Below are 114234 nucleotides of genomic sequence, written 5' to 3'. Positions count from 1 at the left end.
CCTGGACGGCGTCCTGCTGAGAGCCCTGGCGTGGCAGAACCCGCCCGCGATGGACAACTGGGTCGGCGACTACGTTCGCGCGCTGGCGCAGGGCGAACGCCCCCGCCTGTCCAGGATGGATCGACGGGATGCGCTGATCGCCCGCTATGCGCAGCGCTACTGCGCCAAGAACGACACCATCGGGTTCTTCGGCCCGGTGTCCTGGGCGCGGTGGTCGCCCGGCACGACCTCGGTGTCCGGCGGCTTCGGCGTCCGGCGGTCCGGGGTCTTCTTCGAGGTGTGGGCGATCGAGGCGATCGCCGCGGCCTGGGCCGCCGACCCCGCGCTGCGCCGCCACCTTCCCGTCCGGCTGAACCCGTCCTGCTCGCTGGTGGACGGGTCGATTCTCCGGCCGCACCGGCCCCCGGTGCCGCTGGACCCGGCGGTGGCCGAGATCGTGGGGGTGCTGGGGGAGGTTCGATCCGTCGGTGAGGTGAAGTCGCGCTTCGGACCCGCCGCGGTCGCGGCGCTGGACCGGCTGGCCGGCGCGGGGATAGTGCGGATCGGGTTCCGTGTTCCGCTCGACGCCCACCCCGAGCGGCATCTCCGCGACCAGGTGCGCGCGCTGCCCGACGACTGTGCCGAGCGCGACCTGTTGCTGTCCACACTGGACTCCCTGGACGCGGACCGCCGCGCAGTGGCCTCGGCGAGCGGCGCCATGGCGTTGCACGAGCGGCTCGCCCGACTCCGCACGCGGGTGGCGGCATGCGGCGGTGACCGTGCCGTCACCGTGCCGCGGCGGACGTCGGGGGGCCGGACCCCGGTCTACCTCGACTGCCGCCGCGATCTCGACGTCGAGCTGGGCGCGGAGCTGCTGGACGGTCTGGCGGCCCCGCTCGGCATCCTGCTCGACAGCGCGAGGTGGCTGGCGGGCCAGGTGGGAGAGACCGTCGAGGAGGAGTTGGGCCGGCGGTACCGCAAGCTGCGTTCCGGCTCTGCCCGCGTTTCGCTCGCCGACCTTCAGTTCGCCTCCGCCGACGTGCTGGCGCAGGGGAACGACCTGCTGGACCCGGTCGTGGCGGACTTCCAACTGCGCTGGGCGCAGATCCTGTCCGACGGCGCGGCCGGCGTCGAACTCGACGTGGGGGAGGCCAGACGCCGCGCCGACACGCTGTTCCCCGCGAGCGGGCGGCTGTGGGCCGCCGCGCTGACCCATAGCCCCGACCTGATGCTGCGCCGCGCCGGTGGTGGCGCGAGGTGGGTCCTCGGCGAACTGCACGTCGCCCTCAACACTTTGGAGAGCCGGGTCTTCCGCACGCAGGCCGACGACGAGTCGGAGCTGGTGGCGCTCGTCGCGGACACACCACCGGGACGTGTCATGCCCGTCTACCCCAACTCGTCGCCAGAAGTCGGACCGCGCACCTACCCGCCGCCCGCGCTGGACCCGCCTGGCCGGTACCGCTACTGGTCGTACGGTGCCGACGACGGCCACCCGTCCGGTGCGGGCAGCACGCCGGCGACCGCGCTGTCGGTGACCGAGGCCGGCGGGCGGCTGATGGCCACGGCGGAGCGGGACGGCTGGGCCGCGCCGGTGCTCGAATGCTTCGGCGAGTTCGTCACCGCGCTCGTGGTCAACCTGTTCCGGCTGCGGCCGCCGAGCCGGTTCGCGCCCAGGGTGGCCCTGGGGGACCTGGTCGTGTGCCGGCGGAGCTGGCGGTTCCGGGCCGGCGAGTTCGGGACTCCGGCGCGGCGGCGCGAGGATCCGGGACACGACCGGATGCGCGCCTTCGCCGAACAGGCGCGCATGCCGCGGCACGTCTTCGTGCGGACCCCGGCGGCGGCCAAACCGTTCCATGTGGACTTCGCGGCCCCGCTGCTCGTGGACAATCTGGCCAGGGCGATCCGCGGCGCGGCGCCCGACGCGCCGATCGACCTGGTGGAGATGCTGCCCGCGCCGGACGAGCTGTGGTTGCGCGACGGAAGCGGTGCGCGCTACACCTCCGAGTTCAGGGTCGTCGCGGTCGATCGGCCCCGGGACCGGGCGTGATCGGGTGCCCAGCCGATACTGCGCAGCCGGCGCACCCTGGCCCCGCGCCGGGTCTTGGCCTCGATCGTTCCGGTTCCGACGTACAACCGCCGCGCGTCGGCCGCGTCGGCCCGGATGATCGGCTCGTAGTACATGAGGTTGAAGTAGACCGCCGCCTCGCGGACCAGCGGATGCGTGTCGTCACATCCCCAGACCCGCGTACGCCACACGGAGCCGAGATCCCACAGGGTGGTGAACGCGATGGGCCGGTCGGCCACGGACGCCACCAGCGCGGTGCCGCGGTCGCCCATGGCTTGTGCCGTGGTGCGCAGGTACAGCCGTTGCAGCTCCGGCCGGGGCGGCACCCCGTACCGGCTTTCCACTCCGGTCAGGTAGGGCTCCAGGTGGACGACCTCCGCCGGCGGCAGCTCGCGCAGGGTGACGCGGGACTCCCGGAACAGCCGGCGTTCCCGGCGGATGTGGGATCGGCGCTGCCTGGGCAGCGACATGACGTACTCGTCGAACGAGCCGTACCGGAGGTCGAAGTAGGCCTCCTCGCGTTCCCCGCTGAACTCGGGATCCGCTCCCAGACATGGTCGGACCGCGGCGTGCTGCGCGTCGCTCAGATGCGGGAAGCAGACCAGGTCAGGTGAGTGGCGGACACTGATGGCGACTGCCTCCTCGACCAGCGCGGCCGCCGTGTCCGGCGTGCATACCAGGCTGTTCGGCGCGGTGGCGTCCGACCCGATCAACATCATCGACCGCCACGCGGGGTCGGTCTCCTCCTGGAACAATCGCGCGACGGTCTCTTCAGGCAGCGCGGACCGGGATGTCGGGTACAGCGGCAGCAGACCGTGCACGCCCGAGCGGGTGCGCGCGGTCAGGTACATGGTGGTCATGGAGCTGAACCGCCGCAGGCGCTCGACCCGTTCCAGCTCGCGCAGATTCTGATCGGCCACGGGCAGCTCGGAGTGCCGGGCGCGCAGTTGTGCGATGGACGTGTGCAGTTCGACGACCGGTGGCATCCGGCCTCACACGAACCGGGGACCGGTCAGCCAGCCGAGCAACGTGTAGCGGGCGCCGGCGGTCACGTGGGTGACACGGTGGCCCTGGAACGCGGGGAAGACGACCGCTTGGCCGATCTTCTGGTCGATCGGCTCCGCCTCCAGGATCTGGAGCTCGCCGCCCTGGTAACCGTCGTTGAGCGGCATCGAGAAGGCCAGCTTGCTCGCGTCGGCGTCCGTGTAGTCGGTGTGCCAGTCGTGGCGGTAGCCGGGCAGATACCGCGCGACGCGCAACGGCTGGTGCCAGCCGTCGAGGGCCAATCCCCAGCACTCGTCGTTCACGTCCGCGAGGAAGCGCAGCGTCCGCTCGTGGAGGTCGTCGAAGTGCGTCCGGAGATCGAAGATGCTCTGCCGCACCACGTGCCCGACCGCGTCCTCCGGAACCTCGTAGTCGACCCACAGGTCGAACGCGTCCGCCGTGTACAGGAGCTCGCGGCACTCCTCCCGCGTCATCAGCTCGCGTTGGACGTACATCGGGAACGAACGTGCCGATTGCGACACATTCTGCATTTTTCCTCGTTTCATCGCTTCTTCTCATCGTGTCCGGGCCGGTCCGGTGCGGGCACGTCGCCGAATTCGGGGACACCTCGCCGGAGCTCATCGCAGGCTCGCGGCCGCCCACTCGTCGCGGCCGAGCGCGAACGCCATGTCGACGTGACCGATCGACGCGCTCGGGGACACCGCGACCCCGTATCCACGCGCCTCGCCCAGGGCCCATGCGTCCTCCGGGTGCACGGACTCGGTCCGGACGACCCGCCGCCGGATCCGGCCGAGCGTCTCGTGCTCGGCGGCGGCGTCGATCTCCTCGGCGAGCCGCACGGCGTGGCAGGTGCGCGCGTCCGGAACCGATCGCAAGACCAGGCTCTCCACCCGATCGTCGAGGCAGGCCGTCAGCGTCTCGAGTGGCGAGGGCCCTTCCGGCCGCCAGTCGAGCCGCCGCTCCGCCGCCCGGGCGTCCCGCCCGGTGGCGGACAGCAGAGCGTCGAACCTGAACCTGTTCATCACGGTCGGTGCTCGTCCCCGCCGGACCAGGGTGCGCACGGAGAACCCGGGCCCCAGGCTGCTCGCGATCCGGTCCAGGTCGGCATGGGCGAGGTGCAGCTCGGTGGTCCGCGCCATGGCCGCCCGCACCGATCGCCGAAACTCCCCGGCGGTCGTTTCGGCCGGGCCGCCGGTCGCCAGCTTCATCACCTGGCACGTACGGGACAGGTCGCGGTTGACGATGTCGCCGAGGAAGAACGCCCCGTCCGGGGCCAGCGCGCGGGTCGCACTGCCGATGACCTCGTAGAGATGCTCGACACTCGGCAGGTACTGGATCACGGAGTTGAGCAGGACCAGGTCGAAGGGACCGGTGATCCGGCCGACCGAGCGCGCGTCGGCGTGCAGCAGCTCGACGGCGGCCAATGCGGGGTCGGCGCTGGTCAGCCTCCGTGCGCGCTCGATCGCCTCAAGCGAGAAGTCAAGGCCCAGATAGCGGTCGCGGCGTGCGGCCAGCCGGCTCATGATCAGACCGGCGCCGCACCCGATGTCGAGCACGCGCCGCGGCGACAGCGCGTCGAGACGCCGGACCGTGGTGTCCACCCACTCCCGCATGTGCTGCGGAGGTATCGACGTCGGCGTGTCGTGGTTGAACCAGCCGGCCGTGTTGAACCCGTCCTCGGCGTTCGCGCCCGAGAACCGGTAGGTGGTCTCCCAGTAGCCCTGCCAGCCCTGCGCGGACTCGGCCCCCGTTCCATCCGACGCCGCCGCGGTGGGCGCCGGGCGGCCGCCGGGCGGCGGTACGACTCCTCGTGATCGGAGCACCTCCGCGATCCGGCGCGGAGTGCGCAACGCGAACAGCAGCTCGACGGTGAGGTTCGATCCGAGCCACTGGTTCAGCAGCGACACGATCTCGACCGCATCGTCCACCGTCAGGCCGACCTGGACCATGGTGACGTCGGCATGGACCGCGCCGGGGTCCACCACCGCGGACCACACGTCGAGCACCGCACGGACAAGGTCGTCCACGTCCGGCGCCGGCGTGCCGGACGCCGCCTTCCGGAGGTCGCTCACCGCTGCGCCCTCCTCGTGCCGGTCGCCGTGAGCCCGCTGACGCACCCGGGATGCCGCTGCGGTACCGCCCGGCTGAGGCTCGCGGGGCCGCTCATGAGGGAACGAGGTCTTCCGCTCGCCGTACCGCCGCCATGGCGTGGAACACGTCCTCCTCGGCTTCCGGGCAGTGCAGGATCACCGTGGTGACGCCCAGCCGCAAATACTGCAGGAGGATTTCCGCGACCTCTTCGTAGTTGCCGACCAGGTACGGACAGAACTCGTGCACCAGGCGGAACGGACGTAGCCAGTACGCCCCGGCGGCGTCCGACGGGCGGCCGGAGGCCTTCCACAGGTCGCTGTGCCAGTCGGCGTCGAAGTTGCCCGCCGTGAACTCGCGCATCGTCCGGCCGGCCGGATTCTCGGGATAGCGCCGGAGGGCGATGCGCCAGGCCTCGGCGCTCGTCTCCCTCGCGATGATGCCGATACGGATTCCCGTGCTGCCGGACGGGACGGAGCCGCCGTCGTACTCCGACGGCGGGTGCGGGTAGGTGAGCCTCGTGGCGTCGAGCGCGGCCGCCGTCCTCACGGCGGCCGGCGAGTTCCCCGCGACGAAGATCCGCGGTGCCAACCCCTCCGGCAAGGCGGGGCGCAGTGTCGCACCGATGAACTCGTAGTGCTTCCCGCGGTGCGTGTAAGACTGCTCGCCGCCGAGGAGCCTGCCCATGATCGTGCCGTATTCGAGCAGCCGCTCGTAGCGTTCGTCGTGCTTGAGGAAGCTGCCGTAGGCGTTCAGTTCCGGCAGGTAGCCTCCGGTGATCAGGTTCAGGTCGACCCTGCGCCCGTAGAGGGTGCCCATGGTGGTGACCAATCGGGCCGCGCTGTACGGGTGCAGGTATGCGGGCTGTACCGCGACGAGCGGCACGAGTTCCTCGGTCCGTTCGACGATGTACTGGGCCGCCGCCCACGGGTCGATCGACTCGCCGTCGGTGAACAGCAGCAGGCCGCGTACGCCGGCCCGCTCCGCCCACTTCGGCACCTCGTTGAGGTGGTCGAGGCCGTCCGGCGTTCGCTCTCGCACCCATGGTGCGGTGCAGTACAGGGTGACCATCTGAGCTCCTGGAAGTCGGTGGGCCAGGTCGGGATTCAGTCCAGGAAGCAGTCCTCGACGGTCTGCGCGAACTCGTCGACGGACGCGCCGATCGGCTGCGGTACAGGCACGCATCCGCTCGTCCGGTACTCACCGAGCCGATCCTGGATCTCTTCTCGGCTCCCGATCAATGACAAGACCTCCGGGTCGTGCTTCCCATTGATGTCCAGGACGTATCGGTAGTAGGGCAGCATCCGGTAAGACGTCACGTACTTCGCCCACTGGGCCCGGTGCTCCGCCACCTCGCTTCCGCTGTAAGCAGGGAGATTGACGAGCACGCGGAATTCGTCCGCGCTCTTGCCGAATTCGGCGCACGCCTCATGCACGGCGGGCATGACGTGCTCCCGGATGTAGCGGGGCGAGCACAGCAGAAGGAGAATTCCGTCGCAGAACTCGACGGCGAGCCGGATCATCTGCGGCCGGAGCGCGGCGAGGTAGAACGGCACCGGCAGGCGCGGACTGGTGTACTGCGCGTGGGCGGTGAAGACCTCGCCGTCCCAGTCGACCGATCCGGTCGTGGTCAGCTCCCGCACGATGGACAGGTACTCGCGCATTACCCGGATGGGCGGTCCCTGTTTGTAGCCGAGCACGAACTCGTTGATGAACTGGTGGCTGAAGCCGAGGCCGAGCATGTAACGGCCGCCGGACACTTCCGCCAGGCTGGCCGCCGACTGGGCCATCGACACCGGATGGCGGCCATACACCGGCAGCACGGCGGTGCCCACCCTGATGGTGGGGGCGGCATTCAGGTAGGCGGCGGCGAAAACGGTCGCGTCCCGCTGATCCGGCTGCTGCTCGAGCCAGATCTCGTCGACGCCGATATGGTCGGCGGTCTGGACCCGTTTGATCAGCTCGCCGGCGCTGAAATACCGCGGCGAGACGATGAGCGGCCGTCGCGCGAACGTCATGTCGCATCACTTCCCGCGATTTCCTCGGGGCTGGGACCCGGTATCGATCTTGAAAGGGCTGGCTCCCCAGTTTCACCGAAGCGACCGCCGGCTCCGATCCGCGCGCGCTGGCAGGAAACGGTCGGCAGCTTGCTGCCACCGGCCGCCTGTGGACATCGGGCGAGGAGAAGCGGGCGACCATCATGACCAGAGCATCTGCCGCCGATCGTGAAAGCCCTGCCACCAGACCGTGTCCGGTAAATCTCGGGCGAGGTCGCGCAGCCAGGACTTGACGTAGGCGGGGGAGCCGCCCGCGACCGGGCGCCCGCCTGCCGTGCCACGCCGTTTGCGCCATTTCTGCTGATCGGTCTTCTCCGAGATGAACGCCTTGATGTCCCGGCAGCCCGGACGGGCGCGGATGTGGACCTGGCCGAGCACCGGCGACGACCTCGCGCCGTCGAATCGTCGGCCCGGGTGAGGTCAGCCGTTTTCCGGCTTCCGATGTCCTTCGAGCTCGGCGGCCAGTTGCCGGATGGTGGGGGCGGCGAACACGCGTTTCACCGACAGTGGCGTCTGGAAGTATTCCGACATGCGGTGCACCAGCCGGACCGCGATCACCGAGTTGCCACCGAGATCGAGAAAGCTGTCGTCAAGGCCCACCGCCGCCACCCCGAGCGCCTCCTGCCAAAGCCGGGCCAGGGCGCGCTCCGCCGCCGATTCGGGCGCCTGGTGGGGCGTCGCGAGGTGCCGGCGGTCGACCGCGGCCGATTCCGGTTTCGGCTCACTCGCCATCACGGCCGACGTTGGCTGGTGCGCGCGCCGCTCTCGCTCGGCCGGATCTCCCGGCGATACGACCACCTGCGGCCCCACGCCGCTGCCGAGGATGATCCGCAGCGCCCCTGCGTCTCCCGAGAGAGGACCTCGGCTCGGGACCGATCCGGGCAGGGTGGTGTACGCCGTCCGATCCGGCCAGTTGATGGAGACCACATGGCGGCCGGACGCCCACTGCGCCTGGGCGTATGCATCCATGACCGAATTCGCGCCGGCATGAGCGGTCTGCACGTAGTCGTCGGCGATCTCCGCTCGTGACGAGTGGAGTACAAGAAGCTTCGGGTGGAACACCTCGTCAGCCACGTACATTCCGGTCACCCTTGTTGCGAACACCCTTTCGGCCGCCTCGCGGGTGCGGGCTTCCGGCCGGCCGCCGCGGGCGATCCCGGCAAGGTGGAACACCCCGTCCACCGGGCCGTGCTCGCGCATGGCGGCCCCGCGTACCTCGTGCATGCGCGCTTCGTCCGTGACATCTCCGGAACAGACGAGAACGGCGCCGCCCGCCTCTTCCACCGCATGAACGCCACGGATCCGCCGCACGGTCGACTCATCGTCGCCGCTCGCAAGGAGCCGCGGCCATTCCGAGCGATTCGGCAAGCTCGTGCGGTCGAGCAGTACCAGCCGCGCACGCACGGCGTGGGCGAGCTGCCGAGCAAGCTCCAGTCCGAGTTCCCCCAACCCTCCGGTGATGACGTACACACCGCGCTCCCGCAGTACACCGTTGCCGGTTGGGCTCAACCGGAGAGCGGAGTGGGCAGGGACCCATCTCTTCCGGCCGCGAAAGGCGACCTGCCGTTCGAACGTCGGTGCGGTGAGTTCCTCGAACAGTCGGGCGCCGAGGATCTCGGGGTGGCCGGACCCGACGTCCAGGCTCTGACAGGCGGCCGAGGCGAGCTCCGGCGAGCCCGCGGTGACCAGCCCCAGGACGCTCGACTTCGCGGGCTCCACGCGCCCGTCGCCGGCCACGTCCTGCGCGGCGCTCGTGATCACGGAGACGCGGGCCGTGAGCGTGGTGCTCGACAGTGCCGCCTCCCGCATCACGTGCAGCGCGCTGAACAGACCTTCGTCGAGCAGCCTGCGAGCATATGCCTGCTCGCTCACGTCCTTCGGCCGGTTCCCCAAGCCCCAGGCATGGACGGCCCGTACGCGGGTGTATCCGGCGTCCACCAGGTCAGTGATTATCCGAGCGTGGTCGGAGCGTTGATCAACGCGAATCGTGTAGCGGCCATCCGTTTCCGCCGTGAACTCGGTCCCGGGCTCGACGACGATCACATTCTGTCCGGTATCGCGCAGTCGGCGGATCAGCTCGCCGGCGACCGGCTCCGCCCGGAGCCGGAAGACCACCCATGCCTTGTGCCGGTCGGCGGCGGGAAGCGGCGCCGGTTCCGGTGGCGGCGTCTCCCGCCAGGTGGGGACGTGGATCGGCCCGCCGTCATCGGTCGCCTGGGAGTCGTCTTCATCCGCCTCGACCCAGAATCGCCGCCGCTCATACGGATAGGTGGGCAGGGGAACGCGCCCTGGCCGGTCGTCCGACCAGAACCGCTCCCAGTCGACCGACGCTCTGGCCTCCCATAGCCGGCCGATCGCTTCCAAGAACACGGCGGGATCGTCGCGATCGTCCGATGCGCGACGCATGGCGGACACGACCGTCGGTTCCGGGCCCGCCTCCGGGACGGCGTGTGCGCGGACGAGGTCGCCGAGCGCCCGCCCGGGTCCGACTTCGGTGAAGACGTATGTCCCCTTGTCCACGAGCAGGCGAAGCATCTGCGTGAAGCGCACGCGGCCGCGCAACTGGCGGACCCAGTACTCCGGGTCCGTGGCTTCCTCGGCGGTGATCCAGGTGCCGGTGACGTTCGACTGGAACGGCTTGTGCGGCGGTCTCAGGCGGACGGCGCGGACGCGCTCGCGGAAGGCTTCGAGGACCGGATGCGGCAGCGGTGAATGAAGGGCATGCGACGTCGGAAGAGAGTGGCTTGCGATCCCTCTCCGGGTCAGCGCCTCCCGCAATCGCCGCACGTCGTCGTGCGGTCCGGAGGCCACGCACACCTCGGGTGCGTTGACCGCCGCGATGGCCACGTTCGCCGGAAGCAGCGGCCGGAGCGCTTCTTCGCTCGCCAGCACCGTGAGCATGGAGCCGCCGGGCAGCGACGGGACAAGTGAGCCTTGATCTGCGACCAGCCGGATGGCGTCGTCGGCGTCCATCACTCCGGCGAGGCAGGCCGCCACGTATTCTCCGACGCCGTGCCCGGCCATCGCGGACGCTTCGATCCCGCGGCTTTCCAGCAGCCGGGCGAGCGCGTACTCCACCGCGAAGAGGGCCGGTTGAGCCGCCGAGGCCCTGGCGAGCCGGGCCGCCGCTTGCTCATCGTCCGCTTCGGGGAACAGCAGTCCGGCCAGGTCCAGGCCGTGCGACTCGGCGAGGAGGGCGGAGAACCGATCGATGTGAGCGGCGAAATCCGGCTCGTCCTCGTAGAGGCCCCGGGCCATCCCGGGATACTGCGTGCCCTGCCCGGGAAAGAGGAACACGACCTCATGCCCGCCGGCTCGGGCCACCGTGGTCGCCGTGCGGCCCGGGCTACCGTCGCGCAGGCGGGCGACGGCCTCCGCGGTGTCCCGCGCGATCAGCACTCGTCGAGCGGCGCGGTCCGCGCGCCCGACGTTGAGCGTGTAAGCGATGTCGGCGAGGTCGCCGGACGCACCGGCCAGGTGCCCGGCCAGCTCGCGCTCGGATGCCTCCAGCGCCGAGGCGGTGTGGGCGGACAGCGTCAACAGCCGGTACGGTCGCGGCCGCCGCGCCCGTGGGCGGGCGCCCGGCGGCTCCTCGAGAATGACGTGCGCGTTCGTGCCGCCGACACCGAAGGCGCTGACCCCCGCGCGTCGCCGGTCGCCGTCGCCGCGCCACTTGGTGAGCGTGTCGACCACGTAGAAGGCGCTCGACTCGAAATCGATCTGAGGGTTCGGCTCGGTGAAATTGAGGCTCGCGGGGAGCAGGCCTTCGCCGACGCATTTCACGGTCTTGATCAGGCCGCAGACGCCGGCCGCGGCTCCGAGGTGGCCGACATTGCCCTTCACCGAGGCCAGGCCACGGGGTGCGCCCCGCGCGCCGTCACGCCGGTAGGCGCGGTCCAGGGCCGCCACCTCGATCGGATCGCTCACCATCGAGCCGGTGCCGTGCGCCTCGACGAAGCCGACGCCGGCCGGCTCGATTCCCGAGGCGGCGAGCGCGGCATCGATGACGGCCGCCTGGCCGTCGACGGCAGGGGCCATGAGCGCGGTCTTTCCCGAGCCGTCGTTGTTCACCGCCGAACCGGCGATGACCGCGTGGATCGTGTCGCGGTCGGCGAGCGCATCGCTCAGCCGGCGGATCGCCACGGCTCCGGCCCCGGAGCCGAACACCGTGCCGTTCGCGTTGGCGTCGAAGGGGCGCACCGTCCCATCCGGGGAGAAGAACCCGGCGCCCGCGGTGTAGAAGTAGCCGCCGACCGGGAGCCGGATCTCCACGCCGCCGGCCAGCGCGATCTCGCACTGCCCGCTGCGAAGCGCCTCACAGGCCATGTGAACCGCCACCAGCGATGTCGAGCAGGCGGTGACCACATTGAGCGCCGGCCCACGCAGGTCGAGCCGGTACGCCACGCCCGTCGCGAGGTAGTCGAGGTGGTTCGCGAAAAGTACGCGCGCCTCTCCCACCGCCTCCATGAAGGCCCGGTTGGCGAGGACATTCTGCGTCAGGTACTCGTTGTGGCGGGCTCCCGCGTAGAGGCCGACCCGGCCGCCGAAGGCACCCGGATCGTAGCCCGCGTGCTGCAACGCGGTGTGGCAGATCTCCAGGAACACTCGATGCTGGGGATCGAGCATCTCGGCGTCTCGCGGCCCCACCCCGAAGAAGTCCGCGTCGAACAGCTCCATGTCATCAAGGACCGAGGCGGCCTTCACATAGTCCGGATCCCGGATATATTCGTCCGGAACTCCGGCCGCATGCAGTCGGTCATCGCTCAGCGTGGAGATCGACGCGACGCCGCCGGTGAGATTCTTCCAGAACTCGTCCACATCGCGAGCACCGGGAAAACGGCATGCCATGCCGATCACAGCAAACGCGTCCCGTGTGCGATCGACCACGTGCGCTCAACCTCCAGTTTCAGTGAACGAAATGATCCGCCATGCGGAGTCCGCAGGGGTGACGACGGATTCGCCGTCGCCACCCCTGCGGCGCAGCGGCTAGGGCCGTGCGTAGAGGTGGGAGAATTCTGCGTCCTCAGCATTCTCCACGGCGTCGTACTCTGCATTCTCCGCTTCGTCGCTGATGTTCCAGGACTGCGAGTTCAGTTCGACGCTGCGCTTGCTGTCGCCCATACTGTCACCTCCTTCCCAGGGTTTGTCCGACCCGCGAGTGGCCGGAGCAGATTCAGCCCGCAGGCTGAAAAATGTGCGTGCTCTGCGCGACGACAAAGTCCATGTGGGCGCCGGTTATGCCCTCGCCGAAGCCGATGTGCAGGGGGCCGGCCCCCTCGTTGAGCTGCGAGTTCACCTTCCAGTTCACCTGGGGCAGCACGGCCTGGTTGGTGCCGATCCCCAGTTCCATGGCCTGCAGCCCGAGCTCCGGGTTCGTCACCTCGCGGAGCGCCTCGGTGAAGTCCTTTCCACCGGCTTGGAGGCTGGTCAGCACGTTCGCCTCCATCCGCAGAACCAGCGGGGCGCGTTCGACCAGCTCGGCACGGAGCCGCTCCGCGGCTCGGATCCTCGCGTCGCCTTGCTGCGTGAAACGCGGATGGCGTGCCACGAGCGCACCTGCGGCGACGACGGTGCCCTCGATCGTGAATGGACTCGGCCGGCCGGACAGAGGCCTGTTGTTCAGCGCGAGCTCGCAGTAACTCCCCACCCCGACCCACTGCCCGACGTCAATGGCCGGTTCGGGCAGGGCGTCGATGCTCATGCTGTCGGCCAGGGAGCAGACGATGTGCGTCCGCTGCTGACCCGGCTTGCGGTTCGCCGTCCCCGCGCGTCCCGGCTCGTCTCCGCCTTCATCAAGGGCCCCGTCGTGGAACACGAGTCGGCCGGCCTGCTCTTGCAGGTTCTCGATCCAGTATCGGGAGTTCTGGCAGGCCGTGGCGTAATCGGTCGCCATGGTGAGCTTCTGGGTGTACAGAGCCGCTTCGAGGGACGCGTCGAAGCTGGCGATCGGGACGGTGAGGACCCGGAACTCGCGGAACATTCGCCTGAGCTTGACGCTGACGAGGCTGTGCCGCAGGAACAGGACCACATTGGCTCCCGGCGGAATCGTTTCCACCTCGGCGAGCGGCACGTGTTCCAGACCGTAGTACCCGGCTGCGATCCCGACCCATTCGTCATCGGTCACCGCGTATATCCGACCGTCGCCGGGAAAGATCTGACGAAGATTGCCGTGGCCGCCGTTGGCGTATCTGCCGGCCGATGCGCGGTCCTGCTGCTGCATGCTCCACCTACTCCTGCCGCAACGTGATGGGATGACTCTCCAGATATTCGTCGAGAAGTTTTCTCGCCTCGTCCTTCTCTTCGGTAGGCACGGTTTCCGAGGCGGGCATCATGGAATAGTACTCATCGCGGAGGATCGAGCCGATAACGGCGTCGTAGTACGTCCCGTCGATGAAGTGGTAATCGCGGAGTATTCCCTCAATCTGCATGAATCCGGAACAGAAGTTATGGATGGCCCCCTTGTTGTACAGGCCACACGTGAACTCCACTCGATGCGCGTTCTTCGAATTGAAGAGTATGTCCACGAGAAGCATGACCGACTCCACGCCGAATCCCATGCCCCACATCTCGGCGTCGCCGATCATCGACCCGACGACGAAGTTGCCCGGAGCCCCGATGTTCCGGTAGCTGACCGTGCCGATGGCTTGGCCCTCGCGCGTCCGCACGATCAGGAACGTGTCCTTGACCTGCTTGGTGAACTCCTTGAATTCACTCGGACTCATGAACTGCCTCGTGCCGGACGCATAGACCCAGCTCGGCGACGACGACCACGTCGACAGCAGCTCGTAGTCGTCTTCGAAGATGGGCGTCAGCGCTACCGAGTAATTTGCCTTCATGACACTCCGAATTTCCTCATCCCGATGCAGGGGGTCAAGTAGACGGTGAGTTTCGCTATTGCCGGGCGTCCGGTGCGCCATGTTCAGGTGACGCCGGATATATTGATCCTCCATCCCGAATCAGCTGACCGGGCGCATCGGGGCCTGCCGCGCCCACCCGCACGCCGGCCTGGAACCGGCTCACCGCGTCCAGATCGCGGAGCACCATGGCGATATGCCGGCGGCAGGTGCGGACGGAAATGCCCAGCCGGCGGGCGACCGCCTCGTCGGTGAGCCCGTCGGTGAGCAGCCGGACGATGGCGCGGTGCAGGTCGTCGGCGACCTCGTGGTAGCCGATCTCTTTGGCGGAGTAGGGCTCCGCCGCGCTCCAGGTGGCTTCGACGAGGTCGAGAAGGAGTTGGACGGCGGACTCGTTGCGGATGGCCACCCCGAACGTTCCCGCCCGGTCCGGCCGGTGCAGCAGGAAGGCGACACTCGCGTCGAAGACCATGAGCTGCCGGGACAGCTCGCCGGTGGTCCGCACCTCGGCGCCCGCTCTGATCAAGGGGTCCAGCCGCGAGCGGGTGCGGATGTCGGTTCTGACCGAGTGCTGCAGGAGCATGCGGACGTGGACGCCGCGGTCGAGCATCGCCGAGCCGCCGGGCACCAGCCGCCGGACGTCCGCCTCTCGAACCCCCGGGTAGTGGTTCGGGTGGAACGCGACAAATCCGGACGTGCAGCGCACGGCCGCCAGGTGGAGGCGACCGGCGAGCTCGTCGGGACTGCGCAGTTCCTCGATGTCCGTGCCGGCGCCGGCGCGCCTGGTCGACTCGTACTGCGGCCGGAACACGCTGAGCTGCCGCCGGATCCTGTTGATCGTCGCGGTACGCCGCCTGACCTCCTCGTCGATGGGCGAGATCAGCGTGGCGGTGGCGACCTCCGGGTCGACCGGCACCAACCAGGTCTGGTCGGCTCCGTCGTCCACCCGCAACAGGTGCAGCCCGGTGAGGGTTTCGACCGCGGAACGGACGGCGGCCGGCGCCATGCCGAACTCGGCCGCGATGGCGTCCTCGTCGGCGCGGATCCGCCCCCGCCGCAGCGCGTGTGCGTAGACCACGCGCGCCTCCGGATCGGGGTGATCTGGTCGATCCCGGTGCGGGCCGCCGTCGGCGGGCGCGTGGGGGATCGTCAGCACTTCGAGTTCGTTCATGACCACCGGTCACCTGCTCAGGACGGCCTGCTGCTCTGCGATGGACTGGTCGACGAACTGGGCCAGCGTGCGCACCGTCGGGTACTCCAAGACCACGGTCGCGGACACGGTGACATCGAGCATGTCCTTGATCCGGACCGCCAGTTGCACCGCCACGAGCGAGTTGCCGCCGATCTCGATGAAGTCCTCGTCCAGGCCGAGCTGGTCGATGCCGAACGCGTCCATCCAGAGCCGGCGCAGACCGCGCTCGGTGTCGGTGATGGCTTCGATGTCGACCGCCGGAGCGTGTCGCCGTGTTCGGTTGGTCCCGGCGAGCTGCCCGCCTTCCGCTGTCGCGATGTTCGCCGCGAACCCCGCGATGCGGTCCGCCCGCGCGGCCGGTGGCTCCGTGCTGATCACATATTGGGCCTCCCGGCCGCCGTTGAGGATCCGCCACGTCAGCTCGATGCCGTGGTCCGGAGCCAGCAGCAGTTCCGCGGTGGCCGGGCGCGCGGTGGCCGGCAGGTCGATCATGGAACCCGTGGGACGGTCGCCGAGTGCGCTGTGGACGGCGGCGGTCTCGATACCTCGGACCGAGTAGTTCTCGATGGCGACCAGCTCGCATCCGTCCTCGTCCATGATGGAAAAGTCGAAGCTCGCGATGTCCCGGCCCGCGATGGCGACACCGCGTGGTACGCCATGGCTGTACACCCTGGCCGGCAGCGGGGCGCGAACGACCACCCGGCCGTACGCCAGCGGGAGGAACCCTCGACCGTCCCCACTGAGATCGGGAAGGTCCAGGCCGAGGCCGGTCGCGCCGTCGAGCAGCGCCGGATGCAGCACGAACTCGTCGAGGTCGCCGTCGAGGCCGCTGGGGATCGCCAGCTCGACGAGATGCTGGCCGTGGCCCGTGTGCACCCGGTCGATGACGTGCCAGTGCGGGCCGAACGTCACCGGGGACTCCGGGTCGTCCAGCGTCGGCCGGTAGCCGGCCGCGTCGCATTGCGCGCGGAGCGCGGCCAGATCCCGCCGCGGCGGCGCCTGGGTGTCCGCCGTGGCGTCGGCGGTGCCCGAGGCATGCCGTTCCCACGGCGCGTCGAGGTCGTCGGCCGGCCGGCTGACCACGGTGAAGTCGATGGCGGTCGGCCCGCTCGGTCGCCCGACCACGCGCAGCTCGCGTGGCCCGTCGACGGCGAGCGGCCGGGTGAAGATCAGGTCGCGGAGTTCGACGGGGCCCGGCCGCACGGCCGTGTCGTACGCGGCCCGGATCAGCTCGACGTAGGCGACGCCCGGGTAGACGGCGTGTCCGTTCATCCGGTGGTCGGACAGCACCCAGTGGCACGTCGGATCGATCCGCGAGGAGAAGGCGATCTCGTCACCGGGGAGTCGATGGCCGAGGAGGGGATGGGAGGGCTGGGGGTCGCGCCCGGCCTCCAGCGCCCGGAAGCCCTCGGGCGCGTCGGCCCGTGTGTCCACCGTCATGCCGACGTCGGCCCAGCCGCACCAGTTGACCGAGATCGCGGGGCAGTGCGCGGGCGGGCGTGCCTGCGCGTAGGCGTCGAGGAACGCGTTGGCCGAACAGTAGTCGACCATGCCGTAGTCACCGCTGACCGACACGATCGAGGAGTACAGCACGAGCACGTCGATCTCTCGCCCGAGCAGCCGGTCGAGCACCAGCGTGCCCTCGACCTTCGGCGCGAGCACCTGCTCGGCCTGCTCCCTCGTGCGGACCAGCGCCATGCCGCCGCCGGCCACGCCGGCCGCGTGGAACACGCCGTTGACGGGCCCGAACCGCTCCCGCGCGGCGTCGACGACCATCTGCATGGCGGCCTCGTCCGCGACGTCCGCGACGGCGGTCATCACCTCGCCGCCCAGCCTCTCCACCTCCTGGATGCCGCGGATCCGAGCGCCCGTGCGATCATCGCCGTTCTCGGTGAGGTAGGCGTCCCAGTCCTGGCGCGGCGGCAGCGGCGTGCGTCCGACCAGGATCAGCCGAGCCGCCACGCCACGCGCGAGCGCCTTGGCGGTCTCCAGCCCGATCCCGCCCATACCTCCGGTGATCAGGTACACGCCCCGTCGCCGGAGCAGTCGAGGTACGTCCGTGTGGTCGGGCAGGTCGGTCTGCTCGTACTCCTCCACCCACCGGCGTCCTGCCCGCAAGGCGACCGTCCTGTCGGTGACCGGCGTGTCGAGCTCGGTGAGGAGCGGTTCGACGTCGGCGAGATCCGCCGCGGAGGTGTCGATGAGCTGGCAGGTGATCGTCGGCGACTCGTGCGGGATGACCCGGCACGGGCCGCGCAGCAACGACTTGGCCGGGTCGATCTGCTCTGCACCCGACACGTTGCAGGTACCGCTGGTGAGGACGCGGATCTCGACGGGCCGGTCCGGCCAGTGCGCCAGCCAGGCCTGCGACAGGAACAGCACGCTGTAGAAACCGGTGTCGCGGATCTCGTCGACAGCGGAGAAGTCGTCCTGTCCTGCCCAGAGTGACCGGCCGGACGTCCAGCCGTGCAGGACGGAGGCCGGCCTGCCGGGTCCTGCCTCCAGGGCCTTGAGCAGCTCGTCGTAGTCGGGACGGTGACCGGGAACGATCTCGAAGTGGTGGTCGTCGAGCTTCGCGAACCGAGCGCCGGCGCTGACGCGGACCACCGTCGCGCCCCGCGCGGCGAGCTCACCGGACACCGCCTCGGCCGGTCCCTCCGCCGGGGTGAACACCAACCAGGTGTCCGAGCCGCCGGCCGCCGGGCGGGACGGCGGCCCGGACGCGGGCAGCGGCCGGCGCCGCCACACCGGCAGGTAGCCGGGGCCGCCGGCGGGTTCCCGCGACCGCGCATCGTCGTCACCGGTGCGGGGATCGGGCTCCACCCAGTACCGCTCCCGCTCATACGGGTACACGGGCAGGGAGACGCGCTTGCGCCCGGCTCCGGCGCGCAGTGCCGCCCAGTCGAGCGGGACGCCGAGCGACCAGAGTCGTCCGGCGGCCTCGGCCAGCGACCTGGCGTCGGAGCCCGTCGCGGTCGGCCGGCCGAACGAGGCCACGACCTTCGCCGCCTTGGGCAGCGCCTGCCGGGCGAGTGAGGTGAGGTTCTGACCGGGCCCGACCTCGAGCAGCACCGCCCCGGTCGCCGCGAGTTTCCGGCAGGCGGCGTCGAAGCGAACGGTGCCGCGCAGGTGGTCCGCCCAGTAGCCGGGGTCGACCGCCTCGCTGTCGGTGATCTGCCTGCCGGTGAGGGTCGACACGAACGGGATCGAGGGGGACTTGAGCGGGACCTCGGCGACCGTGTCGCGCAGCGGCTCCACGACGGGGTCGAGCATGGAGCTGTGGAAGGCGTGCGAGGTGTGGAGGGGCCGGCAGCGCACGCCCCGTGCGTCGAGCCACTCGGTCAGTTCCGCGACGGCATCGGCCGGCCCGGCGACGACGCAGGCCCTGGGGCCGTTGACCGCCGCGAGGTCCAGTTCGTCCGGCAGCATCGGGAGAAGGTCGTCGGCGGCCATCGGCACTGCGACCATCGAGCCGGCCGGCATGGACTGGGTCAGCCTGCCTCGCGCCGCGACCAGCTCCAGCGCGTCCGGCAGCGTGAAGACCCCGGCCAGGCAGGCGGCGACGTACTCGCCGACGCTGTGGCCGGCCATCGTCGCCGGTTCGACGCCCCAGCTCATCCACAGCCGGGCCAGTGCGTACTCGATCGTGAACAGGGCCGGCTGGGCCAGCTCGGTCCGCCGCAGCCGGTCCGCCTTCGCGGTGTCGTCGGCGTCCCGGCCGCGCTCGCCGAACATCACGTCCCGTACGTCGCAACCCAGATGCGGCGCCAGCAGCTCCGCGCACTCGTCGACCGTCTCGCGGAACACCGGTTCCGTCCGGTACCCCTGCTCGGCCATGCCCACGTGCTGCGCGCCCTGGCCGGGGAACAGGAACGCCACCGAGGCGGTACCCCGCGTGTCCGGCGGCACCGGCATGGCATCGTCGAGTTGGGCGATGGCGTCGTCGACGTCCCGGCAGACCACCGCGTCGCGGCGCTCCAGCTGCGCCCGGCCGACCTGCAGCGTGTGCGCGACGTCGGCGAGTTCCAGCTCGGGGTGGGCGCGCAGATGCGCGGCGAGCTCGGTGCGCATGGTCGCGAGGGCCGACTCGGTCTTGGCCGACAGCGGCAGGATCTGCCAGGTGCGCCCGGGGTCGCCCGGTACCGCGGGCGGCGCCTCCTCAAGGATGACGTGCGCGTTGCCGCCGCCGATGCCGAACGAGCTCACCGCGGCCCGCTTGGGCGTGCCACCGGTTCGCCACGGCGCCAGCTCCGCGTTGACGTAGAACGGCGTCTCGGCGAAGTCGATCTCCGGGTTGGGCGTCACGAAGTTGAGCGAGCCCGGGACGAGCCCGTTCCGCATGGCCAGCACGGTCTTGATGAGCCCGGCGATACCGGCGACGGATCCGAGATGGCCGATGTTCGTCTTGACCGACCCGATGGGGCAGGCGCGCTCGCCGACGGCGCCGGCCTGCCTGTACGCGGCCGATAGCGCGGCCACCTCGATCGGATCTCCGACCCTCGTCCCCGTGCCGTGCGCCTCGACGTAGTCGATGGTGTCCGGTGCGACGCCGCTCGCGGTGAGCGCCTGCGAGATCACGGCCCGCTGGCCCTCCTCGCTGGGTGCGCTGAAGCCGGTCTTCGCGCCCCCGTCGTTGTTGACGGCGGAGGCGAGGAGGACGGCATAGATGTGATCGCCGTCGGCGAGCGCGTCTGCGTAGCGTTTGAGCACCACCGCGCCGGCACCGGTGCCGAAGTTCGTGCCGCCGGCGTCCGCGTCGAAGGCGCGGATCCTGCCGTCGCGGGCGAACATGCCGTTCTCGGTCCACGTCCGTCCATGGTGGTAGGGCAGGACGACGTGGGACCCGCCGGCGATGGCCATGCCGCACTCGCGGTTCAGCAACGCCTGCGCGGCCAGGTGGGTGGCGACCAGCGAGCCCGAGCACGCGGTGGCGATCGAGAGCGCGGGGCCGGTGAGACCGAGGGAGTAGGCGACGCGCAGTGCCACGTAGTCCCCGTGGTTGCTGATGTCGACGCCGAGGTCGCCGACGGCATCGAGGACCCGCTGGTTCCGGAAAACGTTCTTCCAGTGGTACTCGGCCGGCCCGCTGGCGCCGTAGACCCCGATGTCGCGCCCACCGTGGCTGGCGGCGTAGCCGGCGTCCTGCAGAGCGGTGCTGCACACCTCGAGAAACAGCCGCTGCTGCGGATCGGTTATCTGGGCTTGTCTGGCGCTGTAACCGAAGTACTTCGCGTCGAAATACTCCATCTCGTCCAGGAGGGGGCGGACCCGGATGTAGTCCGGATCGGCGATGTCCTCCTCGGAGACGCCGGCGCTCCGCAACTGCTCGTCGGTGAGCCTGGTGAAGGACTGCACGCCCTGTTCGAGGTTGCGCCAGAGCTGGGTCGTGTCGGCTGCTCCGGGGAACCGCACGCCCATGCCGATGATGGCCACCCTGCTGGCCACATGTTCCGGAAAACCCGGCTCGTCACCCACCGCGCGTCCTCTCGTTGTGGCGTCGCACCGCCGAAAGGCGAGATCCGTTCGCCGCACAGTAAGCGCGGACTCGCCTCCCCGGCATGCCCCGGGAAGAGGGGACAGGAGGGTGTCCTGGGTTTGCGGGACATGACGCCGAGCACGCGGCTCGCCAGCATGGACGGGTCAGCGTGCTACCGGTATGGAGGTGCCGTGCGAACCTCATCGTCAGCCGACCGGGCGCTGGGGCCGCAGTGGTTCGTCCCGCTGAACGACGACGGTTCGCGACCGCACCGGGTGCTCGCGCTGCCGCAGGCCGGCGCGGGGTGCTCGGCGTTCGCCGACTGCGCGGCCCTGCTGCCCGGCGACATCGGGCTGTGGGCGTTGAACCCCCCTGGCAGGCAGGCGCGATTCGACGAGCCGTCGATCACCGACCTGGACGATCTCGTCGCCGGCATCGCGGCCGAGCTCTCGCGCTGGACGGCGCGGCCCTACGTGCTCTTCGGGTACTGCTCGGGTGCGCTGGCCGCATTCCTGCTCGCGCGTGCCGTCGAGGCCGGGGCCATGCCGGCGCCCGTGGCGCTGGTCGTGGCCTCCTACCCCGCGCCGCAACTGGTACGACCCGACTCCGCCCTGCACACTCTGCCGTCGGACGAGTTCTGGTCGCGGATCCGGTCGTTCGGCGGCTTTCCGATGACACTCGCCGCGGAGCCGGACTACCGGGAGATCTTCGAACCCGCGCTGCGCGCCGACTTCGCCGCCGTGTCCGGCTTCGCCTACGTGGACGGTCCACCGCTGGGCATGCCCATCGTGGCGGTGGCCGGGCGCGATGACGGCACCAGCTCGGCCGGGGAACTGCGCGCTTGGGAGGCCCAGACCAGCGCCGGTTTCCGGATGGAGTTCGTCGACGGCGACCACTGGCTGCTGGACGGTGGCCAGGCCGCGGTGATGGCCCTCGTCGAGCGGGAGTTCCGGCGGTGACCGAGCTCGAACGGCGGATCAGAGCCGCGTTCGCGAGCCGGGCCCCGCGGGGGCGCATCCTGACCGACCGCACCAACTTCTTCGAGGCGGGTTTCACCTCGGTCATTCTGGCCGCCGTGCGCGCCGACCTGGACGGAGCCGGGCTCTCCCTCGGCATGGTCGACATGTTCCGTTACCCGACGCTCGCCACGTTGATCGAGGAAGTCGAAGCACGCGCGGCGGCAGGGACCGGGCACCCGGCGCGCGCGAACCGGGCCGCCGCCGCGCGGCTTCCCTGGGACTCGTGACATCGAGAGGGACCAACCGTGTCAGAGCGCACGCGGCCGACGCCGCAGCGGCGGGCCGACCTGCCCGCGCACTGGATGTCTCGGCCTGCTCCCGGGCCGGACCCCGAGACGGCGTCGGCCTTCGACAGGCTGCTGGACCAGGCCGTCAAGGAGGGGCCGGCGCGACCCATCGACTACCGGCTGCCGGCACCGAAGTGGCAGTTCCTCTGCCATGCCGCCGACCGAAGGGGCTTCGTGCTCCACGGAACGGGCGACCCCGGCATCACGTGCTTCGAACCGCGCCGGCCGGCGGACCCATCCGAATTCGGTGGCCGGCGGGCGGTCTTCGCCGCGATGGACGGCATCTGGCCGATGTACTTCGCGGTCATCGACCGGGCCGGGCACGCGATGACGCTGGTCACCGCGTGCATCCGGCTCAACGAGGACCGGGACGGCCCCTACTACTTCTTCTCGATCACCCGCTCTGCCCTCGAACGGCGACCGTGGCGCGAGGGAACGGTCTACCTCCTGTCCGCGGACGGGTTCGAGCCGCAGCCGCGGATCGCCTTCGGCGAAACGGAGGTCCGGATAGCCCAGGCGGCGAACCCGGATCCGGTGGCGCCCGTCGCCAAACTCACCGTGCGGCCGACCGACTTCCCGTTTCTCCACCAGATCCGCGGCCACGACGACCAGCTGATGAAAGCCCGTGCCATGGCGGGCGACGTGTTCCCCTGGCGCGAGGACGATTGACGTTCCCGGAAATGCACGATCCCCAGGCCGGACACGATGCCTGACCTGGGGAGATCATGGTGGGCGATACTGGGATTGAACCAGTGGCCTCTACCGTGTCAAGGTAGCGCTCTCCCACTGAGCTAATCGCCCTCGTGCGCTGCGAGGTGGAGACGGGATTTGAACCCGTGTACACGGCTTTGCAGGCCGTTGCCTCGCCTCTCGGCCACTCCACCAGAGCGAGGCCTGACGGGGCCTCTCAGAGCGGACGACGGGATTCGAACCCGCGACCCTCACCTTGGCAAGGTGATGCTCTACCAACTGAGCCACGTCCGCCTGCCGCCTGGGGGTCGCCCCCCGGGCTCGCATGGACAACTCTAGCGGAATCCTGGAGTGCTTGCGTACCGCGCGGGCTCGGAGTCGGTGAGCTCGGCGTGCAGGGAGTTCCAGAAGTCGAGTTCCTTGTCCTCTTCGAGGTGGGCGATGCGGCCCCAGAACTCGCGGTCCTCGGCCTCGTGGGCGGCGGCGAGGGAGAGGGCGGGCATCAGGGTGGTGCCGGCGTCGGCCGCGTCCAGGTCGGCCGGGGTGACGTCGGCGGGGAGCGCGACCGGGGTGGACGGGCGGTGGTGCTTGCCGCGCTTGCGGACGCGGATCGGCGGCGTGGTGGGGGCCTTCGCGGCGGCGGCGCGGCCGGCGGCGAGGGCGACGGTGCCGCAGAGGACGAAGGCGAGGATCCCGCCGATGACGACCTCCTGCGCGGGGAGGTGCTCGGGGGGCGCGGAGTGCTCCTGCTCCTGCGCGTGCGTCGTGGTGGCGGGGTCGCCGATCTTGTCGACGGTGGGGGCGGGGGCGGCGTGCTTCGGCGTGTACTTGGCCTCGACCTTGATCTTGGATGGGTAGCCGAAGCCGACGACGGTGTCCATGTCGCGGGTCTTGCGCATGAGCTTGTAGCCCTCGGCGTTGCCCTCGATGGTGTGCAGCGTGTGGCCGTCGACCTTCTCGACGATGCCGACGTGGTCGACCTGGTCGATGTCGCCGGAGCCGTTCCAGTCGTAGAAGACGATGGCGCCGGGCTCGGGGTCGTGGCCCCAGGCGTCGTGCTTCTTGAACCACTTGGCGTGCTGGACGGTGGAGGCGAACTGCCCGGTCTGCTCGGTGACGTCGGCCTTGTCGGCGGCCCAGGCGAGGAACATGTCGCACCAGGGGGCCGTCTTGAAGTAGGCGTCGTGGTCGCCGTCGACGTTCTTGGCGTACCAGTCGCCGAACTTCGTGTAGCCGTCGCCCTTCTCGGTGTAGCCGAGTTCCTTCTTGGCGATGTCGAGCAGTTTCTTGCCGATCGGGTCCATGTCGCTCCCTGCCGCACCTCGCTCGTCCGGGCAGGGTGGCGCCCGACCGGGGGGACGGAACGCGCCGCGGCCCCCGGCCCGGGGGGTTCAAGGTCACGTTCCGATCTCGACGGAATGTAGCCGAGGTAAACGGGGGGCGGCAAGCCGTTCCCGACAACCGGTCAAAAGGGACTACTCAGTAGTAGCCACGCGGGAGGACGGTGACCGGACAGGGGGTGGCGCGCAGGACCTTGAGCGCGATCTCGCCCACGAAGACCCGGTGCGCGGCCGCGTCCTCGCTGGACGCGCAGACGAGCAGCTCGCCGTCGGGCCAGTCCACGTCGTCCAGGGCGTCGGCGACGTCGTCCCCCTCGGCGAGCTCGGCGGAGACCTCCTCGGGCGGCAGGTCGGCCGAGTCCACGGCGAGGCGGATGGCGAGGGCGAGGTCGTCGCGGAGCCGCTCGGCGTTCACCTCGCCGATGGCCAGCGTGACCAGCCGGAGCGGGACCTCCAGCCGCTCGGCGGCCTGGGCGGCGCGGATGACCGCCTCCTCGCACTGGGGGCGCCGGACGTACATGACCGTGATGCGGCCCAGATCGTCCGGCGGGACGTAGCCGGACGGGGCGAGCATCACGGCCTCGGTCGCCGAGTGCAGCAGGTGGTCGGCGGCGGCGCCGACGCCGATGCGGCCGCGGGCGCCGCCCTCGGGGGAGCCGACGACGATCAGGTCGGCGCCGATCCGGCTGGCGAGCACGGTGAGGCCGCGGCCGACGCTGCGCCCCTCCTGGACGTGCAGGTCCGCGGGCCACCCGTCCAGCGCCTCCGGCACCTGGTCGAGGACCGCGCGCGCCTCCCCGGCCGCGGCCGGCAGGTCCGGCGGGGCGACGGTCGCCACGCTGAGCCGGCCGCCGGTCAGCGCGACGATCCCGCGCGCGAGGTCGAGCGCCTCCCTGCCGCCCGCGTCCGGGACGTAGCCCGCGAGCACGTGTTCACCGATCATGCTCCTGAGCATTCCCCCGGAGGGCCGTCACAGACCAGCGGCTGTTTGCGGTAGTTTTTCCTGATTGTCGTAAGTTTGGGGGGATTTTCATGGGGGCCGAGGTGTCCGACCTCAGACCCGGACGCTGGACCATCGACCCGGTGCACTCCGAGATCACCTTCGCGATCCGGCACCTGATGACCACGGTGCGCGGGTCGTTCCCCGACTTCGGGGGCGAGGTCGTGGTCGCGGACGATCCGCTGGAGTCCGCCGCGCGCGCGGAGATCCGGATGGGCTCCATCGACACCCGCAGCGCCGAACGGGACGAGCACATCCGCTCCGCCGACTTCCTGGACGTCCGGCGGCACCCGGTGATGATGTTCGCCGGCACCGGAGTGGAACGTGCCACCGTCGGCCGCCGCGCCCGCGGCCCCCGCTACCACCTGGACGGCGACCTGACGATCAGGGACGTGACCCGGCCGGTCCGGCTGCTGACCGAGTTCCACGGCGTGAGCACCGACCCGTGGGGCGGCGTCCGCGCCGGCTTCACCGCGACCGCGGCCATCAGCCGCCGCGCCTTCGGCATCGAGTTCAACGTCCCGCTGCAGGGCGACCGGGTCATGCTCGGCGACGAGGTCGCGATCGCGCTGGAGATCCAGGCGGTGCTGGCCACGGCCGACGCCGGCACCGGCGCCGCCGAGGCCCCGGCCTAGCCGCGCGCCGCGCGGGTCAGGCCCAGCAGGTCGCGGGCGGGGCCGGCGGGACGCTGCCCGGCCGGCCACACCGCGCGCAGCGGCCGGGAGAGGTCCAGCTCGGGGACGGGGACCCTGATCAGCCGTCCCGCGGCCAGCTCGTCGGCGACGGCCAGGTCGCTCACCACGACCGGGCCCGCGCCCGAGACGGCCGCCGCCTTGAGCGCGGTGGTGGACGCCAGTTGCAGCAGCGGGGGCGCCGTCCCGCCGTGCGAGGCGAGCGCCCGGTCGAGGATCTCGCGCGTCCCCGAGCCCTGCTCGCGCAGGACGAGGGGCGTGACCGCCAGCTCGGCCGCGGTCACCCCGGACCGCCGCCGCGCCCAGGCGTGGCCCGCGCCGACCACGACGACGAGCCGGTCGGTCGCGACGACGGTGCCGCTCAGGCCCGCCGGCGTCCGGGCGCCCTCCACGAACCCGAGGTCGGCGTCGCCGCCGCGGACCTCCTCGGCGACCACGGTCGAGTTCGCCGTCCGCAGCGTCACCGCGACGCCCGGCCGGACGGTCTTGAGCGTCACCAGCCAGCCGGGCATCAGGTACTCGGCGACGGTCAGGCTCGCCACGACGCGCAGCCGCCCGTCCCGGCGCTCGCGCAGCGCGCCGAGGCCCGCGTCGAGCGCCTCCGCCGCCGCGATGACCTGCCGGGCCCACTCGGCGACCAGGGCGCCCGCCTCCGTGGGCCGCGAGCCGCGCGGCGACCGTTCGAGCAGGGCCACGCCGGCCTGCCGCTCCATCGAGCGGATGCGGGCGCTGGCGGCGGGCTGGGTGACGCCGAGCTCGGCCGCCGCCCGCCCCACGCTGCCCAGCCGGACGACGGCGAGCAGCAGTTCGAGGGCGCCCAGGTCGGGGACGCGATGCGACACGGCCATGCCCCCGATCCTACGTGACCCATAAGGCCGCCTTATGAGCCCATAGGGCCGTGGCGTCTACTGCCGCGACCGCCGGCGGCGGACGCTGGAGGGCATGAGCCTCCCGACCCTCCACGGCGCGCCGCTGGGCGCGCTCGACCGTCCCGCCGAGGCGTTCCGCCATCTCGGGCCCAACTGGTACGCGGCCGTGATGGGAACGTCGATCGTCGGGACCGGCGCCCGCGCGCTGCCGGTGGACGTCCCCGGCCTGCACGCGTTCGCCGTCGCCGTGTGGATGCTCTCGCTGGCGATGCTCGCGGCGCTGATGACGGCGCGCGCCGTCCATGTCGTCCGGCACCCGGACGTGGCCCGGTCCCAGCTCCTGGACAACCCCGCCACCGCCGTGTTCTACGGCTGCCCGCCGATGGCCCTGCTCGCCGTCGGCTACGGCACGCTGGTGCTCGGCCCGCCCGTGATCGGGCACGGTGCGGCGATCGCGCTGAACGCCGTCCTGTGGAGCCTCGGCACGGCCTATGCCGTGGCCGTCGCGGCCGGCGTCCCCTACCTCATGATCACCCGGCACCGCCTCGAACCGGGCTCGGCGGACCCGACCTGGCTGCTGCCCGTGGTCGCGCCGATGGTCGCCGCGGCGCTCGGGCCCGCGCTCGTCCCGCACCTGCCGGAGGGCCAGGCCCGCGCCACGCTGCTGTTCGGGTGCCACGCCATGTTCGGCGCGAGCCTGCTCGCCACGCTCGTCCTGCTCCCGGGCATCTGGACGCGGCTGGCCGGCGGCCGCCCGTCGCCGGTCACCCTCACCCCCGCGCTCTTCCTGGTCCTCGGGCCGCTCGGGCAGTCGACGACGGCCGCCGTCCAGATCGCGGACGCGGCGGGCGCGGCGGACGCCGTCCCCGGGTACGCGGCGGCCATGCGCGCGTTCGCCGTCCTCTACGGCGCCCCCGTGATGGGCTTCGCGATGCTCTGGCTGGTCCTCGCGGGCGCCGCGAACCTGCGGGCCCTGCGCGGCGGGATGCCGTTCGCGATGACGTGGTGGGCCTTCACCTTCCCGGTCGGGACGTGCGTCACCGGCGCCTGCGGCCTGTACGAGGCCACCGGCCTGGACGCGCTGGCCGGGCTGGCCGTGCTCCTCTACCTGCTGCTCGTCGCGGCCTGGGCGGTCGCCGCGGTCCGGACGCTCCAGGGCGCGGTCAGCGGCCGGCTCTTCCTGCCGGCGCGCCCCGCCGTCCCCGCCCCGTCCTAGAGCAGGAATACCGGTCCGCGCTCCGGGGTTCTGTAGGATGGTTGAACGTTCTACTATCTGGAGGCCGGGCATGCAGTTCGGGATCTTCACGGTCGGCGACGTCACGCCCGACCCGACCACCGGGCGCACGCCGTCCGAGGCCGAGCGGATCAGGGCCATGGTCGCGATCGCCGACAAAGCCGAGGAGGTGGGCCTGGACGTCTTCGCGACCGGCGAGCACCACAACCCGCCGTTCGTGCCGTCCTCCCCGACGACGATGCTCGGCTACATCGCGGCCCGCACCGAGCGGCTGATCCTGTCCACCGCGACCACGCTGATCACCACCAACGACCCGGTGAAGATCGCCGAGGACTACGCGATGCTCCAGCACCTCGCCGGCGGCCGGGTGGACCTGATGATGGGACGCGGCAACACCGGCCCCGTCTACCCGTGGTTCGGCAAGGACATCCGCGACGGCATCCGGCTGGCCATCGAGAACTACCACCTGCTCCACCGGCTCTGGCGCGAGGACGTCGTCGACTGGGAAGGCGAGTTCCGCACCCCGCTGCAGTCGTTCACCTCGACCCCGCGCCCGCTGGACGGCGTCCCGCCGTTCGTCTGGCACGGGTCGATCCGCAGCCCGGAGATCGCCGAGCAGGCCGCCTACTACGGCGACGGCTTCTTCGCCAACCACATCTTCTGGCCCAAGGAGCACTTCCAGCGCCTCATCGGCTTCTACCGGCAGCGGTTCGAGCACTACGGCCACGGCTCCGCCGACCAGGCGATCGTCGGCCTCGGCGGGCAGGTGTTCATGCGCAGGAACTCCCAGGACGCCGTCCGCGAGTTCCGCCCGTACTTCGACAACGCCCCCGTCTACGGGCACGGCCCGTCGCTGGAGGAGTTCACCGCCGAGACGCCCCTCACGGTCGGCAGCCCGCAGCAGGTCATCGAGAAGACGCTGACGTTCCGCGACCACTTCGGCGACTACCAGCGCCAGCTGTTCCTGATGGACCACGCCGGGCTGCCGCTGAAGACGGTCCTGGAGCAGATCGACATGCTGGGGGAGGAGGTCGTGCCCGTCCTGCGCAAGGAGTTCGAGTCGCTGCGCCCGGCGCACGTCCCCGCGACCGCCCCGACCCACACGTCCCGTCTCGCAGAGGGGGTCAAGTGACCACGCTCGCCGTCGTCTCCGCCGGGCTCGGGCGGCCGTCGTCCACCCGGCTGCTCGCAGACCGCCTCGCCGCCGCGACGACCGAGGCCCTGCGCGCGGACACCGCCGTCGAGACCATCGAGCTGCGCGACCACGCGCACGCCATGGTCGACGCCACCCTGACCGGCTTCCCGTCGGGGACGTTCCGCGCCGCCGTCGAAGCGGTGACGGGCGCGGACGGCCTCATCGCCGTCACGCCCGTCTTCAACGCGTCCTACACCGGCCTGTTCAAGACGTTCTTCGACGTCCTCGACCGGGACGCCCTGGAAGGCACGCCGGTGCTGCTCGGCGCGACCGGCGGCACCGCCCGCCACTCCCTGGCCATCGACTACGCCATGCGCCCGCTGTTCGCCTACCTGCGCACCAGCGTCGTCCCGACCGCCGTGTACGCGGCGTCCGAGGACTGGGGGAGCGGCGAGACGGCTCTGCCCGACCGCGTCGCCCGCGCCGGCGCCGAGCTCGCCGCCCTGATGGAGGCGCGTCCGGCCCCGGCCAAGGACGACCCGTACGAGAACCCCGTTCCCTTCGACCGGCTCCTCGCCGGACGCTGATCTTTCCTAAGCCTTGGCTTATATAAGCGAAGCCTGTACCTTGGGCTCGTGCACGCGTTCGATGTACTGGGCGACCCGGTGCGGCGCCGGATCCTGGAGCTGCTCGCCGACGGCGAGCGGTCGTCCGGCGAGGTGACGGCGGTCGTCCGGGAGGAGTTCGGAATCTCGCAGCCCGCGGTCTCGCAGCATCTGAAGGTGCTGCGCGACAGCGGGTTCGCGGTGGTGCGGGCGGAGGGGACGCGCCGGCTGTACACCGTCGACTCCGCGCCGCTGCGGGAGGTCGACGAATGGCTCGACCGCTTCCGCCGGTTCTGGACGCCGCATCTCGACGCCCTGGCGACCGAGATCGCCCGGGGCAAGCGCGCACGCCGACACGACCCAGGGAGCGAGACATGATCGAAGTCACCGGGCAGATCAACGCGGTACGGCGCAAGGTCGGCGAGCGGGTGCTGGAGGCCGGCACCGCGCGGACGTCGACGGTCAGCCAGGTCTACGACACCGGCGTCGAGGACCTGTGGGACGCCGTCACCAACCCCGAGCGGATTCCCCGCTGGTTCCTGCCGATCTCGGGTGAGCTCCGGCTCGGCGGCCGCTACCAGATCGAGGGCAACGCGAGCGGGACCATCGAGACCTGCGATCCGCCCAAGGGCTTCTCCGCGACCTGGGAGTACGGCGGCCAGACGTCCTGGATCGAGGTCCGGCTGACCCCGGAGCAGGACGGCCGGTCGCGCTTCGAACTGGAGCACATCGCCCACGTCGACGACGGCATGTGGGACCAGTTCGGGCCGGGCGCCGTCGGCATCGGCTGGGACATGGCGCTGCTCGGCCTCGCCCTGCACCTGGCGACCGGCAAGAACGCCCCGGAAGAGGTCGGGCCGGACTGGTCCACGACCGACGAGGGCAAGGAGTTCACCCGGCAGAGCGGCGAGGCCTGGCGCGAGGCGCACGTCGAGTCGGGCGCCGACGAAGCGGTCGCCCGCGCCTGCGCGGACCGCACCATCGGCGCCTACACCGGAGAGGCGGAGTGATCCCGGCGCGGGATCGCTGACACGCCCCGCGGGTCCCGGGAGCGCACCTGCCGACCAGGCAGAATGTGCCGGGTGGACGTCCGGGTGGGGGTCCGCGTCGAAGGGGTAGTGCAGGGCGTCGGGTTCCGGCCGTTCGTGCACGGCCTCGCCACCGGCCTCGGCCTGTCCGGGCTGGTCGGCAACGACGCGGGCGGAGTGTTCATCGAGGTCGAGGGCGCGCCCGACGAGGTCGGGCGGTTCCTGGACGGCCTGCGCGCGCGCCCGCCCCGGCTGGCCGTCGTCGAACGCGTCACGGTCCGCGACCTGGCCGCGGCGGGCCGCGACGGGTTCGTCATCGTGGGCAGTGACGCGTCGGGCGAGCGCCGCGCCCTGGTCTCCTGGGACTCCGCCACCTGCGACGACTGCGTGCGCGAGATGCGCGACCCCGCCGACCGGCGCCACGGCTACGCCTTCATCAACTGCACGAACTGCGGGCCGCGCTTCACGATCGTCAGGGACGTCCCCTACGACCGGCGCAACACGACCATGGCGGGCTTCGCGATGTGCGGCGAGTGCACCGCCGAGTACGAGGACCCGGCCGACCGCCGGTTCCACGCCCAGCCGGTGTGCTGCCCGTCCTGCGGACCGTCCCTCACCGTGCGCCCCGCCGCCGGCGACCCGCTGGAGGCCGCGCGGTCGATGCTCGCGGACGGCGCCGTCCTCGCGGTCAAGGGCCTCGGCGGCTACCACCTCGCCGCGAGGGCGGCGGACGGCGGCGCCGTCGGCGCGCTGCGCGCCCGCAAGCACCGCGAGGACAAGCCGTTCGCCGTCATGGTCCCCGATCTGGCGGCGGCCCGGGCGCTCTGCGTCCTGTCCGACGCCGAGGAGGCGCTGCTGACCGGCCCGCGGCGTCCGATCGTGCTCGCGCGCCGCCGCCCTGACGCGGACCTCGCCGGCGCGGTCGCGCCCGGGAACCGGTCTCTCGGCCTCATGCTGCCCTACACCCCGCTCCACCACCTCCTGGTCACCGAGCCGTTGGTGCTGACCAGCGGGAACGTCTCGGACGAGCCGATCGCGCACCGCGACGCCGACGCCCTCGAACGCCTCGGCGGCATCGCCGACGGGTTCCTCCGGCACGACCGCCCCATCCACACGCGCACCGACGACTCGGTGGTGCGGGTCTTCGCCGGCCGGACGCTGCCGCTGCGCCGGTCCCGCGGCTACGCGCCCGAGCCGATCCCCATCGGGGACGGCCCGCCCGTCCTGGCGTGCGGGGCCGAGCTCAAGAACACGTTCTGCCTGGCCCGGGGCGGCCGGGCGTTCGTCTCCCACCACATCGGCGACCTGGAGAACCACGAGACGCTCCGCGCGTTCGAGGAGGGCATCGCCCACTTCCGGCGCCTCTTCGACATCACGCCCGAACTCCTCGCCCACGACCCGCACCCCGAGTACCTGTCGACGAAGTACGCGCTCGACCAGGACCTGCCGCCGGTCGCCGTCCAGCACCACCACGCCCACATCGCGTCCTGCCTCGCGGACAACGGCGTGGACGGCCCGGTCATCGGCGTGGCGTTCGACGGCACCGGATACGGGACGGACGGCACGCTCTGGGGCGGCGAGTTCCTGGTCGCCGACCTGCGCGGCTTCGAGCGCGCCGGGCACCTGGAACCGGTTCCGATGCCCGGCGGCGCGGCCGCGATCCGCGAGCCCTGGCGCATGGCCGCCGCCTACGGCGTCCCGGACGGGCTGCCGGTGGCGCGCCGCCGTGACTGGCCCGCCGTCGCGGAGATGGCCCGGCGCGGGATCAACGCTCCGCTCACCTCCAGCATGGGCCGCCTGTTCGACGCGGTCGCGGCCGTTCTCGGCGTCAGGGACCGGGTCACCTACGAGGGGCAGGCCGCGATCGAGCTGGAACAGCGCGCGGATCCGGCGGAATTCGGTGCGTACAGGGCGTCTCTCGGTGGCACGTCGTCCTTCGTGGCGCGCGGCCGCGATCTGCTGGACGCGGTGGCGGCCGACCTCGGCGCCGGAGTTCCGGTCCCGGTGATCGCCGCGCGCTTCCACAACGGCGTGGCGGCCCTCGTCGTGGACGGCGCGTCCCGCGTCCGCGAGGCGACGGGGCTCGCCACGGTGGCGCTCTCCGGCGGCGTGTTCCAGAACATGCTCCTGCTGGACCGCGCGGTGTCCGGCCTGGCCGGCGCGGGTTTCGACGTCCTCACCCATCACCGCGTCCCGCCCAACGACGGCGGCATCAGCCTTGGTCAGGCCGCCGTCGCCACCGCTCGTCACCGGCGGCGGGACACCGCGTGATCGGTCGAAAACGGGCACGCTCGCACCTCCGAGACGGCATGATCATCGGATGGCGGACGACAGGGACGAGCGGCAGCCCCTCTCATGGCTGATCCGGCGGTGGGCCGGGCCACTGGCGATGGCCGTGGCGGTCGCCGCCTCCATCGGCGCGGTGCGGCTGCTGACGGACGAAGGCTTCTCGTCCACGGGCCCCCTGGCCGATCGCGAGCCGCGCTTCCTGCTGACCGTCTGGGACACCGGAGACTCCCCGCACGGGAGCGGGCGGAAGCCGTGGTTGCAGGTCCGCGCGCTGCGGCAGGACGGCCGATCGCGACCGGTGGATTCGGTCCGGCCGCCGGCGTCCGCGGGCACGGCACAGGAGATCATCGAAGCGCCCGGTGGCGCGTTCGTCGTCTCCTCCCTCCGGGAGGACCCGTGCGAGAGCCGGCTGTACCGGTTCGGCCTCACCGGCGACGGCCATGTGGAGGACCTTGAACCGCTGGGCGAGGCCGGCGCCGTCCCGGCACGCGTCGCCGGTCTGGCGATGAGCCCGGACGGTGCCCGCCTCGCCTTCACGACCGCACCGTGCACGGAAGATCCGCAGGCTCCGCTCCCGCCCGCCACGGTGACGGTTCTCGACATCGACTCGAACGACCGCCGGACGTGGACGGCCGCCGCCCCGTCGCTCATCGGCGAGATCGCCTGGGCGCGCGACGGCCGCACGCTCGGCTACGCCCTCAGCGACGTCCGCCAGGGCGCCTCCGCCGGACACGGATGGCCGGGCAGGCAGGGTGAGAGCACGGTCGAGAACGTCACCGTCCATGCCCTCGACACCCGCGCGAAGGGCGCCGATCTCGGGGGCGGACGCATCCTGTTCCGCCAGCCGGGCGGCTCCGGGGCGGTCACCACCGCGGTGATGAATCCGGACGGCCGCACAGGGCTCGGCGTCCTGAAGCGAGAGCGGCCCGCGACCACGGTCTTCTTCTCCTTCGCCGGAGGCGGGCCGATGCGCGTGACCCGCACCATCGAGCGCGAGCCGAACACGGTGGCCCTCATCGCCGTCTCCGGCGAGGGCGAACGGCGCTATGCCTGCCTGGGCGGCATCGACTCCTTCGGCAGGGTGACGGACGGCGCCTTCACGAACCGGTCGGGCTCGGTCTCCGGCTGCGGATCCGCCTACGCCTACTGAGCGGGCCCGCCGCGCGGGCGGGTCACAGGCTGCCGAGGACCCGGGTCGCGGTGATCTCTATCACGACGCGGTGCGGGTTGGGGCGCGGGGGCTTGTAGCGGACGGTGTAGAGCCGCTCGGCGAGGGCCACGGAGGCCGGGTCCGTCCGCACGACCGCGCGGCCCTCGACGGTGGCCCAGCGGCGGCCGTCCACCTGGGTCACCGCGGCCGGGAGGCCCGCCTCGCCCGCGTGCCGGACGTGCCGCGCCTTCGCCGAGGAGGCCGAGGTGATCACGCGGACGGTGCCGCCGTCCAGGGTGGCGCCGACGGGCACGGCGTGCGGGGTGCCGTCCGGGCGGAGCGTGACGAGGGCGCACACGCGGCGCTCCCGCCAGAAGGCGATGAGCCGCTCGTCGGCCAGGTCGAGCCGGTGCTTTCCCCCCACCTGCACGATCTTAGGCGCTTCCGCGGCGGTCGCACCCCGCCCGCCCGGGTTTATGCTTAGTTAGTCTAGGAAACTATTTGCCGGGGGTGCGCGTGCCGTCCAACCACTATCCGTGGGTCGCGCTCAGCAACACGACGCTGGGCATGCTGCTCGCCACGGTCAACTCGTCGATCGTGATCATCTCGCTGCCGGCGATCTTCCGTGGCATCGACCTGAACCCGCTGGAGCCGGGCAACGTCAGCTACCTGCTGTGGATCCTGATGGGCTACATGCTCGTCTCGGCGGTGCTGGTGGTGACGCTCGGCCGGCTCGGGGACATGTTCGGCCGCGTCCGGATGTACAACGCCGGGTTCGCGGTGTTCACGGTCGGGACGCTCGTGCTGGCCCTGGACCCGTTCCACGGGAGCGCCGGGGCGCTCTGGCTCATCGGCTGGCGGATCTTCCAGGGGATCGGCGGCGCGCTGCTGATGGCGAACTCGGCCGCGATCCTCACCGACGCGTTCCCGGCGCACCGGCGCGGCATGGCGATGGGCGTCAACCAGGTGGCGGGCATCGCCGGCACCTTCATCGGCCTCGTCGCGGGCGGGCTGCTGAGCGAGATCAACTGGCGGCTGGTGTTCTTCGCGTCCGCGCCGATCGGGATCATCGGGACGGTCTGGGCGTACCGGAGCCTGGTGGAGACCGCGACGCGGGCGGTCGCCGCGCGGATCGACTGGCTGGGCAACATCACCTTCGCCGTCGGGCTCACCGGCCTGCTCGCCGCGATCACCTACGGCATCCAGCCCTACGGCGGGCACGACATGGGCTGGACGAACCCCTGGGTGATCGGCGGGATGGCCGGCGGCGTCGCGGTCCTCATCCTGTTCTGCTGGATCGAGACCCGGGTGGCGCAGCCCATGTTCCACCTCGGGCTGTTCCGCATCAGGGCGTTCACGGCCGGGAACGCGGCCGGGCTGCTCGCCGCGGTCTCGCGCGGCGGGATGCAGTTCATGCTGATCATCTGGCTGCAGGGCATCTGGCTGCCGCTGCACGGCTACGACTACGAGGACACCCCGCTCTGGGCGGGTATCTACCTGCTGCCGCTGACCGCGGGATTCCTCGTCGCCGGGCCCGTCTCGGGGCACCTGTCCGACCGGCACGGCGCCCGCGCCTTCGCCTCCGGCGGGCTGGTGCTGTCCGCGCTGGCGTTCGCCGGCCTGCTGCTGATCCCGACCGACTTCGGGTACACCACGTTCGCGCTGCTGATCTTCCTGAACGGGATCGGCTCCGGGCTGTTCGCCGCGCCCAACACCACCGCCATCATGAACTCGGTGCCGGCGGACCAGCGCGGGGTCGCGTCCGGCATGCGCGCTACCTTCATGAACGCCGGCATGGTGCTGTCCATCGGCGTGTTCTTCTCGCTGATGATCGCCGGGCTGTCCGACACGCTGCCGCGGACGCTGACGCGGGGGCTGACCGAGCACGGCGTCCCGGCGGGCCCGGCCGCGCAGGTGGGCGGGCTCCCGCCGGTCGGCACGCTGTTCGCCGCCTTCCTCGGCTACAACCCGATCCAGAACCTGCTCGCGCCGTTCCACGTCCTCGGCCGGCTCGCGCCGGACGACGTCGCGACGCTCACCGGCCGCTCGTACTTCCCGCACCTGATCTCCGAGCCGTTCCACCACGGGCTCGTCATCGTGTTCGGCATGGCGATCGCGATGTCGCTGGTGGCGGCGCTGGTGTCGCTGCTGCGGGGCCGCCGGTACGTGCACGACGACGACGTCCGCGCCGAACCCGAGCCGCGGAAGGCGGGACGCGCGACCGCCTGACCGCCCCACGATCGAGCCCCCGGCCCGCCCCGCCCGGCCGGGGGCTTTTTCACGCCGCCTATTGACACTGTTCCGCAAACGTTTTCATAATCCTCGGCATGACCGAGGAGCGCACGGACGCCGGCGGCGGGCCGGCCGGACGCCGGAACGCCGACGGTTCGCGCGCCTCGATCCGGGCCGTGGCGAATCTCGCCGGGGTGTCGCCGTCCACGGTCTCGCGCGCCCTGAACACCCCGGAGCTCGTCAACGCCGAGACCCGGCGGCGCGTGCTCGACTGCGCCGAGCGGCTCGGCTACCAGCCGAACCGGGCGGCGCAGTCCCTGGTCCTCGGCCGGACCCGCAATGTCGGGCTGATCGTCCCCGACATCGCCAACCCGTTCTACGCCCCGTTCATCAAGGGAGTGGAGGCCTACTTCCGGGACACCGAGTTCGCGGTGTTCCTCGCCGACACCGACGAGGACACCGAGACCGAGAGCAGGCTGGCCGAGGCCATGATCGAGCGGGTGGACGGGCTGATCCTGTGCGCCCCCCGCATGTCCGGGACGCGCCTGAGCGCCGTCGCGTCCAAGACGACCGTGGTCCTCGCCAACCGCACCAGCCGCAACGCGCCGTCGGTCCTGCTGGACTTCCAGCCCGGCATGGACCAGGCGGTGGCGCACGTCCACGCGCTCGGGCACCGCAGGTGCGCCTACCTCGCCGGCCCGGCCAACTCCTGGTCGAACCGGCGGCGGCGCAAGCTGCTCGGCGCGTCCTGCGCCGAGCGCGGCATCGAGCTGGTCGACCTCGGCCCGTACGAGCCGCGCTTCACCGGCGGGTACCGGGCCGCGGACGAGGTGCTCGCCGCGGACGTGACCGCGGCGTTCGCCTACAACGACCTGGTCGCGCTCGGGGTGCTGTCACGGCTCACCGCGCGCGGCGTGCCCGTGCCCGGCGAGCCCGGTTCGTCCGGCGGGCTCAGCATCGTCGGGGTCGACGACGTCCCCATGGCGTCGATGACCAATCCACCGCTCACCACGGTGGCGATCCCCGTCAACGCGCTGTCGCGCGCCACGGCCGCCACCATGCACGCACTGCTCGACCCCGGGGCGCGCAAGGCGCCTCCCGCGCCGCCGGCCTCCGAGCTGGCGACCCGACTCCTCATCCGCGGCACCACCGGGCCCGTCTGAGCCCGGCCGCCCGGAGGACCCCCGTCCTGCCAGGAGGACCCACCCCATGAGAACTCCCCGATCCGCCCTCCTCACCGCCGCGACCGCCGCCGGCCTGCTGCTCGCCGCCTGCGGGGCGCCCGACTCAGGAGGGAAGGCCGCGTCCGAACCCGCCGCCGCGGACGTCAAGCTGCCGTCCAAGGCCGTCACCCTCAACATCATCGACGTCGCCGGGAACCTCCAGCTCACCCAGCAGATCTTCGAGAACTACACCAAGGAGCACCCGGACCGCGTCAGCAAGATCACCTACACCAAGGCGACCGCGCCCGAGCTGGCGGGCAAGGTCAAGGCCCAGCAGGACGCCGGGCGGCTCGACATCGACCTCGTCCTCACCGGCACCGACGGGCTCTCCGCGGGCCTGGAGCAGAACCTGTGGGTCGACCTGGTCGGCAAGTACTCCGACAAGCTGCCCGACCTGAAGACGCAGTACCTGGAGCCCGCGTCCAAGATGCAGGACCTCGCCCAGGGCAAGGGCGTGACCGTGACGTACTACCCGTCCGGCCCGCTGCTGGAGTACAACCCGAAGAAGGTCCCGAACCCGCCGAAGACCGCCGAAGAGTTGCTCGCGTGGGCGAAGGCGCACCCGAACAAGCTGGAGTACGCGCGGCCGTCCAACTCCGGTCCCGGGCGGACGTGGCTCATGGGCCTGCCCTACATCCTCAAGGACTCCGACCCCAAGGACCCGAACAACGGGTGGGCCAACACCTGGAAGTACCTGAAGGAACTCGACAAGTACATCGAGTACTACCCGACGGGCACCACGCAGACGATGAAGGAGCTGGGCGAGGGCACCCGCGACATCATCCTCAGCACGACCGGCTGGGACATCAACCCGCGCGTCCTCGGCCAGGTGCCGAAGGACGTCAAGATCCAGCCGCTCGACGGCTTCACATGGGTCACCGACGCGCACTACATGGTCGTCCCCAAGGGCGTTTCCGGCGAGAAGCTCGCCGTCCTGCTCGACCTGATGAAGTACGCGCTCCAGCCGAAGCAGCAGGCCATCACCTTCGACAAGGGCTACTTCTACCCCGGCCCGGCCGTGAAGGGGGTCACGCTCGACATGGCGCCGGCCGACAGCCAGCAGGCGATCAAGGAGTACGGCCGCCCCGAGTACGACAAGCTCATCGCCGACAACCCGAAGGCGCCGCCGCTCGACGCCAAGGCCCTCGTCGCCGCCTTCGACCGCTGGGACCGCGAGATCGGCGGCCAAAAGGTCAAGAAGTCATGACGACGAACAAAACAACACGAGGCCGCTCCGCAGGCTCCGCGTTCTCGGCAGCCCCCCGCGCCGCGTCCTCGGTTCGCCGTTCCCCGGGCTGCGGGCGTTCGGTGGGCCGAGGCCCCGGGTCTTCGGTGGGCCGTTCCGCGGACTCTGTGTACGCGGTGGGTCTGGGCTGCGCGTCCGCGATGGGCCGTTCTGCCGGCTGCGCGTTCTTGACTGGGGGCGCGGGGCGTGTGGTGTGGGGGGCGGTATGACTGTGGGGAGCGTGGTGGAGAAGGACTCGCGGGCGGCGTTCGGGCATCTGCGGCTGGACGGCGTGACGCGCCGGTTCGGTAAGACGGCCGCGCTGAGCGGCTTCGACCTGCGCATCGAGGGCGGCGAGTTCATCGCGCTGCTCGGGCCGTCCGGCTGCGGCAAGTCGACCGCGCTGAACTGCCTGGCCGGGCTGCTGCCCCTCTCGGAGGGCGCGATCTGGCTGGACGAGGAGCGCGTCGACACGCTGCCGCCGGAGCGGCGCGGGTTCGGGATGGTGTTCCAGAACTACGCGCTGTTCCCGCACCTGACCGTCCGCAAGAACGTGGCGTTCGGGCTGTCGGTCCGGCGGGTCGGGAAGGCCGAGACCGCCCGCCGGGTGGACGAGGCGCTGCGCACGGTCGAGCTGACCGAGCACGAGCACAAGCTGCCGGGCCAGCTGTCGGGCGGCCAGCAGCAGCGCGTCGCCATCGCCCGCGCGATCGTGCTCCGCCCGAAGCTGGTGCTGATGGACGAGCCGCTGTCCAACCTGGACGCCAAGCTCCGCGTGCAGATGCGCACCGAGATCCGCCGCATCCACCAGCAGCTCGGCCTGACGACCGTGTACGTCACGCACGACCAGGAGGAGGCGCTCGCGCTCGCCGACCGGGTCGTGGTGCTGCGGTCCGGCAGGATCGAGCAGATCGGGACGCCCGAGGAGGTCTACACCTACCCGGTCAGCACCTACATCGCCGGGTTCATGGGCTACCGGAACCTGCTGGAACTGCCCGTGCTGTCGTCCGGCGACGGCGGCGGCGTCACGCTCGGCGAGCGGGGCGGGCTCACCCTGACCGGGGTGGGCCGGCAGCCGATCACCGGGGCGCGGGCGGTCGCCGCCGTCCGGCCGGAGGACTTCCGCGTCGCCGGGTCCGCGGACCGGGCGGCGGGGGAGAACCTCGTGACCGTCCGGGTGGAGGTGTCGGAGTTCCACGGGCGCGAGGTCGCCGCCGAGGGCGTCACCGACGACGGCCGCGTCGTCCACTTCCGGTCGCCGGAGCGGATCGCGCCGGGGGAGCGGGTCACGCTGGCCGTCTCCCCGGACCGCGTGCTCGTGTTCGGCGAGAGCGTGCGGGACGCCGCGCAGGCGCTCGACGAACCCGCCGCCGGGGCGCTCGGCGTCCCGGCGGGCGAGGCGGGGGGCACCGATGGCGGTTGAGGCCCCCGCCCGCCCCGAGGCGCCGCCGTCCCGGCGCGGCGGTCTGCGGCACCGGCTCGCCGAACGCGGCGTGGACCGGGTCCTGCTCCTGCTGGTGCCCGCCATCCTCGTCGTCGGCCTGCTGTTCCTCTACCCGATGCTGTACGGGGTGGGGCTGTCGCTGCAGCCGAAGAACGGCGGCGGCCCGCTCGGCAACTACGCCGACTTCTTCAAGGACTCCTACCAGCGCGGCACGATCTGGAAGACGCTCAAGCTCGCGCTTCCGGCCGCACTGATCAACGTCGGCGCGTCGGTGCCGATCGCGTACCGGCTGCGCGGCAGGTTCCGGGGACGCCGCGTGCTGACGGCGCTGCTCGTCCTGCCGGTGACGCTCGGCACCGTCCTGGTGGCGGACGGGCTGCTGCGCTACCTCGGCCCCCGGGGCTGGTTCAACCGGGTGCTGCTCGACCTCGGCGTCGTGGACGAGCCGGTCCGGCTGATCTACAACTACTGGGGCGTGCTGCTCTCGCTGCTCATCACCGGGTTCCCGTTCGCGTTCCTGCTGGTGCTCTCCTACATGTCGGGCATCGACCCGACGCTGGAGCGGGCCGCCGCGACGCTCGGCGCCGGGCCCTGGCAGCGGATGCGGCGGATCGTCCTGCCGCTGCTCGCCCCGGGCCTCGCGACCACGTTCGTGCTGGCGTTCGTGCTGGCGTTCTCGGTGTTCCCCTCGGCGAACCTCGTCGGCGAACCGGCCGGCGAGACCCGGGTGATGGCGATCGCGGCCTACCAGGCGGCGTTCGAGAAGTACGACTACTCGATGGCCTCGACCATCGCCGTGCTGATGGGCGTGTTCGAGCTGCTCGTCATCTCGGTCACGCTGCTGCTGCGCGGCCGCCTCTACACCGGGCCCGCGATGGGAGGTAAGGGATCATGACCGCCGTCTCCCGCCCGCGCGGGCTGCCGAAGGGCCGGCTGAGCGGCTGGGCCGTCTGGATCTGCGTCGCGTTCTTCCTGGTCAACCTGGCCGCCCTGATCCTGTCCGTGGTCGTCAACTCGTTCGGGACCAGGTGGTTCGCCGGCTGGCTGCCGCAGGGCTTCACCAGCGCGTGGTACTCCGACGCGTGGGAGGAGTTCGCGCTCGGCGAGGTGCTGACCGTCACGCTGGAGATCACGCTCGTGGTGGTGGCGCTCTCGCTGCTGATCGGCGTCCCCGCCGGGTACGCGCTGGCGCGCCGCGACTTCCCGGGCAAGCGGATCGTGATGTTCCTGCTGCTGCTCCCGGTGCTGCTGCCGCCGATCACCTACGGGATCCCGCTCGCGACCGTCCTGTACAAGGTGCACCTGGCGGGGACGATGACGGGCGTCATCGCGGCGAACCTCGTCCCGGCCCTGCCGTTCGTCGTCCTCGTGATGACGCCGTTCGTGGAGCAGATCGACGCGAACGTGGAGTCGGCGGCGCGGATGTGCGGGGCCCGCACCCGGCAGGTGTTCACGCGGGTGCTGGTGCCGCTGCTGCTGCCCGGCATCCTCGCCGCCGGCATCCTGGTGCTGGTCCGGACCGTCGCCATGTTCGAGCTGACGTTCCTGGTCGCCGACGCCGACAGCCAGACGCTGATCGTCTCGCTGTACAGCGCCGCGTTCACCCCCGGCATCCGCGCCGCCCAGGCCATCGACGCGATGGCCGTGATCTACATGGCGCTGTCGGCGGTCCTGCTCGTGATCGCCCTGATGTTCGTCAACCCGACACAGATCGTCGCCCAGGTGAGGGAGGCCCCGGCCGAATGAGCCCAGCGGAGAAGAGGGCATGCGAATGAGCAGCGTCCGGTTCGACTACACGGGGGAGCGGGTCCTGGTCACCGGCGCCGCGGGCCTGATCGGCCGCGCGCTGGTGCGGCGCTTCGCCGGCGCGGGCGCGCGGGTGCTCGCCGTGGACGTGGACGACGACGGGCTCAAGGTCTTCGACGGCGACCCGCGGGTCGCGACGATGGTCGGCGACCTGGCCCGCGAGGACGTCGCCGACGCGGTCTTCGCCAGGCTCCTGCGGGACGGCGGCCTGGACGTGCTCGTCAACAACGCGGCGATGACCGAGGTGCGCACCCCGTTCATCGACTTCAGCGCCGGGCTATGGGACGCGGTCGTCGCCGCGAACCTGCGCTCGGCGTACCTGCTGTCGGTGCGCGCCGTCCGGCACTGGCGCGACGCCGGGCGGGGCGGCGCGATCGTCAGCCTGTCGTCGCCGGGAGGCTCCCGGGCCCACGAGGACCAGAGCGCCTACGACGTGACCAAGGCGGGCATCGAGGCGCTGAGCCGGGCGATCGCCGTGGAGCTCGGCGGGCTCGGCATCCGGGCGAACTGCGTCGCCCCGGCCAGCGTCGTCGGGGAGATCCGGCCCGCCACCGACATCCCGGCCGGCCGCACCACCGCGCCGGAGGAGGTCGCGGACGCGGCGCTGTTCCTGGCGTCCCCGGCGGCGGAGCAGCTCAACGGGCACGTCCTGCGCGTGGACGGCGGGCTGCACGCGCGGCTGCGCACCGATCCGGCCCAGGAACAGCAGCGCGCCCCTGCCTAGGGGCCTCCGGGCGCCGGGCACGGTGCCGTGGGCGCCTGCGGTTCGGCGGAGGACGTCGGCGCCGGACTGCGCGAGGGCGTCCGCGAGGGCGGCCGGGCGGGGCCGGTCCGGCGCAGGTTGTGCCGTTTCATGACGGCCTGCAGATCGGGCCTGCCGCCCGTGCCGTCGGCGTCGGCCAGCGTCGGGCACGCCCACGCGTCCTGCCGCCCCCACGAGTAGCTGATGTCGAACGCGGGGCGCGGGACGAGCCGGTCCCACCGGCGGAGGATGGAGGTGAGCTGCGCCTCGTCCGGCAGCCGCCAGTGCCGTTCACCGTCATTGCAGGACTGCCCGAACGTCTGGAACACGGGGACGATCATGCGCTGGGGGAACCCGGCGCGGGCGGCCTGCCCGACCATGGTGTCGATCGCGTCCAGGTCGCAGCCCCCGCCGCCCGTCCGGCACGGGTAGGGGTCGAGCCCGATGAGGTCGAGATGGGTGGCGGACGGTCTGAGCGGCCGCATCGGCCAGTCGGTCAGCGAGGCGAACGCGACCTGCCCCGGCGCGTACCGGTGGACGATGTCCGCGCGCCGCCGGATCTCGCCGACGATGCCGGGGCACTGGTCCGGGTTCGGCTCGTCGGACAGGTACCAGCCGTAGACGCGGGCGTTCCCGGCGAACCGCTTCACCGTGGCCGCGAACGCGGCGTCGCTCTCCTCCTGGAAGGCGCCGCAGGTGGTGTTGCCGACCCACAGCAGGGCCCGTCCGCCCTTGGGCAGCGCGGCGATGTCGTCCTCGTCGGGGTCGGTGTCGAACAGGTCGTAGCCGAGCGCGGCGGCCTCGGCGCGGTCTCCGGCCGGCATGTTGAGCGCGAGGTGCAGGGTGCCGCTCGCGCGCTGGTGGGCGGCGGGACGCGCGGCGGCGTCCCCCGGCGAGGGGGCGATCAGGTACCCGGTGACGGCGCCCGCGAGGGCGGCCGCGGCGCCCACCGCGGCCAGATGCATCGCGGCCAGTTGCGTCTTCATCGGCTCTCCCGGCGTCGCTGGTGCGCCCAGCGTCGCACGGACGGAGCGTGATCGCGGGAATACGCGACGGACCGGCCGCCCGCAACGGCGGGGGCGGCCGGTCCGGAAAACGCGGACGGGCGGTGAGCCCTGGGGACGGGTCAGACGCGCCAGGACTGGACGAGCGCGTCCAGCGTGGCCTGGTCGTAGACGATCCCCTGGGACGCCAGCTCCTGGGCGACCAGCTCGCCGTCGCCGTGGTGCTTGGCGAGCAGCCGGTACACCGCGTACGGGAACCAGTGGTTGTCGCTGATCCGCTGGATCTCCGCCTCGTCGCAGCTGTAGCCCTCGGCCCGGACCTCGGCGAGCGTCCCGGCGACGTCCCCGTGCCGGCGTTCGAGGACGTCGATGACGAGGGCGCGCAGGTTCTCCGGGTTGGCGGCGGGCGCCGGTGCCGGTTCCTCGGTGGCGGTGCCGTAGGAGCTGCGCCCGTTGAGGCTGCCGCGGGCGGCGGCGCTGACCACGGCCAGTTCCGGCTCCGGCTCCGGCTCCGGCTCGGGTTCCGGCTGCGGGGCCGGAGCGGGGGCGGGGGCCTTGGGAGCGGGCGCCGGGGCGGTCGCGGGCGCGGCGGCCTGGGCGGTCGCGCCGGCGGCGGCCTCGCGTGCGGTCTCGGCCTTGGGCTGCGGCGCGGCGGCGGCCGGGGTGCCCGACTCGATCGCCTTCCCCGAGTGCCCGGGGACCTGGATCTGCGGGAACGGGCCGGTGTTGCGCATCGGCATCAGCGTGATCTGGTTCAGCGTGACCGGCCCGGCGATCGCGCGCGTCTGCGGCTCGGGCGGCTTGACCTCCTCCTCTTCCTCGTTCGACACGTACCGGTGCAGGGTCCGCAGCAGGACGAAGAGGCCGAGCATGGACACTATCGGCGGCACGGCGGCCGTCGCCTGGTAGGAGAACGTCTTGTGCCCGACGTGCCCGACGTTGAAGATGAGGCTGGCCGTCCAGCCCGCGATGGCGATGGACAGCGGCAGGCAGAAGTCCAGCCAGCTCATCAGCGTCCGGCGGCGCAGCACGAAGGCGTCTATGGCCAGCAGGAAGAGCCCGAGCTCTCCGACGATGATGAACAGGTCGACCAGCAGGGGGAAGGACTCGGCCTTCCAGCCGCGCAGGCCGTGTTCGAGGGCCCAGTGGTAGAGCCCGGCATAGGATTGGGCGAAGCCACCGGCGGTGGCGGTCAGGACCGCGGCCGCCATGAAGGCGATGGCTCCCCACCGTGTGATGACCTGTGCCCGGTTGGCAGCGCTCATGCGGCGTGTGCTCCCAGATTTCCTTACACAACCAAGAGTGATCGCAGGGAGACTATCCATTCCTTTGCCGTTTCGTGGGCGATTCGCATCACGTCTCGGTCGCATTTCCGGGAAACCGCCGATCGGCGCCACCGGCCGCCCCACGGCTGAATTGTCCTATTGTGTCCATTTATTGGAGTGGAACGGGCGGTCCCGCCGCTCCACGCGGGGATTTGGCGCCGAGTGCCAAAGCCCGCCCGCAGCGTCGTGCTGACTCGCTCATTGACCTTCCTGACACGCCATAGAAGCCTGGCGGGTGGCGTCCGAGACCCCGTTCGCAGACCGGAGGAGCGTCATGTCCACGCTCGCAGACAGCTCGGACCGACTCCTGCTCGTCTCGGCGTTCGAGCGGATCGAGGCGTGGATCGAGGGGCGGCTGCACGACCCGTCCCTGTGCCCGGCGTCGATCGCGGCGGCGCACCACATCTCCGTCCGCCAGCTGTACCGGGTGTTCCGGCCGTCCGGCACGACCGTCGCGCGGCACATCCGCGCCCGCCGCCTGGAGAACTGCCGCCGCGAGCTCGCCGACCCGCTCTTCGGCGCGGAGCCGATCGGCGCGATCGCGAACCGCTGGGGCATGCCGGACGCCGCCGCCTTCAGTCGCGCCTTCCGCGCCGCCTACGGCCAGACCCCGACCGCCTACCGCGCCCGGACCGCGGGCATCCGGCGGGGCGGCTAGCGCCGCGTGCGCCGGAGGCGGCGCGCCGTGGTGAACTGGAGGCGATGCCGACAGGCGTGAAGGGAGACACGGACATGTCGCTGACCATGCGGCCGGGACCGCTCGCGGGATCCCCCGGCGACGAGGTCAACTTCACCATCGACGGGCCGAAGCACCGCCTGTTCATGCACCCCTTCCCGCGGCGGGTCCGGGCGCGGTTCGCGGGGGAGACCGTCCTGGACACCGAGCGCGGGCGGTTCCTGCATGAGACCGGCCTGCTGCCCGTCCTGTACGTCCCGGAGGAGGACGTGCGGACCGACCTGCTGGAGAAGACCGAGCACACGACGTACTGCCCGTTCAAGGGCGACGCGGCGTACTGGACGGTGCGGGTCGGCGACCGCGCGGCCGAGAACGCGGTCTGGGCCTATCCGGAGCCGAATCCGGAGTCGGCGTGGCTGCGCGGGCACATGGCCTTCTACTGGAAGCGGATGGACGCCTGGTTCGACGAGGACGAGGAGGTCCACGGGCACCTGCGGGACCCGTTCCACCGTGTCGACGCGCGCGACACCTCCAGGCGCGTGCGGGTGCTGCTGGACGGGACGGTCGTCGCGGAGACCGAGCGGTCGAGGCTGCTGTCGGAGACGGGGCTGCCCAACCGGTTCTACATCCCGGCCGAGGACGTCCGCCGCGACCTGCTGACCCGGAGCGAGAAGCGCACCGTCTGCCCGTACAAGGGCGAGGCGACGTACTGGTCGCTGGACGGCGCCGAGGACGCCGCCTGGTCCTACGAGCGGCCCCTGGAGGACGCCGCCAGGATCGGCGGGTATCTCGCCTTCGACCATGAGGCTCTGACGATCGAGGCGGACACGCCCGGCGCGGGCGCCTGACCGGTTCGCGGTGGAAGGTCCATCTGTCGCATAGTTTCGGCATGGTGGATACCTCCCTCTATGCGGCGTTCGTCGTCGCGGCCTTCGCCCTCTGCGTCACCCCCGGGCCCGACATGATGTTCATCGTCGCGATGGGCGGGCGCGGCGGGCCCGGAACGGGCGTGATGGCCGCCGTGGGCGTCGCCGCCGGCGCCCTCACGCACGCCGTCGCCGCGACGCTCGGGCTCTCCGCCCTCTTCACGGCCCTGCCGGCGCTCTACCACGTGCTGCGCTGGGCCGGCGCCGCCTACCTGCTGTACCTCGCGGTCCGGTCGTTCCGTGACCGCGGCGAGCCGGGTGAGGGCACGGCCGCGGTCGGCCCCGGGCGGCCGCGCGCGTTCTGGCAGGGCGTCGTCACGAACCTGCTGAACCCCAAGGTGATCCTGTTCAACATCGCCTTCCTGCCGCAGTTCGTGAACCCGGCGCTCGGGCACCCGATGGTCCAGCTCCTCGTCCTCGGGATCACGCTCGTCCTCATCGGCCTCGCCGTGGACGCGTCCGTGGGGCTGCTCTCCGGCCGGCTCGCGGACCTGCTGCGGCGCAGCCGCCGCGTCGCGCGGGGCCTGAACATCTTCAGCGGCACCGTCTTCACGGGACTCGCCGTGCGGCTGCTGGCCGTCCCCAAGTGACGTCCGCGGGTTTACAGTTCAGATGACCCCGGGCAAAGGAGGCGGCTGTTGGCACCGTACGCGGCGTCCTCTCCGCCTCCGGCGTTCTGGGCCGCGCTCGACGCCGCGCAGCGCTCCGCGCTCCGCGCCGCCGCGCGCCCGCGGACCTTCCAGGTGAAGGCGCCCCTGGTGTACCAGGGCGACGAGTCCGACCACGTGATCATCATCGAGCGCGGCTGGGCGAAGGTGACCTCCTCGACCGAGGACGGCCACGACGTGGTGCTGGCCGTCCGCGGGCCCGGCGACCTGCTGGCCGAGAGCGCGGTGCTCGGCGGGCGGCCGCGGGCCGCGACGGTCACCGCGCTGTCGCCGATCCGCGCGCTGGTCGTGCCCGCGGCCCGGTTCACCGGGTTCCTGGACGCCCATCCGGACGTGTGGATGCTCGTCACCGGCACCTTCGTCCGGCGCATGGACGACTCCGACCGGCGGCTGGCGGCGCACATCACGAGCCGGGGCCCGCAGCGCCTCGCGGCGCTCCTCACCGACCTGGCCGAGCGGTCGGTCCACCACGCCCCGCCCGCGCCGGACGGGTCGATCGAGATCGGCCCGCCGCTTTCGCAGGAGGAGCTCGGCAGCTGGATGGACGCGTCCCGGGAGACCGTCGCCCGCGCCCTCGCCGGGCTCCGCCGGGCGGGCCTGATCCGCACCGGCTGGCGCAAGATCACCGTCGTCGACCTGCCCCGCCTCCGCGAGTTCTCGAAGGAGCAGGACTGACGCGCGGTCCCTCCGGCCGCGGGCGTCCCGGGCGCCCGGCGGAACTTGCCGGTGACAAAATGGCGGCATGAGCGGCGACGGCTACCATCACGGCAACCTGCGGCGGGCCGTGCTCGACGCCGCCGTCGAGGCGATCGCGGAGTCGGGCCCGGCGACGTGGAGCCTGCGCGAGCTGGCCCGCCGCGCCGGCGTCTCGCACGCCGCGCCCGCCCATCACTTCGGCGACAAGACCGGGCTGCTGACGGCCGTCGCCGCCGAGGGCTACGCGCTCTTCGCCGACGCCCTGGAGGCCGCCGGCGACGACCTGCACGACGTCGGCCTGGCGTACGTCCGGTTCGCGGTCGGGCACCGGGCCCACTTCGAGGTGATGTTCACCCCCGCGCTCTACCGGGCCGACGATCCCGGGGTCGGCGCGGCCCGCGAGCGCGCCGCGCTGGCCCTGCGCGAGGGTGTCCGCGGGGTCGCGCCGGGCGGGCCGCAGGACGACCGGACGGCGGGGATCGCCGCGTGGTCGATCGTCCACGGCTTCGCGCACCTGTGGCTGAGCGGCGCGCTGCCCGACCTCGGCGACGACCCCGTCGCGGCGGCCGGCCCGGTCATCCGCCTTCTCTTCGAGCGCTGATCTCGCGTCCCGCTCCGGCGGCCACGGCGTCCTCCCGTTCCCCGTTCTCCCCGGCCGGGGGACGTTCCGGGACGACGGCGAGGTCGGCCCGGAACCGGCGGTTGAGCGCGGCGCGGAGCCGGCCGGCGGCGGTCCGGCCGCGCGGGCTCTCGATGTCGTCGACGGGCGGCGGGACGTCCAGGTCGACGGCGGGCGCCGGCCGCGGGTCGGTGATGGCGGCGATCGCCTCGTCCGGCAGGTGCCGCTCGACCTCGCTGAACCTCCCGTCGGGCGACTGGCGGATGATGCCGGTCTCCAGGCCGTGGGCGGCGAGCGCCAGGTCGCGGCGTTGCAGGCCCACGCAGATGCGGTAGGCGACGATGTAGGCGAGCACCGGCCCGAGGATGATCAGGAAGCGGAAGAACCAGGTCGTCCAGAACAGCGGGATGTGGAACCGGTCGGCGAGGACGTCGTTTCCGCCCGCGAGCCAGAGCGTCCCGTAGAAGACCACGCCGCCGACGCCGATGCCGGTGCGGGCGGGGACGTCGCGCGGCCGGTCCAGCAGGTGGTGGATCTGGTGGTCGCCGGTCACCCAGCGCTCCAGGAACGGGTAGACGGCGAGGCCGGTGAACAGCAGGCCCGGCACCACCAGCGCGGGGATCACCACGCTCATCGCGACCGTGTGCCCCCACGCGTTGATCTCCCAGGCGGGCATGATCCGCAGCGCGCCCTCCAGCCAGCCCATGTACCAGTCGGGCTGGGAGCCGGAGCTGATGGCGCCCGGGTCGTACGGTCCGAACAGCCAGATCGGGTTGATCTGGACGAACGCGGCCAGCAGCGTCGTGACCCCGAGCACCCACAGGAACAGCGACGTGGTCTTGGCGATGAAGACGGGGAAGAACGGGTAGCCGCGGACGGTCGTGTTCGAGCTGCCCTTGCCCGGGAACTGGGTGTGGGTCTGCCGCCAGGTCAGCACGATCGCGTGCAGCGGGATCAGCGCCGCCAGGAGCCCGGGGATCAGCAGCACGTGGATCACGTAGAGGCGGGGGATGATGTCGGTGCCGGGGTACTCCCCGCCGAACAGGAACATCACCAGGTACGACCCGACCAGCGGGATCGACGCGGTGACGCCCTCCAGGATCCGCAGGCCGGTGCCGGACAGCAGGTCGTCCGGCAGCGAGTAGCCGAACAGGCCGTTCAGCATGACCAGCATGAACATGAGGATGCCGATGAGCCAGTTCAGCTCGCGCGGCTTGCGGAACGCGCCGCTGAAGAAGTTGCGGAGCAGGTGGACGAGGATCGCGCCCATGAAGATGAGCGTCGACCAGTGGTGGATCTGCCGGACGAGCAGCCCGCCCCGCACATCGAAGCTGATCTTGAGCGAGGAGGCGTACGCCTCGCTCATCTCGACGCCCTTGAGCTTGGTGTACGAGCCGTTGTAGACGACCTCGTGCATGCTCGGCTTGAAGAACAGCGTCAGGTACACCCCGGTCAGCAGGATGATCACGAACGAGTACATCGCGATCTCGCCGACGAGGAAGCTCCACTGGTCCGGGAAGGCCTTCTTCACTGCCTTGCGGGCGAAGCCGGTCGTGCCGAACCGCTCGTCCAGCGCCCGCGCCGTGCCGTCGACGCTCCTCGGCGCGCCGCGTACGCCCGGCCGGCGGCCACCGGCCGTTCTCGTCCCCGCCATCGTCAGCATCCTCCCGCGCATCTGGGCATGTCGCTTCTAGGCATAAGACCGATGCGGGATGCCGTATGTGACATCGTCCGGTGTGGACCGGATCACAGTGCGGGACGGAGGCGCGCCGTCCTCAGCCGGTGGCGCCGGCCAGGCGGGTGCGGCGCATGTAGCGCGGACGCCAGCGCGCCCGGTAGAAGAGCCGGATCGGCGGCGGCAGCATGCGCAGCACCGCGCGGCGGCCGGCGGCGGGAGCGCCGTCCAGCAGCCAGGGCAGGAACACGCCGAGCCCGCGCAGGCCCAGCTCGCGGCGGAACTCGACGTCGAAGGTGCCCCACTCGAACGGCGTGAGCGTCTCCTGGATCAGCGGCAGCACGTGGGCCTCCTTGAAGTCCAGGAGCGTGTCCACCGAGACGCGGAGGTCGCGGGCGTAGAGGGCGAACGCGCGCTGGTCACGGTGCTCCAGCGCCGCGTCCAGGCCGTCGATCAGCGGGACGACCTTGACCGCCCGCAACGCCATGGCGTCGAGGACGGCCCCGACCCGGCCGAGCCCGCCGGACGGCCGCGCGCCGGCGTCCTTGGCGTACATGACCGTCCAGAGGGCCGCCTTCTCCGCGCGGTCCTGGAGGCGCCAGTGGCCGGTGAACAGGGACCAGCTGTTCGCGACCGCCCTCCCCGGCGGCTCCGCGCGGTGACCGGATCCGGCCGCCGCCTCCAGCCGGGCGGTGTCGCGGCGGAACGCGTCGTAGGCGGCGTACAGCATGGTCAGGTCGAACTTCCTCGCCACACTCTCCATGCCGCCTCCCAAGCCCTCCGCGCCGGTGCCGCCATAGAAATAGATGGGCGGCGCACCCCTTTATGTGACGCGATGCGGAGCATGACTTCTGTGATCTGCCCCACGGAAGGCGGGTTATGCGGCGGCCCTCACCCGGGCGGCGTCCGGACGCGGCCGTCGGATAACGTCGCGGGCGTGCGACCCAAGATCTCCGAAGAGCCCGGAACGCGGCTGGAATCCCTCTACTCCGTCCTCGACCTGCTGGACCTGGAGGAGCTCGACCGGGACCTCTACCGGGGCACGCTCGTCTTCGACGACCCGTACCCGCTCTACGGCGGGCAGGTCGCGGCGCAGGCGCTGCGCGCCGCCGGCGGCACCGTACCGGAGGGTCGCCTGCCGCACTCGCTGCACGGCTACTTCCTGCGCGGCGGCGACGCGGCCCGGCCGACGATCTTCCGGGTGGACCGGGACCGCGACGGGCGCTCGTTCTCCGCGCGCCGGGTGGTGGCACTCCAGGGCGGCGAGGTCATCTTCAACATGTCGGTCTCGTTCCAGCGGCCCGCGGACGACGTGGACCGGCAGGTGCACCCCGCGCCCGCGGCGCCGGACCCGCGGACCCTCCCGGAGTCGCCGGTCCCGCGGCTGTTCTCGATGGAGGGCCGCGTCCCGCCGCAGCCGTACGAGCCGGCCGACTTCCCGACCCGGCTGTGGTCGCGCTGCACCGCGCCGCTGCCGGACGACGACCTGCTGCACGCGTGCGTGCTGACGTACCTGTCCGATATCTCCAGCGGCCTGATCGCGCTGCACGACGGGCGCGCCCGGTCCGGGTCCAGCCTCGACCACGCGGTCTGGTTCCACCGCCCGGTCCGGATGGACGAGTGGGTGCTGATGGACCTCGTCCCGCAGACCGTCGCCGCCGGGCGCGGCTGGTACACGGGGACGCTCCACACCGCCGGCGGGGTGCTGGCGGCCAGCCTCGCCCAGGAGGTGCTGTTCCGCACGCCCCGCGACTGACGCGGCCGGGGCCGGCCTCCGAACACGAGGAGGCCGGCCCCGGGGGCACCGGCGGGGGGACGGTGCCGTTCTCGGAGCGCCTCTATCTCCAGGTGTCGTCGGCGGTGCGGCCGGACGTGCCGGTCGTGTACGTCCGGTTGGCGCCGCTCTCCCATGTCACGGCGCCCGCGTCGGTCTTCTTGACGTACTTGTACTGGATCTCGGTCCTGGCGGGCAGCGTGACCTCGCCGCTCCAGACCGGGTAGCCGGCCGAGGAGAGCTTCACGGCCTTGGCGGGGTCCCACGACCCGAGCGCCGGGACGTTCCCGACTAGGTAGACGCTGGTCCCCCAGGTGGTGGTCGCGTGGACCCTGAACGTGTCGGTGACGGTCGCGGGCGTCGGTGTGGCACCGGTCTTGGCGTCGGCGTGAATGGCGACCGCGCCGCCCGCGGGGATGGTCACGGTGGCCGTGCCGCCCGACACGGTGACGGCCGTGCCCGCGCAGCCGTCCGGGCCGAGGCCGCCGGTGATGACGTCGCAGTAGACGCCGTCCGCGAGACCCGTCCGGTAGGACGAGGTGGACGGCCCGGAGGAGTCGTTCAGCCCGATCCAGCCCCGCGACCCGCGGCTGAACCCGATGACGTCTCCCGCGGTGGCCGTGAAGTTGGAGACCGTGGTCGCGGACGCGGTCGCGTTGCGCCACCCGACCATGCCCTTGATCCCGGTCGAGCGGGTGAGGCACTGCCAGCCGCCGGCGCAGTTCGCGGCGGTGACGAACCCGTTGGAGTCGGCGGGCGGCGACTGCCCCCTGGACGACCAGGTGAACCCGTCGTAGACGGTCGGCTTGCCGTACGGGTAGGCGAGCAGGAAGTAGGTGGCGAGGGTGTAGTCGGCGCCGTTCCTGTAGCTGAGCGTGGAGCCGTCCCGCTCGGTGTCGTGGTTGGTGATCATGGCGTAGGTCTGGGAGCTCTCCCCGTCCAGCGACCAGGACGGGATGCCCGACAGGTTCGACAGGGTGCCGTTCTGGAACTGGGTCTTGAGGCCCATCGCGTAGGCGAAGCCGAGCACGTCGCCGTTGGAGGTGAACGCGGACGCCTTCAGGTCCGGATTGGTGGCGCCGGGGAAGACCTCCTGGGCGATGTAGGGCGCCTTGCCCTCGGCGGTGGTGGGGTTCAGCGCGCCCTTGATGGCGGCGAAGTCGCTCTGCGCGATGTGCTTGGCGGCGTCGATCCGGAACCCGTCCACGCCGAGCCCGATCAGGTCGTTGAGATACCCGGCGATCTTGCCGCGCACGTAGCCGGTCTGCGTCTTGAGATCCGACAGCGACACCAGCTCGCAGTTCTGCACCTCGGACGTGTCGTTCCAGTCGTCGATGCCCGCGTCCTCGTCGTTGCAGTAACCGTCGTTGGCGTGGTGGAAGTCGCCGTACCCGTAGGGGACGGCCGGGTAGGAGAACCCCGCCGGATCGAACGTCGAGCCTCCGTAGGTGGTGTTCACCGTGTTGTTGTGGCCCGCCGTGTGGTTGATCACCGCGTCCACGTACACGCGGACGCCGGCGTCGTGGCAGGCGGTGACCATGGCGGAGAACTGGGCGCGGGTGCCGAGCCTGCTGGTCAGGTCGTAGGAGACGGGCTGGTAGACCTCCCACCAAGGGTGGGCGCCGTCATCGGTGGACGCGAGGCTGACCGACTCGGCGGGCGGCGCGACCTGGACGGCCCCGTACCCGGCCGGGCCGAGGTGGTCGGTGCACGCGGCGGCCACGGACGGCCAGTTCCACTCCCAGAGGTTGGCGGTGACGTCGCTGGAGTTGAGGGAGGCGGCGGCCATGGCGGGGCGGTCGGGGAGAAGGACCGCGGCGGGGGAGAGGCCGCCGAGGACGAGGATCCCGGCGGCGAGCAGGGATCGGCGGCGGGGGACGCGTGCGCGTCGCACGTCGGTGGGGGACATGTCGGCGAACTCCTGACACGAGGCGCCTGGCGGGCGCCGGAGGGGGTGGGGGACGGCCGTCCGCGAGCACCCGTGAGAATGCTCCCTTCTTGCAGTCCGGTCAAGAGCTTGCGCAAGATTTCAATGAACTTGCAGAAAGCGGGCAGTGTCAGGAAGCCGGTTCCGAGCCTTGCGCGGCGAGGCGTTCCCGCTGGGGAACGACGGTGTACCTGGGGTCGCGCGCGGATTGCACCCCGGCGTGAAAGACCCCGAAACGCGTGCAGGCCGAGCCCGCCAGGAGCGCCGCCCCGCTGAGCGCCGCCGCGGCGCGGCCGCGCCCGCCGAGCAGGGCGCCCCCGGCGGCGCCCGCGGCCGACAGGATCTCGCCCGCGCGCATGAGCCGGCCCGCCCTGCCCACCGTGTACGGCTCGGCCGCCAGCCCGGCCCGGCGCTCCATCAGTCTGGCCGCGCCCACCTCCAGTGCCGCGCCGGCCACGGCGGCGGTCCGCATCGGGCCGGTCTCCCGGACCGGCGCCGTGAGCAGCGCCATGCCGGCCGCGGCGGCGGTGCCCGAGCCCACGAACACGAACGGCAGCTCCCGGTGCACCTCGTGCCAGGCGGGCACCGCCGTGTCGGCGACGAGCACGGCGGTGTAGGCGGCGACGGCCGGGCCGAGCGCGGCGGCGCCCGCGGTGGCGGCCCGGCCCGGGCGCGGGAGCAGCCCCGTCACGTCCAGCACGGCGGCGGCGCCCGCCGCCGGGCCGTAGGCGGCCAGGATCCAGGAGCCCACGCTCATCGGCGAGGTCGGTTTCATCACGCGCAGCATGTGGGCGAAGCGCTCGGGCCGCCCGAGGTCGTGGATCAGCGCGGCCGTCGACCCGGCGATCGCGGCCAGCGACGAGATCTTCAGCGCCCGCGCCGCGGCCGGACGCCCGGTGAGCTGCGCGCCGGCGGCCAGCACCGAGCCGGCGCCCGCCAGGCCGCCGAGGAAGAAGTACGCGGCGACGTCGGCGGCCTTCCACACGGGCTGCTTCAGGACCGGCCTGCCGTAGTACGACGTGAACTCCGCCTCCGGCACCATCGCCTTCTCGCCGCGGCGCCCGCGCCGTCCTCCGCGCCGTCCCCCGCGGCGGTCCGGTCCCGCGCCGACCTGCGCCTCGCGATCCGGTCGCGCGCCGCGCACGCCTTCCCTGCCGACGTCGGAGGTGCTCATCGTCAGGCTCCCTTGCGGCCGTGGGCGGCGAAGACGGCGGCGAGCCCGCCGGCCAGCGCGGCGGCGGCCAGGCCCGCGTGCCGCCACATGGACGGCAGGTCGCGCGTGGTGACGACCGGGTCCGGCGGCAGCCCGTACACCTCCGGCTCGTCCAGCAGCAGGAAGAACGCGCCGTCGCCGCCGACGCCGTCGTCCGGATCGTGGCCGTAGAGGCGCGCGTCCTCGACACCGAGGTCGTGGAGCTGGTCGACGCGCATCGCGGCCCGCTCGCGCAGCTCCTCCAGCGGGCCGAACTGGATGGAGTCGGTCGGGCACGCCTTCGCGCAGGCCGGCTCCTGGCCCGCCCCGAGCCGGTCGTAGCACAGCGTGCACTTCCAGACGCGGCCGTCCTCCTCGCGCTGGTCGATCACCCCGTACGGGCAGGCGGGGACGCAGTAGCCGCAGCCGTTGCAGATGTCCTCCTGGACGACCACCGTGCCGAACTCGGTGCGGAACAGCGAGCCGGTGGGGCACACGTCCAGGCAGGCGGCGTGCGTGCAGTGCTTGCACACGTCGGACGCCATCAGCCAGCGCAGGTCGGTGCCCCCGTCACCGGGCGCGCCGGTGTGGTCCACGCCGGACTCGGCGTGCCCCATGGGCTTGTCCTGCTCGATGAACGCGACGTGCCGCCAGGTGTCGGCGCCGAGCCCCTGCGTGTTGTCGTACGACATGCCGGTGAACTCGAGGCCGTCCTCGGGAACGGCGTTCCACTCCTTGCACGCCACCTCGCACGCCTTGCATCCGATGCACACGGACGTGTCGGTGAAGAAGCCCATCCTGGGGGGAGCGTCCGGATAGCCCGCGTCGGCGGCGACGTCGGGTTCGGCTCCGGCGAGCAGGTTCCGTCCGACCAAGCTGCCCATCCCAGGACCTCCCATCCGCGGCGCCGACGCTCTCCCGCCCTTCCCGGGGACGCGCCGCCTACACCCCGTCCCGCGGGCCGGTCCCGCCGTTGACGCCCGTTTCGGCGGCTGGATAGCTTTCGGGGATGACGGTGGAAGGCGGCGGCTACGCGGGCCCTCTCGACCAGACGCTCGGCCTGCTGGTGACCGAGGCGTCCGACCGGGAGGTCGTGGCCGAGATCGAGGTCACCGCCAAGCTCATGCAGGCCTACGGGATCGTCCACGGCGGGGTCTACTGCGCGATCAACGAGACCATCTGCAGCATGGGCGCCGCCCTCACCGTGGGGCTGGACAACCAGGTCGTCGGCGTCAGCAACCACACGCGGTTCATCCGGGCCGTGCGCGGGGGCCGCCTGACGGCCCGCGCCCGCCCCGTCGACCGCGTGGACGACCACGTCACCTGGCAGGCGACGATCACCGACGACAAGGACCGCGTCGTCGCCGAGGGAACCGTCAACCTGCTGAAACTCTCCCCGAAGGACTAGGCCCCGGCACCGGGGACGACCTCTCGGCCGGCGGTGCCGTCAGGTCTCCATCGCCTTCCACTGGCGGTCGGCGACGGGGCGCCAGGCGTCGTGGCGCTCGTGGAAGAGCGCGAACGCCTGGGATCCGCTCCAGTCGTCCGGGAGGAGCTCCGCCGGGAGGCCCGGGTCGAGGAACGGGAACCGGCGCCATTCCTGGACGAGCCGGGTGTGCGCGGCGAACGTGCCGGCGTCGTCGGCGGGGCACAGCGCGCCGGCGGCGTCGAGGAAGTCCTCGTAGGCGAGCTCGATCTCGTCCAGGTCCCAGGCCTGCCGGGCCACGCGCCGCGCCTCGTCGAGGTCGCCGAGCCGCCCCACGAACAGGGTGGAGGAGCCGGCGACGCCGATCTCGGCGAGGACCTCCCGGACCTCCTGCTCGCGCTCGGGGTGCGGGCTGACCCACACGCCGGGGGAGAGGTTGCCGAGGCCGTTCCAGGCCAGCCGCGTCCGCAGCAGGTGGCGGAGGCGGCGGCTGGTCTCCGGGACGGTGGCGAGCACCACCAGCCACCGCCCGTCCCAGTCGCCGACGGGGCCGCCGAAGCCGTAGATGCGCTCGGTGCCGTCGGTGAGCAGCCGCTCGCCGGCCGGGGTGAGCCGCCAGGCGGTGCGGCGGCCGTGCCGCTCCCCGGCGAGCCAGCCCTCGCCGGCGCTGCGGGCGAGCGCCTGCCGGACGGCCTTCTCCTCCACGCCGAGCAGCCCGAGCGCCCGCAGGAACGTCGCCGTCCAGACCGGCCGGCCGCCGGGGAGCACGAACTCGCCCAGCACCGTCAGCAGCAGCGAACGCGCGCTCGCCGCGCCGAGCTCGCGCCGGCGGCGGAACCTCGGCTCGGGGCGGGCCGCGTCCTCGCCGGTTCGGGCCATGTGCTCCTCCTTCTGGGCCCTTCTGGGGCACGCCCGTCCATGGAAGCCTGTCCAGTATCGCGCGAGCCGGGCCCCGTCCCGCGCCGGTTCCGCGCGAAGGACCATCGTTCCACAAGTCTATTGACTAGCGTTTTGTGCCTGTAGAGCATTGGTGGCACGGTTCCCGGCGAGGGGAGACCCCGATGACCGCTGAGACGGCGACCGCACCGGTCCCGACCGACACCTTCAACGCGTCCGACTACCTGCTCCGCGTGTCCCGCCGCGCCGAGACCGCCGACCGGACGGCCCTGACCGGGCCGGGCGGCGACCTCACCTACGCGGAGCTGTCCGACCTGGCCGGGCACATCGCCGCCGGGCTCGAACGGTGGGACCTGCGCGCCGAGGAGCGCGTGGTCCTGTTCATGGCCGACGGCCCGTCCATGGCCGCCGCGATCCTGGGCGCGATGCGGCTCGGCGCCGTCCCCGTCCCGGTGTCGACGATGCTGACGGGCGCCGAGCTGGCCGCCCTGCTGAACGACGCGCGGGCCAGGGTCCTGCTGGTCAGCGACCGGTTCGCCGTCGCCGCGGAGTCGGCGCTCGCGCACGCACCCGGCGTCCGGCGCGTCGCGGTGGAGGGCGGCACCGGGCTCCGGGCGCCGGACGGCGTGCGGGTGAGCCCCTTCGAGGACCTGGTCGCCGCGGGCCGGGCCGCCGGCGGCGCGCCGGCCGGTCCCTACCAGACCTCCGACGACTCCAGCGCGCTGTGGCTCTACACGTCCGGGACGACGGGCAAGCCGAAGGGCGCGATGCACCGGCACGCCAACATCCGGCACGTCGTGGAGACCTACGGCCGCCAGGTCCTCGGCATCACGCCCGAGGACCGCTGCTACTCGGTCGCCAAGCTCTTCTTCGCCTACGGGATCGGCAACTCGCTGTTCTTCCCCCTCGCGGTGGGTGCCACGGCGATCCTGGACCCCGACCGCCCGACGCCCGCCTCGGTGGCCGAGCGGCTGGCCGAGTACCGGCCGACGCTCTTCTTCGCCGTCCCCACCTTCTACGCCGCGATCCTCAACGCCGAGGTGCCGGTGGAGGCGTTCGCGTCGGTCCGGCTGGCGGTCTCCGCGGGCGAGCCGCTTCCCGCCGAGCTGTGCCGCCGCTTCACCGCCAGGTACGGGGTGGAGATCATCGACGGGATCGGCTCGACCGAATGCCTGCACATCTTCCTGTCGAACCGTCCGGGCGAGGTCCGCCCGGGGACGACGGGCACCGCCGTCCCCGGCTACGAGCTGCGGGTCGTGGACGGAGCAGGGGCCGACGTGCCGCCGGGGACGCCGGGCTCGCTGCTGGTGAAGGGCGAGTCGATCGCCAGCGGCTACTGGTGCCGCACGGAGACGACGCGGCAGGTCTTCCAGGGCGAGTGGCTGCGCACCGGCGACACCTACGTGGTGGACGAGGACGGCTACTACACCTGCCTCGGCCGGACCGGCGACATGCTGAAGGCCGGCGGCATCTGGGTGTCGCCCGCCGAGGTGGAGGGGCGGCTGCTGGAGCATCCGGCGGTCGCGATGGCCGCCGTCGTCGGGCTGCCGGACGCCGACGGGCTGGACAAGCCGGTCGCCTGCGTCGTGCTGAAGGAGGGGGCGGCGGCCGAGCCCGCGGAGCTGATCGGGTTCTGCCGGGCGGGGCTCGCGTCGTTCAAGCGCCCCCGCGAGGTGCTGGTGGTGGACAAGCTCCCGACGACGCCGACCGGCAAGCTGCGCCGCTTCGCGGTCCGCGAGCTGGCCGCGACCCTGCTCGGCACACCCTGACGCGCCCCGGGTCGCCCCCGCCCGGGGCGGCTCCATGCATCGATATGCTACAAACTCCTGACGTTTAGGACGAAATTTGTGGAGCAGGGTGGAAGCAACGCGGCGGAGGGACGGCTCATGACGCACGTGGAGTTCCGGACGGAGCCGGCCGGCTACCGGCACTGGAGCCTGGACGTCGACGGCCCGGTCGCCACCCTGACCATGGCGGTGGACGAGCGGGGCGGGCTCGTGCCCGGCTACGAGCTGAAGCTGAACTCCTACGACCTCGGCGTGGACATCGAGCTTCACGACGCCGTCCAGCGGCTGCGGTTCGAGCACCCCGGGGTGCGCACGGTGGTGATCACCAGCGGCAAGGAGAAGATCTTCTGCGCGGGCGCCAACATCCGGATGCTGGCCGCGTCCCCGCACGCGTGGAAGGTGAACTTCTGCAAGTTCACCAACGAGACCCGCAACGGCATCGAGGACGCGACGGCGCACTCCGGCCAGACCTACCTGGCGGCCCTCAACGGCACCGCGTCCGGCGGCGGCTACGAGCTCGCCCTGGCCTGCGACCACATCATGCTCGTCGACGACCGCTCGTCGGCGGTGTCGCTCCCGGAGCTGCCGCTGCTCGGCGTCCTGCCCGGGACCGGCGGCCTCACCCGGGTGTCGGACAAGCGGCACGTCCGCCGCGACCGCGCCGACTACTTCTCCACCAAGGCCGAGGGGCTCGGCGGCAAGAAGGCCGTCGCGTGGGGCCTGGTGGACGAGGCCGTCCCGCGCACGGCCTGGGACGCGACGGTCGCCGAACGCGCGCGGGAGCTGGCGGAGCGCTCGTCCCGTCCGCCGGACGCGGAGGGCATCACGCTCCCGCGGCTCGGCAAGGAGCGCACGGACACGTCCATCGCCTACCGGCACGTGTCGGCGCGGCTGGACCGCGACGCGGGCGCCGCCGAGATCACGATCGCGGGCCCGGACGCCGCCCCCGGCGGCTTCCGCGACGCCGGCTTCTGGACGCTCGCCATGACCCGCGAGCTGGACGACCTGATCCTCGACCTGCGCACCAACGAGCTGGAGCTCGGTACGTGGGTGCTCCGCACGACCGGGGAGGCAAGGCACGTCCTCGCGCACGACCGGCTGCTGCTCGGCAACGCCGATGACTGGCTCGCCAACGAGATCGTGCACTACCTCAAGCGGACCCTGAAGCGCTTGGACGTCACGAGCCGCAGCCTCATCGCCCTGATCGAGCCCGGGAGCTGCTTCGCCGGCTCGCTCTTGGAGATCGCGCTGGCCGCCGATCGCACGTACCAGCTCGACGGCGTCTTCGAGGAGGTCGACCCGGACGCCGACCCCGCCACGATCACCGTCGACGCGATGAACCTCGGCCCGCTCCCGATGGGCAACGGCCTCACGCGCGTGCAGACCCGGTTCCTCGGCGACGCCGACGCCCTGGCCGCCGTCCGCGACGCCGCGGGCAAGCCCCTGGAGGCCGGCGACGCCGAGCGCCTCGGGCTGGTCACGTTCGCGCCCGACGACATCGACTGGGACGAGGAGGTCCGCATCGCGGTCGAGGAGCGGGCCAGCTTCAGCCCCGACGCCCTCACCGGGCTGGAGGCCAACTACCGCTTCCCGGGCCCGGAGACCCTGGAGACGAAGATCTTCGGCCGGCTCACCGCCTGGCAGAACTGGATCTTCACCCGCCCGAACGCGTCCGGGCCGGACGGCGCCCTCCGCCGCTACGGCACAGGCCAGCGCGCCGACTTCGACCGAAAGCGAGTCTGACCCATGGCGACCAGCGCCGACTACTCCGAGAAGATCCCGAACAACGTCGACCTCCACGAGGACCGGCGGCTGCAGCGCGCCCTGGAGTCCTGGCAGCCGAACTTCCTCACCTGGTGGGAGTCGATGGGTCCGTCGCTGCCGACGCAGGACGTGTACCTGCGGACGGCCGTGAACGTCGGCCGCGAAGGCTGGGCGCACTTCGGGCACGTCGCCATGAAGGAGTACCGGTGGGGCATCTTCCTGGCCGAACGCGAGGGCGACCGCCGTATCGGCTTCGGTGCCCACAAGGGTGAGCCCGCGTGGCAGAAGGTGCCGGGTGAGTATCGGGCGGACTTGCAGCGTCTCATCGTGATCCAGGGCGATACCGAGCCGGCGTCGGTCGAGCAGCAGCGCAACCTGGGTGCGACCGCGCCGAGTCTGTACGACCTGCGCAACCTGTTCCAGGTGAACGTCGAGGAGGGCCGTCACCTGTGGGCGATGGTCTACCTCCTGCACGCCTACTTCGGGCGCGACGGGCGCGAGGAGGCCGAGGAGCTGCTGCACCGCAACTCCGGCAGCGAGGAGTCGCCGCGCATCCTGGGCGCCTTCAACGAGGAGACGCCCGACTGGCTGTCCTTCTTCATGTTCACCTACTTCACCGACCGCGACGGCAAATACCAGCTCGGCACGCTCAAGGAGTCGGCCTTCGACCCGCTGTCGCGGACCTGCGAGTTCATGCTGAAGGAAGAGGCCCACCACATGATGGTGGGCACGACGGGCATCGACCGGGTCGTCGAGCGGACGGTCCAGCTGATGAAGGAGCACGACACCGACGACGTCACGCCGCACGGCGCGATCGCCCTCGACGTCGTCCAGAAGTACCTGAACTTCCACTACTCCGTCTCGCTCGACCTGTTCGGCTCCGAGACGTCCAGCAACGTCGCGAACTACTACACGGCCGGGCTCAAGGGACGGTGGATGGAGGACCGCCGCAAGGACGACCACCGCCTCACCGACGACGCCATCATGGTGGACGCCCTGGTCGACGGCGCCATCGGCCGGACCGAGGTCGCCGCGCTCACCGGCCTCAACACCGACCTGCGCCGCGAGTACATCGCGGACTGCCAGAGCGGCGTCAACCGGTGGAACCGCATCCTGTCGGAGGCGGGCCTGCCGCAGCGCCTCTACCTTCCGAGCGTCGCCTTCAACCGCAAGGTGGGCGCGTTCGCCGGGATCGAGACCGCCCCGGACGGGGAGATCCTCGACGCCGGCGAGTGGGAGCGGCGCAAGGGCGCCTGGCTCCCGACGGAGGTCGACAAGACCCACGTCCGGTCGCTGATGACCCCGGTCCACGAGCGCGGCAAGATCGCCGGCTGGATCGCGCCGCCCCGCAACGGGATCAACGGACAGCCGTTCGACTACGAGTACGTGCGGCTCTAGCCAGGACGCCGGGTCAGGACGCCGGAAGTCAGGACACCCGGACCGGCAGGCTCTTCCACGCCCGCAGCGTGTTGTTGTGGTGGCGCACCGGGTCGGCCGCGAGTTCGAGGCGTTCCACGCGCCGGGCGAGGGCCGTCAACAGCGCCTCGGACTCCAGGCGCGCCACGTGCTGGCCGGCGCACTGGTGGACGCCCATCCCGAACCCGACGTGGCCGGACGGGTCGCGGGACAGGTCGAACGCGTCGGGATCGTCCCAGCGGCGGGGGTCGCGGTTCGCGGCGCCGAGGAACATGAGGATCTTCCGGCCGTCCGGGACCGCGGTCCCCGCGATCTCCCGGTCGCCGACGGCGGTGCGGAAGAACGTCTGGACGGGCGACTGCCACCGGACCGCCTCGTCGAACGCCGTCCGGGCCAGGGCGGGGTTCTCCCGCAGCCGCCGCCACTGGTCCGGGTTCACCGCGAAGGCGTAGAGGACGGCGCCGAGCCCGTGCACGGTCGTGTCGACGCCCGCCGACAGCAGCGACCGGACGACGAGCGGCGCCTGCTCGCGGGTGATGTCGCCCCGGTCGGCGGCGGCCCAGATCTGCGCTCCGAACCCGTCCGGCGCGAGCCGCTCCCGCGCGCACTGGGCGTTGACCCAGGCCGACAGCTCGGCCACGCGCGGCTGCCCCTTCTCGACCAGGTCGTTCACCGGCCCGAACGCGTTGAACAGGTGGTCGCCGTAGGGGAGGAGGTTCTCGCGGCCTTCGGGGCCGAGGCCGACCGCGTCCGGGAACACGCGCAGCGGGAAGGCCTCGGCGAGCGCCGCGACGGCGTCGAACTCCCCGCCGCCGACGACCTCGTCGACCAGCCGTTCGGCGTCCGCGAACCACGCCTCGCGCAGGCGCCGCAGAGCCCGCGGACCCAGGACCTTGGACAGGACGGCCCGGGGCGCGTCGTGCCGAGGAGGGTCGGCCTCCAGAAGCAGGCTCGGAGGCCGCCAGGGCTTCTCGTGCCGGAAGTTGCTGAGCCCGACGCCCGCGGCCGACTGGAACCCCTGCCAGTCGGTCAGCGCGGCGTGGACCTGCTCGTACCGGGCCAGCGCGAAGACGTCGTACCTGGTCAGGTACGTCACGGGCCCGGCGTCGCGGAGCCGGGCGTGGAGGGGGAGCGGGTCTTCGAGGGCCTCGTGCCCGAACGGGTCGGCGTCGATGGCGGGCGGAGCCTGGACGGCGGTCATCTCGGGTGTCCCTTCAGAGGTCCAGTACGAGCCGGTCGGAACGGGAGCGCGACACGCACACGAACATGCAGTCGCCGGCCTCCCGCTCGCCGTCGTCGAGGATCGAGTCGCGGTGGTCGGGCTCGCCCTCGAGGACGGGCGTCTCGCACGTCCCGCAGAGCCCCTGCCTGCAGGACGACAGGACGCTCACGCCCGCGCCGCCGGCCGCGTCCAGCACCGACTGCCCCGGCCGGACGGTCAGGGAGGCGCCGGACCGGGCCAGACGCAGCTCGAACGGCTCGTCCCGGACGGCCCCGAAGTCACGGGCCACGAACCGCTCGGTGCGCAGCAGCCCCCGCGGCCAGGCGGAGCAGCGCGTCTCCACCGCTTCGAGCAGCGGGGCGGGGCCGCAGCAGTAGACCTTCGTGTCCGGGTCGGGCGGGCCCAGCCATGCCGCGAGATCGAGCAGCCCCTCCCGGTCCTGCGGGACGGCGGTGACCTTGTCGCCAAAGGCCTCCAGCTCGTCGAGGAAGGCCATCGACGCGAGCGAGCGCCCGCCGTAGAGCAACCGCCACCCGGCTCCGAGCATCTCGGCCTGCCGCACCATCGGCAGCAGCGGCGTGATCCCGATGCCGCCCGCGATGAACAGGTACCGCTCGGACGGGACGAGCCGGAAGTTGTTCCGCGGACCGCCGATCGAGACGCGGTCGCCTGCCCGCAGCTCGTCGTGCACGAACGCCGACCCGCCGCGGCCCCCCTGCTCCCGCAGCACACCGACCCGGTACGTGCGGGCGTCCCAGCGGTCGCCGCACAGGGAGTACTGCCGCGTCATGCCGTTCGGCAGCACGAGGTCGATGTGCGCACCGGGCGTCCAGTCGGGCAGGCGCCGGCCGTCCGGGTGGACGAGCGCCAGCGTCACCACGCCGTCGGCCACGGGCGTCTTCGCCGCCACGCACAGTTCGATCGCGGTGTCCACCACGGTCACTCCTCAGAATCCGAAGGGGTGACCACGAGGATCATCTGCGGACGCGCAGAGCGACCATGGCTTTCTCATCCAATGAGAGGCAGAGCGCGACGGCGACCGCCCTCACACACCGCCCAGCGACCTGGACACGCCTCGGGCGGCGGCCTTCAGCGCCGGGATCTGCGCCCGCGCGTTGCGGTCGTTCGGGACCACCACCGACAACGCGGCGACGACCTTCCCGCCCGCCCCGCGAACGGGCACGGCGATCCCCGTCGCACGCTCGTCGATGAACCCCGGACAGAAGGCGACCCCGCTCCGCCGCACGTCGGCGACCATCGCGCGCAGCCCCCGCTCGTCGACCACGGTCGCCTCGGTGTAGGCCACCCGGTCATGGCCCAGGACGTCCTCCAGCGACCCGGACGGCGCATGAGCGAGCAGCACCAGTCCGCTGGACGAGGCGTGCAGCGGCAGCCGTCCCGCGATGCGCGTCAGGTTGATCACCGAGTTCGGCATCGAGAGCCGCTCCACGAAGAGCACCTCGCGCCCGTCCAGCACGCCGAGCTGCGTGTGGTGCCCGATGACCGCGTGCAGATCCTCCATGAACGGCATCGCGGCCTCCCGCAGCCCGAGCGTCGGCGCGGCCCGCGACGCCAGCTCCCAGAGCCGCATCCCGACCCGCACGCGCCGCTGCTCGTCCCGCGCGAGGAGGCCGTGCTCGACGAGCTGCGCGACCAGCCGCGACGCCGTCGCCACGTGCAGCCCCGTCCGCCGGGCGATCTCCGAGACCGACAGCGCCGGATGGTCGGGATCGAACGCCTCGAAGATCAGCACCGCCCGGGTCAGCACGGACTCGCGAGTCATGTCCCCATTCTCCGCCCCCGGTCACGGGGCCCAGGGCGGGCGGATCTCGTCGGCGGTGGAGCGCAGGATCGCGATCGCGCGCCGGGTCGCCGTCTCGAAGGCCGCGGGGAAGCTTCCGGTCGCCGTTCCGACCGGCGTGAGCGAGGCCGCCAGGTCGTCCAGCTCGCGGACGATCTCCTGCCGCCGATGCGCCTCGCCTGGAGTGAGACCGGTACGGGCGCGCATCCGCTCCTCCAGATCGGCGACCACGTCCTCGTTCAGGATCCACTGGCGGTGGACCCGGGCGTACACGTCCGGATCCGGCGCGTGCGCCGTCTCCAGGAGCCGTCCGGCGACCTCCTTCCGCTCGCCGCCGGGCAGCCCGGCCAGCCGGGCGCGGAGCACGCGCGCGAACCGCTCGACCTGCTCAGGGTGGTCGGGAAGCGGCACGGGGGCGGGCCCGGGACGCGGGCGGTCGAGGCTCAGGCCGGGCGGAAGGGCCGGCTCCGCCGGGGCGCCTGCCGTACCGGCCGCCGGCTCCGCGCGTTGCAGCACTCCCCGCCGCGCCGCCCGCAGGCCCGCCTCGTATCCGAGCCGCCGATCCCCGTTCCCCAGAAGGGGGAGGTCGCCGATCCTGTCCGCCACCTCGTGCAGGACCCCGTCCAGGGCGAGCCGCGCGGACGGACGTGCCGGGCGTTCATCCGGTTCGGGGACGGTCTCCAACCACGACCGCAGCCGCACGGCCGCCTGGGCGGCATCGTCGCGGCCCGTGTAGGCGGCATCGACCTCCAACCATTCCGGCACCGCCTTCAGGAGCGCCTCGACCAGGTCGGCCCGCAACCGCCGGTGATCCGCCGGATGGGAGGCGGCGGTGACACCCGGGTAACGCCGGAGCACGACGTGCTCCACCGCGGTGCCGAGCGCCTGGGCACGGCGCCCGTGATCGACCCCGGCGGGTACGGGCTCCTCCGGGTCCGGGCGGCGCGCGCCGGTGTCGGGCAGCGGGCCGGTCATGGGCGGGGAGGCGCTGAGGACCCGGTCCACCAGGCCGTTCTCAAGCGCCTCCTGGGCGGTGAACCACCGCTCCCGGTTCGCGTCCGCGACGACCTGGCCGAGGGGAAGGCCGGTGTCCTCGGCGATGATCTGGAAGATCCGGTCCCCCACGGCCGCGTCGGCGTCCCCGGCCGGCCCCTTGGGCGGTATCAGCAGGATCCTGGCCTCGGGCAGGGCGGTCCGCTTTCCCGGCGTCCCGGCCGAGAGCACCACCTGCGCCATGCCGGCCGCCATGCCGAAGGCCACGGTGACGACGTCCATCCGGACGTACTTGATCACGTCGTAGAGTGCCATGCCCGGGGTGACCAGCCCGCCCGGCGAGTCGATGTAGAGGTAGACGTCCGAGGTCGGGTCGTCGGCCTCCATCTGCAGCAGGTCCGCGCAGATCCGGTTGGCCGCGGCATCGTCGATCTCGCCCTTGAGCAGCAGCACCCGGGCGTCGAAGAGCTTCGCGCGAGCGTCCTCTTCCTCGACTCCGCTCACGCCGCCCTCCCCGTCGTTCCGTGACTGATGCGTCACCGACCCTAACGATCGGCCCCCCGGCGTGCAGGCTGCTCGCGCGATCCGGCCCCGGCGACTCGCGGCTCAAGCCCCCGTGCTCGCGGCGGCCGCGGGGAAGAGTCGCAGCCATGCGGTGCCGGGCTCCGCCCCCTCGACCTCGACGCGCTCGAAGGCCGGACCGGTTCCGGCGACGGCCCGGTGCACGGGCGAGGAGACGATCAGCCCGAGGACGGCCGGGCCGGACGCCAGCCGCCGCCGCAGCACGCCCGCACCCAGCAACCGCGCGGCACGCGCGAGGACGTCCCCGGTGACTCCGTCCGGGCCCGCGAGCACCGGGCCCGTGTCGACCGCGACCCGCACCCGGAACCGCAGCTCCTCCGCCGCGGCGCGGTCGTGCCGGGCGATGCGCTCGGCGAACGCCCGGACCAGGGGGTCCGCGGGCGTGCTCGCCGGGACCCCGGGCGGGACGACGAGCAGCACCCCGTCCCCGCGGTCCTCGTGGTGGCACGCGGCCCAGGACACCCCGGAGGCGGCGAACGCCCCCTCCAGGGACCGGTACAGCACCTTCCTGATGGCGGCGCGGTCGGACTCCGTCCGGTCCGGCGACCCGAACCCCACCACGTCGGCGAACACGATCGTGCAGTCCTGCCCGGTGAGGAAGGGCGAACCCGGCGCGGCCTCCGGAACCGGCGCGCCGGAGGCGGTGAGCCGCTCCAGCCGGGCCACGTCGAGGACGTCGATCGTGGCGGCCTCGGCGCGGACGAGACCCTGGCCGCCCCACTGGGCGAGCACGCTGTCCACCGCCGCCGGCGACGACGACGTCCAGCCGGCGAGTTCCCGGCCGGTCACCGGGAGGGTCCGCCCCCGCGCCCGCGAGAGCGTGGTGAACAGCGCCGCCAGCCGCCGCTGGGTGTCGGCGAGCTCGGTGCCCGAGGTGTGGGCCGCCGCCTCGATCGCGCGGTCGTGCGCCTGCTTCTCCAGCACGGACTGCACGCCCGGGTGCCGCTCCACCACGCGCCGGAAGTCCGCCGCCTCGATCACGAGCGCCTCCACCGCGTCGAGCGCGATGACCGTGGCGGACCAGGCGTCGCCCTCGAACAGGGCCCGCTCGCCGATGAGATCGCCGGGCCCGCGGACCGCGACGATCCGCTCCTCGCCTGCCCGGTCCACGCGGACCTTCGTCCAGCCCGTGCGGATGACGACGACGTAGTCAGCCGGATACCCCTGCCGCAGGATCGGCGCGCCCGGCCCGAAGGCGCGCGGGCGCGCGGCGGCGCGGACGGCGTCCCGCTCGCCGGAGTCGAGGGCGTGCCAGAAGCTCTCCCTGAGCTTCCCGCCCCGCTCGCCCGGCCGCGCCCGCTGGGCCGCCGCCCGGGCGGAACCGGCCTGAGCACGCGCGAACTCGACCACCGGCGCGATGAACAGCGCCAGCACGCAGAGGGTCAGGGCGGCGACCACGGCCGCGGCGGGCGTCCCGGTCGCCGTCGCCGTCCAGGCCGTGCACGCCGCCCCGAGCACCGCGAACATCACCAGTCCCCAGGCCAGAGCCCGCACGGCATCCGTTCCAGAGGACGGTCGCAGCCCCGGCCCGTCCGGGGCGAAGGCGGGCGAGGCGTCGGAGAACGCCTCCAGCAGCCGCCGCGCCCGGCCGTCCCCGCCGGGCGCCGCCGGCGTGGCGGTCGCGTCCGAGAAGGCCACCAGCAACCTGCGCCAGCCGTGATCAGGACTCGGCATCGCATCCCCCATTCATCCGGCCCGGCCAGGCCCGTCGTTCTCGTCGTCCTCGTCACCGTCGGGGCCCGGCGGGAGCGCCCAGAGCGCGTACCGGCCGAGCTTGGCCATGATGGCCGGTGCGCCGGCGCCGAACGCGAAGGCCAGCCACGGCGCGTCGATCAGGTCGCTCGCCGCCGCGGCCGAGGTCACCATCGCGGCGAGCATGCAGTGCAGCGCGCAGGCGAACAGGTAGTACCGGCCGCCAGGCCCCTTGGGATACCGCCACGGCGGCCCCTTGACGCGCCGGTTCGCCTCCAGGAAGGCGAGCGTGCGGTTGGCCGCGGCCCCCATCAGCCCCCACACGACGAACTGCCACATGCTCCGAAGGTAAGAGCCCGGACGCGGGAGGAACGTGCCGTACTGCACAAACCCGAGCGAACTCCCCGGATTCAGCGGGCGAGGTGGCGGGAGATGACCAGGCGCTGGATCTGGTTGGTGCCCTCGAAGATCTGCATCACCTTGGCCTCGCGCATGAAGCGCTCGACCGGGAAGTCGCGGGTGTAGCCGGCGCCGCCCAGGACCTGGACGGCGTCCGTGGTCACCTTCATGGCGTTGTCGGTGGCGATGAGCTTGGCGATGGACGCCTCGCGGGCGTAGGGGCGGCCGGCGTCCTTCAGGCGGGCGGCGGACAGGTAGGTGGCGCGCGACGACTCGATCGCCGCGGCCATGTCGGCGAGGACGAAGGCGAGGCCCTGGTGGTCGATGATCGCCTTGCCGAACGTCTCGCGCTCCTTGGCGTAGGCGACGGCGTGGTCGAGGGCGCCCTGGGCCAGGCCGGTGGCGACGGCGGCGATGCCGAGGCGGCCGGCGTCGAGGCCGGCGAGCGCGATGGACAGGCCCTGGCCCTCGTCGCCGATCAGGTGGTCGGCGGGGACGCGGGCGTCCACCAGACGGACGGTCGCGGTGGTGGAGCCCATCAGGCCCATCTTGTCCTCGGGCTCGTCGAACTCCAGGCCGGGGGTGCCGGTGGGGACGTGGAAGCAGGAGATCCCGCGGGTCTTCTCGTCGGAGGTGCGCGCCATGACCGTGTAGAAGTCGGCCTTGCCGCCGTGGGTCGTCCACGCCTTGGCGCCGTTGAGGACGTAGGAGTCGCCGTCGCGGACCGCCTTGGCGCGCATCGCGGCCGGGTCGGAGCCGGCGTGGGCCTCCGACAGGCAGTACGCGCCCAGCCGCTCCCCGGAGAGCATGTCCGGGAGCCACCGCGCGCGCTGCTCGTCGGTGCCGTAGGCGAAGAGGGGGAAGCACGAGAGCGCGTGGACGCTGACGCCGACGCCGACGCTCGCCCAGACCGCGCCGATCTCCTCCAGGACCTGGAGGTAGATCTCGTACGGCTGGTCGCCGCCGCCGAACTTCTCCGGGTACGGCAGCGCCAGCAGGCCCGCCCGGCCGAGCGTCCTGAACACCTCGCGCGGGAACGTCCCGGTGCGCTCGGCGCCGGTGACGCGCGGCAGCAGCTCCTTGAGCGCGATGTCGCGGGTGAGCGCGAGCAGGTCCGCGGACTCGGGGTTCGGCAGGTGCCGGGTGGCGGGCATGGGCGGGCTCCTTTCGGCAGGCAAACAGTACCAAACGCAGTACTGGCGAACCCATTTTGGTACTGTCATGGCCATGACCTCGGTGGACGAGCGGGCGACGCGGGCCTCGCGGCGGCGGGAGGCCCTGGTCGACCGGCTGATGGAGGTGTTCCTCGACCGCGGGTTCGCCGAGCTGGGCGTCGCCGACCTGGCCGCCGTCCTGCGCTGCTCCAAGAGCACCCTGTACTCGGTCGCCGCCAGCCGGGAGCAGATCATCGTGGCCGTCGTGCGGGCGTTCTTCCGGCGGGCGACCGAACGCGTGGAGGCCGTGCTCGACGCCAGCGCCGACCCGCGCGAACGGGTCGGCGCCTACCTGCGGGCCATCTCCGACGAGCTGGCCCCGGCGTCGCCGGCCTTCTTCGCCGACCTCGACGCGTTCGCCCCCGCGCGGGAGATCTACAAGCGCAACACCCGGTTCGCGGTCCGGCGCGTGCAGGGCCTGGTGAGGGAGGCGTCGCCGGATTCGGACGCGGCCTTCGTCGGCGCCGTCGCCGGGCAGGTGATGGAGTCCATCCACCGCGGCGAGATCAAGGCGCAGACCGGCCTGGACGACTCGGCCGCCTACGCCGCGCTGGCCTCCCTCATCGTCGCCAGGATGGAGGCCTGACTCAGTTCTGCGACGACTGGAGGGCGTGCTCCACCAGCGCCACCAGCACGCCGCGCGCCACCTCGCGGCTGCGCACGTCGCACATCATCACCGGGACCTCCGGGTCGACGTCGAGCGCGGTGCGGATCTCCTCCACGGTGTAGCGGCGGGCGCCGTCGAACCGGTTGGCGGCGATGACGAACGGGATCCGCCGCTGCTCGAAGAAGTCGATGGCCGCGAAGCTCGTGGTGAGCCGGCGCGTGTCGACCAGCACGATGGCGCCGACCGCGCCGTAGGCGATCTGGTCCCACATGAACCAGAACCGCTCCTGGCCGGGCGTCCCGAACAGGTACAGCCGGACGCCGCCGGAGAACGTCAGCCGGCCGAAGTCCATCGCGACGGTCGTGGTGGTCTTGCCCTCCACGCCGCCGAGGTCGTCCACCCCGATGGACGCGTCGGTGAGGTCCTCCTCGGTGCGCAGCGGCCGGACCTCGCTCACCGCGCCGACGAGCGTCGTCTTGCCGACGCCGAACCCGCCGGCGACGAGGACCTTGAGGGTGTGCAGGGGGACGTCGTCGTCGCGGCCGTAGGGGGCGGCGTACGAGGCGCGCGGGTCAGAGGCGGCGGAGTTCATCGAGCACTCTCATCAGGATGCGGGGGTCGGGGCGTTCGGCGGGCGCGGCCTGCGGCATCTCCTCGATCAGGCCGTACCGGTGCAGGTCCTCCAGCAGGATCTGCACGACCCGGAACGGCAGGTCGGTCTCCGAGGCGAGGTCGGCGGGCGTGGAGGGCCGCCGGCACAGGTCCAGCAGCAGCCGCTGCTCGCGCGCCAGCCGGACCCGGTCGCCCGGGGTCCGGCCGGTCGCGACGAGGATGGTCACCAGGTCGATCAGCGGCCCCCGCGGGCGGGTGCGCCCGCGGGTCACCGCGTACGGCCGGACGACCGGGCCGGCGTCGCGCCCGACCCAGCGTTCTCTCGGGCTCTCCACGGGGGCCCCTAGCCGGAGGCGCCCGAGCGCACCGGCGGGTCCTGCGGCCCGGCCGCGGTGCGCGGCCGGGCGGACAGCGTGCGCCGCACCCTCTTGATCAGCATGGTCGTCTCGTAGGCGACCAGCCCGGCGTTGCCGCCCGCGTCGCTGAGGACGGCGAGGCAGCTGCCGTTGCCCGCGGGCATGACGAAGAACAGCAGGCCGTCCAGCTCCACGACGGTCTGCCGCACCTGCTCGGCCTGGAAGTGCTCGCGGGCGCCGTTGGCGAGGCTGTGGAACCCCGACGACAGCGCCGCGAGGAACTCGGCGTCCTTGCGGGTGACGTCCCCGGAGGCGCCCATGACCAGCCCGTCCCGGGAGAGCAGGACGGCTTGGCGGACCTCCCCGACCCGCTGCACCAGATCGTCGAGCAGCCAGTCGAGCTCGCCTGAGGCCTGGCCCTGCCCTGTCATACGTCCCCCCGTTCATCGCGTGGATCAAGATCGCCCGGTTCGTCGTCGGTGACCCTGCCGCGCAGCCATCCCGACTGTAGCGAGGCCATCAGGTCGCGGCTGAGCTCCGGGCTCGGCTCGTCGAAGTCGTCGAGGTCGTCGTCCGCGGCGGGTTCGGGGTGCCGTGCCGTCGCCCGCGCGCGCAGCTGGGGCGCCATGTGGCGCTGCCGGACGCGGCGCGGGAGTCGGCCGGTGATCTCGCTGTCCTCCGCGACGGCCTCCGGTTCGCCGCCGGGCGGCGGCGGCCCCTGGACGACCCTGCCGTGCAGCGCGGGGCGGACTGGCCGGTCGAGCCGGGCCGGGGGCGCCGCCGCGGAGGCGGCCGGCCCGACCGGCCGCGGCCGCGCGGGTCCGAGGCCCCGCGCCATGTGCCACTCGTCGTCCAGGACGACCAGGGCGTGCGGGATGAGGACGATCGCGGTCGTCCCCCCGTACGCCGACGGCTGCAGCGACACCTGGATGCGGTGCCGGGCGGCGAGCCGCGCGACGACGAACAGCCCGAGCCGCTCGGTGTCGGCGAGGTCGAACTCGACGGCGCTGGCGAGCCGCCGGTTCAGCTCCTCCAGCTCGTCGGGCTCCAGGCCGACGCCCCGGTCCACCACCTCGACGGCCAGCCCGTTGGCGACCGTCTCGACCTTGACGGTGACCTCGGTGGCCGGCGGCGAGAACGCCGCGGCGTTCTCGATCAGCTCGGCGAGCAGGTGGATGACGTCGGCGACCACGTCGCCGGTGACCGCGGTCGACGACGCGCCGGTCACCTCGACCCGGGTGTAGTCCTCGACCTCGGCGATCGCGGCGCGCACCACGTCCTCGGCGGCGACCGGATGGTCCCACGCGCGGACGGTCGGCGATCCGGAGAGGATCACCAGGCCCTCGGCGTGCCGGCGCATGCGGGTGGTGAGGTGGTCGAGGCGGAACAGGTCGTCCAGCTCCTCGGGGCTGGACGCGCGCCGCTCCATCTGGTCCAGGAGCCGCAGCTGCCGGTGCAGCAGCGACTGGCTGCGCCAGGACAGGTTGATGAAGACCCGGTTGATGCCGGCGCGCAGCTCCGCCTCGCCCACCGCGGTGCTGACGGCCGTCCGCTGGACGGCGTCGAACGCGGCGGCGACGAGGGTGATCTCCGTGGTCCGGCCGGGTTCCGGGGGCGGTGCCTCGGCATCGACGTCTACCTTCTCGCCCCGCCGGAGCCGCGCCACCACGGCGGGCAGCCGCTCGTGCGCGAGCCGCTGGGCGGACGCCTGCAGGTCGCGCAGCTCCTGCGCGAGCCGCCGCGCGAACAGCAGCGACACCGCCAGCGATCCGGCCACCACCAGCAGGCCGACGACGCAGGTCAGGAAGAACCGCAGCATGATCAGCCGGCGGGCGGGCTCGACGAGCTCGTCGTTCTGCACGTCGCCGGCCCGGACGGCGGCCCGCTGCCACCGCGGCGCGAGCTCCTGGACGGCCGCCTGCCACTGCCGGGCGCCGGGGATCAGGCCCTGCTCGATGATCTGCGCCTCCAGCAGGCTGAAGCTGCCGAACGCGCTGGAGTCGGCCAGGCCCTCGACGATCGTGGAGATCTTGCCGCCGGCCTCGCTGCGGGCCAGCTGGAGGAACTCGTCGCGGTTGCCCGCCCAGCGCGCGAACGCCATCCGCTCGGTGGCGTTCAGCCGCTTCTTGCCGGCCACCGACAGCAGCGCGTCCTCGCGGAGCATGAAGTCGCGGGCCCAGGAGAAGTGCAGGTTGGCGGCGCTCTGCCGGTAGATCTCGACGTCGTCGACGCCGACGAAGGCCATCAGGACCCGGAACGAGTTGTCGGTGAGGCCGCTGTAGGCGTCGATGGCCTGCACCGTGCCGGCCGCTCCCTCGCCGATCTGCGTCCGGAGCGGGCGCAGCTCGTCGTACCTGCGGTCGAGCGCCTCCAGCCGGTTCCACATCTCCTCGCTCGCGGCGCTCCTGGACCGGGACGACAGGGCCGACGTGCGGAAGGCGGCCACGGCCCCGTCCGTCTGCTGGGCGATGCCCTGATAGGTCCGCACGGTCCCGGCGTTCCGGTTCGTCAGCACGGCGACGGCGGCGGCGCGCTCGCGCTGCATCATCTCCATGACCGCCCCGGCCGGAAGCCCGACGTCCTTGTACAGCCGGGTGAAGTCCGACCGCTGCAGCGCGGCGGTCAGCGTCGTGCCCGCCGCGAACGCCCACAGCGCCACCAGCGCGACGAGCGGGACGGCGAGGAGCATCGCGATCCGCCGCCCGACCGGCCGCGCGCGCGGCCGTTCACGGGAGCCCTGCCCCTGCTCGGGCTTCGTCACCTGCCCACACTCCTGATCTCCTCGGCCGTGGTCGTGCCGGCCACGTTCGGCGGGACCGGAGCATACTTAGTCTGATTTGCCGTCGACCAGGGGCCTCACCTGCGCCTTCGCGGGCCCTCGCGCATGCGGCGCGTGAGGTGGCGGCGCCGGGCCGTGATCGGCGGCGTTCCGGGCGGTTCCGCCGCCGCGCCGGGTCGCGGTGCGCGGCACATGGCCGCCGGTCTCCTCGTCGCCGCAGGTCAGGAACTCGGTCGAGGGGAAGATGACCGTGCCCGGCGGAGTTCGCCCGAAGGTGGATGATCAAGCATCGGCGGGAAGCGCGTAAGGCCGCCGGGAAAGGCCGGTGACGATTTTGATCATGTGAGCTGAGTTGAAAAAGAGGCCAATATTGGCCGTTTCGATGCAGAGTCGTGTCTTGTTGCAGGAAATGACGCATGTCAGGCTTCGGGTTACTTTGTCCCCCTACCACCGGAGACCGAGACATGCGCAGAGCCGCGCTAGCCTCCCTCGCCGGGCTGTCGCTCGCCGCCACCACCCTGGCCGCGGTGCCCGCCCAGGCCGCCGCGCCGGCCCCGTCCAAGCTGGCCAGGCTGGTCACGCTGAAGAACGTCCGCCATCACCAGCTCAACCTGCAGAAGATCGCGGACGCCAACGGCGGCAACCGGGCCGCCGGGCTCCCCGGCAACAAGATCACCGTCAAGTACATCGCGGACCAGCTCAAGCGGGCCGGGTACAGCCCCACGGTCCAGGACTTCGAGTTCGACTTCTGGCAGGAGCTGTCCGAGCCGGTCTTCGCCGAGACCGAGCCCGAGCAGAAGACGTTCGCTCCCGACACCGACTTCGCGACCCTGCAGTACTCCGGGGCCGGCGACGTCACCGCCGCCGCCAGCCCGGTCGACCCGGGCGCCACCGGAACCGGCAGCGGATGCGAGGCCGACGACTTCGCCGGCTTCCCGGCGGGTCAGATCGCGCTGATCCAGCGCGGCGGGTGCTTCTTCTCCGTCAAGGCCGACAACGCCATCGCCGCCGGCGCGTCCGCGGTCGTCATCTACCAGCTCCCCGAGGAGCCGGGCCCGGTCGCCGGCACGCTGACCAAGCCCTACGACATCCCCGTGGTCGGCCCGACGAACGCGGTCGGCAGGGCCCTCGTCGAGCAGGCGCAGAACGGCGGGGTGACGCTGCGGGTCAAGACCGACACCTTCACCGAGAAGCGGGAGGCCTCCAACGTCGTCGCCGACACGCGCCGCGGCAAGGCCGACAACGTCGTGGTCCTCGGCGCGCACAACGACAGCGTCACCGACGGGCCGGGCATCAACGACGACGGCTCGGGCGTCGCGACGCTGCTGGAGACCGCGAAGCAGATCAACAAGCTCGGCGGCAAGCTGCGCAACCGGGTCCGGTTCGCGTTCTGGGGCGCCGAGGAGGAGGGCCTGCTCGGCTCGCAGCACTACGTCGACGGCCTCTCCCAGGCCGAGCGTGACAAGATCGCGCTGAACCTGAACTTCGACATGCTCGCCTCGCCGAACTTCGTCCGGTTCGTCTACGACGGGGACAACAGCGCGGGCCAGAACAACGTCGAGGCGCCGGCCGGGTCCGGGGCGATCGAGAAGGCCTTCAACGACCACTTCGCGAAGCGGAAGCTGGCCACCACCCCGACGCCGTTCAACGGGCGGTCGGACTACAACGCCTTCATCACCGTCGGCATCCCCGCGGGCGGCCTGTTCACCGGGGCCGAGGGCATCAAGACGCCCGAGCAGGCGGAGGTGTACGGAGGCGAGGCCGGAGTGGCCTACGACCCGTGCTACCACTCGGTCTGCGACCGCTACGACAACGTGAACCTCAAGGGCTTCGACCAGATGATCGACGGCGCCGCCGCGGTGACCGAGCTGTTCGCGCACAGCACCCTGACGGTCAACGGCAACGAGCGCAAGCAGGCGCGGGCCGGCGTCCAGCCCAGCCGGCGCGTGGTGCCCGACGTGATCGGCCACTACACGACCAGGTAAGACCGGTCATCCAGGGGACGCGCCCGCGGCCGCGGGCGCGTCCCTCGCCGTGTCCGGGCGGGTCAGCCCAGCGTCTCGGCGACCGCCCGCAGGGCGGGGCGGGGATCGCCGCCGGGCTCCGTCAGCGCCTGCACGGCGACATGGTCGGCGCCCGCGTCCAAGTGCCCGGCCACCCGGGCCGAGACCGCCGCCGCGTCGCCGTGCGCGATCAGCGCGTCCACGAGGGCGTCGCTGCCGCCGTCCGCGACGTCGGCGTCGGTGAAGCCGAGCCGCTTGAAGCTGGCGACGTAGTTCCGCAGGCCGAGGTACCGGACGAGCACCTCCCTGGCCAGCGCGCGGGCCCGGCCCGGGTCGGTGTCGAGGACGATCTTCTGATCGGGCGCGAGGAGCGGGCCGTCGCCCAGCAGCCGCCGGGCCTCGCGGCTGTGCTCCGGCGTCGTCAGGTACGGGTGCGCGCCGGCCGCCCGCTCGGCCGACAGCCGCAGCACCTTCGGCCCGAGCGCGGCGAGGACGCGCCCGCTCGCCGGGACGTCCGCGGCGTCCAGCGCGTCGAGGTACCGGACGATCGTCTCGTAGGGGCTGCGGTACTCCTGCGTCGCCTCGGGATGGCCGATGCCCGCGCCGAGCAGGAACCGCCCGCCGTGCGCGTCGTTCAGCCGGTGGTAGGACGCCGCGACCTCCGCGGCCGGCGTCTTCCACATGTTCACGATGCCCGTCGCGATCACGATCCGGTCGGTGGCCGCCAGCAGCCGGTCGGCGATCTCCAGGTCCCCGTCCGGCGAGCCGCCGATCCAGATCGCCCCGTAACCGAGGTCCTCGACGTCCTTGGCCAGGTCGGAATCGAGCAGGCTCCACGGCCGCCAGATCCCGAGCCGGCCCACGTTGATCTTCGTCATGGTCCCCCCAACAGGTCGTCCGGCCGTTTCATGCCCTGTTCCCGGGTGCCAGGATGTGACCCATGACCGACCGGCCCCGCCTGCTTCTCCTGGACGGCCACTCGCTGGCCTACCGGGCCTTCTACGCGCTGCCGGTCGAGAACTTCAGCACCACGTCCGGGCAGCCGACCAACGTCGTCTACGGGTTCGCGAACATGCTGGCCAACGTCCTGCGGGACGAGCGCCCGACGCACGCGGCGGTCGCGTTCGACGTGTCGCGGCAGACCTTCCGCACGGAGGCGTTCCCGGAGTACAAGGCCACCCGGGCGCGGTCGCCGGAGGAGTTCGGCGGCCAGCTGCCCATTCTGGACCGGTTCCTGGCGGCGATGAGCCTGCCGGTGCTGCGCGCCCCCGGCTACGAGGCCGACGACGTCATCGCGACCCTCGCCACCGCGGCGCGGGCGGACGGCATGGCCGTGCTGATCGTCACCGGCGACCGGGACGTCCTCCAGCTCGTCGGCGACGACGTCACCGTCCTGTACTTCTACCGGACGGCCTCGGAGATGATCCGGTACACGCCCGAGGCGGTCCGGGAGAAGTACGGGCTGACCCCGGCGCAGTACCCGGACTTCGCGGCGCTGCGCGGCGACCCGTCCGACAACCTGCCGAGTATCCCCGGCATCGGCGAGAAGACCGCGGCGAAGTGGGTCCGCGAGTTCGGGTCGCTCGACGCCCTGCTGGACCGGGCCGGCGAGGTGAAGGGCAAGGCGGGGGAGAAGCTGCGCGCCGCGGCGGACACCGTGCGGCTGAACCGGCGGCTGACCGAGCTCGTCCGCGATCTGGACCTGCCGGTGGCCCCCGCCGACCTGCGGCGGCGCCCCTACGACCTGGCGGCGTTCACGACCCTGCTGGACGAGCTGGAGTTCCGCAACGCGAGCCTGCGGCAGCGCCTCTTCGCCGCCGACCCGGGCGGTGGGCGCCCGGCCGAGGCCGCCGGGCCGGAGCCGGTGCTGGGCCGCGAGCTGGGCCCCGGCGAGCTGGCCGGCTGGCTCGGGGACCACGCGACCGGCCTGACCGGCCTTGCCGCCGAGAGCACCTGGGCGCGCGGCGCGGGCGGCATCACCCGGATCGCGCTGGCCTCCGGCGACGGGCACGCGGCCTCCTTCGAGCCGTCCGGGCTCACCGGCGAGGACGAGCGCGCCTTCGCGGACTGGCTGGCCGATCCCGGCCGCCCCAAGGCGCTGCACGACGTGAAGGCACTGCTGCGCGTCTTCGGCGAGCGCGGCCGGCGCCTGGACGGGATCGCCGTCGACACCGCGATGGCCGCCTACCTGCTGCTGCCGGGCCTGGCCGCCTACGGGATCGCCGATCTCGCGGGCCGGCATCTCGGGCGCCGCCCGTCCGCCGAGGGCGCGCCGGGCCTGATGCTGAGCGCCCGCGCCGTCCTCGACCTCGCCGGCGTGTTCGCCGCCGACCTCGCCTCGACCGGCATGGACGCGGTGCTGCGCGACGTCGAGCTGCCGCTGTCGGACCTGCTCGCCCGCGCCGAGCGCGCGGGTGTGCACGTGGACGCCGGCCTCCTGCACGAGCTGGAGGCCCACTTCGCCGCCGCCATGGAGCGCGCCGCCGACGACGCCGCCGAGATCGCCGGCCGCCGCTTCAACCCCGGCTCGACCAAGCAGCTCCAGGAGGTGCTGTTCGGCGAGCTGGGCCTGCCCAAGACCAAGAAGATCAAGTCGGGCTACTCCACCGACCTGGACGCGCTGACCTGGCTCGCCACCCAGACCGACAACGGCCTCCCGCAGGTCCTGCTGCGCCACCGCGACCAGGCGCGGCTGCGCACCACGGTCGCCGGGCTGATCCGCGAGATCGGCGCGGACGGGAGGATCCACACCACGTTCCAGCAGACCGTCGCCGCGACCGGCCGCCTCACCTCGACCGAGCCTAACCTCCAGGTCATCCCCGTCCGCACCGAGGAGGGCCGGCGCATCCGCCGCGCCTTCCTGCCCGGCCCCGGCTACGAGTCGCTGATGACGGCCGACTACGGCCAGCTCGAACTGCGCGTCATGGCGCACCTGTCGCAGGACCCGACGCTGCTGTCGGCGTTCGAGTCCGGCGAGGACCTGCACGCGACGATGGCGGCGCGGGTCTTCCAGGTCGCCCCGGACGCCGTCACCCCCGAGATGCGGCGCAAGATCAAGGCGATGTCGTACGGGCTGGCCTACGGGCTGTCGGCGTTCGGCCTGGCCAAGCAGCTCGGCATCGCGATGGCCGAGGCGCGGCCGCTGATGGACGCCTACTTCGCGCGGCTCGGCGGCGTCCGCGACTACCTCGACCACGTCGTCGCCGAGGCCCGCGCCACCGGCTACACCCGCACGATCCTCGGCCGCCGCCGCTACCTGCCGCACCTGACCAGCGAGAACCGGCAGCGCCGCGAGACCGCCGAGCGGATGGCGCTGAACGCCCCGATCCAGGGCTCCGCCGCCGACATCGTCAAGATCGCGATGCTGCGGGTGGACGCGGCGCTCACCGAGGCCGGCCTCGCCAGCCGCCTGCTCCTCCAGGTGCACGACGAGATCGTCCTGGAGGTCGCGCCGGGCGAGCGGGACGCGGTCGAGGAGATCGTCCGCACCGGGATGACCGGCGCCCACCCGCTCACGGTCGGCCTGGAGGTCGCCGTCGGCACCGGCCCCGACTGGAATGCCGCCGCCCACTGAGGACAGGTGTCCCGGCCGAGCGGGTAGGGGTCCCGGGGGAGGGAGCCATGGAGATCGACATGATCGTCGAGATCCCCCGGGGATCGCGCAACAAGTACGAGATGGACCACCGGCTCGGCCGCATCCGGCTCGACCGGATGCTGTTCACCTCGACCCAGTATCCGGTGGACTACGGCTACATCCCGGACACGTGCGCCGAGGACGGCGACCCGCTGGACGCGATGGTGCTGCTGGAGGAGCCCACGTTCCCCGGCTGCCTGGTCACCGTCCGCAGCATCGGGGTGTTCTGGATGCACGACGAGGGCGGCCCCGACGCCAAGGTCCTCACGGTGCCGTCCCGGGACGTCCGCTACGCCGGCATCCGCGACCTGCGCGACGTCCCCGGGCACGTCCGCGACGAGATCGCGCACTTCTTCGACATCTACAAGAGCCTGGAGCCGGGAAAGGAGGCCGACGTGCGGGGCTGGCAGGACCGGGAGGTCGCCGACCGGACCATCGAGCAGGCCAGGAACACGCACGCGCGGGACATGGCGGGGACTCCGTGACCGAAGGCGAACCGGTCGTCATCGTCGGGGCCGGGCCGGTCGGCCTGGTCACGGCGCTGCTGCTCGCCCGGCACGGCGTGCCGAGCGTCGTCCTGGAGGCCGCCGAGCGCCGCGACCCGTCCGGGTCGCGAGCGATCTGCTTCCAGCGCGACGTGCTGGACGTCCTCGACCGCGCCGGGTGCGCCGAGCGGATGATCGCCCGCGGCGTGACGTGGACGACCGGCCGCACCTACTACCGCGACGACGAGCTGTTCTCCGTCACCTTCCCCGGCGCGGGGCGCGGCGCCGTCCCGCCCTGGATCAACGTCTCCCAGGCCGAGGTGGAGGCGTGGCTGCGTGACCTGGCCGCCGCCGAGCCGCTGGTCGACGTCCGATACGGGCACCGGGTCGGCGGGCTGCGGCAGGACGCGGGCGGGGTCGAGGCCGACACCGGCGGCGGCACCGTGCGCGGCACCCACCTGGTGGGCGCGGACGGTGGGCACAGCACGATCCGGGAGCTGCTCGGCATCGGCTTCCCCGGGCGCACCTTCGCCGACCGGTTCCTCATCTGCGACATCCGCGCCGACCTGCCGTTCCCGAGCGAGCGGCGGTTCTTCTTCGACCCCGCGTGGAACCCGGGCCGGCAGGTGCTGGTCCACCAGTGCCCGGACGGGACGTGGCGCATCGACTGGCAGGTCCCCGCCGACCACGACCTCGACGCCGAGCGGCGGTCGGGGGCGCTGGACGCCCGCATCAGGAAGATCACCGGGGACGTCCCGTACGAGGTCGTGTGGGCCACCGTGTACCGGTTCCACGAGCGGTGCGCGGCGGCGTTCGCCTCCGGCCGCGCCTTCCTGGCCGGGGACGCCGCGCACCTGTACGCGCCGTTCGGCGCCCGGGGCCTCAACTCCGGCGTCCAGGACGCGGACAACCTCGCGTGGAAGCTCGCCTACGTCCGGCACGGGTGGGCACCACCCGAGCTGCTCGCCAGCTACGGCATCGAGCGCAGGGCCGCCGCCCTGGAGAACCTCCGTGTCACCACGAGGACGATGGAGTTCCTCGTCCCGCAGACCGCGGAACAGCGCGCCCACCGGCTGGAGTCGCTGGAGAAGGCCCGCACGCACCCGGACCCCCGCACGATCGTCGACTCCGGCAAGCTCGCCGAACCGTTCTGGTACCTGGACTCGCCGCTGACCACTCCGTCGGGCCCGGTGGACGATTTCCCGCTCGGACCCGGCCAGGTGCGCCCGCCGCTTCCCGGAGTGATCTGCCCGGACGGCCCGTGCGTGGTGGACGGTGAGCCGACCCGCCTGCGCCGCCTGCTCGGCACGCGCTTCCTGATCCTCACCCAGGACGGAACCGGACCGGACCTGCCGACCCGTGTCCCCCACGAGGTCCACGCGCTGCGGGACATCGACACGAAACAGGTGCTCCGGGAGGCTTTGCGGTCCGGCCCGGAAACGGTGCACATCGTTCGCCCGGACGGTCATCTCGCCGCCGTCCTGCCGTCCTACGATCCCGGCCAGGTGGCCAAGGCTCTGCACCGGGCCTGCGGGCGAATCTAGCCGGCCTCCAGGACGGCGCGAGCGGCGTTGTGCCCCGGGATACCGCTGACGCCTCCGCCCCGCCGGGCTCCCGCCCCGCACAGGAGCACCCGCGGGTGCTCGGTCTCGACGCCCCACCGCCCGCGCTCTTCCGGTGCTTCCGCGAACGGCCACGACAGGTCGCGGTGGAAGATGTGCCCGCCGGGAAGCCCGACCTCGTGCTCCAGGTCGACGGGCGTCTTGGCCTCAAGGCACGGCCGGCCGTCGGGAGCGCGCAGCAGGCAGTCCTCGATCGGCTCGGCGAGAACGGCGTCGAACGACGCGAGCGTCGCGCGCAGGGCCGCGCCCCGGCTCGTCTCCGGATCGGAGCGGAAAAGCCGTGCCGGCATATGCAGCCCGAACAGCGTCAAGGTATGCGCGCCCGCCGCCCGGAGTTCCGGTCCGAGAATGGACGGATCGGTCAAGGAATGGCAGTACACCTCGGCGGGCGGCAGCGCCGGAATGCGGCCTTCCGCGGCCTCCCGGTACGCCGTGTCGAGCTGTTTCCGGCTCTCGTTGATATGGAAGGTCCCGGCGAACGCCTCGTCGGGCCGGACGCCCGGGTCCCGCAGCCGCGGAAGCCGCGAGAGCACCATGTTCACCTTCAGCTGAGACCCCTCGGCCGGGCTCTCGCCGGGCATGTTGACCAGCACCCACCCGGCCGAGACGGCGTGCTCGGCGCCCTCGCCGTCCCGGAACGTCACCTCCCCGCCCGGATCGACGTGGACGACCTCCATGCCGGTGCGCAGCTCGGCTCCGGCGGCGCGCGCGGCGTCCGCGAGCGCGCCGGTGACCGCGCCCATCCCGCCGACGGGCACGTTCCAGTCGCCCGTCCCGTCCCCGACGACGTGGTAGAGGAGGCACCGGTTCGCGAGGAGCGCGGGATCGGACGTGTCCGCGAACGTCCCGATCAACGCGTCGGTGAGGACGACCCCGCGCACCACGTCGCCGGCGAAACGCTCGCTCACCACGTCCCCGATGGGGCGCTCGAACAGATCGCGCCACGCCTCGTCGTCGTCCACCGCCCGCCGCAGCTCCGCGCGGTCGCGCAGCGGCTCCAGCAGCGTCGGCGCCACCCGCTCGGCGACCCGGCCCGCCATCGCGTAGAACCGCCGCCACGCCCCGGCGTCGCCGCCGAGCGAGGCCGCCGTCCGGGCGGGGTCCCCGTTGTCGATCAGCAGCCCGCCGTCGCCGGCCGGCGTGTACGAGGCGAACCGCCGCCCGCGCAGCTCGACGTCCAGCCCGAGATCCCGGACGATCTTCGACGGCAGCAGGCTCACCAGGTAGGAGAACCGCGAGACCCGCGCGTCCACCCCGGGGAACACCCGGGCGGAGACCGCGAGCCCGCCGACATGCCCGAGCCGCTCCAGCACCAGGACCCGCCGCCCGGCACGGGCCAGGTAGGCGGCCGCGACCAGGCCGTTGTGCCCGCCACCGGCGATCACCACGTCGTACATCCCCCCAGACAACCACACGGACCGGCGCGGCGGGACGCGCCGAAACCCGTTGGCGGCGGCGATCACGATGAGGACAATGGGGCGCATGAAGATCCGGCTTTCTGGGGGAGTGGTGGCTTCGGGGCGCCATGCCTGGATCGCCGGACCGTCCGGCCCGCGCCGGCTGCTGGACGGGTCGGACGCGCGGCCGGGGACCGCCGTCGCGCTCGGCCCCGAGGACGCCCCCGAGGAGGACACGGCGCACGCCGTCCAGGAGCTCTCCCTGCTCGTGGCGGACGGCGGGGCCGTCGCGGCGGGTGCGGGCGTCGACCTCGGCGCCGGGTTCCGCTCCGCCCGGCTGGACGGGGCCCGCGGGGACCAGCGGGACGCCGCGCTGGCCGCGCTCCGGGCCGTCGGCGTGCGGAACGCGCACCGGCTGGGGGAGCGGTCCGGATTCCTGGTCGCGCTCTTCGGGCCCGCGGTCACCAAGCGGGTCGGCGCGGCCGCCGCCCGCGCCGCCGAGGACGGGCGGTGGGCCGCGCTGCACCTGGCGTCGGCGGCCAGCGACGTCCTCGGCCCGGAGCAGTTGGAGAGGGTGCTCGCGCTCGAAGCGCCGGACGCCGACCTCGCTCCCGACGGGCCGCCCTCCGTCCTCGCGCTGTACCTCCGGCAGGTGCTCGGGGACGTGCCCGGGCCCCGCAGGCTCGCGCTGATCCTCGATCTGTGGGCGCGGGTGCTGGGCCACCGGGACGGCCTCGCCCGGCGGGACGCGCGGCTGGCGACGCAGGGCCGCCGGGACAGGCTTGATGACCTGCGCAAACGTCGCCGCTACGACGAGCGCGAGCGGATCCTGGGGCGGCTGCGGGCCGACCTCGGGATCGCCGAGCCCTCGGGTGGCCGACGCCGCGCTCTGGATTCCGGACGCGTGGTACTGGCGCGATCGGCTGGACCGCGCTCTCCAGGACGCGCTCGGCGCCACCGCCCTGCTCCGGACCGCGGTCGCCGTGGCCGACCACGGGCTGGAGGACGGCCTGGAGCGCTCTGTCCCGGTCCTGCGCGCGGCGGCGGCGATGCTGCCCGAGTCGGCCGCCGCGCAGTCCGCGCGGCGGGTGCCGGGCCTGACCGGCCTTCCGGTGCGTCCCGCCGCCTACGTGCGCGACCTCCTGCGCAGGGCTACCGGGAGCAGACCGCGGGACGCCAGGGCCGCCGGGTCCGTCAGGCCGCGCCTGGCCTGCGCCCGCGACTTCGCGCTCGTCGTCATCGAGGACGTCGAGCGGGTCATCCGGGAGATCCGGTTCCACGAACCCGACGGCGTGCTGCGGTTGTGGGCCGAGTCGAACCTGGGGAGCTGGCGGGAAGGGGCCGGGTATGTCCGTCCTCCAGCCGAGTGGGCGGGTATCCCGGACTGGACGGGGCCGGCGCTGGGCGACCGGGGAACCGCTGCGCGACAGGCTCGCGCCGTCCGGTGAGCCGGCCTCGGTGGAGCTCGTCGGAGACCTGCTCTGGTACGCCGACCTGATCGACGCCCTCGCCCGCCTGTACGGGCACGAGCTGGCGCGGCCCACCGCCGGCACGGGCGAGCCCTGGTTCGACCACGACCCGCCGGCGGAGGCCGAGCCGCTGACCCCGCGCCTCGACTCGGTCATGGTCGCCGTCTCCGGCGCCGCGCAGCTCGTCGCGCTCGGCGGCGTCCCGCCCCGCGCGCCGCGCACCTGGGCGGACCTCACCGCGGGCCTGATGTCGGCCACCGCGATCACCGCCGCCCTCACCGGCGACTTCGCCGTCCCGCCCGCGCTCGCGGCGCTGGACGGGACGGCCGTCCCCGGCACCCGGGTCCGGCTCAAGATCGCCCGCAGTGCCCGGGACGTCGCCGTGTGGGCCGACTACATGGGCAACTGCATCGCCGGTCCCGGCTACGTCGACGACGCCAGGGGCGGGCCGGACCGCGCTCGCGGGCCTCTACGACGCCGCCGACCGGCTGGTCGTCAACGCGGAACTGGCCCCGCTGCGGCCCGCGTCGCGGGGGTGGCGGGTCGCCGAGATCGCGGCGAGGTTCAACGACACGCCGGACGAGGCCCTGGAGCACCGGTTCCGCGACTGGGTCGCCACGATCCCCGGCACCGTCCCGGACCCGGTGGTCCTGGCGCCGGAGGAGCCCCCGCTCGCCCGGACCGCACGGCGCCGCGCCACGCCCCGCCTGGTCGAGGAGGCGGGCCCGGCGCTGGACGACCTCGCCCGCCGGGCGCTGGCCGCGACCGGCCCGGCGGTCCTCGGCACCTACGCCGCCGTGGCGGCGACCGCGCCGGACGCCGCCCTCGCCCGGCTGCGCCGCCTAGGCGGGGCACAGCTCGCCGGAACCGTCCGCCGCGCCCTGGACGGGGGCGCCACGGGTCTCATCCGGCTGTGGACCGGCACGGGCCACCGTCCCCTCGCCACCGCGCTCGACGGGCTCGACCCCGCGCTGCGCACCCGGTTCGACCGGCTCGCGCTCCTTCTCGGCGAGCCCCCGCTGCCGAAGGCGCTGCGCAGGCTCGTCAAGCGCCCCGCCATCGCCGACGCCTACGCCCTGGACCTGGTGGCGCGGCGGGTCCGCCGCGCGATCGGCCGGCTCGCCGTCGAGGACGACCCGGTGATCGCCGGAGCCCTCGCCCGGTCCGCCTCCGAGCCGCTGCTGTGCGCGCTCGCCGTCACGACCACTTGCGGTGCCCCGGACGCGGACCTCGTCCCGGTCGCCGGGCCGGGCTCGGTCACCGTCCCCGGCTACCCGGTCTCGATGCTGGACGACGAGGACGGCCCGTGGCACCGCGCCCTGCCCGCCGCCCAGGAGCTCGGCGCCGACACCGCGGCCTTCCGGGACGAGATCGCCGAGCACGGCCTGCGCGTCCCCGCGTCCTGGCTCGCCCACGGCGGCTGGACGGCGCTCTGGTCCCGCGCCCACTCCCACCGCCGCTGACCGCCGGGCAACCCTTCACGGGGTTCGGGCGGTAGTAGTCGGCAAAGGGAAGCGAGGAAGGCCGGATGCGGGAGAGACCCGACTACGCCACGTATGTGACCGAACGGTCACCACGGCTGCTCAGGACGGCCTACCTGCTGTGCCGCGACTGGGGCCAGGCGGAGGACCTGCTGCAGACCGCCCTGGTGAAGGCGTGGCGGGCGTGGCGCCGGGTGGGCGACGACCCCGATCCGTACGTCTACCGGATCCTGGTCAACACGCACCGCTCCTGGGCGAAGCGGCGGTGGCGCGGCGAACGCCCGACGGCCGCGCCGCCCGACCGGCGCGACCCGTCCGACACGATCGAGGCGGCCGAGGACAGGACGATGCTGTGGGAGGCGCTCGGCCGGCTCCCGCACGGCCAGCGCGCCGCGGTGGTCCTGCGGTACTTCGACGACCTCAGCGAACCCCAGGTCGCCTCCATCCTCGGCTGCTCGGTCGGGACGGTGAAGAGCCAGACCAGCAAGGCCCTCGCCAAGCTCCGGGTCGATCCCGGGATACTCGCGGGCTCGCAGCAGGGAAGGGAGTGACCGATGCCGTACAGCCTGGAGGACCTGACCGAGGTCATGGAGACCCGGAGTTCCGGCGGGCGGCCGTCCCCGGACCTGCTGCCGCACGTGCGGCGCCGGATCCGGCGGGGTAACCGCCGCCGGGCCGCCGGCGGCGCCGCCGGCACCGCGCTCGCGGTCGCGGCGGCCTTCGGCGCCGTCCAGCAGTTCGGGCAGGCGTCCGGCGACGGCGCCCCGCCGGCGATGACGGGCGTGGCCGACGCCGCGTTCCCGACGTCGCCGCCGCGGGAGGGCCTGGACCCCCTCCAGGAGTTGGGGTTCCGCATGGCCGGCGCGAAGGCGGGGGTCCGGTTCACCCCGACCGGCCCGGTCAGCATGATCACCTTTCGCTGCTCGGGGCGCTTCAGGGTCTACCAGGTGCGCAACGGAACGCTGAGCTCGGTCGGCTGCGAAGGGAGCAACTCCGGGGGCGGCTACCTGCGGACCACATCCGGCAGGCCCGTGGCGTTCTCCGTGGCGATCCTGCCCTTCGCCGCGCCGCAGCCGTCGTCAGTGGCGGAACTCGAAAGGTACCTGGCCGCCCACGAGCCTTTCCCGGCGACCTGGAGTGTGCGGATCTACAGCGGCGCCTGTGCCACGTCGTCGTGCCCGTTCCACAAGGCCGTGCAGGGGGGCGATGCCGAGCAGCCGTCGGTGCAGGGATTCAGGCGCATCGCCTGGGCGAACCACATCGCTGACGGCCGGCCCCGCACGATCGCGTTCACTCCGTCCGGCGGGACGGTGCGGTTCCGCGTCACCTGCGTGGACGGCGCGGCGGTCGCGGTGGTGAGGGGAGCCGGACGTCCGAAGATCGTCGAGTGTGAGAGGGCGGAGTCGGTGGGCGTCGTCTGGGACGGCACGGGCGAGCCGGGCGAGCGGAACAGGCTGACCGTGGCCGTGCTGCCCGCGGAGGCGGGCACGGTGACCAAGGGCGACGACGCCTCGCTCGTCGCGAAGATGAAGGGCCTCACGCCGGCGGGGAAGTGGGGCTTCGGGGTCTACGAACGCTGAGCGGGCCGGCGGAAGACGGTGATGGAGTGGCCGACCTCGTCGATCCGCTCGCTGGAGCGGATCAGCGGGGTCAGCCTCGGGTCCTTCTTGGCGATCCAGCTGTCGGACACCACCAGCAGCCCCCGCACCTGCGAAGGCGGCACTGTGAGCGGGTCGTTCGCGTGGATCCCGTAGTACGAGGGGACGCCGCTGCCCTTGTAGGCGAGCCACACCTGCTCGCCGGGGTAGCGGGTCCGGAGGCGGTCGGCGAGCCGCCCGAGGTCCTGTCCCCAGTCGACGTTGGAGTCGTGCAGTCGCAGGTGGGTCTTGGACGGGCCGCCGAACGCCTCGTTCGAGTAGGGCAGGTAGTAGGGGTAAGTGCGCAACGAGCTGACCGCGACGAACAGCACCAGCACGACCGTGGCGACCTTCGCCCAGCGCCACCGGACGGCCGTCGTTCCCGCCGCCGCCACCGCCAGGAACATCGGGACGTAGATGGCATATCGGACGCCGAGATCGCGGGCTCCGGCCATCGCCACCGCCAGCAGCGCCGCCGTCGGCAGGAGGAGGTACGGGGCGGCCGGGCGCAGCCGCGGCACGGCGGCCGTCGCGGCCACGCCCGCGGCCCACAGGGCGAGCATCCCCAGCGGTGTCTTCACGAGCAGGGCGGCCGGAAGGTAGTACCAGCGGGACCCCTGGTAGACGTCGCCGAACAGGAAGCTCGTCCAACGCATGTCCTCGAAGCCGAACTGGACGCGCATGCCGTCCTGGAAGGGGCGGGGGAACGGCATCCAGCTTGCGGCGAGCCCGCGAAGGCCCTCGACGGCCGGTAGATCATCCGGGGTCGTCCAGCGGAGGCGCGGGTCGACGGCGAGGTACGCGACCCACACCACCGCGATGGCGAGGAGACCCGTCCCGGCCGCCGCCAGGACGCCCGTCAGGACGGGACGCCGGGCGGGGCGGAACGTCCAGACGGACACGAAGACCAGCACGAGGAGGACAGGCACGGCGGGCAGCGCGCTCATCTTGGTGGCGACGGCGGCGCCCAGCGCGGCTCCCGCCAGCGGCAGGTACAGCCGCGGTCTGCGTCTCGCCCGCCACAGCAGCCACACCGACGTCAGCAGGAAACCGGCCATCGGAACGTCCAGCGTGGCCAGCGAGCCGTGCGCGATCAGGTCGGGGGAGAAGCAGTAGAGCGCGAGCGCCACCAGCCCCCCGGCCTGGCCGGTGAGGTCGCGGGCGAACGCGAAGACGACCAGCCCGAACAGCAGCGTCAGGGCGATGACCGGCAGCCGCGCGGCGAGCAGCACCCGCTGCGCGTCGTTGCCGGACCGGTACAGCAGGTGCGGCCCGATCTGGAACTGGTCGCCGGTAAAGGCGGTGTCGAGGCGAGGTCCGGCGGCCACCGCGCCCGCGCCGATGATCAGCTTGCCGAGCGGCGGATGCTCGGGGTTGTACCGCAGGTCGTGTTCCCGCAGGTAGACCACGCCGGTGGCGACGTAGACGGGCTCGTCGATGGTCGGGGTCTGGTGGACGGCCGTGGAGACCATCGCGACCGCCATCTGGGCCAGCAGCGCCGCCACGACGGCCGCGAGCAGCCACCGCCGGCGCGGCGCCCGGGACGGACCGGGCGGCGCTTCGCGGGGAGGCGCCGCCGGCCGTCCGGTTCCGGCGGACAGGGACATCAGCCCCCGAACGCGGTGAGGAAGCGGTCGCGGAAGTCGCTCATCGGCCACACCGGGGAGTTCTTGGCGGGGCGCAGCCCGTCCTGCCAGCCCCAGCCGGAAGTCCGGTCCAGGACGGCCTTGTCCTTCGCGACGATCGTGATCGGCACGTCCCGGCTCGCGCCCGGCCCGGTGATGAGCGGGGCGGGCTGGTGGTCGCCGAGGAAGACCAGCACCGTGTCATCGTCGCCGTAGGTCTCCACGTACGAGACGAGCGTGTTGAGCGTGTACTCGATCGACTTGCGGTACTCCGTGCGGATCTGACCGCCCGCCGGCCACGGCGCGTCGTAGCCCTTGCCCATCCCGTTGAAGACCGAGCCGTCCCCGACCTGGTCCCAGGGGATGAGCCGCGGGATGGACGCCCACGGCGCGTGGCTCGACACCAGCGCCGTCTCCGCCATCACGGGCGCGCGGTCCTGCTTCGCCAGCTCGGTGCGCTGGAGCGTCGACAGCGTGTACTGGTCGGGCATCGTGGCGAAGCTGAAGCGCGGCCCCCGGTACCCGAGGTTCCGGTTGTCGTAGACCTTGTCGTAGCCGAAGAACCTCCCCTCCGGCCACGCGCGGGTGATCGCCGGCATGAGCGCGACCGTCCGGGCGTCCGCGCGGCGGAACGCCCCGTTCAGCGTCATCCGGTCACTGTTGACGAGCGTCCGGTACCGCTGCTGGTTGTTGACCCACAGCCCGGACAGCAGCGTGGCGTGCGCCAGCCAGCTGCCGCCCCCCGCCGTCGACGAGGTGAGCCAGCCGCTGCGCGCGGAGAACCCCGCCTTGGCGAGCCGCTGCGTCCCCTGGTCGAGGACGGGGTCGACGTGCGGCGCGTACTCGGGGCTCTCGACCGCCGACCGCCCGTAGCTCTCCACGAACGCCAGCAGGACGTCCTTCCCCCGCAGCCCGGTCAGCAGCTTGTCGTCGGGGGTGGTGCGGAACCTGTCGACGGCGGCGGCCTTCGCGAACTCCTCCTTGTCGTTCAGGCTGTCCCGCACCTGCCGGGTGTGGTCGTAGGCGAGGACCGCCGCACTCCTGGACGCCACCGGCACGCCCTCCACGAACTGCGCCCCGAGGGCGGCGCACACGAGCCAGACCGTCCCGAGGACACCGGCGCCCCAGGCCGCGGGCCCGCGGTGCCGCACGGCCACCCTGCTCAGCCGCAGCGACGAGAGCGCCATCAGCACGATCACGCCCACCGTCAGCACCGCCACCAGGACCACGGCGCCGATCGCCCCGGCCTGTCCCGCCGACTCCTTCACGAACTCCACGCCCGGCGCCAGCATCGGCCAGTCGAGCACGAGGTCGAACGGCCGGACGAGCACCGCGTCGAACCCGATGTCCAGCACCTTCAGGACGAACAGCACCCCGAGGACGGCCCCCGCCGTCACCGCGACCCACCGCCGGGCCCGCTCGGGGACCACGAGGATCAGCGCCACGCCGAGGACCCCCTCCACCGGGATGCGCGCGAAGGCCCCCGGCGTCAGGCGCGCGTACTCGTCCGGCGTGACCAGCGCGGCCAGCACCAGCAGGAACGCCGCGACGGTCACCGCCCGCGCCGCGACGCGCCGCCATGTGCGCCGCCCGTCCGCCCTCGTGGCGCCGGCGGGCGCGTCCTCGTCCGTCTCCCGCTCCAGGCGGCTATCGGTGGTCAGCTCGTCCTCCCAGGTTCGGTCCCCCCGCCGCGACCGCGACACCAACAGCACGTCCGCCCCGCGCCCGCGGGTTCAAACGTTTCCATCTTTATCCCGGACGCGCGCGGGGAACCCTCCCGGCGGCTCAGCCGGCCTTGATGACCTTCAGGAGGCGGGTGACCTCGGCGGCGACCGCGTCCCGGCCGGCGCCGATGTAGCGGCGCGGGTCCACCAGGGCGGGGTCGGCGGCGAGCCGGTCGCGGACGGCGCCGGTGTACACCTTGTTCAGGTGCGTCGCAATGTTGATCTTCGTCATGCCGTGCTCGACGGCGGCGGTGAGCGCGGCGTCGGGCACGCCGGACGAGCCGTGCAGCACCAGGGGGACGGGCACCGCGGCGGCGAGCCGCTCGATGAGCGGCAGGTCCAGCACGGTGTCGCGGGTGAGCATGGCGTGCGACGTGCCGACCGCGACGGCGAGCGCGTCCACGCCCGTGGCGGCCACGTAGCCGGCGGCCTCGGCGGGGTCGGTGCGGGCGTGCGGCGCGTGCACGCCGTCCTTCCCGCCGATCTCCCCGAGCTCGGCCTCGACCCAGACGCCGTCGTCGTGGCAGCGCGCGGCGACCTCCGCGGTGCTCGCCACGTTCGCGTCGTGCGGGAGCCGGGACGCGTCGAACATCACCGACCCGAACCCGAGGCCGACCGCCTCCCGGACCAGCCCGGCCGACGTGGCGTGGTCGAGATGGGCGACGACCGGCACGGCGGCGGCCCGCCCGACCGCCAGCACCGCCCGCCCGAGCGGCGCGAGCGCGCCGTGGTAGGCGACGCAGTTCTCGCTGATCTGGAGCACGACCGGGGTCCCGGCCCGTTCCGCGCCCGTGACGATCGCCTCGGCCTGCTCCAGCTGGATCACGTTGAAGGCCCCGAGCCCGCGGCCGGGGGCGCCGACGACTTCACTCATGGGGACGAGCGGCATGGTTCTCCTCGGTCCGGAGGGTGACATGGGGGACGAGCGCGGGGATCTCGGCGGCGTCGATCTCGCCCGCGACGGGGGAGCGGACCGCGCACGCGGCCAGCGCGACGGCGTGCCGGAGCCGGTCCGGCCAGGGCAGGCCGTCGGCGATGCCCGCCGCCAGCCCGGCCACGAGCGCGTCGCCGGCGCCCGTCGGGTTCCCCGCGACGGGACGGTCCAGCGCCGCGCGCAGCACGCCGTCCGGGGTCGCGGCGACCAGGCCGTCCGCGCCGAGCGACGCCACCACGGTCCGCGCGCCCGCCTCGCGGAGCGCGCGGATCCCGGCGCCGGTGTCGCCGGTCCCGCTGACCCGGGCCAGCTCGTCGGCGTTCGGCTTCACCACGTCCGGGCGTCCGGCGAGCCCGAGCCGCAGCGCCTCGCCGTCGGCGTCCAGGATCACCGGGCCGGGGGCCAGCCGGGCGAGCACGGCGTAGGCGTCCGGGGGGACGCCCGGCGGCAGGCTCCCCGACAGGACGACGGCGGCGGCGTCCCGGGCCAGCGCCGCGTAGCCGTCCCGGAACGCCGCCCATTCGGCGGCGGTCACGACGGGACCGGGCTCGGTGAACATCGTCACGCCGCCGCCGACGATCGTGACCGTCCGGCGCGACTCCCCGGCCACCGGTGTGAACGCGGCGGGCACGCCGAGGGAGCCGAGGCCCTCCTCGATCTGCCGTCCCGCGGCGCCGCCGGCCAGCCCGGCGGCCACCACCTCGCGGCCGAGGCCGTGCAGCACCCGGGCGACGTTGACGCCCTTGCCGCCGGGCCGCCGGTGCACCGTCTCCACCCGGTTGACCTCGCCGAACCGCGCGTCCGGCACCTCGTAGGTGTCGTCGATCGCCGCGTTCAGCGTGACCGTGAGGATCATGCGCCGGACTCCAGGATCACCGAGCGGGTGAGGTGGCGGGGCCGCTCCGGGTCGAGGCCCGCCGCCCGCGCCCGCGCGACCGCGAGCCGCTGCGCCACGATCAGGTCGGCGAGCGGATCGGCCGGCGCGGCCCGCAGGAGCCCGCCCGTCGCGGCGACCTGGCCGGCGAGGCCGCCGGGCACCTCCCCGAACATCCACACCGCCCGGCCGGGGCCGGTGATGCTGATCGGGCCGTGCCGGTACTCCATCGCCGGGTACGCCTCCGTCCACAGGCCCGCCGCCTCGCGCATCTTCAGCGCGGCCTCCTGCGCTATGCCGACCGTCCAGCCGCGCCCGAGGAAGGTGATCTGCTCGACGCCCAGCAGCTCGGCCGGGAGCGGTCCGGACACGGCGGCCTCGGCGTCGGTGATCGCGGCCGCCAGGTCCTCGCCGAGGTGCGCGCGCAGCAGCGCCAGCTGGCTGGTGGCGAACCGGGTCTGGACGACCGACTCCTCGTCCGCGAAGTCCAGCGCGATCACCCGGCCCGCGCTCCCGGACACCGGGGTGTCCGGGTCGGCGGTGATCGCGGTCGTCGGGACGGTGCCGCCGAGCCGGTCCAGGACGTCGAAAACCTCGGTCGTCGTCCCGGACCGCGTCAGCGCCAGCATCCGGTCGTAGCGGCGGGCGAGCGGCGCCTCCGAGGCGGCGAACGCGTCGGTCTCGCCGTGCCCGGCCGCCTCGCGCAGCGCCGCGTAGGCCTGCGCCATGAACAGCGAGGTGCCGCACCCGACGACCGCCACCCGCTCCCCGCGGGCCGGCAGCGCGTCCCGGACCCGCGCGGCCATCCCGGCGGCCCGCCGCCAGCACTCCGGCTGCGCGGCGATCTCGGTCATGATGCGGTTGTCGGCCATGAACACTCCATCTCTGCACTGGTTTCGGGCAAGCGGGATCCGCGCCGCGTCGTCACCGGGGCGTCAGCCCTTCAGGCCGCTGAACGACATCGTCGCGATGAAGTGCCGCTGCGCCACGAGGAAGGCGACCAGCAGCGGCGCGGTGGCGAGCGTGTTGCCCGCCATCAGCGACGACCACTCCGTGTGCCGCGTCCCGGAGAACGTCGACAGGCCCATCTGGAGCGTGAACGTGTCCTCGGACGTGATCGCGATGAGCGGCCAGATGAGATCGTTCCAGGACCCGAGCAGCGTGAAGACGACCAGCGTCGCGAGCGCCGGGCGGGCCATCGGCAGGACGATCCGGAAGAACACCCCGAGCCGCCCGCAGCCGTCGATCCGCGCCGCCTCCTCCAGCTCCGGCGGCACGGACAGGAAGAACTGCCGCATGAGGAAGATGCCGAACGCGCTGGCCAGCCAGGGCACGAACGCGGCGCCGAGCGTGTCGATGAGGCCCAGCGTCCGGAAGATCAGGAACGTCGGGATCATCAGGAGCTGCACCGGGATCATGATCGTGACCATCACCGCGAGGAAGCCGAGCCGCCCGCCCGCGAACCGCAGCCGCGCGAACCCGTAGCCCGCGAGCGAGCACAGCACCACATGGGACAGCACGGCCACGGTGGACACGACGAGCGTGTTCAGGAACCAGCGCGGATAGTCGTTCTCGGTGAGGACCATCCGGTATCCGTCCAGCGTGACGTGGTCCGGCAGCAACCGCGGGGGCAGCCGGTTCAGGTCGGCGTCCGGCATCAGCGACGTCAGCACCATCCACACCAGCGGCGCCGCGAACAGCACCGCCACCGGGACGAGGACGACGTGCAGCAGCCACCGCCGATTCGCCCCGCTCATGGTCGTGTTCCCTGTGGGGGGACGACCTCCCACAACCCCCCGGTTCGCTCCGCTCATCGCTGTGCTCCCGCCGCCGTGCGCGCGGACCGCCGCAGCATGACGGCCGACACCACCAGCGTGAACACGAACAGCGCGTACGCCACCGCGGCCCCGTATCCGGCGGCGAACTGCTTGAACGCCTGCTCGTAGAGGTAGTAGACGATCACCGAGGTGGAGTCCAGCGGCTGCCCCTTGGTCGTGGTGTACACGAGGTCGAACAGCTGCAGCGACATGATCATCTGCCAGATCACGACGAACGTGGTCGCCGGCCGCAGCTGCGGCAGCGTCACGTTCCGGAACGCCTGCCAGGGGGTCGCGCCGTCCACCAGCGCCGCCTCCCGCAGCTCGCGCGGGACGTCCTGCAGCGCGGCGAGGTACACCACCACCGGCAGCCCGACCGACCACCACAGCGACACCGCCACCAGCGTGTACAGCGCCTGGCCGGGGTCCTGGAGGAACCCCGCGCCCGGCAGCCCGAGCGCCTTCACGCCGCCGTTGACGATGCCGAACTCGGGATCGAGCACGAAGTTGGACAGGATGCCGACGGCCGCCGCCGAGGTGACGTACGGGACGAAGATGCACGTCCGGTAGATCCCGATCCCGCGGATGCGCTGGTTCAGCGCCACCGCGAGCGGCAGCCCGAGCAGCACCGACCCCGGCACGTACAGGACGGTGTAGACGACCGTGTGCCACGCCGCGTCCCGCAGCGCCGGGTCGTGCACCATCTCGCGGTAGTTCGCCAGGCCGACGAACTCGCCGCTGGAGATCAGGTCGCTGTCGTGGAAGGACAGCCACAGCGCCCAGACCGCGGGGAAGATCGCCAGGCCCACGACCACCAGGGTCGCGGGCCCCACGAACCCCCACCCCACCAGGTGCGGCATGAGGCGCCGGCGCGCCGTCTTCCTGTGCCGCGCCCCGTGCGCCGCCTGCGCGAGAGGCGGCGGAGCGGTGCCCACCGTCATGTCACTTTTCCTTGGCGAGCAGGTCGTCCGTCTTCTTCGCGGCCTCGCCCAGCGTCTTGCTCGCGGGGTCCCCGGCGATGAGCGACGTGGTGATGGCGTTGCCTACCGCCTCGGAGAACTTCGCGTACGCCGCGCTGCTCGGGCGGGCCTTCTTCGCGTTGGCGAGGTTCGCGACGAACTCGGCCGCTCCCGGGAAGTCGGCGACGTACTTCTTGTACTCGGGCAGCTGCGTCGTGGCCTTGTGCAGCGGCAGGTTGCCGACCGCGAGCGACCAGCGGGCGTCCTGCTCCGGCTTGGAGAGCCAGGCGGCGAACTCCTTGGCGGCCTTCTCGCGCCGCGACCCGTTGTCGAACAGCACCCAGAAGTCCGGGCCGGAGATCGTCTCGTGGTTGCCGTTGTAGCCGGGCAGCTGCACCGCGCCGTAGTCGATGCCGTGCTCCTTGAAGTCCAGCAGGGCGAACGGACCGGTCACCACCATCGCGACCTTGCCGGACTGGAACAGCGGGAGGAACTTCTCGCCGTTCTGGTCGAGGTACACCGACTTGTCGTCGCGCGCCATGCCGCGCCAGAGGTCGAGGGCCGCGGCCGCCTGCGGGGTGTTGAACGCGGCCTTCTTGCCGTCCGGCGTCAGGATGCTCCCGCCCTGCTGCCACAGCATCGGCCACAGCCGCCAGACGGTGTCCTCGCCGCCGCTCACCGGGTAGGCGGTGCCGTAGACGTTCTTGCCCGGGTCGGTCAGCCTCTTGGCCGCGGCGCGGAAGTCCTCCCACGTCCAGTCGGCCTTCGGGTGGGGGACGCCGGCGGCGTCGAACAGCTTCTTGTTGTAGACGACGCCGAGGTTGTCGACCACGGCCGGGACGCCCACCACCTTGCCGTGCACGGTCGCGGCGGCGCGCTCGGACTCCCAGAAGTCGGCCCAGCCGAACGACGGGTCCTGCACGGTGTCCGACAGGTCGACGACCTTGCGGTTCTCGGCGAGGGCCGCCGTCCACGACCCGTACATGTACGCGATGTCCGGGGCATCGCCGCCCGCGAGCGCCGCGGTCACCTTCTGCAGCATGTCGTCGACGTTGCTGGTCCCGAGCTGGGGGACGATCTCCACGTCCGGGTGCGTCCGGGAGTACTCCGCGGCGAGCTTCTTGAGCGGCTCGTCGTACGGAGCCGACTGCCCGTGCCACCAGGTGATCTTGACCTTCCCGCCGTCCGCGCCGTCGCCGCCGCAGCCGGCCGCGGTCAGGGCGAGCAGCGCCGCCGCCGCCAGCGCGACCGCACCGCGCAGTCCGTTGCCCATCGGCCCTCCCGAGGTTGGGTGTGGTTCGAAACCTTATGCTTACTTATGCTCGGAATAGAAGAGAAGAGAGCAGAAATCATCATCGATGGACGGGGTGAGATGTCCGAGTCCGGCGACCTGCGGCTGTCCGACTACGTTCCGCGCCCGAGCGTGGAGATCCCTGGAAGCGACGTCCCGCGCCCGCGGTTCCGGTGCGTGGACGCCCACAACCACCTCGGCCGCTGGCTCACCGGCGACGGCGGCTGGATGGCCCCCGACGTGGGGCGGCTCCTCGCGCTGATGGACGCGCACGACGTCGACGCGATCGTGAACCTGGACGGTATGTGGGGCGAGGAGCTGTCGGCCAACCTCGACCGCTACGACCGCGCCCACCCCGCCCGGTTCCTCACCTTCTGCCAGCTCGACTGGAACCTGCTGCGCGAACGCGACGGGATCGGCCGGCTCGTGCGCAGCCTGGAGAACTCGCGGACGCTCGGCGCGCGCGGCCTGAAGGTCTGGAAGACCCTCGGTCTGCACTACACGGACGCGGACGGCCGCCTCGTCCTGCCGGACGACCCGAGGCTCGCCCCGGTGTTCGAGGCGGCGGGCGCGCTCGGGCTGCCCGTCCTGATCCACACGGCCGACCCGGTGGCGTTCTTCGCCCCGGCCGACCGCCGCAACGAGCGGCTGGAGGAACTGCTCGCCCACCCCGACTGGCACTTCGGGCGCCCCGGCCTGCCGTCGTTCGCCCGGCTCATGGACGCCCTGGAGGGCCTGGTCGCGTCCCACCCGCGCACGACGTTCATCGGCGCGCACGTCGGCTGCTACGCCGAGGACCTCCGGTGGGTGTCACGGATGCTGGACGAGCACCCCAACCTGCACGTCGACATCGCCGGGCGGCTCGCCGAGCTCGGCCGCCGCCCCCGGGCGGCCCGTTCGCTGATGACGCGGCACCCCGGCCGCGTGCTGTTCGGCACCGACGCGTTCCCCCTGTCGGCCTCGTCCTACCCGACGCACTTCCGGTTCCTGGAGAGCGACGACGAGCACTTCCCCTACGCGCCGGACGAGGAGGTGCCGCCGCAGGGACGCTGGGCGATCTCCGCCCTCGACCTGCCGCCGGACGTCCTGGAGCAGGTGTACGCGGGCAACGCGCGGCGCCTCCTCTCGCTCTGACCTAGGGCCTGTTCTGCCGTACGAGCCGGACGAACCGGACGTCCAGGTCGTCACCGCGGCCGGTGGCGATCCGGAAGTCGGTGCCGCCGTTCAGCCCGTTCGCGAGGACCGGCCCGGGCAGCCGGAAGGTCGCGGTCTTCCACGACCCGTCGCCGGTGCGGCGGACGGCCGGTGAGCGCCCGCCCTCATGCTCGATCCACCAGTCGCCCGTGCCCGCGTCCCGGTACGTCACCTTGATCTGCACCGGTTCGCGCCGTCCGTCCAGGAAGCGGTCGTCGAGGTCGAAGTACAGCGATGTCTGCCCCTTCGCGCGGTCGGTCCGCAGCCCCTCGTAGGCCGTGCCGTTCTCCTCCGTCAGGACATGCGTGTGGACGTCGGCCGTGGAGCGACGTGCCCTGCCGTCCGGCGCGACGTCCCGCTGGACGAGCCAGCGTTCGAGGTTGCGCACCCATGGGCGGCTCGCCCATTCCCGGGCACCGGTGAACGGACCGGTCCGGTCCTTCCAGTAGGTGTCCTCCGCGTCGCGCAAAGCCGCCCACGCGTCAGGTGAATCGGCCGTGGTCTTGCCGATGCTCAGCCGCACCCAGTTCCAGTGATCCGGGTACTCCTTCATATAGGACGGGCCCGGGACCACGTATACCCAGTTCATTCTCAGTTGCAGCGACTTCAGGTTCGACTGCCGGACGGCATAGTACGGCTCGTCCGTCGTGTAGCCGCAATCGTTGAAGCACTCGTTCTCGGTGGCGACGACATGCCGCCCGTCGTGGACGGGCAGGCGTTCGTCCACCGTCATGTGCCCGTTCCGTTCGACACGGCTTCCGTACGAGGGCGCCTCGTTGAGATGGAAGTTGAACTCCTCGGTGATGCCCGTCCGGATGCCGAGACCCGCGTCGACCGCCTGCCTGGCGAACAGGTCCGTCTTCGACCCCCACGGCCCCCAGGGGTAGTCCTCGCCGGTGAACACGAGCTTGGTGCGGTAGGGGCCGAAGATCTCAACGAGATCGCGCCAGGCGTGCCGGTACCACGACCGGTACTTCTCGAATGTCAGCCCCTCCTCGGCGGCCTGGCTGATGACGTCGTAGTCGAACTCCGCCCATGTGAACGCGCCCGGCACATAGACGAAACGCAGCCGCGCATCAGCGCGAAGGTTCTTCTCGACGAACAGTTTCCGGTAGACGCCGAGAAGCCGTCCCCACACGCATTCGTCCCAGATCGGCAGGTGGTACTGCCCGTCGTAATCGGGCCCGACCGGCTGCACCCGGCACTCGCCGGCCGCCCATTCCGGAGCCCACCGCGACCCGCTGGCGAACACGCGCATCCAGAACGGCCGGCCGTCCGCGAGCTGGTCGCGTAACGACGCGAAGTCCATGCCCTGGGCGGAGCCGGTCGTGTCAGTGCGCAGTCGCTCGGGACCGTCCGGCTGAAGCTGCCGCCAGGTGAGGTCGAGACCGCGCGTCCCCACCTCGAACTCCGGCGCCGCCTTCTCGGAGAAGAACCCGGAGTTCGCCGACGGCCGGACCCAGCCCGGCAGCGTCCAGTCGTCGCCCGCCCGCACCCGCACGCCGCCGGTCACCGCGTCCGCCGCGCCCGCGCCGGCCATCGGGAGCAGCACCGCGATCGCGGCCAGGGCAGCCGCCGCCCGCCTCATGACAGGCCGGTCCGGCGCAGCGGCTCGGGCAGCAGGTCGCCGTGCGCCTTCACCATCTCGTCGCACAGCGTCCAGATCTCCTCGATCGTGAGCGTGGCGGCCGTGTTCGGGTCGGCCATGGCGGCGTGCCGGATGTGGTCGGGGCGCCCCTCCGCCGCCGCCCGCACGGTCAGCTCGCCGACGCTGACGAACGACCGGTTGAGCGCCGCGCACTGCGGCGGGAGGTCCCCGACCGCGGTCGGCTGCACGCCCTGCGCGTCCACCAGGCACGGCACCTCGACCGCGCACCCCTCCGGCAGGTTGCCGATCAGGCCCCGGTTCACCACATTGCCGTACACGACCCGGGGCCTGCCGGTGACCATGCTGTGGATGATCTGCGGCGCGTACTCCATGCTCCCCTCCACCGGGATCGGCTCACCCGCCGCCAGCGCCGCCCGCGTCGTGGCGTACTCGCGCAGGTTCTCCTCGCTGACCCGGATGTACTCGTCCACGGGGATGCGCAGCCGCGCCACCTCCGCGTCGTGCCGCATGAACCACGGGACGTACTCCGCCGAGTGCTCGCTGGTCTCGGTCGGATAGTGGCCGAGCCGCCGGTACATCTCGACCCGCACGCGGCGCCGCAGCTCCGGGTCGCGCTCGATCGCCTCGTCCAGCCTGGGGTACAGGTCCTCGCCGTCCCGCTGGAACGTGAGCACCCACGCCTGGTGGTTGACGCCCGCGGCCAGGTACGACACCTCCTCGTGCGGGACGCCGACCAGCTCCGCGAGGCCGCGGGTCGTCCAGTACACCGAATGGCACAGCCCCACGGCGTTGCGGACGGGGGTCGCGGCGGCGAGGTACCAGACGTTCATCGCCATCGGGTTGGTGTAGTTCAGCAGCCACGCGTCCGGGCAGCACGCCGCCATGTCCGCCGCGATCCCGTCAAGGACGGGGAAGGTGCGCAGCGCCCGGAAGATCCCGCCCACCCCGAGCGTGTCGGCGATCGTCTGGCGGAGCCCGAACCGCGCCGGGACCTCGAAGTCGGTGACGGTCGAGCCGTGCCCGCCCACCTGGATCATGTTGATCACGAAGTCGGCGCCGTCGAACGCCTCCCGCCGTTCCAGATGCGCCGTGATCACCGGCCGGGCGCCGCGCGCCTCGGCGATCCGCCGCGCCGCCGCCTCGGCCGTCGCCAGCCGCTCGGCGTCGACGTCGTGCAGCGCGATGCGGGCGTCCGCCAGCTCCGGGAACCCGAGCAGGTCGGCGAGCAGCGCCTGCGTGAACACCGCGCTCCCCGCCCCCACAAAAACGATCTTCGTCATCGGACGCCCCTCCCGGCCGGCCCGTCCTGGCACCCTTCGGTCCAGGCAGGGCCAGGCACACATGCGCAATCACGCTCGAAATGCCCACCAATCATCCACAAACAAACACCACCACACAAGGCCGAGCGGGCGTCGGCGGCCCATCTGGGCGCCGTCACCACCGAGCCGGCCACGGTCGCGCTGAGCACCGACAGGCCGGGACCGGTCAGCCCGAGGGGCCCCGCCGGCTCGTGGGAGGCGGCGGGGCCTTCGGGGTGGGGGAGCGGGGGCTACGGCCAGCTCTGGATGCCGGCGCCGTAGGGGTACAGGGGGTCGCCGTAGTCGGTGGGTGGGGGCTGGCCTGCGTCGATGCGGGCGTGGATCTCGGCGCGTTCGGCGGGCGTGGCGCCCAGGTCGTACGGGATGTTCCAGTTCTCCACGGCGTCCTCGGGCCGGTCGACGCCGCCCGGACGGAGGATCTGGTCGACAGTGCGCGGAAGCTGCCAGGGCAGCCGCCCGCGCGGCTCGTAGTCGCCGAACAGCAGGCCCGCGGTCGCCGGGCCCACCTCCTCGCCGCCCCGGTAGGTCATCACGATGGCGTCGGCGATGCCGTTCCATTCGCTGATCACCGTGGGCCTCGGCAGGTCCATCACCACGACCACGGGCACGCCCTGGTCATGGAACCGCCTGATGAGCGCGAGCTGGTCGGGCGGCAGGTAGGGCCGCTCGTTCGCCCACGCGGTCGCGTGGGTGTAGGAGGGTTCGCCGACCGCGACGACCGCGAGGTCCGGTGCGGGGGCGCTGTCCTGGTGGACGGTGACGCCCGCCTTCGCGGCCCGGGCCTTGATCGCGTCCAGCAGGGTGAGCGAGCCGTGGTTCGGGTGGAAGTAGCTCGTCCAGATGCAGCACGCGGCGCCGTCCGTGGCGCGCGGCCCGGCCACCACGAGGTCGTCGCCCTCCTTCAGCTTGAGCGGCAGGACGCCGTCGTTCTTCAGCAGGGTGATCGACTCGCGGGCGGCCTGGTTCGCGAGCGCCGCGTAGGACGGCTGGTGGAACCGGTAGGGGCCGTTCACCGGGTCGCCGTACGGCCGGTCGAAGATCCCGAGTTTGAACTTGAGCCGCAGGACGCGCCTGACCGCGTCGTCGATCCGGCTCACCGGCACCCGCGCCGTGAAGTCGGCCATCGAGAACCCGGCCGCGCCGGGGTCGGCGCCGCCCATCACGTCCGACCCGGCGTTGGCGGCGCTCACCCACGCGCCCGACGGCAGCCAGTCCGTGGTGATGAGCCCCGTGTAGCCGAGCTCGTCGCGCAGGTAGCGCAGGATCGGCGCGCTGTTCCCGGCGCCCGGCCCGCCCGGATCGAGGTACTCGCTGCCCGCGTACCCGGGCATGACGTTGACGGCGCCGGCGTCCAGCGCCGCCCGCCACGGGATCATGTGGTACTTGATCGTCACCTCGTCGTAGGTGATGCCGGCCTCGCCGCCGGCGCCCTCGCCGGGCCAGTGCTTGACGGTCGCGAGGACGGAGCCCGGGTTCAGCTCCGGGCCGCCCTGCAGCCCGGCGACCAGCGCGCGCACCTGGGCGGCGGCCACGCCGGCGTTCTCGCCGTTGCCCTCCTGGATCCGGGGATAGAGCACCTTCGTCCCGACCTCGGCGAGGGGGCCGAGGACGCCGCGGGCCCCGACCTCCAGCTCCTCGCGGCGCTGCATGTCGCCGAGCCTGTAGTCGAGGGGGTAGTTCTTCGCGGCGGCGAGGGCGCTCTGCAGGGGATAGGTCGTCTCGTAGCCCGCGATCGTGTCGCCCGCAGACACCGGCGGGATGCCGAGACGCGTGCCGGCCGCCGCGCGGAGCACGGTGTGGAGGTCGTTCGGCTGGGCCGGGCCGAAGTGCCAGCCCGACCGGGCGTACGCCTGCGCGTTGTAGAACATCTGGTACGCCTTCTCCTCGGTGGTCATCCTGCCGAGAAGGTCGTCGACGCGGTCCTCAACGGGCCGGCGCCAGTCCTCGTACGGCTCGATCGAGCCGTTCTTGTTCAGGTCGCGGGCCCCGTTGACGATGCCGACTCCGTCGTCCACCGTCTCGATCTCGGGGAGGTAGACGCTGAACGTCCGGATGTTCGAGGTGGTCCGCGCGCCGGAGCCGTTCACCGCGACGACGTACCACCGGTACGTCCAGCGGTCGCCGATGTCCCAGGACGGTGCGTAGCTCGTGCCGGACGTCTCGGCGACCTTGGTGTAGAGGTCCAGCAGCGGGCCGGACGCGGTGAAGTCGTAGTCCGTGCGGCTGATGTTGATCCACACCTCGTAGCGGGCCGCCCCGGGGACGCCCGCCCAGGACAGGACGGGACGTCGCGTGTTCGTCACCATCGCGTGGTCGGCGGGTGTCACCAGCGCGAACTGGCCGGTCGTGCCCGGCGCCTTGGAGGGCGCGGAGAGCAGGGGAGGCGTGGTGGACGACGAGTCGACGGTCCCGAAGACCTGGAACTCCCAGAACGAGTACCCGTAACCCGTCGCGCGGTCCGTGCCGGAGAACCGGATGTAGCGGCCCTTCCCGGTGACGTCGAGGTTCTCGACGCCTCCCTTGCCGGTGGTCGTGGAATAGAGGGTCGTCCAGGAGGTGCCGTCGCCGGACACGTCGAGGCGGTAGCCGGTCGCGTACGCCGCCTCCCAGTTCAGCGTGACGCCGGTGATCGTCGCGGTGCCGCCGAGGTCGACGCGGAGCCACTGGTCGTCGCCGGCCTCGCTGGACCAGCGGGTCGTGGTGCGGCCGTCGAGTGCCGCCGCGGGCGCGTTGCCGCCCTCCCAGGAGGACGCCGTCACCTGCTTGAACGCCGAGATCGGCGTCGTTCCCGGTGGCGGCCCGGTCTCGGCCTCGCCGTAGACCGAGAACTCCCACAGGGAGTATCCGTAGCCGGTGGCGCGGGCGGTCCCGTACATCCGGATGTAGCGGCCGCGACCGGTGACGTCGAGGGTCTGGTTCCCGCCGGAACCGGTGGTCGTGGAGTAGATGGACGTCCAGTCGGAGCCGTTGCCGGAGACCTGGATCTGGAAGGCGGCCGCGTACGCCGCCTCCCAGTTCAGGACGACCTGGCTGATGTCCCTGCTCTCCCCGAGGTCGATCCGCACCCACTGGGGGTCGCCGAAGGCGCTCGACCAGCGGGTGCCGGCGTTGCCGTCCACCGCGGCGGACGCGGGGTAGGCGTCGCCCTCGCTGGACGACGCCGTCGCGGGCTTGTTCAGGGACAGCAGCGTCGCGGCGCGGGCGGCGCGCGCGGGGACGGTCAGGAGTGCGGCGAGCACCGCCAGCACGGTGAGGGCGCTCGTGTACCGCTGTCGTGCGGTCATCGGGTTCTCCCGGGGTTACCAGCCGACGGCGACGAGGAGGTACCGCGGGTCGCCGTGCGAGATGAAGGAGGAGCGGCCGGCGTAGTCGTCGTACGGGAAGCCGTAGGCCAGCCGCCCGATCGCGTGGTCGTGCCAGAACTTCGCGTAGTAGTTCGCGGGCGCGGCGTTGTAGAACAGCGCCGGGTCGGACCACTGCGACCGCGGCAGGTGCGCGACGTGCCGGTTGAGCGCCGAGCACATCCCGGCGTCGTTCGCGAGCGGCCCGGAGCACCCGGTGACCTGCTGCGTCGTGGCCGAGACGCCGACGGACGCGGCGTAGGAGGCGAAGTAGCCCGCCTGCGCGCCGCCCGGCTGGAAGACGGGCGAGTTGCCCGGCGCCGGGATGCGGTACGGGGCCTCGACGGTCGCCAGCGAGTCGAACTCCGGCGGCACCTCGTCCACGAACCGCTGGAACGTGGCCGCCCGGTCCTCGGCGAAGGTGGCCTGGTCCTCGCCGACGGACACGTCGTACCCGTCGTGCGCCCGCAGGCGCATCGCGAGCTTCAGGCCGAAGCCGTCGACCCGGGTGGTGTTGCCGTTGAAGACGTCGGCGCCGACCGTGAACTCGATGAAGTCCTGGTAGCGGCTGGTGGGCGAGCCGAGGAAGAAGTACATCCGCCCGGCGGAGTTGACGGGCATGTCCAGGTACGGCTGCTCGGCGATCGAGTGGGTCTGACCGTTGAAGCTCCAGTACACCTGGCTGTCGGGATACCGGCCGTTCGTCCGGTTGAGCACCTTGACCATGAGGACGTTCCGCGCCGGCGGGATCGTCGAGGTGTCGCCCCAGAAGTCGTCCTCGGGCGGCGTGGTCGTCCCGGTCGTGTGGACGGCCATGCCGAACAGCGAGTAGCCGCACTGGGTGCCGCGGCTCGTCCCGTACATGCGGACGTAGCGGCCCTTGCCGGTGACGTCGAGGGTCTGGCTCCCGCCGGATCCGGTGGTGGTGGAGTAGGTGGAGGTCCAGTCGGTGGCGTTGTCGGAGACCTGGATCTGGAAGGACCTGGCGTAGGCGGCCTCCCAGGAAAGGACGACCCGGCAGATCTCCTGGCTGGTGCCGAGGTCGATCTGGAGCCACTGGGGGTCGCCGAAGGCGCTCGACCAGCGGGTGGCGGGGTTCCCGTCCACGGCCGCCGAGGCGGGGAACGGCGCGTTCTCGGTGGACGAGGCGCCGGCGGGACGGTTCAGGGCGGCGTCCGACGTCCCGCACGCGGCGGCGTTCGCGGGGGCGCCCGGCGCGAGGGCGGCGGGCAGGAGCAGGGACAGGGCGGTCATGGCCGCGGCAAGCCTCATGGCATCTCCGTTTCGAGGGGGGCGGAGAGGAGGGGCGCGAGCCCCCGCGGGCCCGCCCGGCGCGGACCCGCGGGGAGCGTCAGCCGGGGATCAGGGGTAGGCGACCACGGTGGCCGGGACGGTGTCGGTGCCGGACGCCTCCGGGCCGGTGTCGTTGACGACGTGCCGGATGACCCCGTTCCCGCCCAGCGAGACCGTGAGCAGGCCGTGGAACCGCACACCGGGCCGGTTCGGCACCTCGAACCCGCGCGCCGCCACGATCGACGGGTCGACGTTGAAGTAGCAGTAGCTGCCGAGCCCCCAGCCCTCGTGCGTGGTGACCGAGTCGGCCACCTTGTACGCGGCGTAGCCGTCGGGCGAGTCGGCGCGCCAGGCGGACTGGTCCGGCGGGTCGTACGGCATCTCGTTCTGGAAGAAGATCGTTCTGCCGCCGTCGCCGTTCCAGATCAGCTGGTACTTCTGGTAGTGCTCTACGAACAGGCCGTAGGCGGTGACGTCGTCGCCGTTGACGACCACCCCGTTGGCCGCGGTGTTGACCGTCCAGCCGACCCCGGCGCCGTGGTCGGCGCGCCACGCCCAGATGTGGTCGAGCAGGACGTCGTCGCTGTTGACCACCAGGCTCGTGGACGCCCTGCCGGGCCCGGCGCCGCCGATCCGGAAGAACACGTCCTGCACGGACGCGGGGTTGCCGGCGTGGTCGGCGTTCCCGTTCTCGGGCCCGAGCCGCAGCAGCACCGGCGACTCGACCGGCCCGGCGTCGAACAGCAGCCCGGCCAGCTTGACGCCGTCCACGTCGGCGACGTTCATCGCCGTCACGCCGTTGCCGGGGATGAGGGTCGGGTAGCCGACGCCGAGCACGACGGTGTCGGGACGGGTCACCTCGATCGTCCGGTCGAGGTGGTACACGCCGGGCGTGAACAGCAGGTTCAGGCCCTGGCTCAGCGCGGCGTTGATGGTGGCCGCCGAGTCGCCGGGCTTGGCCACGTAGAACCGCGTCAGCGGGATGGACGAACCGGGCGTCGAGCCGCCGGACCAGGTCGTCCCGCGCGAGTCGCGCCGCAGACCAGGCACGAAGACGTTGTACGCGCCCGCCGCGTCGACGTACAGGTACGGCTTCTCGCGCGTCACCGGGCTGGTGTTCAGCGTCGTGTACGGCGGGTTCGGGAAGCTCTGCGCGGGCGCGCCCTCGACACCGGAGAACACCATGTTCCAGACGCCGTTGAGGTTGCCGCCGATCTGGCTGTCCCGGGTGAGCCACTGCTGCTGGGAGTACGGCTGCACCTGGCCGTCCACCTTCGAGTCGGCGATGTAGCCGCCGCTCGCCCAGCCGTAGCCGGTGGGGGCGAGGTTGAGGTCGCCGCGGACGTGGATCCGCCGGAACGGCGCCGCCTGCGACACCGCCCACTGGTTCGTCCCGCCGGGCGGGCTGATCGACAGGTTCTCGGCGGACCGCCAGAAGTTCTGCGTGGCGTTGCCGCCGAACCAGCCGGCGTCCACGGTGACCCCGTTGAGGGTGACGTCGTCGGGGTCGCGGCCGAGGCCGGCGATCGAGGTGTAGAAGCCGATGTTCGCGTTGACGTTGTAGCTGCCCGGCTTGAACAGCAGCGCGTACCGGGCCGTCCCGAACTGGTCGCTCTCCTGCTCGCGGAAGACGGCGTCGAGCCTGCCCTGGATGTCGGACGCGCTCATCGACGGGTCGAACACCAGCACGTTCGGCCCGAGGTCGCCGCCGCCGGGGAGCGTCCCGCCGCCGCCGGAGCCGGTGTGCACGGCCATGCCGAACAGCGAGTAGCCGTACTGGGTGCCGCGAGCGGTTCCGTACATCCGGACGTAGCGGCCCTCGCCGGTGACGTCGAGGGTCTGGGTGCCGCCGCTCGCGTTCGTCGTGGAGTAGATCGAGGTCCAGTCGGAGGTGTTGCCGGAGACCTGGATCTGGAACGCCTTGCCGTACGCGGCCTCCCAGGTCAGGACGACCTGGCAGATCTCCTGGCTGGAGCCGAGGTCGACCTGTAACCACTGCGGATCGGTGAACGCGCTGGACCACCGTGTTCCGGAGTCACCGTCGACGGCCGCGGAGGCGGGGAAGGCCGCGTTCTCGGTGGTCGAGGCGGTGGCCGGGCGGTTCAGCGCGGCGTCCGCGGTGCCGCAGGCCGCCGCCGCGGCGCGTCCCGCGGGACCGGGGACGGCGAGGGCGAGGGCGAGCAGGAGCGCGAACGCGGCCGCCGGCCAGGCTCTCCCGAACGGCGGCGCAGGGGGTGGGACGGGATGCATGGCGCATCTCCTTCGGGGTGGGTGCGACTGAGCTGGGCCCCTTCGATCACGCTTTATTTCACAGCCTGATTTAAGGCGGGGAATATGTGGCCGTCAAGAGCCCCCCGAGACGTGTTGAACTCCCGCCCGCCGGGGCGCGTACCCCTCCGCGTAGATCGACACCCGGAACCAGGAGGGTTCATGAGGCGCCGGAAGAGCGTGAGGAACAATCGGCTGCGCACCGTGGTCACGACGACCGCGGTGGCGGCCGGATCCGCCGGGCTCGTGGCCGGCTCGCTGTACGTCGTGCACGCCGAGGGACGGTCGGGCGGCCAGGAGGCGAAGCTCGCGGGGGACGCGCGGGCCGGGCGCCAGGGCGCGGGCCAGGACGCGGTGCGCGCCGCGCGGACGACCGGGCAGGCCGCCGCCAAGGCCGCCGGCATCGCCGACCGCCTCGGCGACCGCACGACCGGCGCCTACGTCGACTCGGCGGGACGCCCCGTCGTCACGGTCACCAACGCCACGGACGCCGCCGCGGTGCGGTCCGCCGGGGCCGTCCCCAAGATGGCGCAGCGCAGTCCCGCGACGCTGAAGCGCGTCACCAACACCCTCCAACGGTCGGTGGCGGACATCCCCGGCACCGGATGGGCGGTCGACCCCGCCACCTCCAAGGTCACGGTGTGGACGGACGACACCGTCACCGGCACGCGGATGGCGGCCGTCCAGCGCACGACCCAGCAGATGGGCGCGGCGATCCGCATGGTGCGCATCCCCGGGAAGCTCCGCTCGTTCGCCCTCGGCGGCGACGCGATCTTCGGCGGGGGCGCCCGCTGCTCGCTCGGCTTCAACGTCAAGCGCGGCCAGCAGGACTTCTTCCTGACCGCGGGCCACTGCGGCAACGAGGTCCAGGAGTGGACGTCGGACCAGCAGGGCGCCGAGGCCGTCGGCACCACCGTGCAGAGCAGCTTCCCCGGCAACGACTTCGCGCTCGTGGAGAGCGCGGAGGGCGCCGCGGGCGAGAGCGCGGTCAACCTCTACAACGGCGAGTCGCAGGAGATCACCGAGGCCGCCGAGGCGGTGGTCGGCCAGCGCGTCCTGCGCAGCGGGAGCACCACCGGCGTCTCCGACGGCACCGTCACCGCGACCGGCGCCACGGTGAACTTCGCCGAGGGCACCGTCACCGGGATGATCCAGACCACCGTCTGCGCCGAGCCGGGCGACAGCGGCGGCCCGCTCTTCGCCGACACCACCGCCCTCGGCCTCACCTCCGGCGGCTCCGGCGACTGCCAGACCGGCGGCGTCACCTTCTTCCAGCCCGTCACCGAGGCCCTCGACGCCTTCGGCGCGGAGATCGGGGCGGCCGGGGGCGGCCAGGGCGCCGGCGGCGGCGAAGGGGCCGGGGGCGGCGAGGGAGCCGGTGGCGGTGAGGGCGCCGGTGGCGGTGAGGAGGCCGGGGGAGGCCAGGAAGGTGCCGGCGGCCAGGAAGGCGCCGGGGCTCCCGAAGGCGGCCAGGCTCCCGAAGGCGGCCAGCCCGCAGGGAACGGCGAGCCCTCCAGGGGCTACTGACCGGGAACGGCCAAGGAAGCCCAGTCCACATCCGGCCTGGGCTTCCTTCGGGCCCCGCGCCACCTGACAGGTCGCCCCGGACGTCGCGGATCAGGTGACAACAGGGTGGATCGGCTGAAAGGCTTTCCTCGCACGACGCGCTCACGGGTTCGCGCGGCAAGGGGAATGGCGAGGAGGCGACGGCTGTGACCGTCTCGATGGTTAAGGGTCAGCGGATCTCGCTGGAGAAGCCCGGCGGCGCGCTGAGCATGGTCCGGATGGGCCTCGGCTGGGACGCGGTGAAGAAGAAGGGGTTCTTCGGATCCCGCGAGCGGGAGATCGACCTGGACGCCTCCTGCGTGCTCTTCGCCGACCGCAACCTCGCCGACGTGGTCTACTTCGGCAAGCTGGTCAGCGACGACGGCTCCGTCCGGCACACCGGCGACAACCTGACCGGGGCGGGCGACGGCGACGACGAGTCGGTGATCGTCGACCTGGCGCGGCTGCCGGTGCACGTCACCTCGCTGGTGTTCACGGTCAGCTCCTTCAACGGGCAGACCTTCAACGAGGTGGAGAACGCCTTCTGCCGCCTGGTCAACGAGGTGGACGGCGGCGAGATGGCCCGGTACACGCTGACCGGCGGCGGCGCCCACACCGCGATGGTGATGGCCCGCATCTACCGCCACGGCGGGGCCTGGAAGATGAACGCGATCGGCGAGCCGTGCCATGGCCGCACCTTCCAGGACATGCTGCCGACGATCGCCGCGCACTGCTGACCGCCGATGGCCGACCTCCCACGCGGCGGCAACGCTCCGCTGCCCGCCCGGCGGGTGACCGCCACCGTGTCCTGCGCCGTGCCCGTCGACGTCAGCGCCCTGCTCGTCGGGCCCGACCTGCGGGTGCGGTCGGACGCCGACCTGGTCTTCTTCAACGCGCCCGAGGCGCCCGGCGTCCGCTGGGCCGACGGCGGCGCCGGCCAGCGCGTCGAGCTCGACCTCGACGCGGTCCCCGCCGGGCTCACGGTGCTGATCGCGGTGAGCCTGGCGGGCGCCGGCTCCTTCGGGACGATGCCGCCGCCGCGGCTCCGCCTCACCGCGAGCGGCGGCGACCCCGCGGCCGAGTTCACCGTCCGGGGACTCGGCCCGGAGAAGGCGATCATCGGGCTGGAGATCTACCGCCGCGCCGAGGCGTGGAAGGTGCGCGCCGTCGGCCAGGGCTACGCGGGCGGCCTGGCCGAGCTGGTGGAGGCGCACGGCATCGAGGTGGACGACCCCGGCGAGCAGGACGCCGCCATGGCCGCCCCGCCCCCGGGACCCGCGGTGGGCGCGCCACCGCCTCCCCGCCCGCCGCAGCCACCCCCCACGGGGCCGCCCTCGGCACCGCCGCCCCCCGCACAGCCGCCGCCGGCCTCGGCACCGCAGCCGCCCGCGCCGGGGCAGCCGTCGTCCACCGAGGTCGAGTACATCGAACGCTGCTGGCTGGTCTGGGAGGACGCCAGCCGTTCGGTGGCGGCCTTCCGCGCCGCCACCGAGCACGCGCTCACCCTCCGCAACGAGGAGATCGCCGGCCGGCAGCCGCGCGGGCGGTTCGAGCAGCTCATGCGGGAGGCCGACGAGCGCCTGCGCGCCGACGCCGGCCAGCTGCGCGACGAGCTGGCGAGAGTGGAGCCGCAGCTCACGCCCGAGGTGGCGCCGTTCGACGCGCCGTCCTGGCTGACCTGGCGGCCCGGCGTCGACCTCGCCGAGGGAATGCTGCTCGGCCGGCTGTCGACCGCCGAGCTGCCGGGCCTGCGGGTGCCGCTCGTGCTGCGGCTGCCCTGGCGCCGCGCCATGTGGATCTCGCGCGGCGTGATGCCCGGCGACGCGGCCGCCTACGCCTGGTCGCTCGCGACCCGGTTCCTCGCTGCCGTGCCGCCCGGCGTCCTCGGCCTGGAGGTGATCGACGCGGCCGGGCTCTCCGGCGCGGGCTGGCTGCACGGCTTCGACCCGGCCACCTGCGCCCGCCTGCTGGGCGGCGGCGTGGCCACCGGCCCGCACGCGGCCGAGCGGCTCCGCCGCCTCCTCGACCTGGTCGACCTGCGCCGCATCGGCGGCGCGGAGGAGTCCCTCGCGGGCCCGATGGGCGGCCCGCCGGTGCGCCTGGTGATGATCCTCGACGCCGGCGCCGCGCTCGACGGCGAGGACGCGGACCGGCTGCTGCGCCTGGTCGAGGACGGCCCGCTGGTCGGTGTCCCGGTGCTGCTGGTCGAGACCGACACGCCGGCGGCCGAGTCCGTCCGCGCCATGCGGGTCCGCCAGTCGTGCAACAACCTCCCGTCCAGCGAGGACGCCATCGGCGACTCCTGGGTGGGCGTCGACTGGACCCTCACCCCGGAGGTCCTCCCGGACGCCGGCGACGGCACGCGCCCACCGGCCCTGTTCACCCACGTCCTCGGCGCGCACGCCCGGAGCATCGCCTCCCACGGCTGAGCCAAGCCCCGGCGAACGGCATAGGGACGCCTCTCGAAACTTTCGAGAATTGCGTCCAGTGATCGCTCATCGAGCCTCGTGAGAATTGGATGCCGCACGCATTCGACACGCGTCCTGCGACGTCAACCGTCCTGTGGAACGATCTAGATTCGACCGGATGACCGAAATGTTTCGAAAGGAATCGTTGACACTGTCGGGGAAGCGCGCGCATACTCACACCCGATCGGCCGGTTCCGCCACCGGTTCCGCCGCCGGATCCACCCCTTCGGGGGCGCGGTCATCGGTGGCGGGACGGCCGAGCCCCCCGCCGATGCTCCCGAGGAGGAAGCATGTACGAGCACGCCACCCCCGCCGGCCCGATCACCCGCAGGCGCCTCATCGGCGCGGGCGCTCTCGGCGCGGCCCTGGTCGCGTCCGCCGCCCTGCTGCCCGGCTCGGCCGCCGCCGACACGGTCATCACCACCAACCAGACCGGGACCGACAACGGGTACTTCTACTCGTTCTGGACCGACGGCGGCGGGTCGGTGTCGATGACGCTGAGGAGCGGCGGCAGCTACAGCACCTCCTGGTCCAACGCCGGGAACTTCGTCGCGGGCAAGGGCTGGAGCAACGGCGGCCGCAGGACCGTGAACTACTCGGGCAGCTTCAACCCGTCCGGCAACGGATACCTGGCCCTCTACGGGTGGACGTCGAACCCGCTCGTCGAGTACTACATCGTCGACAACTGGGGCAGCTACCGGCCCACCGGAACCTACAAGGGCACCGTCACCAGCGACGGCGGCACCTACGACATCTACAAGACCACGCGGTACAACGCCCCGTCCGTCGAAGGCACCAGGACCTTCGACCAGTACTGGAGCGTCCGGCAGTCCAGGCGGACGGGGGGCTCCATCACCACCGGCAACCACTTCGACGCCTGGGCGCGCGCCGGCATGAACCTGGGCGCCTTCCGCTACTACATGATCATGGCCACGGAGGGCTACCAGAGCAGCGGCAGCTCCAGCATCACCGTCGGCTGAGCGCCGGAGGAGCCCGCCATGCGCACCGGATCACCCTTGCCCAGACGCACGCTGTCGACGGCACTGGCCGCCGCGGCGGCGGCGACCGCGGCCCTCGCCGTGACCGCCGCCCCCTCCCACGCCGCCGCCTGCAACGGATACATCGGGCTCACCTTCGACGACGGCCCGTCCGACGACAACACCCCGAGCCTGCTCAACGCGCTCACCCAGTACGGCCTGCGGGCGACGATGTTCAACCAGGGCCAGTACGCCGCCGCCTACCCGGCCCAGGTCCGGGCCCAGGTCAACGCCGGCATGTGGGTCGGCAACCACAGTCACACCCATCCGCACATGACCCAGCTCAGCGAGGCGCAGATGGACTCGGAGATCTCCCGGGCCCAGCAGGCCATCGCCGGCGCCGGAGGCGGCACTCCCCGGCTGTTCCGCCCGCCCTACGGCGAGACCGACGCGACCCTGCGCTCGGTGGAGACCAGGCACGGCCTCACCGAGATCATCTGGGACGTCGACTCG

93 protein-coding genes, 3 tRNA genes and 1 pseudogene (2 of these 97 only partly in view) are annotated in these 114234 nt (G+C 72.5%); 44 read left to right on the top strand and 53 right to left on the bottom strand.

The features are described 5' to 3' along the window. A protein-coding gene (locus K8Z49_RS10010; RefSeq protein WP_021595038.1) for a lantibiotic dehydratase crosses the window boundary here: on the top strand, positions 1-2026 show its 3' portion. The gene continues 221 nt to the left of window position 1, outside the view; only the last 2026 of its 2247 coding nucleotides appear in the window; its start codon lies off the left edge, out of view; its stop codon occupies positions 2024-2026. Here K8Z49_RS10010 and K8Z49_RS10005 read toward each other — a convergent pair. From K8Z49_RS10005 to K8Z49_RS09950, 12 genes are all read right to left on the bottom strand, one after another. After that, complete coding sequence (locus tag K8Z49_RS10005) at positions 1972-3030, bottom strand: peptidogalycan biosysnthesis protein (RefSeq protein WP_021595039.1); 1059 nt, start codon at positions 3028-3030, stop codon at positions 1972-1974. The two genes, K8Z49_RS10010 and K8Z49_RS10005, sit on opposite strands and share 55 nt — an antisense overlap. Before the next feature lie 6 nt (positions 3031-3036). Continuing rightward, entirely contained in the window at positions 3037-3543 is a 507-nt protein-coding gene (locus K8Z49_RS10000; RefSeq protein ID WP_075022013.1) for a 2OG-Fe(II) oxygenase, read from the bottom strand. Positions 3544-3666: 123 nt separating this feature from the next. Continuing rightward, positions 3667-5121, bottom strand: a complete 1455-nt coding sequence (locus tag K8Z49_RS09995) for a methyltransferase domain-containing protein (RefSeq protein WP_412518317.1) — start codon at positions 5119-5121, stop codon at positions 3667-3669. A gap of 91 nt (positions 5122-5212) precedes the next feature. Further along, positions 5213-6208 (bottom strand): LLM class flavin-dependent oxidoreductase, encoded by a 996-nt coding sequence (locus tag K8Z49_RS09990; protein WP_021595042.1) that lies wholly within the window; start codon positions 6206-6208, stop codon positions 5213-5215. 35 nt (positions 6209-6243) lie between these two features. Beyond that, a complete protein-coding gene (locus K8Z49_RS09985) occupies positions 6244-7155 on the bottom strand; it encodes an LLM class flavin-dependent oxidoreductase (protein WP_111831363.1) in 912 nt (303 codons plus the stop codon). 180 nt (positions 7156-7335) lie between these two features. Then, positions 7336-7572, bottom strand: coding sequence for a hypothetical protein (locus tag K8Z49_RS09980; protein ID WP_412518315.1), 237 nt, complete (start codon positions 7570-7572; stop codon positions 7336-7338). 42 nt (positions 7573-7614) lie between these two features. Continuing rightward, the gene (locus K8Z49_RS09975) at positions 7615-12081 is read right to left on the bottom strand and encodes an SDR family NAD(P)-dependent oxidoreductase (protein ID WP_412518313.1); all 4467 of its coding nucleotides are present in this window, start codon (positions 12079-12081) and stop codon (positions 7615-7617) included. A gap of 99 nt (positions 12082-12180) precedes the next feature. Further along, positions 12181-12315, bottom strand: a complete 135-nt coding sequence (locus tag K8Z49_RS09970) for a hypothetical protein (protein WP_021595046.1) — start codon at positions 12313-12315, stop codon at positions 12181-12183. Between the two features lie 52 nt (positions 12316-12367). Further along, a complete protein-coding gene (locus tag K8Z49_RS09965; RefSeq protein ID WP_021595047.1) occupies positions 12368-13414 on the bottom strand; it encodes a hypothetical protein in 1047 nt (348 codons plus the stop codon). 7 nt (positions 13415-13421) lie between these two features. Beyond that, entirely contained in the window at positions 13422-14030 is a 609-nt protein-coding gene (locus tag K8Z49_RS09960; protein ID WP_021595048.1) for a GNAT family N-acetyltransferase, read from the bottom strand. A gap of 55 nt (positions 14031-14085) precedes the next feature. Further along, complete coding sequence (locus tag K8Z49_RS09955; protein ID WP_021595049.1) at positions 14086-15219, bottom strand: helix-turn-helix transcriptional regulator; 1134 nt, start codon at positions 15217-15219, stop codon at positions 14086-14088. Between the two features lie 9 nt (positions 15220-15228). Next, complete coding sequence (locus K8Z49_RS09950) at positions 15229-20715, bottom strand: SDR family NAD(P)-dependent oxidoreductase (RefSeq protein WP_412518309.1); 5487 nt, start codon at positions 20713-20715, stop codon at positions 15229-15231. Between the two features lie 192 nt (positions 20716-20907). Here K8Z49_RS09950 and K8Z49_RS09945 point away from each other — a divergent pair, with 192 nt between their 5' ends. The 3 genes from K8Z49_RS09945 to K8Z49_RS09935 are packed head-to-tail and all read left to right on the top strand — an operon-like array spanning position 20908 to position 22691. Continuing rightward, a complete protein-coding gene (locus K8Z49_RS09945) occupies positions 20908-21675 on the top strand; it encodes a thioesterase II family protein (RefSeq protein ID WP_021598910.1) in 768 nt (255 codons plus the stop codon). Then, complete coding sequence (locus tag K8Z49_RS09940) at positions 21672-21962, top strand: phosphopantetheine-binding protein (RefSeq protein WP_075022008.1); 291 nt, start codon at positions 21672-21674, stop codon at positions 21960-21962. Before K8Z49_RS09945 ends, K8Z49_RS09940 begins: the two co-directional genes overlap by 4 nt. An 18-nt stretch (positions 21963-21980) precedes the next feature. Next, entirely contained in the window at positions 21981-22691 is a 711-nt protein-coding gene (locus tag K8Z49_RS09935) for a hypothetical protein (RefSeq protein ID WP_021598912.1), read from the top strand. A 57-nt stretch (positions 22692-22748) separates the two neighbouring features. On the opposite strand, the gene K8Z49_RS09930 is transcribed toward K8Z49_RS09935, so the two are convergent. The 5 genes from K8Z49_RS09930 to K8Z49_RS09910 form a co-directional block, all read right to left on the bottom strand. Next, positions 22749-22823, bottom strand: a tRNA-Val gene (locus K8Z49_RS09930). 12 nt (positions 22824-22835) lie between these two features. Then, positions 22836-22906: transfer RNA gene (locus tag K8Z49_RS09925), tRNA-Cys, on the bottom strand. 27 nt (positions 22907-22933) lie between these two features. Next, positions 22934-23006 (bottom strand) — tRNA-Gly (locus tag K8Z49_RS09920). 41 nt (positions 23007-23047) lie between these two features. Beyond that, positions 23048-24016 carry a CHAP domain-containing protein gene (locus K8Z49_RS09915; protein ID WP_021598913.1) on the bottom strand — a complete coding sequence of 323 codons (969 nt, stop codon included), beginning with the start codon at positions 24014-24016 and terminating at the stop codon, positions 23048-23050. Between the two features lie 175 nt (positions 24017-24191). Continuing rightward, positions 24192-24995 (bottom strand): universal stress protein, encoded by an 804-nt coding sequence (locus K8Z49_RS09910; RefSeq protein ID WP_021598914.1) that lies wholly within the window; start codon positions 24993-24995, stop codon positions 24192-24194. Between the two features lie 101 nt (positions 24996-25096). Here K8Z49_RS09910 and K8Z49_RS09905 point away from each other — a divergent pair, with 101 nt between their 5' ends. Further along, positions 25097-25687, top strand: a complete 591-nt coding sequence (locus K8Z49_RS09905) for a YceI family protein (RefSeq protein ID WP_412518305.1) — start codon at positions 25097-25099, stop codon at positions 25685-25687. On the opposite strand, the gene K8Z49_RS09900 is transcribed toward K8Z49_RS09905, so the two are convergent. After that, a complete protein-coding gene (locus K8Z49_RS09900) occupies positions 25684-26592 on the bottom strand; it encodes a LysR family transcriptional regulator (protein WP_024935944.1) in 909 nt (302 codons plus the stop codon). The genes K8Z49_RS09905 and K8Z49_RS09900 overlap by 4 nt on opposite strands. A 94-nt stretch (positions 26593-26686) precedes the next feature. Between K8Z49_RS09900 and K8Z49_RS09895 the strand changes: the two genes are divergently transcribed. The 7 genes from K8Z49_RS09895 (at position 26687) to K8Z49_RS09865 (ending at position 34054) form a co-directional block, all read left to right on the top strand. Beyond that, positions 26687-27829, top strand: coding sequence for a TDT family transporter (locus tag K8Z49_RS09895; RefSeq protein ID WP_412518303.1), 1143 nt, complete (start codon positions 26687-26689; stop codon positions 27827-27829). 70 nt (positions 27830-27899) lie between these two features. After that, positions 27900-28979, top strand: a complete 1080-nt coding sequence (locus K8Z49_RS09890) for an LLM class flavin-dependent oxidoreductase (protein WP_021597166.1) — start codon at positions 27900-27902, stop codon at positions 28977-28979. Further along, positions 28976-29569, top strand: a complete 594-nt coding sequence (locus K8Z49_RS09885) for an FMN reductase (protein WP_412518301.1) — start codon at positions 28976-28978, stop codon at positions 29567-29569. The genes K8Z49_RS09890 and K8Z49_RS09885 overlap by 4 nt, the downstream gene beginning before the upstream one ends. Positions 29570-29617: 48 nt before the next feature. Beyond that, complete coding sequence (locus tag K8Z49_RS09880) at positions 29618-29965, top strand: ArsR/SmtB family transcription factor (protein ID WP_021597164.1); 348 nt, start codon at positions 29618-29620, stop codon at positions 29963-29965. Continuing rightward, on the top strand, positions 29962-30597 hold the full coding sequence (locus tag K8Z49_RS09875) for an SRPBCC family protein (protein WP_021597163.1): 636 nt from the start codon (positions 29962-29964) through the stop codon (positions 30595-30597). The genes K8Z49_RS09880 and K8Z49_RS09875 overlap by 4 nt, the downstream gene beginning before the upstream one ends. 72 nt (positions 30598-30669) lie before the next feature. After that, positions 30670-32886 carry a carbamoyltransferase HypF gene (hypF, locus tag K8Z49_RS09870; RefSeq protein ID WP_244938600.1) on the top strand — a complete coding sequence of 739 codons (2217 nt, stop codon included), beginning with the start codon at positions 30670-30672 and terminating at the stop codon, positions 32884-32886. A gap of 49 nt (positions 32887-32935) precedes the next feature. After that, positions 32936-34054 carry a hypothetical protein gene (locus K8Z49_RS09865; protein WP_412518298.1) on the top strand — a complete coding sequence of 373 codons (1119 nt, stop codon included), beginning with the start codon at positions 32936-32938 and terminating at the stop codon, positions 34052-34054. A gap of 22 nt (positions 34055-34076) precedes the next feature. Here K8Z49_RS09865 and K8Z49_RS09860 read toward each other — a convergent pair whose 3' ends face one another. Next, positions 34077-34478, bottom strand: a complete 402-nt coding sequence (locus K8Z49_RS09860; protein ID WP_083597826.1) for a TIGR03618 family F420-dependent PPOX class oxidoreductase — start codon at positions 34476-34478, stop codon at positions 34077-34079. An 86-nt stretch (positions 34479-34564) separates the two neighbouring features. On the opposite strand from K8Z49_RS09860, the gene K8Z49_RS09855 reads away from it, so the two are divergent. The 7 genes from K8Z49_RS09855 to K8Z49_RS09825 all read left to right on the top strand — a co-directional run bounded on the left by K8Z49_RS09855 (position 34565) and on the right by K8Z49_RS09825 (position 42708). After that, on the top strand, positions 34565-36283 hold the full coding sequence (locus K8Z49_RS09855) for an MFS transporter (protein WP_256255414.1): 1719 nt from the start codon (positions 34565-34567) through the stop codon (positions 36281-36283). Between the two features lie 98 nt (positions 36284-36381). Then, positions 36382-37449 carry a LacI family DNA-binding transcriptional regulator gene (locus tag K8Z49_RS09850; RefSeq protein WP_021597158.1) on the top strand — a complete coding sequence of 356 codons (1068 nt, stop codon included), beginning with the start codon at positions 36382-36384 and terminating at the stop codon, positions 37447-37449. Between the two features lie 46 nt (positions 37450-37495). Beyond that, positions 37496-38716, top strand: a complete 1221-nt coding sequence (locus K8Z49_RS09845) for an extracellular solute-binding protein (RefSeq protein WP_075022001.1) — start codon at positions 37496-37498, stop codon at positions 38714-38716. A 244-nt stretch (positions 38717-38960) separates the two neighbouring features. After that, positions 38961-40157, top strand: a complete 1197-nt coding sequence (locus K8Z49_RS09840; RefSeq protein WP_111831371.1) for an ABC transporter ATP-binding protein — start codon at positions 38961-38963, stop codon at positions 40155-40157. Beyond that, positions 40147-41073 carry an ABC transporter permease gene (locus K8Z49_RS09835; RefSeq protein WP_111831372.1) on the top strand — a complete coding sequence of 309 codons (927 nt, stop codon included), beginning with the start codon at positions 40147-40149 and terminating at the stop codon, positions 41071-41073. The genes K8Z49_RS09840 and K8Z49_RS09835 overlap by 11 nt, the downstream gene beginning before the upstream one ends. Beyond that, positions 41070-41924 carry an ABC transporter permease gene (locus K8Z49_RS09830; protein ID WP_111831373.1) on the top strand — a complete coding sequence of 285 codons (855 nt, stop codon included), beginning with the start codon at positions 41070-41072 and terminating at the stop codon, positions 41922-41924. The genes K8Z49_RS09835 and K8Z49_RS09830 overlap by 4 nt, the downstream gene beginning before the upstream one ends. Before the next feature lie 19 nt (positions 41925-41943). Continuing rightward, positions 41944-42708: an SDR family NAD(P)-dependent oxidoreductase gene (locus tag K8Z49_RS09825; RefSeq protein WP_081842779.1), complete on the top strand. Its 765-nt coding sequence runs from the start codon at positions 41944-41946 to the stop codon at positions 42706-42708. Here K8Z49_RS09825 and K8Z49_RS09820 read toward each other — a convergent pair. Continuing rightward, the gene (locus K8Z49_RS09820; protein ID WP_075021999.1) at positions 42705-43712 is read right to left on the bottom strand and encodes a hypothetical protein; all 1008 of its coding nucleotides are present in this window, start codon (positions 43710-43712) and stop codon (positions 42705-42707) included. The genes K8Z49_RS09825 and K8Z49_RS09820 overlap by 4 nt on opposite strands. Before the next feature lie 140 nt (positions 43713-43852). Further along, on the bottom strand, positions 43853-44995 hold the full coding sequence (locus K8Z49_RS09815) for a DUF2637 domain-containing protein (RefSeq protein WP_412518293.1): 1143 nt from the start codon (positions 44993-44995) through the stop codon (positions 43853-43855). Positions 44996-45329: 334 nt separating this feature from the next. Here K8Z49_RS09815 and K8Z49_RS09810 point away from each other — a divergent pair, with 334 nt between their 5' ends. From K8Z49_RS09810 to K8Z49_RS09790, 5 genes are all read left to right on the top strand, one after another. Further along, positions 45330-45713 (top strand): helix-turn-helix domain-containing protein, encoded by a 384-nt coding sequence (locus K8Z49_RS09810; RefSeq protein ID WP_021598397.1) that lies wholly within the window; start codon positions 45330-45332, stop codon positions 45711-45713. A 74-nt stretch (positions 45714-45787) separates the two neighbouring features. Continuing rightward, complete coding sequence (locus tag K8Z49_RS09805) at positions 45788-46579, top strand: DUF427 domain-containing protein (protein WP_075021997.1); 792 nt, start codon at positions 45788-45790, stop codon at positions 46577-46579. A gap of 41 nt (positions 46580-46620) precedes the next feature. After that, positions 46621-47247, top strand: coding sequence for a LysE family translocator (locus K8Z49_RS09800; protein WP_021598395.1), 627 nt, complete (start codon positions 46621-46623; stop codon positions 47245-47247). Between the two features lie 48 nt (positions 47248-47295). Then, the gene (locus tag K8Z49_RS09795; protein ID WP_021598394.1) at positions 47296-48000 is read left to right on the top strand and encodes a Crp/Fnr family transcriptional regulator; all 705 of its coding nucleotides are present in this window, start codon (positions 47296-47298) and stop codon (positions 47998-48000) included. 67 nt (positions 48001-48067) lie between these two features. Continuing rightward, positions 48068-48622 carry a TetR/AcrR family transcriptional regulator gene (locus K8Z49_RS09790; protein WP_021598393.1) on the top strand — a complete coding sequence of 185 codons (555 nt, stop codon included), beginning with the start codon at positions 48068-48070 and terminating at the stop codon, positions 48620-48622. Here the strand turns inward: K8Z49_RS09790 and K8Z49_RS09785 are convergent. Together K8Z49_RS09785 and K8Z49_RS09780 are read right to left on the bottom strand one after the other, a co-directional pair. Further along, positions 48597-50294, bottom strand: a complete 1698-nt coding sequence (locus tag K8Z49_RS09785; RefSeq protein ID WP_021598392.1) for a cytochrome b — start codon at positions 50292-50294, stop codon at positions 48597-48599. The two genes, K8Z49_RS09790 and K8Z49_RS09785, sit on opposite strands and share 26 nt — an antisense overlap. Positions 50295-50415: 121 nt before the next feature. Continuing rightward, entirely contained in the window at positions 50416-51078 is a 663-nt protein-coding gene (locus K8Z49_RS09780) for a hypothetical protein (RefSeq protein ID WP_152564118.1), read from the bottom strand. 174 nt (positions 51079-51252) lie between these two features. On the opposite strand from K8Z49_RS09780, the gene K8Z49_RS09775 reads away from it, so the two are divergent. Continuing rightward, complete coding sequence (locus tag K8Z49_RS09775) at positions 51253-52071, top strand: acyl-CoA thioesterase (protein ID WP_412518288.1); 819 nt, start codon at positions 51253-51255, stop codon at positions 52069-52071. Between the two features lie 82 nt (positions 52072-52153). On the opposite strand, the gene K8Z49_RS09770 is transcribed toward K8Z49_RS09775, so the two are convergent. From K8Z49_RS09770 to K8Z49_RS09760, 3 genes are all read right to left on the bottom strand, one after another. Further along, a complete protein-coding gene (locus tag K8Z49_RS09770; protein ID WP_412518286.1) occupies positions 52154-53998 on the bottom strand; it encodes a carbohydrate-binding module family 20 domain-containing protein in 1845 nt (614 codons plus the stop codon). A 148-nt stretch (positions 53999-54146) separates the two neighbouring features. Beyond that, positions 54147-55190 carry an NrfD/PsrC family molybdoenzyme membrane anchor subunit gene (gene nrfD / locus K8Z49_RS09765; RefSeq protein ID WP_024936428.1) on the bottom strand — a complete coding sequence of 348 codons (1044 nt, stop codon included), beginning with the start codon at positions 55188-55190 and terminating at the stop codon, positions 54147-54149. 2 nt (positions 55191-55192) lie between these two features. After that, positions 55193-56005 (bottom strand): 4Fe-4S dicluster domain-containing protein, encoded by an 813-nt coding sequence (locus tag K8Z49_RS09760; RefSeq protein WP_244938615.1) that lies wholly within the window; start codon positions 56003-56005, stop codon positions 55193-55195. Positions 56006-56217: 212 nt separating this feature from the next. Here K8Z49_RS09760 and K8Z49_RS09755 point away from each other — a divergent pair, with 212 nt between their 5' ends. Continuing rightward, complete coding sequence (locus tag K8Z49_RS09755; protein ID WP_021596249.1) at positions 56218-56616, top strand: PaaI family thioesterase; 399 nt, start codon at positions 56218-56220, stop codon at positions 56614-56616. A gap of 39 nt (positions 56617-56655) precedes the next feature. Here the strand turns inward: K8Z49_RS09755 and K8Z49_RS09750 are convergent, their stop codons facing one another. Beyond that, positions 56656-57513 carry a PaaX family transcriptional regulator C-terminal domain-containing protein gene (locus K8Z49_RS09750; RefSeq protein WP_021596250.1) on the bottom strand — a complete coding sequence of 286 codons (858 nt, stop codon included), beginning with the start codon at positions 57511-57513 and terminating at the stop codon, positions 56656-56658. A 182-nt stretch (positions 57514-57695) separates the two neighbouring features. Between K8Z49_RS09750 and K8Z49_RS09745 the strand changes: the two genes are divergently transcribed. The 3 genes from K8Z49_RS09745 to boxB all read left to right on the top strand — a co-directional run bounded on the left by K8Z49_RS09745 (position 57696) and on the right by boxB (position 62480). Further along, positions 57696-59300 carry a benzoate-CoA ligase family protein gene (locus K8Z49_RS09745; protein WP_412518283.1) on the top strand — a complete coding sequence of 535 codons (1605 nt, stop codon included), beginning with the start codon at positions 57696-57698 and terminating at the stop codon, positions 59298-59300. Between the two features lie 117 nt (positions 59301-59417). Continuing rightward, the gene (gene boxC, locus K8Z49_RS09740; protein WP_412518281.1) at positions 59418-61061 is read left to right on the top strand and encodes a 2,3-epoxybenzoyl-CoA dihydrolase; all 1644 of its coding nucleotides are present in this window, start codon (positions 59418-59420) and stop codon (positions 61059-61061) included. Positions 61062-61064: 3 nt separating this feature from the next. Beyond that, positions 61065-62480 (top strand): benzoyl-CoA 2,3-epoxidase subunit BoxB, encoded by a 1416-nt coding sequence (gene boxB, locus K8Z49_RS09735; protein WP_075021991.1) that lies wholly within the window; start codon positions 61065-61067, stop codon positions 62478-62480. A gap of 28 nt (positions 62481-62508) precedes the next feature. On the opposite strand, the gene K8Z49_RS09730 is transcribed toward boxB, so the two are convergent. From K8Z49_RS09730 to K8Z49_RS09700, 7 genes are all read right to left on the bottom strand, one after another. After that, positions 62509-63699, bottom strand: a complete 1191-nt coding sequence (locus K8Z49_RS09730) for a cytochrome P450 (protein WP_021596254.1) — start codon at positions 63697-63699, stop codon at positions 62509-62511. 13 nt (positions 63700-63712) lie between these two features. Then, complete coding sequence (locus K8Z49_RS09725) at positions 63713-64654, bottom strand: PDR/VanB family oxidoreductase (RefSeq protein WP_244938601.1); 942 nt, start codon at positions 64652-64654, stop codon at positions 63713-63715. Between the two features lie 111 nt (positions 64655-64765). After that, positions 64766-65503 carry an IclR family transcriptional regulator gene (locus K8Z49_RS09720; protein WP_021596256.1) on the bottom strand — a complete coding sequence of 246 codons (738 nt, stop codon included), beginning with the start codon at positions 65501-65503 and terminating at the stop codon, positions 64766-64768. A gap of 21 nt (positions 65504-65524) precedes the next feature. Then, complete coding sequence (locus K8Z49_RS09715; RefSeq protein WP_412518277.1) at positions 65525-67018, bottom strand: ClpP family protease; 1494 nt, start codon at positions 67016-67018, stop codon at positions 65525-65527. A gap of 102 nt (positions 67019-67120) precedes the next feature. Beyond that, positions 67121-68770: a cyclic nucleotide-binding domain-containing protein gene (locus K8Z49_RS09710; protein WP_412518275.1), complete on the bottom strand. Its 1650-nt coding sequence runs from the start codon at positions 68768-68770 to the stop codon at positions 67121-67123. A gap of 12 nt (positions 68771-68782) precedes the next feature. After that, the gene (locus K8Z49_RS09705; RefSeq protein ID WP_021596259.1) at positions 68783-69127 is read right to left on the bottom strand and encodes a hypothetical protein; all 345 of its coding nucleotides are present in this window, start codon (positions 69125-69127) and stop codon (positions 68783-68785) included. Positions 69128-69198: 71 nt separating this feature from the next. Beyond that, complete coding sequence (locus tag K8Z49_RS09700) at positions 69199-70341, bottom strand: acyl-CoA dehydrogenase family protein (RefSeq protein WP_412518273.1); 1143 nt, start codon at positions 70339-70341, stop codon at positions 69199-69201. Between the two features lie 73 nt (positions 70342-70414). Between K8Z49_RS09700 and K8Z49_RS09695 the strand changes: the two genes are divergently transcribed. Continuing rightward, positions 70415-70987 carry a TetR/AcrR family transcriptional regulator gene (locus K8Z49_RS09695; protein ID WP_024936433.1) on the top strand — a complete coding sequence of 191 codons (573 nt, stop codon included), beginning with the start codon at positions 70415-70417 and terminating at the stop codon, positions 70985-70987. Between the two features lies 1 nt (position 70988). On the opposite strand, the gene K8Z49_RS09690 is transcribed toward K8Z49_RS09695, so the two are convergent. From K8Z49_RS09690 to K8Z49_RS09675, 4 genes are read right to left on the bottom strand one after another with little or no spacing between them, the layout of a single operon-like run. Next, on the bottom strand, positions 70989-71600 hold the full coding sequence (locus tag K8Z49_RS09690) for a GTP-binding protein (RefSeq protein ID WP_021596262.1): 612 nt from the start codon (positions 71598-71600) through the stop codon (positions 70989-70991). After that, complete coding sequence (locus K8Z49_RS09685) at positions 71581-71955, bottom strand: DUF742 domain-containing protein (RefSeq protein WP_021596263.1); 375 nt, start codon at positions 71953-71955, stop codon at positions 71581-71583. Before K8Z49_RS09685 ends, K8Z49_RS09690 begins: the two co-directional genes overlap by 20 nt. Positions 71956-71963: 8 nt before the next feature. Continuing rightward, positions 71964-72407: a roadblock/LC7 domain-containing protein gene (locus K8Z49_RS09680; RefSeq protein WP_024936434.1), complete on the bottom strand. Its 444-nt coding sequence runs from the start codon at positions 72405-72407 to the stop codon at positions 71964-71966. Next, positions 72404-74737: a nitrate- and nitrite sensing domain-containing protein gene (locus K8Z49_RS09675; protein WP_412518269.1), complete on the bottom strand. Its 2334-nt coding sequence runs from the start codon at positions 74735-74737 to the stop codon at positions 72404-72406. The genes K8Z49_RS09680 and K8Z49_RS09675 overlap by 4 nt, the downstream gene beginning before the upstream one ends. Positions 74738-75219: 482 nt before the next feature. On the opposite strand from K8Z49_RS09675, the gene K8Z49_RS09670 reads away from it, so the two are divergent. Further along, positions 75220-76740: a M20/M25/M40 family metallo-hydrolase gene (locus tag K8Z49_RS09670; RefSeq protein ID WP_075021986.1), complete on the top strand. Its 1521-nt coding sequence runs from the start codon at positions 75220-75222 to the stop codon at positions 76738-76740. Between the two features lie 62 nt (positions 76741-76802). On the opposite strand, the gene K8Z49_RS09665 is transcribed toward K8Z49_RS09670, so the two are convergent. Continuing rightward, positions 76803-77636 (bottom strand): LLM class F420-dependent oxidoreductase, encoded by an 834-nt coding sequence (locus K8Z49_RS09665; protein ID WP_412518267.1) that lies wholly within the window; start codon positions 77634-77636, stop codon positions 76803-76805. A gap of 62 nt (positions 77637-77698) precedes the next feature. On the opposite strand from K8Z49_RS09665, the gene polA reads away from it, so the two are divergent. From polA to K8Z49_RS09650, 3 genes are read left to right on the top strand one after another with little or no spacing between them, the layout of a single operon-like run. Then, complete coding sequence (polA, locus tag K8Z49_RS09660; RefSeq protein ID WP_075021984.1) at positions 77699-80332, top strand: DNA polymerase I; 2634 nt, start codon at positions 77699-77701, stop codon at positions 80330-80332. Between the two features lie 47 nt (positions 80333-80379). Continuing rightward, complete coding sequence (locus K8Z49_RS09655) at positions 80380-80877, top strand: inorganic diphosphatase (RefSeq protein WP_021597592.1); 498 nt, start codon at positions 80380-80382, stop codon at positions 80875-80877. Continuing rightward, the gene (locus K8Z49_RS09650; protein ID WP_412518264.1) at positions 80874-82421 is read left to right on the top strand and encodes an FAD-dependent monooxygenase; all 1548 of its coding nucleotides are present in this window, start codon (positions 80874-80876) and stop codon (positions 82419-82421) included. The genes K8Z49_RS09655 and K8Z49_RS09650 overlap by 4 nt, the downstream gene beginning before the upstream one ends. On the opposite strand, the gene K8Z49_RS09645 is transcribed toward K8Z49_RS09650, so the two are convergent. Continuing rightward, positions 82418-84133: a phytoene desaturase family protein gene (locus tag K8Z49_RS09645; RefSeq protein WP_412518262.1), complete on the bottom strand. Its 1716-nt coding sequence runs from the start codon at positions 84131-84133 to the stop codon at positions 82418-82420. The genes K8Z49_RS09650 and K8Z49_RS09645 overlap by 4 nt on opposite strands. Before the next feature lie 635 nt (positions 84134-84768). Here K8Z49_RS09645 and K8Z49_RS09640 point away from each other — a divergent pair. The 4 genes from K8Z49_RS09640 (at position 84769) to K8Z49_RS09625 (ending at position 88426) form a co-directional block, all read left to right on the top strand. Further along, positions 84769-85344: a hypothetical protein gene (locus tag K8Z49_RS09640; RefSeq protein ID WP_412518260.1), complete on the top strand. Its 576-nt coding sequence runs from the start codon at positions 84769-84771 to the stop codon at positions 85342-85344. Positions 85345-85730: 386 nt separating this feature from the next. Next, positions 85731-86828, top strand: coding sequence for a hypothetical protein (locus tag K8Z49_RS09635; protein WP_412518258.1), 1098 nt, complete (start codon positions 85731-85733; stop codon positions 86826-86828). A gap of 65 nt (positions 86829-86893) precedes the next feature. Continuing rightward, complete coding sequence (locus tag K8Z49_RS09630; protein ID WP_021599265.1) at positions 86894-87397, top strand: SigE family RNA polymerase sigma factor; 504 nt, start codon at positions 86894-86896, stop codon at positions 87395-87397. 3 nt (positions 87398-87400) lie between these two features. Then, positions 87401-88426 carry a hypothetical protein gene (locus K8Z49_RS09625; RefSeq protein WP_412518256.1) on the top strand — a complete coding sequence of 342 codons (1026 nt, stop codon included), beginning with the start codon at positions 87401-87403 and terminating at the stop codon, positions 88424-88426. Here K8Z49_RS09625 and K8Z49_RS09620 read toward each other — a convergent pair. The 8 genes from K8Z49_RS09620 to K8Z49_RS09585 all read right to left on the bottom strand — a co-directional run bounded on the left by K8Z49_RS09620 (position 88414) and on the right by K8Z49_RS09585 (position 97689). Next, a complete protein-coding gene (locus K8Z49_RS09620) occupies positions 88414-90090 on the bottom strand; it encodes an ArnT family glycosyltransferase (protein ID WP_412518254.1) in 1677 nt (558 codons plus the stop codon). The two genes, K8Z49_RS09625 and K8Z49_RS09620, sit on opposite strands and share 13 nt — an antisense overlap. After that, a complete protein-coding gene (locus tag K8Z49_RS09615) occupies positions 90090-91820 on the bottom strand; it encodes a sulfatase (protein ID WP_412518252.1) in 1731 nt (576 codons plus the stop codon). Before K8Z49_RS09615 ends, K8Z49_RS09620 begins: the two co-directional genes overlap by 1 nt. A gap of 73 nt (positions 91821-91893) precedes the next feature. Then, on the bottom strand, positions 91894-92706 hold the full coding sequence (locus tag K8Z49_RS09610) for a class II fructose-bisphosphate aldolase (RefSeq protein ID WP_235206588.1): 813 nt from the start codon (positions 92704-92706) through the stop codon (positions 91894-91896). Further along, a complete protein-coding gene (locus K8Z49_RS09605) occupies positions 92699-93622 on the bottom strand; it encodes a 1-phosphofructokinase family hexose kinase (protein WP_024936658.1) in 924 nt (307 codons plus the stop codon). The genes K8Z49_RS09610 and K8Z49_RS09605 overlap by 8 nt, the downstream gene beginning before the upstream one ends. Further along, complete coding sequence (locus K8Z49_RS09600) at positions 93619-94512, bottom strand: SIS domain-containing protein (protein WP_412518249.1); 894 nt, start codon at positions 94510-94512, stop codon at positions 93619-93621. The genes K8Z49_RS09605 and K8Z49_RS09600 overlap by 4 nt, the downstream gene beginning before the upstream one ends. 63 nt (positions 94513-94575) lie before the next feature. Continuing rightward, positions 94576-95397, bottom strand: a complete 822-nt coding sequence (locus K8Z49_RS09595) for a carbohydrate ABC transporter permease (RefSeq protein WP_412518247.1) — start codon at positions 95395-95397, stop codon at positions 94576-94578. Between the two features lie 53 nt (positions 95398-95450). After that, positions 95451-96398: a carbohydrate ABC transporter permease gene (locus K8Z49_RS09590; RefSeq protein WP_412518245.1), complete on the bottom strand. Its 948-nt coding sequence runs from the start codon at positions 96396-96398 to the stop codon at positions 95451-95453. Between the two features lies 1 nt (position 96399). Then, the gene (locus tag K8Z49_RS09585) at positions 96400-97689 is read right to left on the bottom strand and encodes an ABC transporter substrate-binding protein (protein ID WP_412518243.1); all 1290 of its coding nucleotides are present in this window, start codon (positions 97687-97689) and stop codon (positions 96400-96402) included. A 99-nt stretch (positions 97690-97788) separates the two neighbouring features. Here K8Z49_RS09585 and K8Z49_RS09580 point away from each other — a divergent pair, with 99 nt between their 5' ends. Continuing rightward, entirely contained in the window at positions 97789-98841 is a 1053-nt protein-coding gene (locus tag K8Z49_RS09580; protein WP_412518241.1) for an amidohydrolase family protein, read from the top strand. Position 98842: 1 nt separating this feature from the next. Here the strand turns inward: K8Z49_RS09580 and K8Z49_RS09575 are convergent, their stop codons facing one another. The 5 genes from K8Z49_RS09575 to K8Z49_RS09555 form a co-directional block, all read right to left on the bottom strand. Further along, positions 98843-100489 carry a hypothetical protein gene (locus K8Z49_RS09575; protein WP_412518239.1) on the bottom strand — a complete coding sequence of 549 codons (1647 nt, stop codon included), beginning with the start codon at positions 100487-100489 and terminating at the stop codon, positions 98843-98845. Then, positions 100486-101790 carry an alpha-glucosidase/alpha-galactosidase gene (locus K8Z49_RS09570; protein ID WP_412518237.1) on the bottom strand — a complete coding sequence of 435 codons (1305 nt, stop codon included), beginning with the start codon at positions 101788-101790 and terminating at the stop codon, positions 100486-100488. Before K8Z49_RS09570 ends, K8Z49_RS09575 begins: the two co-directional genes overlap by 4 nt. A 269-nt stretch (positions 101791-102059) precedes the next feature. After that, positions 102060-105113, bottom strand: a complete 3054-nt coding sequence (locus K8Z49_RS09565) for a discoidin domain-containing protein (RefSeq protein ID WP_412518235.1) — start codon at positions 105111-105113, stop codon at positions 102060-102062. A gap of 15 nt (positions 105114-105128) precedes the next feature. Beyond that, complete coding sequence (locus K8Z49_RS09560) at positions 105129-106442, bottom strand: beta-1,3-glucanase family protein (protein WP_412518233.1); 1314 nt, start codon at positions 106440-106442, stop codon at positions 105129-105131. Between the two features lie 90 nt (positions 106443-106532). Next, complete coding sequence (locus K8Z49_RS09555; RefSeq protein ID WP_412518231.1) at positions 106533-108713, bottom strand: discoidin domain-containing protein; 2181 nt, start codon at positions 108711-108713, stop codon at positions 106533-106535. Between the two features lie 180 nt (positions 108714-108893). Here K8Z49_RS09555 and K8Z49_RS09550 point away from each other — a divergent pair, with 180 nt between their 5' ends. The 5 genes and pseudogenes from K8Z49_RS09550 to K8Z49_RS09530 form a co-directional block, all read left to right on the top strand. Next, positions 108894-110258 (top strand): S1 family peptidase, encoded by a 1365-nt coding sequence (locus tag K8Z49_RS09550; RefSeq protein ID WP_412518229.1) that lies wholly within the window; start codon positions 108894-108896, stop codon positions 110256-110258. A 185-nt stretch (positions 110259-110443) separates the two neighbouring features. Further along, positions 110444-111013, top strand: coding sequence for a TerD family protein (locus K8Z49_RS09545; protein WP_021600514.1), 570 nt, complete (start codon positions 110444-110446; stop codon positions 111011-111013). A 6-nt stretch (positions 111014-111019) separates the two neighbouring features. Beyond that, positions 111020-112705 carry a TerD family protein gene (locus K8Z49_RS09540; RefSeq protein ID WP_412518227.1) on the top strand — a complete coding sequence of 562 codons (1686 nt, stop codon included), beginning with the start codon at positions 111020-111022 and terminating at the stop codon, positions 112703-112705. Between the two features lie 329 nt (positions 112706-113034). Beyond that, positions 113035-113721: pseudogene (locus tag K8Z49_RS09535) on the top strand (glycoside hydrolase family 11 protein); the annotation flags it as partial. A gap of 21 nt (positions 113722-113742) precedes the next feature. Next, a protein-coding gene (locus tag K8Z49_RS09530) for a polysaccharide deacetylase family protein (RefSeq protein WP_412518225.1) crosses the window boundary here: on the top strand, positions 113743-114234 show its 5' portion. The gene runs 198 nt beyond the window's last position; only the first 492 of its 690 coding nucleotides appear in the window; the start codon lies at positions 113743-113745; its stop codon lies off the right edge, out of view.

It is taken from the genome of Actinomadura madurae, from assembly GCF_047130825.1.
Taxonomy (GTDB): domain Bacteria; phylum Actinomycetota; class Actinomycetes; order Streptosporangiales; family Streptosporangiaceae; genus Spirillospora; species Spirillospora madurae.
The sequence above is the reverse complement of the archived record's forward strand: the minus strand, read 5'-3'. Positions and strand labels throughout refer to the sequence as shown.

What these genes read in the sequence shown, in the direction of transcription:
- K8Z49_RS09570 (WP_412518237.1), bottom strand. Translation starts at nt 101,790, where the DNA reads ATGACGAAGATCGTTTTTGTGGGGGCGGGGAGCGCGGTGTTCACGCAG.
- K8Z49_RS09565 (WP_412518235.1), bottom strand. Translation starts at nt 105,113, where the DNA reads ATGACCGCACGACAGCGGTACACGAGCGCCCTCACCGTGCTGGCGGTG.
- K8Z49_RS09750 (WP_021596250.1), bottom strand. Translation starts at nt 57,513, where the DNA reads ATGGCCCGAACCGGCGAGGACGCGGCCCGCCCCGAGCCGAGGTTCCGC.
- K8Z49_RS09990 (WP_021595042.1), bottom strand. Translation starts at nt 6,208, where the DNA reads ATGGTCACCCTGTACTGCACCGCACCATGGGTGCGAGAGCGAACGCCG.
- K8Z49_RS09655 (WP_021597592.1), top strand. Translation starts at nt 80,380, where the DNA reads ATGGAGATCGACATGATCGTCGAGATCCCCCGGGGATCGCGCAACAAG.
- K8Z49_RS09815 (WP_412518293.1), bottom strand. Translation starts at nt 44,995, where the DNA reads ATGAGCGCTGCCAACCGGGCACAGGTCATCACACGGTGGGGAGCCATC.
- K8Z49_RS09915 (WP_021598913.1), bottom strand. Translation starts at nt 24,016, where the DNA reads ATGGACCCGATCGGCAAGAAACTGCTCGACATCGCCAAGAAGGAACTC.
- K8Z49_RS09780 (WP_152564118.1), bottom strand. Translation starts at nt 51,078, where the DNA reads ATGGAGAGTGTGGCGAGGAAGTTCGACCTGACCATGCTGTACGCCGCC.
- K8Z49_RS09595 (WP_412518247.1), bottom strand. Translation starts at nt 95,397, where the DNA reads ATGAGCGGGGCGAATCGGCGGTGGCTGCTGCACGTCGTCCTCGTCCCG.
- K8Z49_RS09790 (WP_021598393.1), top strand. Translation starts at nt 48,068, where the DNA reads ATGAGCGGCGACGGCTACCATCACGGCAACCTGCGGCGGGCCGTGCTC.
- K8Z49_RS09890 (WP_021597166.1), top strand. Translation starts at nt 27,900, where the DNA reads ATGCAGTTCGGGATCTTCACGGTCGGCGACGTCACGCCCGACCCGACC.
- K8Z49_RS09960 (WP_021595048.1), bottom strand. Translation starts at nt 14,030, where the DNA reads ATGAAGGCAAATTACTCGGTAGCGCTGACGCCCATCTTCGAAGACGAC.
- K8Z49_RS09970 (WP_021595046.1), bottom strand. Translation starts at nt 12,315, where the DNA reads ATGGGCGACAGCAAGCGCAGCGTCGAACTGAACTCGCAGTCCTGGAAC.
- K8Z49_RS09875 (WP_021597163.1), top strand. Translation starts at nt 29,962, where the DNA reads ATGATCGAAGTCACCGGGCAGATCAACGCGGTACGGCGCAAGGTCGGC.
- K8Z49_RS09805 (WP_075021997.1), top strand. Translation starts at nt 45,788, where the DNA reads ATGTCGCTGACCATGCGGCCGGGACCGCTCGCGGGATCCCCCGGCGAC.
- polA (WP_075021984.1), top strand. Translation starts at nt 77,699, where the DNA reads ATGACCGACCGGCCCCGCCTGCTTCTCCTGGACGGCCACTCGCTGGCC.
- K8Z49_RS09720 (WP_021596256.1), bottom strand. Translation starts at nt 65,503, where the DNA reads ATGACTCGCGAGTCCGTGCTGACCCGGGCGGTGCTGATCTTCGAGGCG.
- K8Z49_RS09600 (WP_412518249.1), bottom strand. Translation starts at nt 94,512, where the DNA reads ATGGCCGACAACCGCATCATGACCGAGATCGCCGCGCAGCCGGAGTGC.
- K8Z49_RS09540 (WP_412518227.1), top strand. Translation starts at nt 111,020, where the DNA reads ATGGCCGACCTCCCACGCGGCGGCAACGCTCCGCTGCCCGCCCGGCGG.
- K8Z49_RS09590 (WP_412518245.1), bottom strand. Translation starts at nt 96,398, where the DNA reads ATGACGGTGGGCACCGCTCCGCCGCCTCTCGCGCAGGCGGCGCACGGG.
- K8Z49_RS09845 (WP_075022001.1), top strand. Translation starts at nt 37,496, where the DNA reads ATGAGAACTCCCCGATCCGCCCTCCTCACCGCCGCGACCGCCGCCGGC.
- K8Z49_RS09820 (WP_075021999.1), bottom strand. Translation starts at nt 43,712, where the DNA reads ATGAAGACGCAACTGGCCGCGATGCATCTGGCCGCGGTGGGCGCCGCG.
- boxB (WP_075021991.1), top strand. Translation starts at nt 61,065, where the DNA reads ATGGCGACCAGCGCCGACTACTCCGAGAAGATCCCGAACAACGTCGAC.
- K8Z49_RS09865 (WP_412518298.1), top strand. Translation starts at nt 32,936, where the DNA reads ATGGCGGACGACAGGGACGAGCGGCAGCCCCTCTCATGGCTGATCCGG.
- K8Z49_RS09910 (WP_021598914.1), bottom strand. Translation starts at nt 24,995, where the DNA reads ATGATCGGTGAACACGTGCTCGCGGGCTACGTCCCGGACGCGGGCGGC.
- K8Z49_RS09895 (WP_412518303.1), top strand. Translation starts at nt 26,687, where the DNA reads ATGAGCCTCCCGACCCTCCACGGCGCGCCGCTGGGCGCGCTCGACCGT.
- K8Z49_RS09850 (WP_021597158.1), top strand. Translation starts at nt 36,382, where the DNA reads ATGACCGAGGAGCGCACGGACGCCGGCGGCGGGCCGGCCGGACGCCGG.
- K8Z49_RS09670 (WP_075021986.1), top strand. Translation starts at nt 75,220, where the DNA reads ATGCGCAGAGCCGCGCTAGCCTCCCTCGCCGGGCTGTCGCTCGCCGCC.
- K8Z49_RS09680 (WP_024936434.1), bottom strand. Translation starts at nt 72,407, where the DNA reads ATGACAGGGCAGGGCCAGGCCTCAGGCGAGCTCGACTGGCTGCTCGAC.
- K8Z49_RS09745 (WP_412518283.1), top strand. Translation starts at nt 57,696, where the DNA reads ATGACCGCTGAGACGGCGACCGCACCGGTCCCGACCGACACCTTCAAC.
- K8Z49_RS09835 (WP_111831372.1), top strand. Translation starts at nt 40,147, where the DNA reads ATGGCGGTTGAGGCCCCCGCCCGCCCCGAGGCGCCGCCGTCCCGGCGC.
- K8Z49_RS09770 (WP_412518286.1), bottom strand. Translation starts at nt 53,998, where the DNA reads ATGTCCCCCACCGACGTGCGACGCGCACGCGTCCCCCGCCGCCGATCC.
- K8Z49_RS09810 (WP_021598397.1), top strand. Translation starts at nt 45,330, where the DNA reads ATGTCCACGCTCGCAGACAGCTCGGACCGACTCCTGCTCGTCTCGGCG.
- K8Z49_RS09555 (WP_412518231.1), bottom strand. Translation starts at nt 108,713, where the DNA reads ATGCATCCCGTCCCACCCCCTGCGCCGCCGTTCGGGAGAGCCTGGCCG.
- K8Z49_RS09550 (WP_412518229.1), top strand. Translation starts at nt 108,894, where the DNA reads ATGAGGCGCCGGAAGAGCGTGAGGAACAATCGGCTGCGCACCGTGGTC.
- K8Z49_RS09965 (WP_021595047.1), bottom strand. Translation starts at nt 13,414, where the DNA reads ATGCAGCAGCAGGACCGCGCATCGGCCGGCAGATACGCCAACGGCGGC.
- K8Z49_RS09825 (WP_081842779.1), top strand. Translation starts at nt 41,944, where the DNA reads ATGCGAATGAGCAGCGTCCGGTTCGACTACACGGGGGAGCGGGTCCTG.
- K8Z49_RS09800 (WP_021598395.1), top strand. Translation starts at nt 46,621, where the DNA reads ATGGTGGATACCTCCCTCTATGCGGCGTTCGTCGTCGCGGCCTTCGCC.
- K8Z49_RS09955 (WP_021595049.1), bottom strand. Translation starts at nt 15,219, where the DNA reads ATGAACGAACTCGAAGTGCTGACGATCCCCCACGCGCCCGCCGACGGC.
- K8Z49_RS09900 (WP_024935944.1), bottom strand. Translation starts at nt 26,592, where the DNA reads ATGGCCGTGTCGCATCGCGTCCCCGACCTGGGCGCCCTCGAACTGCTG.
- K8Z49_RS09620 (WP_412518254.1), bottom strand. Translation starts at nt 90,090, where the DNA reads ATGTCCCTGTCCGCCGGAACCGGACGGCCGGCGGCGCCTCCCCGCGAA.
- K8Z49_RS09695 (WP_024936433.1), top strand. Translation starts at nt 70,415, where the DNA reads ATGACCTCGGTGGACGAGCGGGCGACGCGGGCCTCGCGGCGGCGGGAG.
- K8Z49_RS09840 (WP_111831371.1), top strand. Translation starts at nt 38,961, where the DNA reads ATGACTGTGGGGAGCGTGGTGGAGAAGGACTCGCGGGCGGCGTTCGGG.
- K8Z49_RS09700 (WP_412518273.1), bottom strand. Translation starts at nt 70,341, where the DNA reads ATGCCCGCCACCCGGCACCTGCCGAACCCCGAGTCCGCGGACCTGCTC.
- K8Z49_RS09985 (WP_111831363.1), bottom strand. Translation starts at nt 7,155, where the DNA reads ATGACGTTCGCGCGACGGCCGCTCATCGTCTCGCCGCGGTATTTCAGC.
- K8Z49_RS09605 (WP_024936658.1), bottom strand. Translation starts at nt 93,622, where the DNA reads ATGATCCTCACGGTCACGCTGAACGCGGCGATCGACGACACCTACGAG.
- K8Z49_RS09705 (WP_021596259.1), bottom strand. Translation starts at nt 69,127, where the DNA reads ATGTGGCAGTTCGTCGTGTGGGGGCTGATGGGGGCCGCGGCCAACCGC.
- K8Z49_RS09730 (WP_021596254.1), bottom strand. Translation starts at nt 63,699, where the DNA reads ATGACCGCCGTCCAGGCTCCGCCCGCCATCGACGCCGACCCGTTCGGG.
- K8Z49_RS09710 (WP_412518275.1), bottom strand. Translation starts at nt 68,770, where the DNA reads ATGCCGAGTCCTGATCACGGCTGGCGCAGGTTGCTGGTGGCCTTCTCG.
- K8Z49_RS09560 (WP_412518233.1), bottom strand. Translation starts at nt 106,442, where the DNA reads ATGAGGCTTGCCGCGGCCATGACCGCCCTGTCCCTGCTCCTGCCCGCC.
- K8Z49_RS09690 (WP_021596262.1), bottom strand. Translation starts at nt 71,600, where the DNA reads ATGAACTCCGCCGCCTCTGACCCGCGCGCCTCGTACGCCGCCCCCTAC.
- K8Z49_RS09630 (WP_021599265.1), top strand. Translation starts at nt 86,894, where the DNA reads ATGCGGGAGAGACCCGACTACGCCACGTATGTGACCGAACGGTCACCA.
- K8Z49_RS09785 (WP_021598392.1), bottom strand. Translation starts at nt 50,294, where the DNA reads ATGGCGGGGACGAGAACGGCCGGTGGCCGCCGGCCGGGCGTACGCGGC.
- K8Z49_RS09755 (WP_021596249.1), top strand. Translation starts at nt 56,218, where the DNA reads ATGACGGTGGAAGGCGGCGGCTACGCGGGCCCTCTCGACCAGACGCTC.
- K8Z49_RS09665 (WP_412518267.1), bottom strand. Translation starts at nt 77,636, where the DNA reads ATGACGAAGATCAACGTGGGCCGGCTCGGGATCTGGCGGCCGTGGAGC.
- K8Z49_RS09580 (WP_412518241.1), top strand. Translation starts at nt 97,789, where the DNA reads ATGTCCGAGTCCGGCGACCTGCGGCTGTCCGACTACGTTCCGCGCCCG.
- K8Z49_RS10005 (WP_021595039.1), bottom strand. Translation starts at nt 3,030, where the DNA reads ATGCCACCGGTCGTCGAACTGCACACGTCCATCGCACAACTGCGCGCC.
- nrfD (WP_024936428.1), bottom strand. Translation starts at nt 55,190, where the DNA reads ATGAGCACCTCCGACGTCGGCAGGGAAGGCGTGCGCGGCGCGCGACCG.
- K8Z49_RS09610 (WP_235206588.1), bottom strand. Translation starts at nt 92,706, where the DNA reads ATGAGTGAAGTCGTCGGCGCCCCCGGCCGCGGGCTCGGGGCCTTCAAC.
- K8Z49_RS09575 (WP_412518239.1), bottom strand. Translation starts at nt 100,489, where the DNA reads ATGAGGCGGGCGGCGGCTGCCCTGGCCGCGATCGCGGTGCTGCTCCCG.
- K8Z49_RS09830 (WP_111831373.1), top strand. Translation starts at nt 41,070, where the DNA reads ATGACCGCCGTCTCCCGCCCGCGCGGGCTGCCGAAGGGCCGGCTGAGC.
- boxC (WP_412518281.1), top strand. Translation starts at nt 59,418, where the DNA reads ATGACGCACGTGGAGTTCCGGACGGAGCCGGCCGGCTACCGGCACTGG.
- K8Z49_RS10000 (WP_075022013.1), bottom strand. Translation starts at nt 3,543, where the DNA reads ATGTACGTCCAACGCGAGCTGATGACGCGGGAGGAGTGCCGCGAGCTC.
- K8Z49_RS09625 (WP_412518256.1), top strand. Translation starts at nt 87,401, where the DNA reads ATGCCGTACAGCCTGGAGGACCTGACCGAGGTCATGGAGACCCGGAGT.
- K8Z49_RS09760 (WP_244938615.1), bottom strand. Translation starts at nt 56,005, where the DNA reads ATGGGCTTCTTCACCGACACGTCCGTGTGCATCGGATGCAAGGCGTGC.
- K8Z49_RS09585 (WP_412518243.1), bottom strand. Translation starts at nt 97,689, where the DNA reads ATGGGCAACGGACTGCGCGGTGCGGTCGCGCTGGCGGCGGCGGCGCTG.